This is a genomic window from Arthrobacter sp. 18067, assembly GCF_902706295.1.
In the GTDB taxonomy this organism is placed as follows: domain Bacteria; phylum Actinomycetota; class Actinomycetes; order Actinomycetales; family Micrococcaceae; genus Arthrobacter.
Genome location: NZ_CACSJJ010000002.1, coordinates 172440 through 287782, shown reverse-complemented (window position 1 = coordinate 287782; position 115343 = coordinate 172440). Strand labels below are relative to the sequence as shown.

The window sequence follows — 115343 nt, the reverse complement described above, 5'->3', positions numbered from 1 at the left end:
GACCCGCGTCAGGTCGAGCACCCGTAATCCTGCCAGCGGCTGAAACGGCTCCGTTGAAGGAACCCACGACGACGGTCGCAATGTCTCCGCCTGGGCTGATGCAGGACGCATGAACTTGATCCAAGGTCCCTCGCTTGCCCCGCCGTGCATGGGCGCGGAAAGCCACTCCTCCCGTGTGCGAACCGCCGCGGCAACACCTTTCCCTGCCGCGATGGCTTCTTCGGCTTCCACCGACGTCATGGAAAGCAGTGCCCGATCCACGTCTTGGGGCGTGCTGGCCACAAGTGCTTCCATCAACCGTGCAGCATGGTGTGGGTAATTGGCATGCAGGCGGATCCAGCCATCCAGGGTCGGCCGGAAGCCTGACATCGGAGCAAAACCTTGAGGCTTGCTGCCCGAAATCCTGAGGTGCCCCAGGGAATCGAAGGAAGCAGCCGTTGGTCCCGATGCCACGGCGTACCGACCGGCCGTATCCGTGAGGGCCTGGAGGGCCGTAGCTGCCGCCTGGACGGACCCCAGCGCGAGCCCTTCAACGTCCAGGGGGCCGCCCCACCATCGACGCGGACCGAAGCAGCCCGCCGGGGGTGCCGCACGGAGGGCTTCGAAGCCCCGCAAGCTGTCGGTCAAGTCCGGGAAGGGTTCCACAGCGGCTGAACCTACAGCCTGTTGACGTCTGTTACCCGGACCACCGCGGTGCCGGTCTCGTCTGATGCTGCCAAATCCACCTCGGCCGAGATTCCCCAGTCATGGTTTCTTGCGGGATCGTCGAAGATCTGCCGGACTTTCCACGTGCCGGTTTCCTCGGTGATGATGAGCAATCCGGGGCCGCGCGCATCAGGACCCGTTCCAATGTCGTCGTGTTCATCGAAGTAGTCGTCCAAGACCTCTTCCCAGCGTTCTGCGTCCCAGCCGGCTTCGCCGTCGAGTTCGCCAAGCGCCGCAGAGTCCTCATCAGCGAAGAGCTCAACCCTGCGGAACATCTCATTGCGGACCATCACCCGGAAAGCACGGATATTGGCGCTCAGGAGCGGCGGCGGGGGCGGGGGAGCGTCGTGCGGCGTGGGGCCAAGCCCCGACGTGAGTTCTTCCCATTCATCCAGCAGGCTGGAATCAACTTGGCGGACCAGTTCCCCCAGCCACGCAATAAGGTCTTCAAGGTCCTCACGGAGCGAATCCTGGGGAACGGTCTGTCGCAGCGCGCGGAACCCGTCAGCAAGGTAACGCAGGACGATGCCCTCAGAGCGGGCCAGGCCATAGAACTGCACGAACTCGCCAAAGTTCATGGCGCGCTCATACATGTCCCGGATGATCGATTTCGGTGCAAGTTCGAAGTCGCCCACCCAAGGAGCCGCCTTGCGGTAGACCTCGAAAGCCTCGCCGAGAATTTCGGCCAAGGGCATGGGGTAGGTGACTTCATCCAGCATGGCCATGCGCTGCTCATACTCGATGCCGTCGGCCTTCATGGCGGCAACTGCCTCGCCGCGCGCCTTCTTTTGCTGAGCCGAGAGAATCTGGCGTGGCTTCTCCAGCGTCGATTCGATAACGGAGACAACGTCCAAGGCGTACGACGGCGACTCCGGATCGAGAAGTTCCAGCGCGGCAAGCGCGAAGGGCGAAAGGGGTTGGTTCAATGCGAAGTTGGCCTGCAGATGCACAGTCAGGCGTACCGAGCGCCCCTCGGCTTCCTGTTCCTCTTCCGGGATCCGTTCCACCACTCCGGCGGCAAGCAGTTCGCGGTAGATTCCCAGGGCCTTCTTCATGAGTTTCAGCTGCGCAGGGCGGCTCTCATGGTTCTCGCTGAGCAGGCGCCGGGTTGTGTGGAAGGGATCGCCCGGGCGTTCCATGAGGTTGAGCAACATTGCGTGGGTCACGGTGAAACTTGATGTCAGCGGCTCAGGCACTGACTCGACCAACCGTTTAAAGGTTGGTTCGCCCCAGGATACGAATCCTTCCGGAGGCTTCTTCTTCACCACTTGGCGCAGCTTCTTTTGGTCATCGCCGAACTTGGCAGTGGCCTTCGCCATCGCCTTGGTGTTCTCCACCACGTGGTCCGGAGCCTGGACCACCACCGTACCGGCGGTGTCGTAACCTGCCCGGCCGGCACGTCCGGCAATCTGGTGGAACTCACGAGAGTTGAGCGATCTGGTGCGCACGCCGTCGTACTTGCTCAAAGCGGTCAACAACACTGTCCGGATGGGTACGTTGATGCCCACCCCCAACGTATCGGTACCACAGATGACTTTCAGGAGCCCCGCCTGGGCCAGTTGCTCCACCAGCCGGCGGTACTTGGGGAGCATCCCGGCGTGGTGCACGCCGATGCCGTGTCGGACCAGCCTGTTGAGGGTTTTTCCGAAGCCGGCTGCGAACCGGAATCCAGCAATGAGCTCAGCGATGCGGTCCTTTTCGGCGCGGCTGCACATGTTGATGCTCATCAGGTTCTGGGCACGCTCAATGGCTTCTGCCTGGCTGAAGTGCACCACGTAAACGGGGACCTGCTTGGTGGAGAGCAACTCCTCCAACGTCTCGTGAACAGGGGTCAGGTGGTAGTAGTGGTGCAGTGGAATGGGACGTTCCGCGGAGCTCACGGTGGTGGTGGTCCGGCCCGTCAGCTCAGTCAGTCCGGTTTCAAAACGGGAGACGTCGCCCAAGGTGGCGGACATGAGGAGGAACTGTGCCTGGGGGAGTTCCAGGAGGGGCACCTGCCATGCCCAACCACGTTGGGGGTCGGAATAGAAATGGAACTCGTCCATGACCACCGAGCCAAGGTCCGCCGTCGAGCCTTCGCGGAGCGCGATGTTGGCAAGGATTTCCGCCGTGCAACAAATAATGGGGGCATCCTGGTTGACGCCGGAATCACCGGTGATCATCCCCACGTTCTCCGCGCCGAAAATGTCGCAGAGAGCAAAGAACTTTTCGGATACCAGGGCCTTGATGGGCGCCGTGTAGTAACTCCTCCGGCCGCGTGCCATGGCTTCGAAGTGGGCCGCGATGGCTACCAGTGATTTTCCTGAGCCGGTGGGGGTGGCGAGGATGACGTTGGCACCGGAGGCGAGCTCCATGATCGCCTCGTCCTGGGCTGGGTACAACTGCAACCCGCGGCTCTCCGTCCACTCCACGAACCGTGTGTAGATTTCGTCGGGGTCCAGGGGATCGGCGGCGATGGTACCGGGAAGCTGTTCAAGAAGTTTCATTGGTTTCCAGCTTAGTGCCCGTACGGTTTAGGCTCGGCCCAGCAGTGGTGCCAGACGCGAGGAGGCTTTGATGAAGTGGGATCCGTCCAAATATGTGGAGTTCGGCAACCATCGGGACCGACCGTTCCATGACCTCGTCGCGAGGATCCAGGCCAGCGACCCGCGGAAAATTGTGGACCTCGGGTGCGGGCCCGGGAACCTGACTGCGACGCTGAAAGAGCGCTGGCCGGAAGCCCGCGTGGTGGGTATTGACTCGTCGGAGGAGATGCTGCTCAAAGCGGAGTCCCTGGCGGAGAAGTCCAGACACCTGGAATTCGAGCAAGGCGACATCGCCACGTGGGTACCAGGTGCCGATACCGACGTCGTCGTCACAAACGCGGCACTTCAATGGGTGCCGGGTCACCGGGACATGTTGGCGGAGTGGTTGCGCGCCCTTAAGCCCGGTGCCTGGTTCGCCCTGCAGGTCCCCGGCAATTTCACCTCCCCCTCACACACGCTGATGCGCGAACTCGCCGAGTCGCCCCGCTGGGCGTCGCGCTTGGCCGGCGTACTTAGGCACGACGGTGCTGTTGGTAGTCCGGCGGACTACTTGGACATAATGCTCGACGCCGGATGCGCGGCGGACGCTTGGGAGACCACCTACCAACAAGTGCTTCCGGGCAAGGATCCGGTCCTTCAGTGGGTTCGAGGGACGGGACTACGACCGGTACTGGCCGCTCTGTCCACGGCGGAGGCTGCTGAGTTCGAGGAAGCATACTCCGCGATGCTGCGCGAGGCCTATCCAACCTCCCCACACGGAACAATTTTCCCGTTCCGGCGGATTTTTGCCGTTGCACGAAAGAACGCATGACCGGCCCGGACGCGTCCGATCGCGTCGCAATGGCTTTCGTGCGCCGTGACGGCTTGTTCCCGACCGGCGTCGCTGGTCTAATTCTCGGCATGGACCAAGGACGCTTCGAACAACAGACGCCGCGGGTGACAGCGGCTCTCCGTCGGAGTGCTTCATGACTCCGACAGGTGATTTTCCAGGCACATGGCGCCCCAACACCAGCAGCGCGGTGGCGCTTTTCGAGCAATTGCGGCTGCGAATCATCGAACTCGCCGACTCCGGCGTCCTGGCCGTGGGAGCCAAGCTTCCACCTGTGCGCAATCTGGCAGGCGTACTGGACGTCGCTCCGCATACGGTGGCCCGAGCCTACAAGGAGCTGGAAGCAGCAGGCGTGGTAGCCACCCGTGGGCGTAACGGCACCGTGGTCTGTGCCCGGGATGACCGCTGGGGAGCGCTGGCTGACGTCGCAGCTCAATACGCGGCAGCGGCGAAGGCCCAAGGCGCTTCGTTCGCGGAGGCCGTGCAGCTTCTTGCGGCCGCTTACGACGCGGATTGATACCGATCAGTAGCATGTGAGGAACGACATGGAAATTCGAAGAAGTTTTCGATTAGCATTGGTAAGTGCCCAAAGCCTTAGCTGAAGATACCGCCATCGAATCCCTGAACAGCATCCCTGTCGTTCCTGACACCAAGCCCGCGAGGCCAGACCTGTCGCGGCTGGTGGTCAAGGGCGCCCGGGAACACAACCTGCGCAATGTGGACCTGGACCTTCCCCGTGATGCCATGATCGTGTTCACCGGACTTTCGGGTTCCGGCAAGTCATCCTTGGCTTTCGACACCATCTTTGCTGAAGGACAGCGCCGGTATGTGGAATCGCTGTCTGCGTACGCCCGCCAGTTCCTTGGCCAGGTGGATAAACCTGACGTCGATTTCATCGAAGGCTTGTCGCCCGCGGTGTCCATCGACCAGAAGTCCACCAGCAAGAACCCACGTTCAACGGTGGGCACCATCACCGAGATCTATGACTACATGCGCTTGCTGTGGGCCCGCGTGGGCCGTCCGCACTGTCCCGTGTGTGGAGAGCCGATCGCCCGCCAGACGCCGCAGCAGATCGTCGACCAGCTTCTGGAACTGGAGACGGGTACGCGATTCCAGGTCCTGGCGCCCGTCGTGCGCGGCCGCAAGGGAGAGTTCGTTGACCTCTTCAAGGAACTGACCGCCAAGGGCTATTCCCGTGCCCGGGTGGATGGCGAGCTGGTTCAATTGAGCGACCCTCCCAAGCTCGGCAAGCAGTTCAAACACACCATCGAAGTTGTTGTGGACCGTTTGGTGGTCAAGGAAGACATCAGCCAGCGGCTCACTGATTCCGTGGAAACAGCGCTGGGCCTGGCCGAAGGCCGCGTGCTGGTCGAGTTCGTCGACCTCGACCCCGAGGATCCCGGGCGCATCCGGGCTTTCTCGGAAAACCTGGCCTGCCCCAACGAGCATCCCTTGGCGATCGATGAGATCGAGCCCCGCTCGTTCTCCTTCAACAACCCCTTCGGTGCCTGCTCAGCCTGCAGCGGCATTGGTACGAAGCTCGAAGTGGATGAGGAACTGATCGTTCCCAATCCGGAGTTGTCCCTGGGCGAAGGCGCCATTGCCCCGTGGTCCCTTGGCACGGCCACCACGGAATATTGGAACCGTCTCCTCGAGGGATTGGCGCACGAACTCGGCTTCTCCATGACTACAGCGTGGGAGAAACTCCCCAAGGATGTCCGGAATACCGTGCTGCACGGCAAGGACCACAAGGTTGTTGTCCAGTACAAGAACCGCTTTGGCCGGGAGCGCAAGTACAGTACGGGCTTTGAAGGTGCCATTCAGTACGTCCACCGCAAGCACGGTGAAACGGATTCCGATTGGGCCCGTGACAGGTACGAAGAGTACATGCGCCAGATTCCCTGCCCTGAGTGCAACGGTGCGCGCCTCAACCCGGCGTCGCTGTCCGTGCTGATCAACGGCAAGTCGATCGCGGAAGTGGCCGCCCTCCCGATGCGTGAGTGCGCAGAGTTCCTGGGCAGCTTGACCCTGACCAGCAGGGAAGCCCAAATCGCCAACCAGGTGCTGAAAGAAATCCAGGCCCGTTTGACCTTCCTCCTGGATGTCGGTTTGGAGTACCTCAACCTTGAGCGGCCGTCGGGTACCTTGTCCGGTGGCGAAGCCCAGCGTATCCGTCTGGCAACCCAGATCGGCTCCGGCTTGGTAGGTGTCCTGTACGTCCTGGATGAGCCCTCGATCGGCCTCCATCAGCGCGATAACCGGCGGCTCATCGAGACGCTCACCCGTCTCCGGGACCTCGGCAACACCCTGATCGTCGTGGAACATGATGAAGACACCATCCACGAGGCCGACTGGGTAGTGGACATCGGACCTGGCGCCGGCGAGCACGGCGGCCAGGTGGTGCACTCCGGCACGTATAAGGAGCTCCTGGAAAACACGGAGTCCCTCACCGGTGACTACCTTTCCGGACGTCGCAAGATTGATATTCCCAAGAAACGCCGCAAGTACGACAAAAAGCGTGAACTCAAGGTTGTTGGTGCCCGGGAGAACAACCTCAACAACGTTGATGCCACGTTCCCCTTGGGTCTCTTCACCGCGGTGACCGGTGTCAGTGGGTCCGGCAAATCCACCTTGGTGAACGAAATCCTCTACAAGGTCCTCGCCAACAAGCTCAACGGCGCCAAACAAGTGGCAGGACGCCACCGCACAATCGCCGGGCTGGAGCACCTGGACAAGGTGGTCCACGTCGACCAAAGCCCGATTGGCCGTACACCGCGGTCCAACCCGGCCACGTATACCGGCGTCTTTGACAACATCCGCAAGCTCTTCGCCGAGACCACCGAGGCCAAGGTTCGCGGGTACCAGCCTGGTCGCTTCTCCTTCAACGTCAAGGGAGGACGCTGCGAAGCATGTTCCGGCGATGGCACATTGAAGATCGAGATGAACTTCCTGCCGGACGTCTATGTTCCCTGCGAGGTATGCCACGGAGCCCGGTACAACCGGGAGACCCTTGAGGTCCACTACAAGGGCAAGACCATCGCGGATGTCCTCAACATGCCCATCGAGGAAGGTGCGGAATTCTTTGCCGCCTTCACGCCGATAGCGCGGCATTTGAACACTCTGGTGGACGTCGGCCTGGGCTATGTACGCCTGGGACAGCCGGCAACCACGCTGTCAGGTGGCGAGGCGCAGCGCGTGAAGTTGGCGGCCGAGTTGCAGAAGCGTTCCAACGGACGCAGCATCTACGTTCTTGACGAGCCCACAACCGGCCTGCATTTCGAGGACATCCGAAAGCTGCTCATGGTTCTCCAAGGCTTGGTGGATAAGGGCAACACGGTCATCACCATTGAGCACAACCTGGACGTCATCAAGTCGGCAGACTGGATTGTGGATCTTGGCCCCAACGGTGGTTCCGGTGGCGGAAAGATCGTGGCCACAGGAACACCTGAACAGGTGGCCAAATCCACCGACAGCCACACGGCGACGTTCCTGGCCGAAATTCTCGGTTAGTCACCAGAAGTATTCCGGTAGCGGCATGCGAGTTTCAGGCATGCCGCTACTCGTGAGAAACTAACCCGGTGACTCAAACAACGGTGCCCGTAATATTCGATCTGGACGGCACCCTTGTCGATCCTGCCGGCGGCATCACAGGGGGAATCTCTGTGGCCCTGCGTGAAATGAACCTCCCTGTACCGGATCAAGCGGTACTGAATTCCATGGTGGGTCCCAAACTCAGCGACTCCCTGCTGCATTTGGCCAATGTCCCTGCTGGCTTGGTTGATGAAACCATTGAGCGGTATCGGCGCCATTACAAGGAAACGGGAATCGGGCAGAGCAAGCTTTATCCCGGAATATTCGACCTCCTCGAATATTTCGCGGAATCCGGCCGGCCAGTGGCTGTGGCCACGCAAAAGCCACAGTCAATTGCGCGGCTCGTCCTTGAGCACCACAAAATTGCCGATTTCTTCGTCTCCATCCGCGGAGCTGCCGACGACGAATCCCTGGACGCCAACACGGCCTCTGGCAAGGTGGAAATTGTGGGCGCAGCGTTGGCCGACCTCCATTCCCAGCCGGCCGTCATGGTGGGGGACAGGCACCAGGACGTTGCAGGGGCCATGGCGAACGGCTTGGACTGCATCGGTGTCAGTTGGGGATTTGCGCCCGACGGCGAACTCGAGGAAGCCGGTGCAGTGGCAGTAGTCGCAACCGCACTTGAGTTGCGCACCAAAATTGAAGAACTTGACGCTGTCCGTGCGGCGGCCCTGAGCGAGGTACAAAACGATGGCAGTCTTTGATGCGATCCGGTGGACCACCCGTGGATTGATCTCCTCCACGTGCCGTCCCACTGTCATTGGGCTGGAAAACGTTCCCAAGGAGGGACCGTTCATTGTCGCTCCGAACCACCTCTCGTTCCTGGACAGCGTCATCGTTCAGGCCCTGATGCCGCGTCCGGTCGCCTTCTTCGCCAAGGCAGAGTACTTCACCACCAAGGGCGTCAAAGGTGCCGTGATGAAGTCCTTCTTCGAAGCTGTGGGATCGATTCCGGTTGAGCGCGGCGAGCAGGCGGCCAGCGTACAGGCGCTCAAGACCTTGCTTGACATCCTCGAATCAGGCAAGGGCATTGGCATCTACCCTGAAGGCACCCGTTCCCGCGACGGCATTCTTTACCGTGGGCGGACCGGAGTGGGTTGGCTTGCCCTGACCACGGGCGCGCCGGTGATCCCCGTAGGGCTCATCGGCACCGAGAAACTGCAGCCCGCGGACAAGAACGCGGTCCGTCCCCAGCACTTCACCATGAAGGTCGGCGAGCCCCTGTACTTCGACAAGACCGGCCCGGACCATTCCCTGCCCGCCCGCCGTGAAGTCACTGACAAAATCATGGATGCCATTGCCGTGCTCAGCGGTCAGGAGCGGTCCTCCAGCTACAACCAGAGCAAGTCGGTCGACTAGCACCTGGGCCCTCCTGCGACAGGGTGGCCATGGCTGTCGTTCCGGTTCACTAGACTGGAAACGTGGCAGATCCAGCAAGTTACCGGCCCCAAACGGGTGAAATTCCCACCACCCCGGGCGTCTATCGATTCCGCGACCCCCACGGGCGGGTCATCTATGTGGGCAAAGCAAAGAACCTCCGGTCCAGGCTCAATTCCTACTTCGCCAACCCGGCCGGCCTTCTCCCCAAGACCCATGCAATGGTCCACGCGGCCAGCAGCGTCGAATGGACCATGGTGGGCAGCGAGCTGGAATCTTTGCAGCTGGAGTACACCTGGATCAAGGAATTCAAACCGCGATTCAACGTTGTCTTCCGTGACGACAAGACCTATCCGTATCTCGCGGTCACCATGGGGGAGAAGTTCCCGAGGGTGCAGGTCATGCGTGGTGAGCGAAGGAAAGGCACCAGGTACTTTGGTCCCTACACCGCCGGCGCCATCCGGGAAACCATGGACACCCTCCTGCGGGTATTCCCGGTGCGCAGCTGCAGCGCAGGTGTCTTCAAGCGCGCCCAGTCCAGTGGACGCCCGTGCCTCCTTGGCTACATTGACAAGTGCGCGGCCCCTTGCGTTGCCCGGGTTACTCCCGAGGAACATCGTGCCCTCGCCGAGGACTTTTGTTCTTTCATGGGTGGGGAAGCCAAGCGTTTTATCGGCCGGCTGGAAAAGGACATGGCTGCGTCGGTAGCTGAGCTCGACTATGAGCGGGCAGCAGGACTCAGGGACGACATCATCGCCCTCCGCAAGGTCTTTGAGCGCAACGCCGTGGTCCTTGCGGAAGACACCGACGCGGACGTCTTCGCACTGCACGACGACGAACTCGAGGCATCCGTGCAGGTCTTCCACGTACGCGGTGGCCGGGTTCGCGGCCAACGTGGGTGGGTCGTGGAAAAAGTGGAGGACGCCACCACACCGGAACTCATCGAACATTTGTTGCAACAGGTTTACGGCGAAGACAGCGAGGTCCAGGGACGGATACCCCGCGAAGTCCTGGTACCGGAGAATCCCAGCAACCACGCCGAACTCACTGAGTGGCTTGGTGGGTTGCGAGGGGCGAAGGTTGACATCCGTGTGCCACAGCGCGGCGACAAAGCAGCGCTGATGTCCACTGTGCGCGAGAATGCCGAACAAGCCCTTAAGCTCCATAAAACGCGCCGGGCAGGCGACATCACGGTCCGGTCCGTAGCGCTTCAGGAGCTTCAGGAGGCATTGGAGATTCCTGTGCCGTTGTTGAGGATCGAGTGCTTCGATATCTCGCACGTGCAAGGTACCAACGTCGTGGCTTCCATGGTGGTGGTGGAAGACGGGCTGCCCAAGAAGGCCGACTATCGCAAGTTCTCCATCACGGGAGCGGCAGCGGCGGACGACACCGCCGCCATGCATGATGTCCTGACCCGTCGGTTCCGGCACTACCTGACGGACAAAGCCGCCCAGGTGCCCGTAGTCTCGGGCGAGATCGTCAACCCGACGCGGGCAGGCACCAGGAGCGCGAGTGAAGCGCCGCCGTCGGACCCTTCCATGCCCGCCCCCAAGGCAAAGTTCGCCTACCCGCCCAACCTGGTGGTCGTGGATGGCGGCCAGCCCCAGGTGAATGCCGCAAAGCGAGCGTTGGCCGGACTCGGCATCGATGACGTTTACGTGGTGGGCCTCGCCAAACGCCTGGAGGAAGTCTGGCTGCCCGACAGCGACTTCCCGGTCATCCTGCCGAGGACATCGCAAGGCCTTTACCTGCTTCAAAGAATTCGTGACGAAGCACACCGCTTCGCCATTTCCTTCCACCGCCAGAAGCGCGGCAAGGCCATGACAGTCTCCGTCCTGGACGGCGTACCGGGCTTGGGCGAAGCGAAACGAAAAGCCCTGGTGGCACACTTTGGTTCGCTCAAGAAGATTAAGGCCGCGTCGGTCGAGGAACTCACGTCGGCAAAGGGCATCGGTCCCGCCCTGGCCGCAGCCGTGGTCCAGCATCTGGGTTCTGCGGAGACGAATGAGGAAACAGTGCCGGGGATCAACATGACCACCGGCGAAATCCTTGAATCTTAGCTAGGGTAAGAACTTGGCCGTTGGCCGCATCTGCGGTCAGCGGCATCTGAACATGCCAGCAGTGCTTTGCCCTGACAGGCAGGCACCACAGGCTGCAATGATCACTTCCGACGAAACGGGGACAACTGATGGATGAGGCAACGGCAGGGTCCGGAACGGAGCAGGACGGCCTCACGCCCGTCAAGCCCCCGGAAGCGGAACTGCTGGTAGTGACCGGCATGTCCGGGGCGGGGCGGAGTACGGCCTCGGATGCCCTGGAAGATCATGGTTGGTATGTGGTGGACAACCTCCCACCGCAAATGCTGGGAACCCTGGCAGAAATTGTCTCGCATGCTCCGAAATCGATTCCCAAGCTGGCCGTGGTAGTTGACGTCCGCAGCAAGGATCTCTTCACCGACATCCAGACCGCATTGGGCGCGCTGAGCGCCAGCGGCATCACCTTCCGGGTGCTCTTCCTGGATGCCAATGACGACGTCCTGGTCCGCCGCTTCGAACAAGGCCGCCGTCCTCACCCGTTGCAAGGCGGAGGCAGGATCCTGGACGGCATCGGCATCGAGCGCGAGGTCCTGCGGGAACTGCGTGAACACGCCGATGTCGTGCTGGACACCTCCGACTTCAACGTCCACGGCCTGGCGACGGCCATCACGGAACTGTTCAGCGACACCGGCCCGGTGACCCTGCGCCTGAACGTCATGAGCTTTGGATTCAAGTACGGACTCCCGGTGGATGCCAACTTCGTGGCCGATGCCCGGTTCATTCCCAACCCGCACTGGGTTCCCAAACTCCGGCCACACACAGGACTGGACGAGGACGTCAGCGACTACGTACTGGCTGCAGATGGCGTACACGAGTTCGTGGACAGGTATGTCCGGGCTTTGGAGCCGGTCCTGGACGGCTACCGCCAGGAGAACAAGCACTACGCCACCTTGGCGGTCGGTTGTACTGGAGGCAAGCACCGTTCGGTGGCGGTCGCCGTCGAGCTTTCCAAGCGTTTGGCGCAGTATCCACGTGTGACAGTCACCACCACCCACCGCGACCTGGGACGCGAGTAGTGGGGGTCCTGACGGGCCCGCTGCCCCTCATTCCACCCAAGGGCGTACCCGGCAGCCAGCAGAAGAAAAGTCCCTCGGTGGTCGCCTTGGGCGGCGGCCACGGACTGGCGGCCTCGTTGTCGGCACTGCGTTTGCTCACTTCCGAACTGACGGCAATCGTCACAGTAGCGGACGACGGCGGCTCGTCGGGGCGGCTCCGCGAAGAGTACGGCGTCCTCCCGCCCGGAGACCTGCGGATGGCGCTCAGCGCCCTGTGCGATGACACCGATTGGGGCCGGACCTGGCGCGACGTCATGCAGCACCGATTCAACGCCGGGTCCGCCAAAGGCGGTTCGCTGGACCATCATGCCATGGGCAACCTGCTCATCGTGACCTTGTGGGAGCTGTTGGGCGATACGGTCGCAGGCTTGAAATGGGCAGGTGCACTGCTTGGAGCCCGGGGCCAGGTTCTTCCCATGTCCAGCGTTCCCCTCACTATTGAGGGCCAGGCACGGATTGAGCTTCCGGGTGGTGGCCATGAACTGCAGACGGTTCGCGGGCAGGCAAAATGTGCTGTGGCCGGCAAACTCGAGGACGTCCGGCTCCTGCCCGAAGACGCTCCCGCGTGTACCGAGGCACTGACGGCCATTGAGCTGGCGGACTGGGTCATCCTTGGACCCGGCTCCTGGTACACCTCTGTCCTGCCGCATCTGCTGCTGCCTGAGCTGCGCCAAGCCCTCGGCGACACTGCTGCCAAGCGCTGCCTGACCATGAACCTTGACGTGGAAACCAAGGAAACCTCAGGCATGACGGCAGCCGACCATTTGGATGTCCTGCGCCGGTACGCACCTGAGTTCAGCGTCGACGTCGTCCTCGCGGATCCTGCTGCGATCCAGGATCTCAAGGCCTTCGAGAAGGCCGCGGGGATGATCGGCGCTGAAGTGGTGTTGGGTAGAGTAGGGGCGTCGAGGCGCCGCCCCGTCCATGATCCACTGCTGCTGGCAGCGGCGTACCACGATATTTTCGGGAACAGTTAGGAACACGCGATGGCACTTACTGCGTCGGTCAAGGACGAACTGTCCCGGCTGGACATCAAGAAATCTTCGGTCCGAAAGGCGGAAGTTTCGGCAATGCTGCGCTTTGCCGGCGGCCTGCACATCATCTCGGGACGGATAGTCATTGAGGCCGAGGTTGACCTCGCCTCAACGGCCCGGCGCCTCCGCGCGGCGATCGCCGAGGTCTACGGCCACCAGAGCGAAATCATCGTGGTCTCCGGCGGCGGCTTGCGCCGGGGGAGCAGGTACGTGGTCAGGGTCGTGCGTGACGGTGAGGCCCTCGCCCGCCAAACCGGCCTGCTTGACGGACGTGGACGCCCGGTGCGCGGACTACCATCGGTGGTCGTCAACGGCTCGGCCGCAGACGCCGAGGCTGTGTGGCGCGGCGCATTCCTCGCCCACGGATCCCTGACAGAACCAGGTCGCTCGTCCTCGCTCGAGGTCACGTGCCCCGGCCCTGAATCAGCGCTGGCACTTGTTGGAGCCGCCCGTCGTCTCGGCATCCAGGCCAAGGCCCGCGAAGTGCGCGGCGTTGACCGTGTAGTGATCCGTGACGGAGATACCATCGCGGCCCTCCTGACACGTATGGGTGCCCACGATGCCTTGATGGTCTGGGAGGAACGGCGGATGCGCAAGGAAGTACGGGCCACCGCCAACAGGCTTGCCAATTTTGACGACGCCAACCTGCGCCGCTCGGCGCAGGCTGCCGTGGCGGCCGGTGCCAGGGTTGACCGGGCTCTGGAGATCCTGGGCGATGACGTACCGGATCACCTCAAGTACGCCGGGGAACTCCGGGTAGCCCACAAGCAGGCAAGCCTGGACGAACTTGGCCGCCTTGCCGATCCACCCATGACAAAGGACGCCATTGCCGGCCGAATCCGGCGCCTCCTTGCCATGGCCGACAAACGTGCAATGGATTTGGGCATCCCGGGCACTGAGGCAAATGTGACTCCGGAAATGATGGACGAATAGCGCACACCCATAGAATCGAAAAAGTGCGGAGGAAATACTGCAAGGCAACCGCGGGTTGTTCCCGGTGGAGGCAAGAGCAGGTTTCTTCGCCAAGGATTTCCGGTCGGCCCGCTGGCCGGATGAAATAACGAGAGTTACCAACCCGGACGTCAGTCCACTACATTGGAGGATTTCGTGACAGAGTACGTTCTGCCCGAGCTCGGCTACGACTATGCAGCACTCGAGCCGCACATTTCGGCAAAGATCATGGAGCTGCACCACAGCAAGCACCATGCGGCATATGTTGCAGGCGCCAACAACGCCCTTTCCCAGCTGGCCGATGCCCGCGAGAAGGGCGACTACGCCAACATCAACCGTCTCTCCAAGGACCTCGCGTTCCACACCGGCGGACACATCAACCACTCCGTCTTCTGGAACAACATCTCCCCGGACGGCGGCGACAAGCCCGAAGGTGAGCTCGCAGCTGCCATCGACGACGCCTTCGGCTCCTTCGATGCTTTCCGTGCCCAGTTCAGCGCCGCTGCGCTTGGCCTGCAGGGTTCCGGCTGGGCTTTCCTGGCCTACGAGCCCATCGGTGGAAACCTGCTCATCGAACAGCTCTACGATCAGCAGGGCAACGTCGCAGTAGGCACCACACCGCTGCTCATGCTCGACATGTGGGAGCACGCCTTCTACCTGGACTACGTCAACGTCAAGGCTGACTACGTCAAGGCATTCTGGAACATCGTCAACTGGGCGGACGTCGCCAAGCGCTTCGAAGCCGCACGCGCCAACGCCACGGGCCTCATCGTCCTCTAGTTGGTGAGCCCCGGTTCACGCCGATGTAACAAAAGTCACTTTTTGCGTGAATTCGGACCAAATGCTGGAAAGCCTGCCTCCGCAGTTGCGGGGGCAGGCTCAGTTAAACGTAAGATGGATCACGGAAGGCGGTTAGCCTTCAGCAACGTGGCTGGTCGCCCTCCGATCTGATAATCACCTCTGCCCAAAGACGTGCGGGGTCTGTTAGTTGGAAATTTTTAATCCGACTCACTAGGCGTGCTTGCAAGAGCACCAAGGAGATTGACACATAGTGACCACCCGTATTGGTATCAACGGCTTCGGCCGCATCGGCCGTAACTACTTCCGCGCAGCACTGGCCCAGGGCGCAGACCTCGAGATCGTCGCAGTCAACGACCTCACCAGCCCCGAGACCCTCGCCCACCTCCTGAAGTACGACTCCGTCGGTGGACGCCTCGCCCAGACCGTGGAAGTTGTCGATGGAAACCTGGTAGTCGACGGCAAGTCCATCAAGGTCCTTGCTGAGCGCGATCCCGCAAACCTCCCCTGGGGTGACCTTGGCGTGGACATCGTGATCGAGTCCACCGGTTTCTTCACCAAGGCTGCTGCTGCCCAGAAGCACATCGACGCCGGCGCCAAGAAGGTCCTCATCTCGGCACCTGCCAGCGACGAAGACATCACCATTGTCATGGGCGTCAACCACGAGCTCTACGACCCCGCAGCGCACAACATCATCTCCAACGCTTCCTGCACCACCAACTGCCTCGGCCCGCTGGCCAAGGTCGTCAACGACGCCTTCGGCATCGAACGTGGCCTCATGACCACGGTCCACGCCTACACGGCAGACCAGAACCTGCAGGACGGCCCGCACGGCGATCTCCGCCGCGCCCGCGCTGCCGCCATCAACATGGTTCCCACCTCCACCGGTGCCGCCAAGGCAATTGGCCTGGTCCTCCCGGAACTCAAAGGCAAGCTCGACGGCTACGCCATCCGCGTTCCGGTCCCCACCGGTTCCGCTACGGACCTTACGGTCACTGTTTCCCGCGAAGTCACTGTTGAGGAAGTCAACGCAGCCGTCAAGGCCGCAGCTGAGTCCGAGCAGTTCGCCGGCATCCTGAGCTACACCGATGCGCCCATCGTCTCCTCGGACATCGTTGGCGACCCGGCTTCCTCGATCTTCGACTCCGGCCTCACCAAGGTCATCGGCAACCAGGTCAAGGTTGTTTCCTGGTATGACAACGAGTGGGGTTACTCCAACCGCCTCGTAGACCTCACGGAGCTCGTCGCATCCAAGCTGGGCTAGGGTAGACACATGACATCTCACACCCTCAACGAACTCATCGCTGAAGGTGTCCGCGGGCGGTACATTTTGGTCAGAAGTGACCTGAATGTGCCGCTCGACGGCTCTACAGTGACCGACGACGGCCGCATCAAGGCCTCCCTTCCGGTCCTCAAGAAGCTCTCGGACGCCGGTGCCCGTGTGCTCGTAACCGCCCACTTGGGACGTCCCAAAGGCGCCCCCGAAGACAAGTACTCCTTGAAGCCCGCTGCGGACCGCCTCGCGGAACTCGCAGACTTCAAGGTAGAACTCGCCGCAGACACGGTGGGAGACTCCGCCAAGGAGCTTGCCGCTGCCCTGCAGGACGGCGAAGTGCTCGTCCTTGAGAACGTCCGCTTCGATGCCCGCGAAACCAGCAAGGACGACGCCGAGCGCGGCGCCTTCGCTGACGAGTTGGTGGCCCTCACGGGAAGCAACGGCGCGTTCGTGGACGACGCTTTCGGCGCGGTCCACCGCAAGCACGCCAGCGTCTTTGACGTGGCTACCCGGCTGCCCTCATACCTGGGCGATCTTGTCCACACCGAGGTTGAGGTTCTGCGGAAGCTCACAACGGACACTCAGCGTCCCTACGTGGTGGTTCTCGGCGGTTCCAAGGTCTCTGACAAGCTGGCAGTCATCGACAACCTGCTCGGCAAGGCAGACACCATCCTTGTGGGCGGTGGCATGCTTTTCACCTTCCTGGCCGCAGCTGGCCACAAGGTGGCGGGAAGCCTCCTCGAGGAAGACCAGATCCCCGTAGTTCAGGACTACCTCAAGCGTGCCTCTGACGCGGGAACATCCTTCGTGATCCCCACGGACGTTGTGGTGGCGAGCCGCTTCGCAGCGGACGCTGAGCATGAGGTCGTGAAGGCAGATGCCATCGAGGACAGCGCTTTCGGCGCTTCCGGCATCGGACTGGATATTGGGCCGGAATCCGCCTCGGCGTTCGCAGCTCAGATCGAAGGGGCCAAAACTGTTTTCTGGAACGGTCCCATGGGTGTGTTCGAATTCGAAGCCTTCTCCAGTGGCACTCGTGCCATTGCACAGGCCCTGACTGACACGGTTGCCTTCACTGTGGTCGGTGGCGGCGACTCCGCTGCAGCAGTGCGGACGCTCGGGTTCGAGGATTCGCAGTTCGGTCACATCTCTACCGGTGGTGGCGCGAGCCTGGAGTACCTTGAAGGCAAGGAACTTCCCGGCTTGAGCGTCCTGGACCGCTAAGCACCAATCCGGCCGGCAGGACGCCAATGCGTCCTGCCGGCCGTTCCATATCTCAACGCATTCTTTGGAGTTCATGTGACTACCTCTGCCAACGGCAACTTTGTCCGCAAGCCCTTCATCGCCGGCAACTGGAAGATGAACATGGACCACGTCCAGGGCATCACCCTGCTGCAGAAGCTCGCCTGGACGCTCTCCGACGCGAAGCACGACTACAACCGTGCCGAAGTCGCTGTCTTTCCGCCGTTCACCGATCTCCGTGGCGTTCAGACGCTGGTACAGGGCGATGAGCTCGATGTTGACTACGGCGGCCAGGACCTCTCCCAGTTCGACTCCGGCGCCTACACCGGCGACATCTCCGGTCAGTTCCTCAGCAAGTTGGGCTGTGCCTATGTCCTGGTTGGGCACAGTGAGCGCCGCACGATTCATAACGAATCCGATGACGTCCTGAACGCAAAGGTCAAGGCCGGATTCCGTCACGGTGTCACTCCCGTTCTCTGCGTCGGCGAAGGCCTCGACGTCCGCCAGGCCGGTACGCACGTGGAGCACACCTTGGCCCAGCTGCGCGCCGGCGTCGAAGGACTCACGGCCGAGCAGGCCGCCGAACTCGTTGTTGCCTACGAACCTGTCTGGGCCATCGGTACAGGTGAAGTTGCCGGCCCGGAGGATGCACAGGAAATGTGCGCAGCCATCCGCGCGGAGCTTGCCGAACTCTTCGACGAGACTGTCTCGGCGAAGACCCGGCTGCTGTATGGCGGCTCCGTAAAGGCCAACAATGCTGCCGCCATCATGGCTGAAAGCGACGTTGACGGATTGCTCGTGGGTGGCGCCAGCCTGGACCCCGCTGAGTTTGCTAACATTGTCAGGTTCGAGAGCCACCTCGTCACGGACTAGTCCGGCTCCCGTTTTCCGTTTCTTCGAAAGGCCGTCGTGGACGTTCTTCAAGTCATTCTGCAGATTCTGCTGGGCATCACCAGCCTTCTGCTGACGCTGCTCATCCTCCTGCATAAAGGGCGTGGCGGCGGTTTGTCCGACATGTTCGGTGGCGGAATGAGCTCCGGATTGAGTTCGTCCGGTGTAGCCGAGCGCAACCTTAACCGGTTCACCATCATTCTGGGTATCACGTGGGGTGTTGTCATCATTGGCCTCGGGCTGATCATGCGCTTCACCTCGGGTGGCGACTCCTAGTCATCCCAAAAGAAGGGGAGGTTCCTGAACGGAGCCTCCCCTTTTTGACCCAAGACTTTTAACCCAAGACACCGACCCTAGTGCCGTCGTCGAGCCCTCGCATTAGACTGGGCCTGTTGGCCGTAAGGCCCACAGGCCGGGACGGCCGACCACCGAGTCGCTAGGGGTTCGAAAATGGTTCATGGCACGCCTGGTTATCGGGGCACCCGCGTAGGTGTAACCCAGGGTTCAGCTCCGAGGAATCAGAGCGACCACGGCGCAGGCGAGCAACTGCCGCGTATTCGGGTTCCCTATTGGTGCGCCAAGGGACACGAGACGCGGCTTGTTTTCCTTAAGCTTCCCGACGACCAAATTCCCAAGAGCTGGGACTGTCCGAAATGCGGCCTGTCCGCATCGCGGGATCCTGGCCATCCCGCCTCCACAAAGCCCGAGGACGAACTCTTCAAATCCCATCTGGATTACGTTAAAGAGAGACGCTCCAGCCAGGACGCCGAAGTGGTCCTGGCTGGAGCGTTGGAACGGTTACGCGCCCGCGGGGTCCTTCCGGACCAACTGCTGGGGGACGCGTGAGGCTGCATTCTCGTCGATAAGCCACAGGGTGCGCGCACGACCGGCCGGACCCGCTGCCGGGACCTGGACCGGGTTGGCACCAGCCAAGGCCAGACCAACGGCCCCGGCCTTGTCCTCGCCGGCAACAACCATCCAGATTTCCTGGGCGGTGTTGATGGCCGGCAGCGTCAGTGAAATGCGCGACGGCGGCGGCTTGGGAGAGTTCTCCACGCCCACCACAGTGCGCTCCTTCTCACGAACGCCTGCCTGCTCGGGGAACAATGACGCAATGTGGGCATCCGGACCTACGCCAAGGAGCAGAATGTCGAAGCGGGGCAGGATGCCAGGCTTGTCAGACCGGTCGTCAGACATATCCGCTGCATGTTCAGCTTCGGCAGCCTCTTTAAGCTCCTCAGCGTAAGCGTCTGCGGCTTCGTCTGCGGTGGCGAACTGGTCCGTTGACCCGGGCTCGTGAATCCGGGCAGGATCCACCGCCAGGTGGGCCAACAAGGCCTGATGTGCTTGGCGCGTATTCCTGTCATCGCTGTCCGCGGCAACAAAACGCTCGTCCCCCCACCAGAAGTTGACCTTCGACCAGTCGACTGCAGGGGCTGCGGCGGAATCTGCTACTGCCTTCAACGTCCCAATGCCAACGGTTCCGCCCGTGAGGACCACCGTCGCTTCGCCGTGCTTGTCCTGGACATCCACAAGCTTGGTGATGAGACGGGCCGCGATGGCGGCCATCAACACCTTGGAATCGGGGTGGATGCTTACTCTTGGCTCAGCGTGCACTGGTCTGGACTCTCCTCTGGCTGGTAAGTGGCAGTCCCATCGTAATCACTTCTCCGAAGACTTCGTCCGGATCAAGCCGTCGCAGTTCCTCAGCGAGGCAATCCTTCAGGCTCCGGCGGGGGAGCGTGATACGCTGCGCCGGCTGTCCCGGCTGCGTCAGCTCCGCTACGGACAGGCCGGGGCGGAAGAGCTGGACGTCGCCGCTGGCTCGGGTGAGGCGGACACGGCGGATTCCGGTACCTGCAGGGTCGGCCACGATGGTGACCGGGGCCTGCAGGGCAAGGCTCAGCCAGGCGGCCAGCAGCAGCGTGCTGGGGGAGTCCGAGGCACCTTCAACGGCAACGGCAGACACGGGGTCGCCGTCCACTTGGTCGAAGACAGCTGCGAGTTGCATGCGCCAGTTGGTCAGGCGGGTCCAGGCGAGGTCGGTGTCGCCGGCTTTGTACGTGGCGCGGATGTTCTCCAAGGCCCGGCGTGGGTCTGGTTCGTTGGCTGAGTCCGTGATGCGGCGGTGCGCGATGCGGCCGATGGAGGTTTCGCAGGCGCTTTCCGGGGCGCCGTGCGGCCACCAGGCCACGATCGGCGCGTCCGGGAGGAGCAGGGCCGCGACCAGGGATTCGCTTTCGTGGGCCATGTGCCCGTGGCCGCGCAGCACGATGACCTCGGACGCGCCGGCGTCCCCACCGACACGGATTTGCGCGTCGAGACGGTCCGGGCCTTCAACACCGGCGTCGGCCAGGACAATGATCCGGCAGGGGTGTTCCCGGCTGGCTTCATTGGCTGCCTCGATGGCTTCTTCTTCCTGCCCGGACTTGGTCACCACCACCAGGGTCAGCACACGACCCAAGGCAATCACGCCGCCCTGCTCACGCAGGGACATGATCTTCTTGGAAATCTTGGAGGTAGTGGTATCGGGAAGATCTACGATCATGGCCTTCTCCAGGTTCGTCCGTCACGGGCCAGCAGGGCATCAGCCGACGCCGGCCCCCAACTGCCGGGTGCGTAGGGTTGCGGTTGTTCATCCAGCCCGGCCCAGTACTCCTCGAACGGGTCCAGGATCTTCCAGGACAGCTCCACTTCCTGATGCCGTGGGAAGAGCGGCGGCTCACCCAACAACACATCCAGGATCAGCCGTTCGTAGGCTTCGGGGCTGGACTCGGTAAACGAATGGCCGTAGCCGAAGTCCATGGTCACATCACGGACTTCCATCTGCGTGCCCGGAACCTTGGACCCGAACCGGATCGTCGCGCCCTCGTCGGGCTGGACCCGGATCACCACGGCGTTCTGACCAAAGTCGTCCTCACCGTGATCACGGAACAACAGGTTCGGTGCCCGCTTGAACACCACCGCGATCTCGGTCACGCGCCGGCCCAGGCGCTTACCCGCACGCAAGTAGAACGGAACACCATTCCACCGCCGGGTATTGATATCCACCCGGATCGCCGCGAACGTCTCCGTCTTCGAATCAGCCGGGATACCGTCCTCATCCAAGTAGCCCAGGACTTCCTCCCCGCCCTGCCACCCACCGGTGAACTGACCCCGCGCCGAATGCGTGGACAGATCATCGGGGAGCTTGACCGCGGCCAGGACCTTTTCCTTCTCCGCCCGCAAATCATCGGCATTGAAGGAGATGGGCTCTTCCATCGCGGTCAACGCCAGCAACTGCAGCAAGTGGTTCTGGATCACGTCACGGGCAGCGCCCACGCCGTCGTAATAGCCTGCACGCCCGCCCGTGCCGATGTCCTCGGCCATGGTGATCTGCACATGGTCCACGTAGTTGGCGTTCCAGAGCGGTTCGAACAACTGGTTCGCGAAACGCAACGCCAGGATGTTCTGCACCGTCTCCTTACCCAGGTAATGATCGATCCTGAACACCGCATCAGCCGGGAACACCGACTCCACAATGTCGTTCAGCTGCCGGGCCGACTCAAGGTCATGCCCGAACGGCTTCTCGATCACCACACGCCGCCACTGCCCCGGCTTCGCCTGCGCCAGGCCGTGCTTGGAGAGCTGTCGGCAGACCTGCTCAAACGCCTTGGGCGGGATCGACAAGTAAAAACCATGGTTCCCGCGGGTACCACGGGTCTCATCCAACTCATCAAGGACATCACCGAGGCGCTCAAAAGCGTCGTCGTCGTCGAACTCGCCCCGAACAAAGCGGATACCGGAAGCGAGCTGCTCCCACACTGCTTCGTCGAACCTGGTTCGCGCGTGGGCCTTGACGTTCTCCTTGACCTCGGCCGCGAAATCCGCGTTGTCCCAGTCGCGGCGGCCGAAACCGACCAAAGCAAAACTCGGAGGCAACAACCCACGATTCGCGAGGTCATAGACCGCGGGCATCAGCTTCTTACGGGCAAGGTCACCGGTGACTCCGAAGAACACCAACGACGACGGCCCGGCAATGCGGTTCAGGCGCCGGTCCCGCGGATCCCGCAAAGGATTCCGCAGACCGGCGTTCTTCCTGCCGTTTTCAGTTTCTGGCATGTTTGTTTCTGTGCCTTAGCTTTCGAGTGCGCTGGCCTGGTTGGCCAATGCAGCGACGACTTCCTGGAGCTGGGCCACGCCTGCTGCACGCTCGGTGAGGTGCAGGCGCAGTACGGGGCGGCCATGGCCTTCCAGCACCTGGGCGTCGCCCGAAGCCTGCGCGGCGATGAGCTGACCGAACGTGAAGGGGCGCTCAGGGATTTCGAGGTCGGTGGATGATGCTGCAGTGATCTGCAGGAAGACTCCGATGGCCGGTCCGCCCTTGTGGAACTGACCAGTGGAGTGCAGGAACCTCGGGCCCCAACCGAACGTCACCGGACGGCCACTGACGGCAGCGAGTTCATCACGGATGCCTTCGAGCGGAGCGTGTGAAATACGGTCAAGATAGGCCTGCACGCTCAAATAACCGTCAGGACCCAGTTGGGCGAGCAACGACTGCACCGCTTCGGTGGCCGTTGACGCGGTACCCAACCAGTCGCCGCCACGAACCTCCACTGCTCCGTCGGTGAAGGCGGCAGGGGTGGGTTCCGGGCGCGCGTCCAGCAGGCCGCGCGCTGCCACCTTGGCGGCTTCGACGTCGGGCTGGTCGAAGGGGTTGATCCCCAGCAGTCGCCCGGCGACCGCGGTAGCGAACTCCCAGACGAACATCTGGGAAGGCAGCCCACCGGCGATAGCTACCTCGTTTTCGCGAAGTTCGACGTCGGCATCGGCACCTACCAGCCGAACCACCAGGACGTCGTCGGCGCCGTTAAGAGCCTCGGGGGAATCCGGGCCGGCGACGACCGGCAAGACGCCGGTGCCCAGCTTGCCGGTGGATTCGGCGATGAGCTGCTCGGCCCAGTCGGCGAAACCAACAATGCCCGAACCGTCTTCAGCGATGACGATTTTGTTGCGCAGCGGGCTGGTGCCGCCAAGTGCGATGCCCAGGGCAAGACCAATGTTGTCAGCTGAGTCCTCGTTGAGGATCTCGGCTGCTTCTTCTGCCTCGTCCAGGAAGGCCTGGATGTCCACGCCGGCAAGGCCACAGGGGACCAGACCGAACGCTGTGAGCGCCGAGAAGCGTCCTCCAACGTTGGGATCGGCGTTGAACACTGCACGGTAGCCTGCTTCGCGGGAGGCCTTGTCCAGGGGCGAACCCGGATCCGTGACGATGATGATGCGGCTCTTGGCATCAATTCCGGCGTCGTTGAACGCCTTCTCGAACACCCGTCGCTGGGAATCCGTTTCAACAGTGGAGCCCGACTTGGAGGAAACGACGATAGCCGTCTCCGCCAGCCGGTCATTCAAAGCAGCACTGACCTGCTCAGGGTCCGTGCTGTCCAGCACAGTCAGCTCGACGCCGGCGGTACCGGCAATAACCTCTGGAGCCAAGGAAGACCCACCCATGCCACAGAGGACGATGCGGGTAACTCCTTCGGCGCGGAGGGCATCACGAAGTTCCAGAATGTCCCCGACCAGGGCCTGGGACACGGTGGCCGCTTCTACCCAGCCGAGACGGATCGCGGACTCGGCCTCCGCCTCAGGACCCCACAGCGTGTGGTCCTTGGCGAAAATCCGGGTAGCAATCTTGTCTTCGACCAGTCCGTCAATATGCTGGGCGATGGCCTGCTGGGCGGCACCGCTGGCGTCGTAGCTGATTGTGCTCATGGTGGGTTAGGAAGCCTTCCGTGCGGTGACGAGTGCGCCTTCGACGTCGGCGAGGAGTTCCTTCCAGGAGCCCACGAACTTCTCGAGGCCTTCGGTCTCGAGAAGGGTTACGACGTCGTTGTAGGAGACACCGAGTGCTTCGAGGGCGTTGAGGGTCTCGTTCGCTTCGTCGTAGGTGCCGGTGATGGTGTCACCGGTAACAACGCCGTGGTCGAACGTGGCATCCAGCGTCTTTTCCGGCATGGTGTTGACCACGCCGGCAGCGACGAGTTCCGTCACGTAGAGGGTGTCCGGGTAAGCCGGATCCTTCACGCCGGTGGAGGCCCACAGTGGACGCTGGGGGAGCGCGCCGGCTTCGGCCAGCACGGCCCAGCGCTCGGTGGAGAAGAGCTCTTCGTAGACCTGGTACGCCAGGCGTGCGTTGGCAACGCCTGCCTTGCCCTTGAGTGCCTTGGCTTCATCGGTGCCGATGGCGTCAAGGCGCTTGTCGATTTCAGAGTCAACGCGGGACACGAAGAACGATGCCACCGAGTGGATCTTGGAGAGGTCGTGACCGTTCTCCTTGGCCTGCTCAAGGCCGGACTGGAAGGCGTTGATGACCGCGCGGTAGCGCTCCAGGGAGAAGATCAGGGTCACGTTGACGCTGATGCCCTCAGCCAGGGTTGCCGTGATGGCTTCCAGGCCTTCCAGGGTTGCCGGGATCTTGATGTGGACGTTGTCCTTGTTGACCTTCGCATAGAGGTGCTTGGCCTCGGCGATGGTGCCGGCGGTGTCCCATGCAAGGCGGGGATCCACCTCGATGGAGACGCGGCCATCCACACCGTTGGTGGCTGCGGCGATCGGCGCGAACAGATCGCAGGCGTCGGCAACGTCCGTGGTGGTGATTTCGAAGATGGTCTCTTCGACGCTGGCACCGGCGGCGGCCTGGGCTGCGATGGTGGCATCGTAATCAGTGCCTGAGGTGATGGCGGCGTGGAAGATGGACGGGTTGGTGGTCACACCAACTACGTTCTTTTCGTCGATGAGCTTCTGCAGGGTGCCGGTGTCCAGGCGGGTGCGGGAAAGGTCATCGAGCCAGATCGAAACGCCGGCGTCAGAGAGCTGCTGCGTGGGAGTGCTAGACATGTGTTTTTTCTCCTGTGAGGGGGGAGCAGACTGTTATGCGTTGGCGTCTGCGAGGGAGTCTTTGGCTGCGGCTGCGACAGCTTCGGCGGTGATGCCGAATTCATTGAAGAGCCGCTTGTAGTCTGCCGAGGCACCGAAGTGCTCCAGGGAGATGGAACGGCCGGCATCGCCCACGAATTCGCGCCAGCCCAGTGCGAGGCCGGCCTCAACCGAAACACGGGCCTTCACGGCAGCGGGGAGCACGGACTCGCGGTACGCCTCGTCCTGCTTGTTGAACCACTCAACACACGGCATGGACACTACGCGCGCTGCGATGCCCTCCGACTGGAGTGCTTCACGGGCCTCGACGGCGAGCTGGACTTCCGATCCGGTGCCGATCAGGATGACCTGCGCGTCAACGCTCGCGCCGTCCTTGGATGCCTCGGCCAGCACGTAGCCGCCCTTGGCCACACCTGCGGTGGAACCGAACGTGTCACCAGCGGCTTCACCTTCGCCTCGGGCATAGGTGGGGATGTTCTGGCGGGTCAGGACGATGCCGGCCGGGTTCTCGTGGTTCTCGAGCATGACCTTCCATGCTGCGGAGACCTCGTTGGCGTCACCGGGACGGACGACGTCCAAGCCCGGGATGGCGCGCAGGGAGGCGAGCTGTTCCACGGGCTGGTGCGTGGGGCCGTCTTCGCCCAGGCCGATGGAGTCGTGCGTCCACACGTAGAGGGACGGAACACCCATCAGGGCGCCGAGGCGAATTGCCGGGCGCTGGTAGTCACTGAAGATCAGGAACGTGCCGGAGAAAGCGCGGGTGCGGCCGTGCAGGGAAATGCCGTTCACGATCGACGCGGCAGCGTGCTCACGGATACCGAAGTGCAGTACGCGTCCGTACGGGTTGCCCTTCCAGGCGTCCGTGGAACGCGACGTCGGGATGAACGACGGCGAACCTTCGATGGTGGTGTTGTTCGACTCGGCGAGGTCGGCCGAGCCGCCCCAGAGTTCGGGAAGGACCGGGCCGATGGCATTCAGGACCTTGCCCGAGGCCGCGCGGGTGGAAACATCCTTGCCGGCTTCGAACACCGGAAGCGCGGCGTCAATGCCCACGGGAAGCTTCTTGGCTTCAACGCGCTCCAGCAGGGCAGCGGCATCCGGGTTGGCGGACTGCCATGCCTCGAAGGAGGCCTGCCATGCTGCGCGGGACTCGGCGCCACGGTCAAGGACCTTGCGGGCGTGTGCCAGTACTTCTTCATCAACGTCGAAGGACTTGGCCGGATCGAAACCGAGCACGGTCTTCAATGCTGCGACTTCCTCGGCGCCCAGGGCGGAACCGTGGATCTTTCCGGTGTTCTGCTTCTTCGGGGCCGGGTAGCCGATGATGGTGCGCAGCGAGATGATGGACGGCTTGTTCGTCTCAGCCTTGGCTGCCTGCAGTGCGGAGTACAGTTCCTGGACGTCTTCGACGTAGTCGCCGGTCTTGGTCCAGTCAACGCGCTGGGTGTGCCAGCCGTAGGCCTCGTAACGCTTGAGGACGTCTTCGGTGAAGGCGATGTCGGTGTCGTCTTCGATGGAGATGTGGTTCTCGTCGTAGATCACCACGAGGTTGCCCAGCTCCTGGTGCCCGGCGAGGGAGGAAGCCTCGGACGTCACGCCTTCCTGCAGGTCGCCGTCGGAAGCGATCACCCAGATGGTGTGGTCGAACGGCGACTCGCCGGCGGGAGCATCGGCGTCGAACAGGCCGCGTTGGCGGCGCTGGGAGTAAGCGAAACCAACAGCCGAAGCCAGGCCCTGGCCGAGCGGGCCGGTGGTGATTTCCACACCGGCGGTGTGCTTGTACTCGGGGTGGCCCGGGGTCAGCGAACCCCAGGTACGCAGCGCCTCAAGGTCCTTCAGTTCCAGGCCGTAGCCGGAGAGGAACAACTGGATGTAAAGGGTCAGCGAGGTGTGACCGGGGGACAGGACGAACCGGTCACGGCCGATCCAGTCCGGGTTCTTCGGGTCATGACGCATCAGCTTCTGGAACAGCAAGTATGCTGCCGGAGCCAAGCTCATTGCCGTTCCCGGGTGGCCGTTGCCGACCTTCTCCACGGCGTCGGCGGCCAACACGCGAACGGTGTCAACTGCCTTCTTGTCCAGATCGGTCCATGACAGTTCTTGCTCTTCCAAATGTGGCACGAAAACCGAGCCCCTCTCTGTGCTGACGGCAGGCGTACGGACACGGCACGCAGGAAGCACAGGATGGCGCCCGCTGCAATGTGTCTACCAGCCGTTCACCATTGAAACGTTGATCTCTCATCCAGACGCACGGATATCCGAGAATACGGTTTCCCGGATCGTCAACGTGTGCTGATCTGCTCAACAGCTTAGCCCCAAACGTGGCATGGAACTCAGGGAATCCCACTAACTGGACAGAAATTCCCTTATATGAATCACGATGGCCTGTCAGGGGAGTGAAGATTCGGAAACATTGACGTATTTTGCGGACATCGGGGCACTTCCGGCCACGGTATGATATTTGGAGGCCACCAGCGGTACATGCGCCCGCGTTTGCTTTTAGAAAACCGGGACGGCAGCCGCTGCGAGAACCCCAGAGCATAGAACAGAGTGACTGCCGCCGTGAGCACAACTGATACGCCCCTTAACGCGTCCCCGGCCCGGGGAAGCATCGGAATTTCCCGTAAGTTGAAGGCGTATCTGGCACTGACAAAACCACGTGTCATCGAGCTGCTCCTCGTGAGCACGTTGCCCACCATGATCTTTGCCCAACGCGGATTCCCTTCCATCGGATTGATCCTTGCAACGCTCGTCGGCGGTGCGTTCGCGGCAGGCAGCGCCGGAGTATTCAACTGCTACATCGACCGCGACATCGACAAACTGATGCACCGCACCGAGAAGCGCCCGTTGGTCACCGGCGAGGTAACTCCGCGCGAAGCCCTGATCTTCGCCTGGTTACTAGGCGCGGCGTCCATCGCAATCCTCTGGTTCGGCGCCAATCCACTGTCAGCGTGGCTTGGCCTGGGCGCCATTGTCTTCTACGTCGTCATCTACACGATGATCCTCAAGCGCCGCACTGCCCAGAACATCGTCTGGGGTGGCGCCGCCGGATGCTTCCCGGTGTTGATCGCCTGGGCAGCCGTCACCAACACTGTGGAGTGGCCCGCCGTCGTTCTCTTCATGGTGATCTTCCTCTGGACGCCGCCGCACTACTGGCCGCTGTCCATGCGGTACGGCGAGGACTACCGCAATGCAAAGGTACCCATGCTCGGCGCTATCGCCGGTGCCAAAGTCGTTTCGGTACAGGTTGTTCTTTACGCCTGGGCCATGGTTGCCTGTTCGCTGCTGATGGTCCCTGTCGGTGGGGCCGGCTGGGTTTACACGATCGTCGCTGTCGCGGCCGGAGCCTGGTTCCTCTACGAGAGCCACGCTTTGTACAAGCGGGCACAGGGCGGCGACGTCTCCAATAAGGGAGCCATGAAGGTCTTCCACGGCTCCATCAGCTACCTCACGCTGCTCTTCATCGCGTTGGCCGTTGACCCCTTCATCGGTTCGCCGATCATCGGCGGCTAGGTTCCCCGAACCCTCAAGCACCAACGCACGACGCCGGTACTCGCCATTTTGTTTCAGTGGTCAGTGCCGGCGTCGCGCTTTTCCGCCCAAAGCAAGGACGCTCTCTCACCTCCCGCGGGCTTGAGCCCTACGCTCTCTCACCTCCCGCGGGCTTGAGCCCTACGCTCTCTCACCTCCCGCGGGCTTGAGCCCTACGCTCTCTCACCTCCCGCGGGCTTGAGCCCTACGCTCTCTCACCTCCCGCGGGCTTGAGCCCTACGCTCTCTCACCTCCCGCGGGCTTGAGCCCTACGCTCTCTCACCTCCCGCGGGCTTGAGCCCTACGCTCTCTCACCTCCCGCGGGCTTGAGCCCTACGCTCTCTCACCTTCCGCGGGTTCCAGAGCGTCCTGCATCACCCCGCAAATGATTCGACGAGACGCGCCAGCGGCGGGGGTGCTTGCCCGGCAGGGAGCGCCTCGATAAGCAGGGGTGCGTAGCGGACCTTGTTGCCACTGCGCCCTCCAAAGAATCGCTGCAGTTGCGCTGTTACGGGCCGTTCGCGAAGCGATGGCTGGCGTTGAAGGAGCCGAAATGACGCCAGCTCGCCTTGAGCTTCGATGACCTCGAGCACAGCGTCGGTTCCCAGGCATCGGATGAGTTCATCCTCCAGATCGGCATCACATACTTGGAACCCGCGCTCTTCCAACGGTCCGGATCCGACACCGGCGCGGATAAGCGCACGGGCTATTCCTTGGGACTCCCCGGCATCACATAGACCAAGCAACCTATGGCCGGCCCCCTTCGGCCCGTAGCGGTCGAGGAAGTGGATGATGCTGGTAGCTCCACCCATTGGGACGATCTGCACATGCTCTTCCGCCAAGTCATGGCCAAGTCGAAGGGCCAGCGCCTGGACCGCCACACTGTCACTTTCGCCCTCGACCAACACCGTTGTGGTTCGCATTGGACCAGTATGGGGGATGCCGGCAGCGAAGCGCCTTGACGCGCTTTGCTACCTAGAAGGCCCGTTGCAGCACCTAGTTCCGGACTCCGGGCACCTAATTCCTGTCCAAATGCCACCTAATTTGCGGAAAAGTCATCTAGGTGGTGCCGTGTGCAACCTAGTGTTCGTGATGGAACAGAGCTGTTCCGCGCCGCACGAGCATTGGGGAAAACAGTGAAAGCACTCCTGCGTACAGCCGGGATTCTGACGGTTGCTTCGGCTTCGGTCTTGACCGGAGTGACCGCCGCGCAAGCCGCACCGGCTTGCTCCACGGCCCGCGTATGTCTCTACGACAATTACTGGTTCACGGGGACTCAACGGACCTATAACTGGGTCGCATCATATGTGGGTGACACGGCAAACGATAAGGCCAGTTCCATAGTCATAGGCCCGCCTGCGAACATTCAATCGCCTTACGTGTACCTGTATCGGGACCTCAACTACTCCGGCCATGCCGTGATTTTCAGGGGTGGCAACGCCGTCAACGATCTTCGAGGTGTATCAATGTATGCCGGTGTGAACTGGGACGACGAGATCTCCAGCATCTGGGGTTAGCCTTGCGATCTCCCACTTTTGGTGCGGTTCTCAAGTTCGCAGCGACGCTGGCTGTTGTCGTGCCGGCCGGCGTGGCCTGTTCGGGCCCGCCGGCAGCGTCACCCACCGCGTCCACGGCCATCAGCCTGCCGGACGTTGATCGTTCTGCCGGGGCTGGAGCCACGGCGTCACTCAACGAGGCCAGTGGAGAGGTGATTCTCCCGATGAGTGCCTACTGGTACTCAGACCGTGAGAACGTCATCGTCAATTCGGCGGTGGCCTTCCTCATCTACGATTGCGTGGAAGATGCCGGGTTCACGGTGGCTCCATGGGGCGGTGGAGGTAAAGCCCTTCAGGACTACAGATATGGTCAGTGGTCCCGCTCTTTGGCTGCCAGGAACGGTGCCATGCCGGAGATCAGGCAGATTCCCGGCGTGATGGACGAGCAGCCCGAGCGCCCGCCCCTCAGTGCCAAGCAACAGGAAACGGAAGTGAAGTGCACCAATTCAGTGGGGCGGGCAGGTTTGCCCGAACTCCTGGAGGGTCTGGCTGGAGACACATCCGTCCAGAATCAGATCACGCGCAACGCCGTGGCGCTGACGGAACGCGATTCCGAGTATTTGGCTTTCCGGCGGGCTTGGGAGGATTGCGTGGCCGGGAAAGGTCTCAAGGTTTCGGAGCAAGGTTCGTGGAATCTGACGTCGGGCGGCTCCAAGGAAGACGAGATTCGTGTTGCCTTGCTGGCTCTGGACTGCAAGGAGGCCAACGGCGGCGCCGGCAAACCCTATGACATTCTCGCTGAGTACCAGGCAGCACAGATGAAGGACCATCAGGCTGAACTGAACGCCCTGGCAGATGAAAAGGCTGCCGCTGTGGAGCGTGCCAAGCAAATACTGCGCGATCACGGCGTGGCTGATGCAGGACTCTGAGTCCCTGCTGATTCGCCGCGGCATGAGGCGCGTCCCACGATGGTGGCTGATATCTGTCGCGTCGGCCGTTGTGCTGGCAGGCTTGGGTACCGCCTACTGGGCGGGAGCGCACACAACGGCCGGGACGGAGCCGATGCCGACTCTGGCCTCGGTGGTTCCGGTTTCGGCAACGGTAGAACGCCGTGCGGTGGTCAAACAGGTGGTTCTTTCCGGGAAAGTCGTTCCAGGAGCCCAGTCCACCCTTCAGGCGAGCCCCGCCGAAGGTGTTGACAGACTGGTGGTGACGGACGTGGCAAAAGAGGCCGGGAGCCCCGTGGTTCCCGGTGAAGTGCTGGCGGTGGTCTCCGGGAGGCCGCTGCTGATACTGCCCAGCAGCGTGCCGTTGTATCGGGACATCAGCCCAAGGGACTCGGGTCCCGATGTCAAAGCCCTCCAAGCGGCCTTGACGAACTTCGGGTATGCATGCGCCACAACAGGAACCTTTGACCTGGCTACTCAGCAGGCACTGGGATCGTGGTACAAAGCCGCAGGGTACAAAGCCCCCGCTGCGCCCGATCCACTCCCTCAGGAGGAAGCTGGTAATGCAGCACCAACGAACTCGTCGGGCGTCATGTTTCGCTGGCGGGAATTTGTCCAGGTCCCCGGTGACTCCGGGACTGTAGCTTCCATCGCCGGACCCGGTTCACTTCTGGCCGAGGACGGGATCGTGGCCCGGGTCAGGGTCGCCGACGACTCCATTGTTGCCCGTGCAGATGTTGTTCAATCCGAGACTTTCGTGGTGGGCACGCCCGTAACGGTCAGGGCCGGTTCAACGGTCCTGGACACCACGGTGGTGCAGGTCAGCAGCTTCCTGGAGGGTGACCAAAACAAAAACGAAATCCCTGGAAAAGACATCACCGTAGCATTGCCGCCGGGGACACAGGGATTCGCCGCAGACCAGTCAGTCACCATGACTTCAGGCAGCGCAGTTGCAGAGTCCCTCGCCGTTCCCCTCATTGCGATTCGCCAGGACGGCGGGACACCGTACCTCCTGGTTGAAGGGAACAGCGAGCCCCGCCGCCTGGAGGTCAAGGTCACCGCGCAGGCAGACGGGTGGGCGGCGATCGCGGACGTAGACGGCCTGATCGTAGGGGATCAGGTGAAACTGCAATGAGTGCGCTTGTGCCCGCCCACGAATCATCAGCGCGTGCGCAGCGCCTGCCCATCCTCAGCCTACGAGGCGTTAGCCGCGGCTTTCCCGGGACGATGGCGTTGGTGGACGTGGACCTCGACATCCATGAGGGGGAATTCGTGGCCATAGTGGGTCCCTCCGGTTCGGGAAAGTCCACGCTGCTCAACGTCCTTGGTCTTTTGGACACACCGACATCGGGCACATACCGGATCAGAGGTATGAATGTCGCGGACCTCGACGAGAGAGCGCGGGCAGACCGGCGGGCCGATGTCTTTGGCTTTGTCTTCCAGGAATCCCATATGTTGGGGCGTGACGCCGCGGCCCGAAATGCCGTGCTGGGCCTTCGCGCACGGGGAATAGGGCTGTCCGTCCAGAAACAGCTGGTCATGCCCGCTCTGAGGAAATTTGGGCTTGGGCACAGGGCGGCAACCCCGGCGTCGCTATTATCCGGGGGAGAGCGTCAACGCCTGGCCATCGCCCGGGCCGTGATCGGAGCTCCGAAAGTTGTGCTTGCGGACGAACCCACAGGCAGCCTCGACACCGCGAACGGCAAGATCGTCATCCATCATTTGCGTGAGCTCAGTGACTCAGGAACCACCGTGGCCATGGTGACGCACGATCCCGACATTGCTGCAGCCGCGGACCGCATCATCACGATGCGCGATGGGGCCATCGTCAAGGACACAGGGGTCGGCCGCGGCTGTTTCGTCGGGACACCCGCAACCGCCGCCAGTCCAGGAAGCAACAAACAGGCGTTGGTCCGGCGCCGACGCCACGAGGCCGCGGATGTTGTTGCTGACGCAGTTTCTGCGCTGACGATTCGTCCATCCAAAGCCCTTTTGCTGATCATGGCGTTTCTCCTTGGCAGCGGAGGGCTGGTTGCGGCCATCGGGCTGAGCGAGAGTGCCTCAGTCAAGGTATCTGCCCGGATCGACGAGGCCGCGAGGGACGAAGTCCGGGTCACGCGCGAGGAAGGTTATGCCTCGTGGGAAGCTGTCACCAACGATCTCCAGGCAGCCAGGAGGCTATCCGGTGTGGACGATGCCGGAGTCATCACCGAGCTCTCATCGTCGGTGGTGCAACCATCGACCTTCCGGCCCGGGTCCTTTCCCGAACAACCGGCGTTCAACGGGGCCGTCCGGATCGTCGACTCCGCCTACCTTCGAATCCAAGGGGCAACGGTGTCCGACGGTGATGCTGCCTTGCTCGACCATTCATTCGGAGGGCCCATCGCTATCCTGGGCCAGAATGCCGCCAATGAACTGGGTATCGCAAAGCCAGGTCCCGGCGTCGTTGTGTGGCTGTATGGCGAGCCGGTCCCGGTGGTGGGGATTGTTGATGAGCCGGGCCGTGACCCGGTTCTGCCGTCAGCGGTGATGGTGGGAGTCGGGTCCTACTCTTTGACCAGCAACGTGGCAGCATCCCTGGTCCTTAGGACGAGTCCAGGGATGCCGGCAGCCATTGCCGAGGCGCTGCCAAAGGCCCTCAACCCTGCTGAACCCGGGACCGTAAAAGTACAAACGGTGGCCGACCTCCGGGAGCTCAAACAAGGGATCAATACGGACCTCGGCAGGCTGGTAGCCATTGTCTCCGTCATCCTGCTCGCCATGGCCTGCCTCAGCGCCGGAACCACCATGTATTTGGGCGTGTTGGCGCGGTCCAGCGAGATTGCACTGCGACTTGCCCTGGGCATGCGGCGAGGAGTGCTGGCCTCGATGTTCCTTGTCGAAGGTGCCGTGGTGGGAGCGTTGGGAGGTGCTGCAGGCGCAGCCGTAGGCATGGGAGCCGTGCTGGCCTACGCATCCATCGAAGGTTGGTCTGCTGTGATCCCTTGGTACACGTCACTATGGGGCATAGGGGCGGGACTCGCCAGCGGCACCTTGTCCGCGGTGTATCCGGCCGTGCTGGCCATGCGTTCCAACCCGGCGCAACTGATCCGGGCTTAGGAGATCTGCTAACGGACCGGGCTGTGCTTTGCAAGATCGGCGGCATTGGTGGCTGCACTCATGAGGAGTGCTGCCCCGAACATGTGCGCACCGACCAAGAGTGCGGGGATTCCGTTGTAGTACTGGGTGAATCCGATGGCAGCCTGGAGCAATGTCACGCCCAGCAACATGTATGTAGCAGTTCTGAACGGACCGGCGATCTTGTGGCGGATCACCAGGTACACAGCAAACAGGGTTCCGGCGGTGATGAGGTAGGCGGGAACGGCGTGGATGTGCGAAAAGAGGTCCCAGTCCAGGTCGTTGCGTGGAGCATCAGCATCGCCTGCATGGGGTCCGGCCCCGGTCACAACGACACCCAGCATCACAGACAGTGCCGAGAAAACAGCAACGGCCGTCGTCACGGGGCGGGCAATCGCGGGGAGGGCAGGCAGCGTCCGGTTCATGAAGTGCCCGGTACGGCCGTAGGCCCGGTTGACCAACAGGGTAGCGAAAACGACCAGCGCCATCGAGACAAGGAAGTGCAGGCCAACAACCCAGGGATTGAGGTTGGACAGCACGGTGATTCCACCGATAACCGCTTGCGCAGGGATGCTGGCAAGGAGTCCCAGTGCCAGGATGAAAAGGTCGCGTCGTTCCTTGCGGAGGTTCCACAAGTACACCAGCATGAGTGCGGCAACGGCAGCGAGGGCAAAGGTCAGCAGGCGGTTTCCGAATTCGATGAATCCGTGGATGCCCATTTCCGGCGTGTTGACGAGTGAGTCACTGGTGCACCGCGGCCAGGTGGGGCAGCCGAGGCCCGACGCCGTGAGGCGCACTGCGCCGCCGGTTACCACGAGGACTGTCTGCCCGATGAGAGAGAACAATGCCAGGCGGCGCACGGCGTTGTTGACCTCGGTGGGCAGCTTGGACGTCAATCGCTGGACGGTTTTCGGGAGGCGCGATGCCGTGCTCACAGTTTTCTCACTTCTCGGTTCTGCATGGTTGGTCGGTTCGGGGCGGGTTAGTTCCACTTGAACCATCGGATTGCTGCGGCACCGGCCAGTACTGTCCACAGCAGGAGGATGAGAACAGCCGGGAACGGTACCGTGCCCAACAAGAAGGCATCCCGGAGCGCTTGGCCCAAGGCTCCTGAGGGAAGGAACTGGACGATGCCCTGCAGCGGGCCGGGAAGCCTGTCGGCGGGTACCACAATCCCGCCCAGCGCGCCGAGCAGGATCCACAGAAGGTTGGTTATCGCCAGCGTGGCCTCCGGCCGGACGGTGCCGGCGACCAGCAAGCCCAGCGCGGTGAAAGCGGCAGCGCCGAGAACCAGCAGCCCGAGCCCCGGGAGCCAGGCCTCCGGGCGTGGTTGCCATCCCAGCAGGGCCGCAATGGTGCCCACCACCAGCACCTGGAGGAAAAGAACCACCAATACGGCGAGAATCTTCCCGGCAATCAGACCGCCCCTCCCAAGTGGCGTGGTGGACAGGAAACGAAGAACTCCGTACCGGCGATCAAAGCCGGTAGCAATGCCTTGACCGGTAAATGCCGTGGACATGGCACAAAGGGCCAGGATTCCCGGCGTGGCCACGTCAACACGTGATCCGCCCAGACCGTCAAGCATGGGAGTAACCACTAGTCCCACCAGCGCCATCAACGGGAGCACGATGGCGAGAATAAGTTGCTCACCGTTGCGCAGCATGGTGATCGTCTCGTAACGCCCCTGCTGGATAATCCGGCGCGGCAACGAGGCCGGCCCTGCGTTTGGCGATAGGAGCTTGCTCATCGGAGGTTCCTTCCGGAAATGTCCAGGAACACGTCTTCAAGGCTGCGGGCTTCCAAGCGCAGCGAGGCAGGCATGATATTCCGTTCCGCCCACCATGCAGTCAAGGCTGCGAGGTCTTGGGGCGTGATTTGGCCGGTGATGGAGTAACTACCGGGCCTGGTCTCTGATAGGTCAAGACCAGCGCCAACAGCCCCGGCGAAATCGAGCCCGCACGGGGCATCGAAGTAAAGGGTCCGGTCGGTAATGGCGGTGTCCGCAGCGTGATCGTGCTGAAGCAGCTCGGCGACCGTTCCTTCAACAACGTTATGGCCGCCGTCGATGATGTAGACGTAATCGGCAAGACGCTCGGCGTCGTCCATCAGGTGGGTGGTCAGGACGATACCCATGCCGGCGTCCCGAAGTTCGGCAATCAGCTCGAAAACCATCTGGCGCGATTGGGGATCAAGTCCGGCGCTGGGCTCATCGAGGAAAAGGATCTCGGGATTGCCCACCAGCGCAGCTGCCAATGCCAGCCGTTGCTTTTGACCGCCGGACAGACGGCGCACGTTGGTGCGGCTGAACTGGCCGATTCCCAGCCGTTCCACCAACGCGTCAACATCCATGGGGTTTTGGTACATGCCGGCAACGTGCCGCAGAAGGGGAATCGGACGGGCCGACGGCGGCAGTCCGCCGTCCTGGAGCATCACACCTACGCGGGACCTCAAGTCGGCACCTGCCGTGTCCGGGTCCGCGCCAAGCAGGGAAATGCTGCCAGCCGTCCGCTTTTGCAAACCCTGCGCACATTCGAGGGTGGTGGTTTTACCGGCACCGTTCGCGCCCAGGAGGGCAGTGACCTGGCCTCGCTCGGCCACCAGGGACAGTCCACTGACCACCCGGAGCATCTTGCCGTCAAGGGAGGCCAAAGGGCCTACATCCTTAATGAGTCCGTCTATGGTGAGGACAGGGGATTCGGGTGATCGCACCAGAGTATTCTACGTGAAGTAGTACGGTCACACTTGGCAGGCAGCCAAGTCAGCCTTGCCTTACTGGATGCATGAAACAAATTACGACATGATTGTGTTGTGTATTCCATGAGCAGTCCAGTTTCCATGCCCTCAAAGCGGCATGCTGCAGCGGCAGAGGCCTTTGTGGCTTCGCCTGCGCTGCCGGACGCCGATGACCGCACCCGGGACCGTGTCCTGAGCGCAGTTCTCGAAAACGGCCCGGTGAGTGCCGCGGAGCTCGGTGACCTTCTCGGTTTTACACCGGCTGCGGTTCGCCGCCACCTTGACCATTTGGAACGCAGCGGCGTGATCGAGGTCAAGCGCGTAGCCAAGGCCGGATCCGGCGCTGGCCGCCCCGCGCGTCGCTATGTCCTGAGCTCCCAAGGACAATCCACGCTGGGCGACGATTACCTGAACATTGCCAGCTCCGCGCTCCGGCGCCTCCAGGAACTGGCCGGTGAAGACGCAGTCCGCCAGTACGCGGAGGAGCGCTTCTCCGACATGGAACGGCGCTATGCTCCTGAGGTCGAGGCCGCCGGAGATGACATCACTGCCCGGGCCATGGCGCTCTCGAAAGCCCTGAGCCGCGACCGATTCGTTGCCTCGGCTCATTCCATCGAAGCCAAGGCCCCGTTGCCCGCTGCGCTGTCCAGCGTCCAGCTTTGCCAGGGACACTGTCCCATCCAGCGGCTGGCAGCGGAGTTCCCCGTCTTCTGCGACACGGAGACCAAGGTCTTCTCCCGCCTGGTGGGCGTCGATGTCCGGCGCCTTTCCACGCTCGCGCAGGGCGGACACGTTTGCACCACCCACATACCTACCGGGCGCCCGGCTGCCACGGCATCCCAGGATGTCGCAGAGCAGTCCGGGAACCCGTACCAGGAATCAAACAACCAGCAAGAAAGGCCGTGATGACGGACCAAATAGCAGAGAAAGCGGTAGCCGAAGGCACTGTGATCTCGGAGATTCTGGAGAAGAATCCCGAACTGCACGGTATCGGAAACTACGAGTACGGCTGGGCCGACAAGAACGACGTAGGCGCAAATGCCCGTCGTGGCCTCAACGAGGAGGTTGTCCGCGACATCTCCTCGAAGAAGAACGAGCCCGAATGGATGCTCGATCTGCGGCTTAAGGGCCTGAAGTACTTCGACCGCAAGCCGATGCCTACCTGGGGTGCAGACCTCTCGGGTATCGACTTCGACAACATCAAGTACTTCGTGCGTTCCACTGAGAAGCAGGCGGCAACGTGGGAAGACCTTCCGGAAGACATCCGGAACACCTACGAGAAGCTGGGCATCCCCGAAGCTGAGCGCAGCCGCCTCGTGTCCGGTGTCGCCGCCCAGTATGAGTCCGAGGTCGTCTACCACCAGATCCGCGAGGACCTCGAGGCCCAGGGCGTCATCTTCCTGGACACCGACACCGCTTTGCGCGAACACCCGGAGATCTTCCAGGAGTACTTCGGCACCATCATTCCCGTGGGCGACAACAAGTTCGCCTCGTTGAACACGGCTGTATGGTCCGGCGGTTCGTTCGTGTACGTGCCCAAGGGCGTGCACGTGGACATCCCGCTGCAGGCGTACTTCCGTATCAACACGGAGAACATGGGCCAGTTCGAGCGCACGCTGATCATCGCTGATGAGGACTCCTACGTTCACTACATCGAAGGCTGCACGGCTCCGATCTACACCTCGGACTCCCTGCACTCTGCGGTTGTGGAGATCATCGTGAAGAAGGGCGCCCGCGTCCGCTACACCACCATCCAGAACTGGTCCACCAACGTGTACAACCTGGTTACCAAGCGCGCCATCTGCGAAGAAGGCGCAACCATGGAGTGGATCGATGGCAACATCGGCTCCAAGGTGACCATGAAGTACCCGGCCGTCTACCTCGTTGGCGAGCACGCCAAGGGTGAGACGCTGTCCATCGCCTTCGCCGGCGAGGGCCAGCACCAGGACACCGGGTCAAAGATGGTGCACATTGCTCCGAACACCAAGAGCTCCATTATTTCCAAGTCCGTGGCCCGCGGCGGCGGCCGTGCCGCTTACCGTGGCCTGGTCCAGGTCCGCGAAGGTGCCAAGCACTCAGCCAACACGGTCCGTTGTGACGCCCTCCTGGTGGACACCATTTCCCGTTCGGACACGTACCCGTACATCGACATCCGCGAGGACGACGTTGTCATGGGCCACGAGGCCACCGTTTCACGCGTCAGCGAAGAGCAGCTCTTCTATCTGATGTCCCGCGGCATGCCTGAGGACGAGGCCATGGCCATGATCGTGCGTGGCTTCATCGAGCCGATCGCCCGTGAATTGCCCATGGAATACGCTCTTGAGCTGAACCGCCTGATTGAACTGCAGATGGAAGGGTCCGTCGGTTAACAATGACTGATATCACTACTGAAAAGGCGCGCATCGGCGCGCCCTCGGCCCAGCCGTTTATCAACGGCTTCACCGAGGAAGGCGAGAACCTTTCGCCCGTCAACACTGGCACGAACACCAGCACGACGTCGGAGCAGCCTTCCGCTGGTCCCCTCGCCGGCGCTTCGGCCAAGAGCCACTCGCATGGTGGCGGCGTTGGCATTCCTGACAGCTCGCGTGCGGGCCGCCTCACGTCGTACAAGCTGGCCGACTTCAAGCCGCTGAACGGCCTTGAGGAAGATTGGCGGTTCACGCCGCTCAAGCGCCTGCGCGGCCTCCACACCGAAGTCCTCAACGGTGCAGCTCCGGCTGTCAACGTCACGGCACCCGCCGGCGTCGTTGTTGAAACCGTTGGCCGTGACGACCAGCGCATTGGCCAGGCAGCCATCCCTGAGGACCTCGTGTCCGCCAACGCCTGGGAGAACTTCGCCGAGGCCACTGTTATCACCGTGCCTGCTGAACTGCAGGCCGAGGGTGAAGTTTCCGTCCTGATCACCGGCGCCGGCGAAGCACCTTCCGCCCAGCACATCGTGATCGTGGCGGAACGCTTCTCCAAGTCCGTCGTGGTCTTGGACCACCAGGGCACCGCTGTTGTTTCGGAGAACGTGGAGATCATCGTCGAAGACGGCGCTGAACTGACTGTCGTCTCCCTGCAGGAATGGGCTGACAACGCCGTCCACGCGTCATCGCAGCAGGCAAAGATCGGCCGCGATGCCAAGTTCAAGCACATCGTTGTCAGCCTTGGCGGCGACCTCGTTCGCATCACGCCGTCAACGCGCTTCACCGCGCCGGGCGCCGACGTCGAAATGTTTGGCCTGTACTTCGCCGACGCCGGACAGCATCTGGAGCAGCGTCTCTTCGTTGACCATGCCGTGGCCAACTGCAAGTCGCGCGTCCTCTACAAGGGGGCCCTCCAAGGCCGCAATGCCCACAGTGTGTGGGTTGGCGACGTCCTGATCCGCAAGGAAGCAGAAGGCACCGACACCTACGAGGCCAACCGCAACCTGGTGCTCACGGACGGCGCCCGCGCGGATTCCGTTCCGAACCTCGAAATCGAGACCGGCTTGATCGAGGGTGCCGGCCACGCCAGCGCCACCGGCCGTTTCGATGACGAGCACCTGTTCTACCTCATGGCCCGTGGCATCCCGGAAAAGGTCGCCCGCCGCCTGGTGGTCCGAGGCTTCCTGAACGAGATCATCCAGCAGATCAAGGTTCCGGCAATCGAAGAGCGCCTGACCGCAGCTGTTGAGCGCGAACTCGCCGCGACCGACAACTAAGACAGGCCAGGCGGAGTAACAATGAGTGAAGAAACCAAGGGCGAACTGGTATGCAGTGCCAATGACATCCAGGTCAAGCAAGCGCTGCGCGTCCTGATCGATGACTACCCTGTAGCCATCGTCAAGGACTCGATGGGCGATATCCACGCCATCGCCGATACCTGCTCGCATGCGGACATCTCGTTGTCCGAGGGTGAGGTTGAAGGCTGCGCAATCGAATGCTGGGGACACGGTTCCCAGTTCGACCTCCGCAGCGGCCAGCCGCTCCAGCTGCCTGCTTACGACCCCGTCCCCGTTTTCGCCGTCACCATCGATGGAGACGACGTTTACGTGGACGTGACCAATGTTGTGAACGGCGCCTCGGTAGATAACTACTGAGCGCCAAGTACCGCCAGACTTACGAACGGAAAGAAAGAAGAGCATGTCAACTCTTGAAATCAAGGACCTGCACGTCAGCATCGAGACGGAGCAGGGCACCAAGGAGATCCTGAAGGGCGTCAGCCTCACCATCAAGACCGGTGAAACCCACGCCATCATGGGCCCCAACGGCTCGGGCAAGTCCACCCTTGCCTCCACCATCGCCGGTCACCCGCGCTACAACGTCACCAGCGGCACCATCACGCTGGACGGCGAAGATGTGCTGGAAATGAGCGTCGACGAGCGCGCCCGTGCAGGCGTCTTCCTGGCCATGCAGTACCCGGTAGAGGTTCCCGGCGTCACCATGACCAACTTCCTCCGCACTGCCAAGACCGCGATCGACGGCGAAGCGCCGGCCCTGCGTACCTGGACCAAGGACGTCAAGGCCGCCATGCAGCAGCTTCGCATCGACGCCGACTTCGCTCAGCGCAACGTCAACGAAGGCTTCTCCGGTGGCGAGAAGAAGCGTGTTGAAATCCTTCAGCTCGAACTCTTCAAGCCGAAGTTCGCGATTCTCGACGAGACCGACTCCGGCCTGGACGTGGATGCGTTGAAGGTTGTCTCCGAGGGCGTTAACCGTGCACATGAAGAGGGCAACATGGGCACGCTGCTCATCACCCACTACACCCGTATCCTGCGCTACATCAAGCCGGACTTCGTTCACGTCTTCGTTGACGGCAAGGTTGTTGAAGAAGGCGGCCCCGAGCTCGCCGACCGCCTCGAAGAAGAAGGCTACGACCGCTACGCCCCAGGGGCCGGCGTTGCCGTTGCTCCTGCCGTACAGGCCTAGTTAGGATCGTTCCATGACCGACATCAATGTGGCGCGTACCAGCCTCGAGGACGTCGAGGAAGCGCTCAAGGACGTGATTGACCCGGAACTCGGCGTCAACATCGTGGACTTGGGCCTTCTCTACGGACTCAAGTACTCCGATGACGACGGTGCCCTCCTGATTGACATGACACTGACCACGGCGGCCTGCCCGCTGACGGACGTGCTTGAAGAGCAGGTTGGCAAGTCCCTCGACGGAGTCGTTGACGATTGGCGCCTGAACTGGGTATGGATGCCGCCATGGGGTCCCGAGCGGATCACCGACGACGGCAAGGACCAGATGCGGGCCCTCGGCTTCAACATCTGATCAACATTCGCCCGCTCAAGGGTAAAAGGAAGGGTTCCGGGTATATCACCCGGAACCCTTCCTTTTTGGTGCCGTGCTGCCCTAGGGCGAAGCCACACCGAAGGTATCGCACTTGTTGATGTCTCCGGTGGTGTACCCCTGATAGAACCACTTCTGCCGCTGCTCACTGGAGCCGTGGGTCCAGGATTCCGGGGAGACACGGCCCGTTGCCGCCTCCTGGATGCGATCATCGCCGACGGCGGAAGCGGCGGAGAGCGCATCCTGCAGATCCTGCTCAGTCAGGGGATCAAGGAAAGGTTTGCCGCTGGCGTCCGTTTGCGTCGTTGCGTGCCTGACCCACAAACCCGCATAGCAGTCAGCCTGCAGTTCCACCCTGACGGCACCCGACTGCGGTCCCTGAGGGTCCTGCTGTGCCTGGTCCAGGTTTCCGAGAATATTTTGGACATGGTGTCCGAACTCGTGGGCCACCACATACTCCTGTGCCAGAGGTCCTCCGGAGGAACCAAAGCGGGTCACCAGTTCATCAAAGAAACCAGGGTCAAAATAGGCTGTAGTGTCTGCAGGGCAATAGAACGGACCCACGGCGCTGGTAGCTGCACCGCACCCGGTGTTGGTGGCCTCACTGAAGATGACTGTCTTGGGCCGCGGGTACTGGACGTTATAGTCGGCAAGGTATCCGGGCCAGAAAGCGTTGAGGCTGTTCACCGTTCCGGTGATCCGGCAGTCCAACCGTTTGTCCGCGTCAGCTCCGGTCTGGCATTCCTGGACACCTCCAGCGCCGCCACTTTCGACGGCGGGCGGCTGCGTTCCGCTGCCTGTCAGGTCGCCCAGGATGTTGGGGTTGATGCCGAACAGTGCCAGCAGCAGCACCACGATCCCGCCGCCAATGCCACCGCCGATCTTGGTTCCGCGGCCCATACCGCTGCCACGTCGGTCTTCCACCTGGGAAGGGTCAAGCTGTGCGCCGTCATTGAAACTCATACAGTCAGAATAGACGTCACTATTGGTGCCCGGCGCCTGACGCTGCCGTAAAATTGTGTGGATGCCTTTCCTGGACAAACTTCAGCTCTGGGCCGATGAGCGCCCCCACGACACCGCGGTCGTTGTGGGCAGCAGCCGGCTCACCTGGGCGGGACTCCGCGACGCCGCAGCAGGGCTGCTGGGCGACGCAACCGCGACCACTGTACTTGCCGAGCCCAACTCCGCTCGCTTTGTGGAGCGCTACACGGCGGCGGTGGCAGGGGAGCGGCGCTGTGCCGTGCTGGACCCTGAGTGGCCGATTCCGATGATCCAGGAAGTCTCCTCGCGTGTCGTAGAGACCAGCACACCCGTGCGGACGGATCTTATGGACGGGGACCCGTCTACGACCTTCCTCATCGGCCTAACCTCCGGCACTACCTCAGTCCCCAAAGCCTTCACCAGGTCCCGCAGATCCTGGCAGGTGTCCTTCGAGGCATCCATCGAGTTTTTTGGCCTCTCACGGGATGACCGCACGTTGGCACCGGGTCCGCTTTCCGCCAGCCTCAACCTCTACGCCCTCTCCGAGTGCCTCTACGCGGGCGCTGCTTTCCATACGCTGGAAGCATTCGACGTCGGAGAGGCACACGCGGCCATCAGCCACGACGGCATCACCCGCCTCGTGGTTGCGCCAACGGCGCTGCGCTTGCTCAGCGAGCGGGGGCTGGCCGGCGACGTCGACGCTTCGGGCATCCGCAGCATCGTGTGCGCCGGCTCCAAACTGGACGCCCGGACGTTGGAGGCCGCAAGGCGGTGGGCTCCTCGCGCGGCTATCTACGAGTACTACGGCGCGTCCGAACTTAGCTTTGTCTCCGGCACCCGACTGGCCGCGGGTGAACCATTGGACGCCGGGGGCACCGGCATCGGATTACCCTTCCCGGGTGTGGAATTGTGCATCCTCGACGACGCCGGCCAGGCTCTGCCCGATGGTGGGCACGGGAACATCAGTGTCCGGAGCGGGATGGTCAGCAACGGTTACCTTTGGGGCGACGATGGACAAGCCCTCCGATGCCTGGACGGTTGGTACACCGTAGGCGACCAAGGATTCATTGAGAATGGCACCCTCCACATTCTTGGCCGCCGCTCAGACATGATCATCACCTCGGGAAAGAACGTCTACCCCCACGAAGTGGAGCTGGCACTGGCTTCCGTACCGGGCATTGATGTTGCGGTCGCTGCAGGTGCGCCCGACGATATTCGCGGCCAAAAGGTGATCGCCGGCGTCGTGCCTTCATACGGTGCGGTCACCGCCACCCAACTTCGCAGCGGCCTTGACGGCCTCTTGGCACGGGACAAGCGGCCGTTGCAGTACTACGTGTTGTCGGAGTTGCCCATGACGGACCGCGGCAAGGTCAGCAGGAAAGTCCTTCTGGACTGGGTCAAGAACCACGACCCGAGGGCGCAGCCTCTTGGGTAGCGATGGCGGCGCAGCCGGGGGAGTAGCCGACGAATCCCGTCAACCCGTGATCGTCGCTTCTCTTCGATCGCCTATTTGCCGTGCCAACGGCCGTTTGAAGCAACTCCGTGCTCCTGATCTCCTGGCACCGGTGTTGGGGGCGCTGCTGGAATCCCTCGCCGTGGATCCCGCGGACGTGGACGATGTCATCATGGGGAATGCTGTGGGCGGCGGCGGAAATGTGGCCAGGTACGCCGCGCTCCAAGCCGGGATGCCCCTCTCCGTGCCCGGTCTCACCGTGGACCGGCAGTGCGGTTCGGGCCTGGATGCCATTGCCTTGGCGTCACGGCTGGTTGCTTCCGGCGGGAACCCGCTCTATCTGGCCGGCGGGGTGGAAAGCATCAGCACCGCTCCGGCAAGGGCCAACCGGAACGACGACGGCGAACTGGACTTCTATTCCCGGGCCAGCTTCGTGCCACCGCGGTTTGGCGATCCGGACATGGGCGTTGCCGCCGAGAATGTGGCCCGAGAGTACGGTGTGACGAGACAGCAACAAGATGCGTACGCACTCCGCAGCCATCACCGCGCAGTTCGGACTGCCGAAGAAGGTAAGTTCGCGGGCGAGATCGTGCCGCTCAAAGCCCATGGAACTGTGGTGGATTCCGACGACGGACCCCGGGCTTCGCTGCGGGCGTCAACCATGGCGAGGTTCCCAGCTGCGTTCGTACCCGGCGGGACGGTTACGGCAGCAAACTCATGCTTCGACGCGGACGCAGCATCCGCTGTCGTCATCACATCGGTGAAGCGTGCACGCGCCATGGGTGCGACTGACGGATTGTTGGTACTCGGCTGCGACACCGCGGGTGTGGATCCGCAGCTCCTCGGGATCGGCGCGGCGCACGCAGCGCACCGTCTCTTGACGAATCATTCCGTGGCCGCCGACAGCGTTGATCTGGTCGAGTTCAACGAGGCTTTCGCTTCGCAGACCATTGCGTGCCTGGACCACCTGGGCATCAACCCGGAGAGGGCCAACCTCGAAGGAGGCGCCCTGGCCTTGGGGCACGGCTTCGGCGCATCCGGGGCTGTCCTGGTGACTCGGTTGCTGGCCCAGGCACGCGGCCGCTACGCCATCCAGGGCGACAGCCCCCTGGCTTTGGCGATGATCAGCATTGCCGGCGGCATGGGAACCGCGGCGCTGATGCAGTACTCGCGGCTCTAGTTTCCGGAGGCAGCGTCATCCGGCTCGCCCAAACCCCGTGCAGCCAACGCATCGCCGGTCTGCCGGGCGTATGCCACGGTAGTGATGAAGACCGGCAGGACCAGCGCCCTGGGATTGCGCTCAAGTCCCCGCGCACGTGCCGAGTCCCTCACGTCAGAAAAGGCGCCGGCAATAAATGGAATGCTCCTGAGCATCACCGCGATGGTCAAGGCGAAACGTTCGGGGTCGGCACCTAACGGGCGGAATGGCTTGGCGAGGGCAACCACTCCGTCCAGCAGGTCCTGCACGGGAGTAGTAGCCGTGAGCACTGAGGCAGCCACGACGCACACCAGCACGTTCAGTACGATGCGCGCAGCCGTGGGACCTCCAAGTTGCCACCATTGGAAGAGTCCGATGACGAGCACGATGGGCGCCACCAGCCAGATGGCCCTGATCAACCTACGCAAGCCGGCGCCGCTCAGCAGGAACAACCCGCACATCACGGCGAAGACCAGCAGGGAGATGATCCAGTCCACGATCAGGAAGGATGCCGCACCACAGGCCGCCACCACCAGGAATTTCGGCCATAGGGGAGTGCGGTGGACAAGCGAGTTTCCCGGGACGTAGTTGGCAATCAGGAAGCCATGGCCCCTCACTGGGGCGCCTTTCCCATCGGTAGCTCGTCCAACGCTGCTGCACACAGCGCACGGTAACGGGCAACGCCTGCTGCCGCGTCGCCGTCGAACACTATGCGACCTGACTCGACCACCAGAACGCGGTCCATATCGAGGGCGAGGTCCAAGTCGTGGGTGGACATAATGACCTGCTGGTCGAGTCCGGCCACGGTTCGCCGCAGGAGTTCGCGGTTGCGGAGATCCAGCAGTGTGGATGGTTCGTCCAGTACCAATACCTTGGGATTGACGGCCAGGACTGCGGCCAGGGCCAGCAGTTGCCTTTCACCACCGGAAAGTTCGTAGATGCTTTGATCGGCCAAATCCAGGAGCCCGAAGCGACCCAGGACGGCCTCGGCCCGCGCAGCCCGCTCCTTGGAGTTCTTAATGGACCGTCGCAGCGAAAGCTCAACGTCTTCCCGCCCTGTAGGCATGACCAACTGTGACAGGGGATCGGTGAAGACGAAACCCACATTGCTTCGGACCCTGCGGACGGCCGTCACTGTGTCATCACCATGGACCACGACAGTTCCCCCGCCCGGTTGCACCAAGCCATTCAAGAGCCGCAACAGGGTGGACTTCCCCGATCCGTTGGCACCTATGACGCCGATCCGGCGCTCGACCAGGTCCAGGGAAAAATCGTGCAGCAGGGTCTTGGGCGTGTCGCTGCCGTCGACAGCGACACGCACCGAGACCCTGCTGAAACTGATGGAGTTCATGGAGTGATTGTTCCCGCTTTACTTGACCCGACGTACCAGGACATCCGGGAAGGCCTTATGGATTGCCATGGCGATGATCACGGCCAGGACGTTCTTAATGATATCGCCGGGGACGAAGGGAAGGTCGGCCAGGAACGCCTTGGCGAAGTCCAACCTGGCGTTGACCATCATTCCAATAACGCCCAGTCCGTGGACGATCACGATGCTGCTCACCATGGTCGCAGCGAACAACCAGAGGGCACGGAACTTGACCGTCCGGCGGATGACTACCGCCGCGAGATAGCCGGTGGCGGCAGCAGCCAAGGGGAACGCAATGATGTAGCCGGCCGAGGGAGTCGCCAGGATGCCCAATCCACTCCGGCCACCGCTGAAGATCGGCAGCCCGGCCAGGCCCAAAAGCACGTACAGGCCGACGGCGGCGAAGCCACGCCCAGCGCCCAGCACCAGTCCGCTCAGCATCACCGTCAGTGTCACCAGCGTGATGGGCACGCCAAGGGCTCCCACAGGAATGCCAGGGACAATCGAGGAGGCCGCTACGAGGGCCGCGAAGACCGCGATGAGCCCCAGGTCGGTGGCAGTCCAGCGTGTGCGGGAAGTCGGCTTTGGCTGCACACTGGCAGCGTTGGTCTGGCTCATGACGGGTCCAATCAGGTGTGATGCGATGCGATGAATACGGAGCTTTCTCCCCTGTTCTTGAGAATACGGATGCGGCGTAACACGGTTTTTGGAGCCTTTCCACAACACTGGCCGGTGATTCTTTGGCGGGTGGCACAGTTTTCGCTCATTTGAGTCGATGTCAGCCTGCGGCCGGGGTGCCGGTAGACTTGAACAGGCTGTTCTCACAGCCGCCCCCGCCGCACCTAACGGACCCACCGGTCCCCGCGAGCGTTCCCCATTGAAAGGCATCACCCGAATTGATTACCGTCCAGGACCTCGAACTCCGCGCCGGCGCACGCCTGCTCATGGACCAGGTTAACTTCAGGGTGGACAAAGGGGACAAGATCGGACTCGTCGGCCGCAACGGCGCCGGCAAGACCACCCTTACCCGCGTCCTCGCGGGTGAAGGCCTTCCGGCCGGGGGCAAAGTGACCCGCAGCGGCGAGATCGGCTACCTGCCGCAGGACCCCCGAACACCTGACATGGAGCAGCTCGCCCGCGACCGCATCCTTTCTGCGCGCGGGTTGGACGTGGTGGTCGGCAAGCTCAAAAAAGCCCACGATGACATGGCCAGCGATGACTTGGCCGTCCAGCGCAAAGCAATGAACCGCTACGACCGCCTGGAATCTGAATTCCTGGCTGGCGGCGGCTACGCTGCCGAGGCTGAAGCCGCGGCGATCTCCTCCAACCTTGCACTGCCGGAACGGCTCCTCAACCAGCCGCTGAAGACTCTTTCCGGTGGCCAGCGCCGACGTGTGGAATTGGCCCGCATCCTGTACTCCGACGCGGAGACGCTGCTTCTCGACGAACCGACCAACCACCTCGACGCCGACTCCATCACCTGGCTTCGTGACTTCCTGAAAAATCACCAGGGTGGCTTGATCGTGATCAGCCACGACACCGAACTGCTCGAAGCGACGGTGAACAAGGTCTATTTGCTGGATGCCAACCGTGCCCAGATCGACTACTACAACATGGACTGGAAGCGCTACGTGCTCCAGCGCGAAACGGACGAGCGTGCCCGGAAGCGCGAACGTGCCAACGCCGAGAAGAAGGCCCAGGTCCTGATCGACCAGGCCAACAAGATGCGGGCCAAGGCCACAAAGGCCGTAGCCGCCCAGAACATGGCCAAGCGTGCCGAGCGGCTCCTGAGCGGCTTGGAGGCCGTGCGCGAGAACGACCGCGTAGCCGCACTGCGCTTCCCGGATCCCTCACCCTGCGGCAAGACCCCACTGACCGCGGAGGGCCTCAGCAAGTCCTACGGCTCATTGGAAATCTTCACGGATGTGGATCTGGCAATCGACCGTGGCTCCAAGGTCGTCATCCTCGGCCTTAACGGTGCCGGCAAGACCACGCTGCTGCGCATGCTGGCCGGCGTCGATAAGCCGGATACCGGGGACATCATCCCCGGTCACGGCCTCAAGGTGGGCTACTACGCCCAAGAGCATGAGACCCTCGACGTCGACCGCACGGTCCTGGAAAACATGCGTTCCTCCGCACCGGATATGAAAGACGCGGAGGTCCGGGGAATCCTTGGCTCATTCCTCTTCTCCGGTGACGACGTCGACAAGCCTGCAGGCGTCCTCTCCGGCGGTGAGAAAACCCGTTTGGCCTTGGCCACCATCGTGGCCTCCAGCGCGAACGTACTGCTCCTCGATGAGCCCACCAACAACCTGGACCCCGCCAGCCGCGCGGAAATCCTGGGTGCGCTCAAGAACTACAGCGGCGCCGTCGTCATGGTCAGCCACGACGAAGGTGCTGTGTCGGCGCTGAATCCGGAGCGTGTTGTACTGCTCCCGGACGGCGTGGAGGACCACTGGAACGAAGACTACCTGGACCTCATCACGCTGGCGTAGCTTTCAGCGGTGGTTGCGTACCGCTGCGCGGCGCATGTGGTTGCGTACCGCTGCGCGGCGCGCTTAATCTGCCGCGTGCTCGCTAGTTCCTCGCTTGGACGCACGCTACGCAGATCAACCGCGCCGCTTCGCTCGCGGGCAAGTGGCCTTCGCGCTGCCTAGCGGACCTGCAAAGGTTCGGCATCGGTGATGCGCGCTAGTTCCTCGTAGCTGATGGAGAACATGGAGTTGTGGTCTCCGGCTCCGGCCCAGAGGACAAGGTGTTCCTGCAGGGACGTGTCCAGGATGGTGCGGAGTTTCTGTGGGTGGCCTACTGGCGCTACTCCGCCTACTTCCTGGCCGGTATGTTTCAGCACGAAATCCGGTGTGGCGCGGCGGATCTTGCCTGTGCCCACCTGTGCTGCAACCAATGCTGTATCAACCTTGGCTGCACCGCTGGCCAGGATCAGCAACGGTTCACCGTCCAGTTCAAACACCAGGCTGTTGGTGATCGCGGCGACCTCGCATCCCAGGACCGCCGCAGCTGCGGCTGCCGTGGGCACCTTCTCCTCGAACAGCCGGACCGTGTCCTGAGCACCGGCTGCCGTCAAAGCGGACCTTACATTGGCGACGGGATCAGGTCGCGTATCAGTAGCCTTGAGCATCCAGGATCGCGTCTTCCTCTTCTTCGGACGTGGCGCGCTTGTTCTTCCGAGGAGCAGGAGTGCGCTTCTTCGGCGTGCCACCGGCGGCGATTATTTGCTCGTCCTCTTCGTCTTCGGCGTCAATGGCCGCGTTGCGGGCCTGTTGCCGTGCGGCATAGCCGAAACCGATGAACATCAGGACGCCGAAAGCGAACCATTGCAGCGAATAGGAGAGGTGCGTTCCTTCCTCGGTTGCCGGTTTGGGGAACGGCGTTGGCATCGGCTGCACGGCCGGATCTTCACTGGCGAGTTGTCCGTAAGCACCAGTGGCGATGGGGTAGGGGAGCTCGCTGGCGAAACTGGCCAGGTCAATGGAGGCCAACTGCCCGTCCACCGCTCCGCGATCCAATTTGGGTTCAGCGGGCTTGAGACGCGCCACCACGGTAACCTGGCCGGTTGGTGGGGCCGGTACAACATCGGGACGGCCGGGAGTGTTGTTGCCGATCGGCAGCCACCCGCGGTCAATTACCACTGCTTCGCCTGTGGTCAGGCGGAAAGGAACCACGACGTCGTAACCTGGCTGTCCGTTCAACGGCCGGTTACGCACAACCCGCTGGCCATCGAGGTCGTAGCTGCCACGCAGTTGCACCTGTGTCCATTCCCGTTCAGGGTCCAGGGAGTCGAACTGGTTCTTGATCTCGGCGTAGGGGATGGGAGTGGCGGAGTAATTGCTGACCACGCGGTTGATTTCTGCCAGCGTTTCGGCCCGGCGGTCCATCTGCCAGCGGCCCAGAAACACGCAGGCCGTAGCGAAGATGACAGCCAGGACGAAGTACCCCAGCCACTTGCTGGAGAAGAGGAATCGATACATTCAGCCGGCCTCGTTCGCCGAGGCTTCGGACTCCGTGAAGGGCACGGTTTCCTTCCAAAGGCTACGCGTTTGCAGGTAGTCCTCCAGCCACTCACGGTGGTCTCCACAAGAAAGCCACACTTTGCGTCGCTCGGGGGTGTGGATCCGGGGATTGTTCCACAGGAGTTGCCACTGGGCCCCGGATCGGCAGCCCTTGCGGGAACACATCGCCGGTCCTGTGGCGCGTGCGGACTCCTGGCCGGCCCCACCTGGGCCAGCAAGACTAAAAATGTTCATGAGGCCGCCCGTTCATCGCCGGATTGCCCGGCTTCGGTTGCATGACCCGTCGATGGGCCCTCTTGTTTGGTCGGTGATTCATCATCCACCAGCTCTCCCTGGAGCACAGTGGGCGCGTCCGACGGCTCTTCTTCAGGTTGGGTGGAGCGTTCGATTTCAGGGACTGCAACGTAGTCCAGTAAAGACTCGCTGTGGTCCTCGGCCTTATCGTTGCCGTTGGCGATGACCACAGCGATCCACGGAAGGAACACGGCGCCTGCGATGGCAATGATCTTGAACCAGCCGTCCACCACAAAAATAAGGACTATGCAGACCATACGGATACCCATGGCGACCGCATACTTGATCATGCGCTCACGCATGTCTTCAGAGTGCGCCGCAGCCGCATCTGTGATGCTGTGGACTTCGGGGTCACCGGAAACAGCATCCGGTTCCCCGGGCACTTGCTGCAGGGGACTGTTTTCTCGTGTCACAACTGAATCATCACGCTCCAAAGGCCTCTATCAATTCTCTCACCAAGGCCGTAGCGGCCCAAACCGCGCGACGTGACGGCTGCCGACGGGATGCTGCGGGCGGATAAGATCGACACAGGAAAATCCCTCTTCAAAGCGGCAAGCGTATGCCGCAGAATTTCGGAGCGAAAGTATGTCTGAAGCAGTATCAACCGGCCGCAGCGTCCTCATCACCGGAGGCAACCGCGGCATCGGCCTCGCCATTGCCGAATCGTTCCTTGCCAACGGAGACAAGGTTGCCGTCACCTACCGCAGTGAAACAGACCTGCCTGAAGGCATCCTGGGCGTCAAGGCCGATGTTACGGACGAAGCATCCGTAGACGCTGCCTTCAAGATTGTCGAGGAGGCACACGGCCCCGTTGAAGTACTGGTCGCCAATGCCGGGATCACCAAGGACACGCTTCTGCTGCGAATGAGCGAAGACGACTTCACGTCCGTCCTGGATACGAACCTCACAGGGGCGTTCCGTGTCATCAAGCGCGCGTCCAAGGGCATGATCCGCCTTCGCAAGGGCCGTGTAGTTTTGATCTCCTCCGTCTCCGGCCTCTACGGCGCACCCGGGCAGATCAACTACTCCGCTTCCAAAGCCGGAATGGTAGGCATTGCGCGGTCGCTGACCCGGGAGCTCGGCAGCCGGGGCATCACGGCCAACGTAGTAGCGCCAGGCTTCATCAACACTGACATGACTGCTGAATTGCCGGAGGAAACCCAGAAATCCTACCTGGCCAACGTACCTGCAGGACGCTTCGCCGAGGCCTCCGAAGTAGCAGACGTAGTGCGCTGGGTGGCCAGCGACGAAGCCGCCTATATCTCCGGCGCCGTCATCCCGGTTGATGGCGGCCTGGGCATGGGGCACTAGCCCACTAGCCTGTACCCCTGTTTTTGTCCGGGACCAACAACCGAATTCATCGCTGCCGCTGGCATGATGGAAGTCGAGGCCACGGAATTTGGATGAAGTGAACAAAGGAGCATGAATGGGAACGCTGGATAACAAGACCGCCATCGTCACGGGATCTTCCCGCGGAATTGGCGCCGAAGTTGCCAAGATCCTCGCCGGCGAGGGCGCCGCCGTCGTAGTTAACTACCGGCAGAAGGCGCCCCGCGCCAACAAGGTAGTAGCGGACATCCAGGCAGCTGGGGGTCGTGCAGCTGCGGTGGGCGCAGACCTCACCACCGATGAAGGTGTGCACGCCCTCGCCAGTACGGCCATGGAGGAGTTCGGTTCGCTTGACGTCCTGGTGCTCAACGCTTCCGGCGGTATGGAATCGGGCATGGAGGAGGGCTACGCACTGAAGCTGAACCGCGATGCGCAGGTCAACATGCTCAATGCAGCCGTTCCGCTCATGCCTGAGGGCTCACGTGTCGTATTCGTCACCAGCCACCAGGCACACTTTGTTGAGACCGTCCCGACCATGCCCGAGTACGAGCCCGTAGCCAAGAGCAAGCGCGCCGGTGAGGATGCACTACGCGCCCTCCTTCCCAATCTCGCGGACAAGGGCATCTCACTGGTGGTTGTTTCCGGTGACATGATCGAGGGCACCGTTACGGCGACCCTGCTGGACCGCTCCAACCCGGGAGCAATCGAAGCCCGCCGCGCCGAAGCAGGCAAGCTGTACTCCGTGGAGGAGTTTGCAGCTGAAGTAGCCAAGATGGCCACTGCTGACGTCGAATCCGGACACACCGAATACGTTGGAGGCGCCGACTACTTCGGCAATACTGCTGAGTAAAACAGCCTTGACAGCAGCGGCCCGGGACGAATGTCCTGGGCCGCTGCTGTTTAAGCGCCAGGTCAGATTAAGGCCATGCCATGAAATGAAATTACGATTCTATAAATAGTGAAGATTTTTGCGTCACGAAATAGCATTTGTTGTTTCGCCTATTCTGCTTTGCATTTATGGAATTCATCTGGTTGACTCTCCAAGGCGCCCCAGTGAGTAGTTGACAGCATGCTGCATAAACCCATGATGGGGGAGTTTATGCCGCAGTCCAACGCCCCAGGCACGATGCTGGAAAGCTTCGCCATGAACTCGCATGGGCTGCTATCGTCCCTGGGATTAGGAGCTTTCTTGGACCTGTTATTGCATGCTGAGGATATTCACGCCTCGTACGACCATCGGCGCATCCTCAAAGGCGTTGGGCTTTCCTTGCATCGAGGCGAGATTCTGGGGTTGATCGGAACCAATGGTGCCGGCAAGACCACTTTGATGGGCGTCTTGGCCGGATCCCACAAGCACGACCTCGGACAGATCACTCTCGCAGGGGAGAATTACGGACCGGACTCCATCGCAGAAGCGCAGGCCTGCGGAGTCGGCTTGATTCCCCAAAACTTCCGGATCGATCCCGGCCTGACGATCACCGAGGCAATATTCCGCGGTACTTTTCAGGCAGGAAAGTCTCATGGTGAACTCCGTGATCAAGCGGCCAAGCTGATCCGGGAAATAGGCATCAGCATGGATCCGGATGCCAAGGTCGGGACGCTGATCCGTGCCGAACAGGCGCTCGTGGAAGTTATGCGCATGGTCGCCGAAGAAGCCCAGCTCGTGATCATGGATGAAGTGGCTGCTTCACTGCCGGATCACGACGTTGCTGTGTTGCATCAGGTTTTGAGGATGCTGACCCGTCAAGGCCGGGCAATCATCTACATCACCCATCGGCTTGATGAAGTCCGATCCATTGCGCACCGGATCGCTGTCATGCGGGATGGCAAGGTTCACAAGACCCTGGAAGCCAGCCAAACCGACGCCGAGGAACTTGCTTTCCTCCTGCTCCAACAGGAACCGGAGAAAGCCGCCAGGCCGACTGATCCGGCAGCCGGCGACAAGGCGTTGCGGATCGCCAACCTCAGCGTGGGGGACAGGGTTCGGAATGTGACATTCACTGTGGCCAAGGGCGAAATTTTCGGCCTGGTGGGGACCCACCGGTCCGGCGTACATCAAGTGGTTGAGGCTCTTGCGGGTCTTCACCCAAGCACCTCAGGGCAGATTCACCTGTACGGGAATCAAGTAGAGATCCGGGGGGTCCATGACGCTCGGCGCTTGAAGATTGGCTATTCCCCGGATGCGGCCGACGACTACGAGTACGAAGCCAGCATTGCAGACGGGCTTCAGCATGGGGCCCAAGCGGGCAATGAGAGCCTTCAGGATGAGATATCCCAGCTTCGGGGTGTGGCTGATGTGGTTCACCGCATGCGCATCAACACAACCAACATCCAGGGCGCCATCTCCACCCTTTCAGGCGGCGACCGCCAGAAAGTGCAACTCGCCAGATGGATGACCACCACCTGTGACGTACTGATCCTCAGCCATCCCAGTCGCGGAATCGATATTGGGGCCAAAGAGATCGTGTACAAGATGCTCACGGAGCTCAGCCGCACGGGTGTGGCGATCATCCTCTTGTCTTCGGACCTGTCTGAAATGGTCAACTGGTGCCATCGGATTGGTGTAATGCGCGACGGCGAACTGGTCACCATCGAGGCCAACGCCAATACCAATGAGGATGTTCTGGTGCACCACATGTTAGGTGTGAAGTTTGAATCGGCTGGCGCCGGTGCCCGGCGCGTGAAGAACTAGCCCCATGAAGAATTAGGCCAGTCAAGAATTGGCCCAGTCAAGAAACCATAAAGGGCGGCCGCGCTTTCTGCGGCCGCCCTTTATGGTCCTCTGAAGGAATCAGATGGCAACAACCTTGGCGATGTTGCTGAGCTTGTGGCGCGCCAGGGCCAGGTTCGCGTAGGTACGGTCAAGCACCAGGTACACAAAGAGCCCCTTGGACCCTGCTGAATTCAGGACGTTGATCAGGTGGTACTGGGAATCCAGCGTGATCAGGATGTCTTCGATATTGCTGTCCAGGCCAAGATCGGCCATGGTGCGGAGCTTTGAACTGACAACATTGGAGTTTCCGGCTGCGGCAACGCCGAGGTCGAAGCCGGGGTTGCCACCCTGGGCCAGTGCCATTCCGCTGGAGTAGTCAACGATGGCCGCGCCTGTGGCGCCTTCGATGGACAGCAGTTGTTTCGTAGCTTCATCAAGCGAGCTCATAAGAAATTCTTCCTGTTCTGTTGTGTCATCACGGGTAGTGGTGGAGTTCGCCCCTGTGCGGGACTGGTGGTCCTGGAGGATTTCGTGGAGGGGAGTTGTGCTCTCCCCATCGGGGGCCCGGCTGTCTTCGAACGACTCGAATCCTTCGCGACGTTTCCACCATTTCCACGTAAGCTCCGAACGGTTCACTTCCTGCCCTGCACTTCCGTCATCCCGGACTGCCGCGTACTCCACGGATTTCCTCGTCAAGGTATTCACTTTACACATCAATTGTTCATTGATTCACGAAAGCATCGAAATTCATGTGAGGCAAATAGCAGCCATATCGGCCATTAGTGACAATTTGATAAAAAGTTCAAATTGTCGCGTCACGAAATGCACCTAGGCGTTTCTATGCATCGATGGGTAGGCGGAAAGACGCCCCCCCCCTTTTGGGCACACGAAAGGGCACGCAGGGGGTGGAACCGGCGAGGGTGAGGACACGGCCAGTCATCAAGACATGGCCCCGCCCAGGGAGATTGGGGGTCAGACGTTGGCGATATGCCGGACAGCGTCAAGGAACGGCATATTGATCGCGGCGTCCGCAACGGCGCGAACAGCTGGCTTGGCGTTGAATGCAACGCCAATGCCGGCGGCACTGAGCATGTCGAGATCGTTGGCACCGTCGCCCACCGCAATGGTGTGTTCAAGGTTGATGCCCTCAGCGGCTGCCCACTCACGCAAGTACTTTTCCTTGGCTGCACGATCGATTACGGCGCCGAGGACCTTACCGGTCAACGCGCCGTCGACAATTTCAAGCTCGTTGGCAATCCAATAGTCCAGGCCGAGTTCCTCGGCAATAGGACGGAGGATCTGGTTGAAGCCTCCGGAGACAACAGCAACCACATGGCCTGCATCCTTGAACGCGGCCACCAGTTCTGCCGCACCGAGGCTGAGGCGCACCTCTTGTCGCACTGAGTCGACGACGTCGGCCGACAGACCCGCGAGGACGGCCACACGGGCGTGGAGGCTCTGGGCGAAGTCCAGCTCGCCCCGCATGGCAGCCTCGGTAACGGCGGCGACTTCCTCGCGCTTGCCGGCGTAGGCTGCCAGTAGTTCGATGACTTCCTGCTGAATCAGTGTCGAATCAACATCCATGATGAGGAGCTTCCGGGATGCTTGCCGCAGGCTTTCGGGAACTATGGCTGTGTCCATTCCGGCACTGGCTGCGGCAGCTACCTGCCGGCGGACGTCTGCCAGGTCCGTTGCCGTATCCGAACCCGCAGCGAGTCCTGCCGTGAAGACACTGAAGCGATCGTCCCCGCCCTGTGATTCCGATGACACTGCGACGCCGGCGTCGGCAAGCACCTTCCGGACATTCTCCAGGGATTCGGGGGACAAATTCACGCCATAGCTGACTGCAGCCAAGTTCGAAGTCATGGCCTCAATCCTACTGAGGGCACTCCGTCCATCCGAATTCGTTTCGCCTCGGAATCGAAGGAAACCACCGGTTATCAGTCACGTCCATTTTTGTCCTAGTGTCTACTGCTATGAGTGATGTTCTGGAATTGGCTTCCGTCAGCGTTGTCCGAGGCAAGAAGACCCTGCTGGACAAGGTCGACTGGGAGGTCAACGAAGGCGAACGCTGGGTCATCCTGGGCCCCAATGGCGCAGGGAAGACCACGCTCCTGCAGATTGCGGCCGCCCGCCTTCATCCGAGCAGTGGCAAAGCCGGGATCCTGGACGAAATCCTGGGCCGGGTGGACGTCTTTGAACTCCGCCCCCGCATCGGCCTCTCCTCGGCAGCACTTGCTACCCAGATCCCCGAGCACGAGAACGTACTGAACGTCGTGGTCACCGCCGCGTACGGGGTTACGGGCCGTTGGCGGGAAGGATATGAGCGCGACGACGAACGCCGCGCCTTTGGCTTGTTGAACGACTGGGGCATGGGCCCCCTGCTCAACCGCACGTTTGCCACCCTCTCCGAAGGGGAACGAAAGCGGGTCCAGATCGCCCGTGCACTCATGACGGATCCGGAACTCCTGCTCCTGGACGAACCCGCCGCCGGCCTTGACCTGGGCGGCCGTGAGGAACTCGTCCACAAGCTTGGCGAACTCGCCAGCGATGAAGCGGCCCCCGCGATGGTGCTCGTCACCCACCACCTTGAAGAAGTGCCGCCTGGGTTCACCCATGCCATGCTGCTCCGCGAAGGCGGCGTTGTTGCTGCCGGTCCCATCAAGGAAGTCCTCACCGACGAGCACCTCAGCAGCACATTCGGCCTGCCGTTGGACGTTTCAGAAAACGCCGGGCGCTACACCGCTACGGCCCGCCGCTAGACCGGTTCCGGAGACACCAATGGAGATTCTTAGCAGCATCCTGGTCTTTTTCGCGGGATTATGGGCCGGCACCATCAATGCCGTGGTCGGTTCCGGCACGCTCGTCACCTTCCCTGTGCTCATCGCGCTCGGAGTGACCCCGGTGGTCGCCTCCATGAGCAATGCCATGGGCCTCGTGGCAGGCACAGCAGCCGGAGCCTGGGGTTATCGCCGCGAGTTGGCCGGCAGGGGACGACAGCTGATGAAGCTGCTGCCGGCCTCGCTGCTGGGTGGCATCACCGGTGCGTTGCTCCTCCTGCACTTGCCGGAGAAGGTCTTCCACTACGTGGCCCCCGTCCTGCTGGTAGTGGCACTGCTCATGGTCGTGTTCCAGCCCAAGCTGCAGGCCTGGGTGCGCAGCCGCGAAGAGAACCCTGAGCACGCCATCCGGGACCGCAGCCATGGCATCCTCCTGGTGGTGCTGGTCTATCTCGCCGGCGTCTACGGTGGTTATTTCGTGGCGGCCCAAGGGATCTTGCTGGTAGGCATCCTTGGTGTGTTCCTCACGGGAACCATGCAAAATGCGAACGCCATGAAGAACATCCTGGTGCTTGGCGTCAACATGGTGGCAGCAATCTCCTACCTGATCTTTGCCTTTGACCGCATCAACTGGCTGGTGGTCCTCCTCATTGCCGTGAGCTCCACCATCGGCGGGCTGGTTGGTTCGAAGGTGGGCCGGAAGTTGTCCCCGCGGGTCCTCAGGGCTGTCATCTTCTCCCTTGGCATCGTGGCCCTCGGCTTCATGATCGCCAACCTGCTGAAATAATCTCCCGGTGACATTCCACTACCTTGAGTCCGCGGACGATCCCCGCGTGACGGACTACACCACGCTTACCGATGTGCATCTCCGAAAACTGCGCGAGCCTGAAGAAGGCATGTACATCGCCGAGTCTTCAAGGGTCCTCCGCCGGGCGTTGGCTGCAGGACACCAACCCCGCTCGTTTTTCCTTGCGGAGAAATGGCTGGAGGACCTCGACGACGTTTTCCGGGCATACCCCGACGTTCCGGTCTTCATCGGCAAGGCTTCATTGCTGGAGGAGATCACGGGCTTCCACCTGCACCGCGGGGCAATGGCCGCGATGCACCGGCCTGCCCCCGTTCCGTTGGAAGTACTCTTGGCCAACGCGAAGCGGGTCGCCGTACTTGAAGACATTGTTGACCACACGAACGTTGGGGCGATCTTCCGGTCGGCCGCGGCCCTGGGGGTGGATGCCGTCCTCGTCTCGCCACGGTGTGGAGATCCCCTGTACAGGCGCAGTGTCCGTGTCAGCATGGGCACTGTCTTCCAGGTTCCGTGGGCGCGGCTGGAAAGCTGGCCCGGGGACCTGGACCGGCTCAAGGAGCAAGGCTTCACTGTGGCGGCCATGGAGCTCACGACTGATGCCCTGGACCTGGATGACCTTGCAGCAAGACAGTACCCAAAACTTGCCCTGGTACTTGGCACCGAAGGGGCAGGAATGAGCGAGGATACTCTCGCCGCCGTCGACCTCGCCGTCAAAATCCCGATGCGGGCAGGCGTCGATTCCCTCAACGTTGCAGCCGCCTCGGCTGTGGCCTTTTGGGAACTCCGTCCACGCGACTGATTACGGTTCGTGTGGCGGCGCGGTTTCCGCTATGATTGGTTGTTGGCCCGGCCGCTGGAATGTCCGCATTGCAGCAACCAGACCACCTCCATTCATACCTGGCAGCTGGCAAAATCCAGTTGCGTGAACAAAAGGTCCCATTATGAAGTCTGATATCCACCCGAAGTACGAAGCTGTTGTATTCAACGACCTGGCTTCCGGTACGCAGTTCCTGACCAAGTCCACCGTGTCTTCTTCGAAGACCATCGAGTGGGAAGACGGAAACACCTACCCGGTTATCGACGTCGAAATCTCTTCGGAGTCCCACCCGTTCTACACGGGCAAGCAGCGCATCATGGACTCCGCTGGTCGCGTCGAGCGCTTCAACGCTCGCTTCAAGGGCTTCGGCGGCAAGAAGTAATCCATTTCACCCCAAGGCTTTCAGAGGCCCGCATTGCCGGATTCCGGCAATGCGGGCTTTTGCGTTTTCCGGCAAGATGGAAAGCATGACTTTCCAGCCCGCACCTGAAACTGAAAACCACGACGACGGCGCGCGCCTCCACGGGGAATATAAGGTCCCAGGCGGAAAACTCGTGGTGGTTGACCTGGAAGTTGTGGCTGGACGCTTCGCCGACGTTTCACTAAGCGGTGATTTCTTCCTGGAACCCGACGAAGCACTGCAGGACATCAACACCGCGCTCACGGGTATCCCCGACAATTCAACGGCGGCAGAAATCGCCGCGGCCGTCACTATGGGGCTGCCCGAAGGCGCCGTGCTGTTTGGGTTCTCCGCAGAAGCCGTGGCCGTAACAGTCCGCCGTGCACTGTCCAAAGCCACAGGCTGGGCTGACCACCAGTGGGACGTCATTCCGCCCTCAGTCCTGCCCACCCAGGTCAACGTAGCCCTGGACGAGATCCTCACCGAAGAAGTCGGCGCAGGGCAGCGTAACCCCACTCTGCGGTTCTGGGACTGGGAAGAACCCTCCGTGGTCATCGGCAGCTTCCAATCCGTTCGAAACGAAGTGGACCCCGAGGGCGTTTCCCGCCACGGCATCACGGTCGTGCGCAGGATCAGCGGTGGCGGAGCCATGTTTATGGAGGCCGGCAACTGCATCACCTACTCGCTGTACCTGCCGCAGACGTTGGTTGACGGCATCAGCTTCGCCGACTCGTACGCGTTCCTCGACGCCTGGGTCATGGCTGCCTTGGAGAAACTAGGCATCAGCGCCTACTACATTCCCCTCAACGACATCGCAACAGACCAAGGCAAGATCGGCGGAGCAGCGCAGAAACGGCTCGCCAACGGTGGCATGCTCCACCACGTGACCATGAGTTACGACATCGACGCCGACAAGATGGTTGAGGTCCTGCGCATCGGCAAGGAGAAACTCTCCGACAAGGGAACCCGGAGCGCCAAGAAACGTGTGGACCCCCTGCGACGCCAAACCGGGCTGGCCCGCACCGCCATCCTGGCTGCCATGCAGGAGGTCTTCATGGAGCGCTATGGTGCGGTGGAGTCCCGCCTCACCGAGGCGGAGCTCGGTGAGGCAAAGAAGCGAGTGGACACGAAGTTCGGCACCACCGAATGGCTGAACCGGGTGCCGTAGCTCCCGCCCTCCGGCGGGGCCTAACCTGTGGCGGCCTGCGCCGTGAGTGCCCGAAGCAGGTGGCTGCGCTGCTCGATGATGATGCGGCGCAATGCCCTCGGAGCGTCCGGGTGGGACTGCAGCCACTGGTCCGTACGTTTGAGGACCGGATGTTCGGAAGGCTGCATGCCATCCGCCAGGTCCTGGGCACCCGGGTACAGGCCCCGCACAATCCTGCCCGCGATCTCGATGCTGCGCTCCGCCCATACCTGTTCAAGGCACTCGAAGTACGGCTCAACGTAGGGTTCCAGCATGAACCCTGGGCCGGTGGCAAAGCCGGCGATCGTTGCACTCAGGATCTCGTTGGAAAGTTCTGTGCTGTTGACCGCGGAATCCCAGGCAGCCGCCTTCACCGACGCCTCAGGGATGGCAGCCGACGCCAGTGCGTGGCCTTCCCGGCCAGATGCTGTCTTGTCTGCTTGGAGCTCCCTGTCCAGTTCGGCCCTTGTCGCCTGCCCCTGGGCGGACAGGGCCTGCCAGAGGCTCCACCGCAATTCCGCGTCGACAGCCAGTCCCTGAATGACAGTGCCGCCCTCCAGGATTCCCCGCAGGAAGGGAAGTTCGCTGTCTCCGTGCCTGGACACTTCTGCCAAGGTCCTGGCCCAAGCCAGCTGCTGGTCGGAACCCGGAACCGCCGCCTTGATATTGGCGGTCACCGCTGCGAGGAAGTCCTTGCGCACCCGTCCGCGTGTCGTGAATGGGACGTAGCGTTCTATAGCGCCGGAGGCATTGCCGAGCACGTTCAACAAAACCCCGATGCCAGTTTCCGATGGCGCAAACTGCTCCACCGCGGCAACGTAGCGCGCGGCCGGGGTGACGCCGTCGCGGGCAGAATCCCACAGAGCGGTCCAGCAGAGGGCGCGGGCCATGGGGTCGGTGATTTTGTCGAGCGATGCCCGAACGGTGTTTTCGGAGCCGGGGTCCAGCCGTACTTTGGCGTAGCTAAGGTCATCGTCGTTGACCAGAAGCAGTGCAGGACGGGGCTTTCCGCTCAGTTCCGGCACGAGGGTGCTGGGCCCTGCGACGTCAATCTCGACGCTTTCGGACCGGACGAGCTTTCCCGTTGCATCAGGTTCGTACAGGCCAAGCCGCAACCGATGGGGACGAAGTTCCTGATGGCCCGTGATGGGATCGATAGCGTCCTGGCTAAGCGTCACGGCGCCAAGGACTCCTCCGTCTTCTACGAGCTCGGCCGAAATGGTGGAGATGCCGGACGTCTGAAGCCATTGGCGCGCCCACTCCCCAAGGTCCCTTCCCGAGGCAGTGCCGAGAGCCTGGAGGAGGTCCTGCAGGGAGGTGTTGCCGAACTCGTGGTCGCGGAAGTACTGACGGGATCCAGCAATGAACGCGTCGAAGCCGACGTACGCCACCAATTGCTTAAGGACCGATGCGCCCTTGGCATAGGTGATGCCGTCGAAGTTTTGCTTAGCAGCCTCGAGGTCCGGAATGTCGGCCACAATCGGGTGCGTTGTGGGCAGCTGGTCCTGCAGGTAGGCCCAGGCTTTGCGCTTGTTTGCGAAGTTCACCCACGCGGTGTCCCAACCTGTGGCCCGGTCCACGCCAAGTGTCCCCATGTAGTCGGCGAACGACTCCTTGAGCCAGAGGTCGTCCCACCAGTTCATGGTCACCAGATCGCCGAACCACATGTGGGCCATCTCGTGCATCAGGGTATTGGCGCGGGCCTGGTACTGGGCATCGGTGGCGCGGGAGGCGTAGACGTACTTCTCAGTGAAGGTGACCAGCCCGGGGTTTTCCATGGCTCCGAGGTTGTATTCGGGCACGAAAGCCTGATCGTACTTGCCCCACGGGTAGGGGTAGTCGAACAGCTCGTTGAAGAAGGCCAACCCGCTCTTGGTCAATCGGAAGAGTTCATCGGCATCGAAGGAGCCCGACAAGGACGCGCGGCAGAATAGCGCCAGCGGCACGTCAAGGCGGGTACCGTCGTCGAGCGTTGCTCCCCAGTGGTCTGTCGCCTTGAAGTAGGGTCCGGCGAGCACGGTGGTGATGTAGGTGGACATGCGCTTGGTAGTGGCGAAGTCCCATTGTGCGGCTTGGTCAGTCAGGGGAGTGCGCGTCGACTCAACCCCGTTGGAAGCGACCTCCCAGCCACTCGGCGCGATCACGTGGAAAGTAAATTCGGCTTTGAGGTCGGGCTGTTCAAAGTTGGCGAAAACGCGACGGCTGTCCGCCGGCTCGTACTGGGTGTAGAGGTAGCACTGGCCATCGGCGGGATCGACAAAGCGGTGCATACCCTCCCCGGAGCGGCTGTAGAGTGCCGTTCCGGTCACCGTCACCGTGTTGTCGGCTGCGAGGCCTTCCAGGACTATCCTGTCGCGGTCCACCACTGAACCAACGTCAAGCGCCCGGCCGTTCAACATCACCGACTGCACGCTTCCGCTGATGAAATCCAGGAAGGTGGCAGAGCCAGGCGTTGCAGAGAAGGTGACGGTGCTGGTACTCGGATAGCCGGCGACTGCGGGATCTTCCGCGTCGCGGACATCGAGGGTGACGTCGTAGCTGTGGGTGGTGATCAGGGCTGAACGGGTGGCGGCTTCATCGCGCGATAGGTTGTGATTCGACACACAGCTATCTAATCATGATCAGGGCGGCGCCCAAGCCCAACGATGCGATGAGCATCCACGAGCCCAGGGCCACCAGGACAGCACGCCCTCCGGTGTGGATCAGGGTCCGTATACGCACCGCTGATCCCAGTCCAAACAGCGCCGTCGCCAGGAGGATGTCTTGGACAGCGGCCGCGATTTCCAGTGTTACCGGGGACGCCCAACCCAAGGAGCGGACGGCCACCAGCGCGAGGAAGCCCAGCACGAAAAGCGGAACGATTGGCGGGAACCTTCCGTCGGATTCGGCGCTTCCGTCGGCATCACCGATGGCCCGTTCCCTGACGTCGAGGAATCGCTGGTGCAACCCTGCCGTGGCGGCAACAGGCGCCAGCAGGACAACCCGCGTCAGTTTCACGACGACGGCGATCGCCAGGGCCGATGCCCCGGCAGTTTGCGCTGTGGCCACTACCTGGCCAACATCATGAACGGACGCTCCCGTCCACGCCCCGAACTGCTCAGGACTCAGGTTCAGAGGATGCATGAGGAGGGGCAAGACGCCAATAGCCAAAGTGCCGCACAAGGTCACGAGAGCGACCGGCAACACAGTGTCCTGGTGCTTGATCCGCCTCACAGCAGCCATGGCTCCGATCGCCGAGGCGCCGCAGATGGAGAAGCCCGTGGCAATCAGCAACGCTGTCTCTCCCGGAAGGCGCAACAGGCGGGCCAAGCCGTAGGTCCCGGCGAAGCTGAGCAGCACAACGGCGGTGATCAACAGCAGCGCCAGCCAGCCAAGGTCGAGCACATCGCCGATGCTGACCTTCAGTCCCAGCAAGACGATGCCTGCACGCATGAGGTGTTTCCCGGCGAAGTCCAGGCCCGGGCGGGCGCGCCCCGCTGTCAACACCGCGGTGCCCGGTATATTTGCTGAGAGCAGGCCCAAAGCAACAGCGAGCGTCATAGCCGGTACCGCCGGAAACACGGCGTGGATGGCGAAAGCAACACCCGTAGCGGTGATGCCCAGGACCAGCCCAGGCCCCAGCCGGGAGAGTTGTGGCGCAAGACTGTTGAAGGGCATGCCTCAACCCTGCCGGATGGGGGCACGGAAAGGCGAACCGGGAGTCTCCGGAAACCGCGACACAATCAGCGCGTAATGCGCTCGACTCAAAAAGGTGATTGTCTAATTCCCATGTCTGACCTATTCCAGGATTACTCCGAGGCTGCTGCACGCAGCGGCGCCTACGACGAGATGTTTGCCCCCGGCCACGTGGCCAGAAAATCCTACGGTCAGGTCTCCGGTGCCCTGCGCGAGCTTTCCCTTGCGGATGTCACCGCACGTGCGGATTCGATGGCACGTACCTTCCTGGACCGCGGCGTGACCTTCGACTATGCGGGGGAGGAGCGGCCGTTCCCGCTGGACATTGTTCCCCGCGTCATTCCGGCCGATGAGTGGGATGTACTGGAACGGGGCGTCGCCCAGCGGGTCAAGGCCCTTGAGGCTTTCCTGAACGACGTCTATGGCCGTATGGCCGTGGTGACTGACGGTGTGATTCCCCGGCAACTCGTGACCACCAGTGCGCACTTCCACCGGGCAGTACACGGTTTTGAACCGTCAGGCGGCGTTCGAGTGCATGTCTCGGGCATTGACGTCGTTCGCGACGCGGCCGGGACGTTCCGGGTACTTGAGGACAACGTCCGCGTTCCATCCGGCGTCAGTTACGTCCTGGAGAACCGCCGTGCCATGGCCAAGGGCCTGCCTGAGGCCTTCGGTCAGCAGCACATCCGGCCCGTAGAGGAATACCCACGGCGGCTACTCTCCGCACTCCGTAAAACAGCTCCGGCGGGTGTGGACGATCCGACAGTGGTTGTCCTGACGCCGGGAGTGTTCAACAGCGCCTACTTTGAGCACACGCTGCTCGCGGGGCTCATGGGCGTGGAGCTGGTGGAAGGTCGCGACCTCATTTGCCGTGGCAACCGCGTCTATATGCGAACCACGGCAGGTGAACAGCGCGTGGATGTCATCTACAAGCGCATCGATGACGACTTCCTGGATCCCCTCCAATTCCGCTCCGATTCCATGCTCGGCTGCCCGGGGCTGGTCAATGCCGCACGTGCCGGGGGAGTGACCATCGCCAACGCTGTGGGCAACGGCGTAGCCGACGACAAGCTCGTGTACAGTTACGTGCCTGACCTGATCCGGTACTACCTTCACGAAGAGCCGATCATCGCCAACGTTGACACTTTCCGGCTCGAGGAAAAGGAAGCCAGGGAGCATGTGCTGGACCGCCTCGACGAACTGGTGGTCAAGCCGGTGGATGGCTCAGGTGGCAAGGGATTGGTCATCGGACCCGACGCCACGAAGGAAGAACTCGACGCCCTGCGCAAGCGCGTCATTGCCGATCCGCGCGGATGGATCGCCCAGCCCGTCCTGCAACTCTCCACTGTGCCCACGCTTTCCGGAGACAAGTTCGGACCCCGCCACGTCGACCTCCGACCCTTCGCGGTTAACGACGGCGATGACGTCTGGGTCCTGCCCGGCGGCCTCACCCGTGTGGCGCTCAAGGAAGGCTCCTTGATTGTGAACTCCAGCCAAGGCGGCGGTTCCAAGGACACGTGGGTATTGGCCGATTCACCGCAATTGCCCGCTGAGATCATCCCCCGCCAGTCCGTCACCGTCCGTGAACAGGTATCCGTGTGGCCCGTGGAAACCAACTGGCGTGACCGCCAAACGGAGCAGCAGCAGTGAACCCGATCCACCACCACTTGAACTTCGACATGCACCACGCGAAGGAGGCAGTTCCATGCTGAGCCGTATTGCTGAATCACTCTTTTGGATCGGACGCTACGTAGAGCGCGCCGACGGTACCTCCAGGATCCTGGATGTGCACCTCGAGCGCCTCAACCACCTGCCTCTTGAAGAGCAGCGCAGCGTCGCCCGTGAACTCCTTGCCGTCATGGGCGCCAAGCCCCAGAGCGAGGATTTCGGCTTGCCCGAACTCCTCCACGCCCTGGCATACGACAAGCAGAGCGCGTCCTCCATTGCCGGTTCCCTGGGCGCCGCACGCGAGAATGCACGCCGCGCGCGGGAAACCGTCTCCCAGTCCCTTTGGGAAAGCCTCAACACCACCTATTACGGCCTCAACCAGCACCGTAAGGACGTTGTAGGAACCTACCGTTTTTGCAACTGGGTTCTGGAGCGGACCGCCATGGTCCGCGGCCTCGCAGACACCACGGTCAGCCACGATGAAAGCTGGTTGTTCATGGTGCTCGGCCGCTCCCTTGAGCGGGCAGACATGACTGCGCGCATGCTCTCAACACGGGATGTGCAGTCCGCAGGAATGTCATGGGTCAACATGCTTCGGTGTGCAGGTGCCTACGAGTCCTTCATCCGTACCCGCAGGGCAGCGTTCGGAGACCAGCACGCGGCGGAATTCCTGCTCCTGGATCGTCTGTTCCCGCGTTCGATTGTCTACGCCCTGCGCGATGCCGATGAGTGCCTGGCTAAGTTGGACCCGTCAGCGCAGCGTGTTGGCTTCATCAACGATGCCCGGCGCATTGTTGGCCAGGCCAGAACATTCCTTGAGTTCCACCGCACAGACGACCTCATGTCCGAGCTGCCCGAGCACATGGAACGTGTGCAGAAGGCCGTGACGCAGGCGTCGGACGCGATTTCCCGTAAGTACTTCAATCAGGCTGATGAGCACGCCTGGGTGGGAGAAGTTTCATGACCCGGCTGAGCATCGTCCACAAGACGGCCTACAAATACAATCGCCGCGTGACGTTGTCCTACAACGAAGCCCGGATGACTCCGCTGACTGACGGCCAGCAGGTGGTCCTGGAGTCCTCCCTGAAGGTCTCGCCCAACCAGGCATCCGTCAGTACCTACCGTGACTATTGGGGAACCCGGGTCACCGCATTCGATATGCAGATGCCGCATGAAAGCCTTGAGGTCCTTGCGACTGCCACTGTGGAAGTGCATCGCACCGAGCGGGTGGCAGTTGAGGATGACATTGTGGGATGGGACGTCATCGCGTCGGACAAGGTCCAGGACGAGTTCAGCGACTGGTTGCCCCAGTCCAGGCTCAGCGGACCCGGCGAGGAAGTCCTGGGCATTGTTCCGGGTGTTGTCGAAGGCAAGAATCCCCATGAGGCAGCCTTGGCCGTCTTCTCGTGGATGGCCGGCGAAATGACCTACATGAAGGGCACTACCGGCGTAACCACCAACGCCGAGCAAGCTTGGTCGCAGCGCCAGGGCGTGTGCCAGGACCTGGCCCACTTGGCCATCGGCGCTTTGCGCTGCAGCGGCATCCCTGCCCGCTACGTTTCGGGATACATCCACCCCAGGTCCACGGCGGACATCGGCGAAACCGTTGCCGGCCAGTCACATGCCTGGTTGGAATGGTGGGATGGCGAGTGGCGCAGCTGGGACCCGACCAACCACAAACCAGCGGGTGACTACCACGTGACAGTGGCGAGGGGCCGGGACTACCGTGATGTTCCGCCGCTGAAGGGCATCTTGTCCGGTGGCGGCGGTTCCGGACTCTCCGTTTCCGTGGAGATCACCCGCCTCGCGTAGGAGTTGACTCGCACAGGAATTTGAGTGCAGATAAGGCCCTTAAGAGCTGCTCTTAGGGGCCTTATCTGTACAAAAAAAACTTCAGATTTTCTACCAGGGCGACGGCTTGTAGTCCTTCAGGAAGACACCGTACTGGTCCTCGCCTTTTTCACCCATCACGATGGGGTCGTACACGCGGGCAGCGCCGTCCACCAGATCCAAGGGGGCATGGAATCCTTCTTCCATGAGCCGCACCTTGGTGTAGTGGGGGCGCTCGTCAGTGATCCAACCCGTATCTACTGCGGTCATGAGGATGCCGTCGGAATCCAACATTTCCTGTGCGCTTGTTCGGGTCATCATGTTCAGCGCGGCCTTGGCCATGTTGGTGTGGGGGTGTCCGGGGCCTTTGTAAGCCCGGGAGAACTGCCCCTCCATGGCTGAGACATTCACGATGTACTTCCGGTTCGCGGTGGACCGTTTCATGGCATCACGAAGTCGGCTCACCAGCAGGAAGGGTGCCGTGACGTTGCACAACTGGACTTCAAGCATTTCAAGCGGATCCACCTCATCCACCACTTGAGTCCAGCTGTTGATGGAGGCAAGGTCCGGGACCAGGCCACCGGCATCGATGGCCGTTCCGGACTCAATCCTCTCCAGTGACGCCGATCCCGTGGACAGCGCCAGCGAGGTGATCGCGTCGCCAGCCAAAACAGGGTGTTCAGTGACGCTGCTCGCGAGTGCCAGCGGGTGCTTGTCATGCGCGTGGCCGAACGTCACCAGCTCAGGTCCACCGTTGGCGGCTTCCAGCGCGGCCGGCAAGGCCTCATCTTCTGCGTCAACCAACGGCTTGTAGGCGTTCCCGGAGCGTCGCACGGTCTGGGCGGCATTGTTGATGATGATGTCCAGCGGGCCAGCCTCGTTGAGCGAGTCCGTCAAGGCCATCACCTGGGCCGGATCGCGGAGGTCGATGCCAACGATGCGCAGGCGGTGCAGCCAGTCTGCGCTGTCTTCCATGGCAGCGAAGCGCCGGGCTGCATCCTTGGGGAAGCGCGTGGTGATGGTGGTGTGGGCGCCGTCCCGAAGGAGGCGCAATGCGATGTACATGCCGATCTTGGCACGCCCACCGGTCAACAACGCCCGCCGGCCCGTGAGGTCGGTGCGGGCATCTCTCTTGCTATGGCTGAAGGCCGCGCATTCAGGGCAGAGTTGGTGGTAGAAAGCGTCCACCTGCGTGTAGTGCTTCTTGCAGATGTAGCAGGGTCGCGAGCGGATGAGGTGGCCCGCAATTTCACCGGTAGCGGAGGGGGCCAGCTTGTTGCCGCGGGTTTCATCGTCAATCCGGTCCGGTGCTGCCGTGGCGGTCAGGGCAATCACGGCGCGGTCAGCGTCGGCAATGGAGTCGCGTTTGGTGACTCGGCGGTGGCGTTTGACGGCTTTGAACATCTTGCCGGTGGCACGCCGGACAGCAACATAGTCCGGGTGCTCTTCGTCGTAGACGTGGATCGTGGTCAGAACCTTGAGGCAGGCCTGGATCTCTTCAGGCGTCAGATCGGTGGAGCTCATTGACCTGATTTTACAGCCTTCGGACCCTATGGCCTGCCTCGGGTTCCCGCCATGACAGCGGGGGTGCCGGCCGGTTAGTTGGCGGCGCCCTGTGTTGCAGCATCTGCCACGCGTGACTGGATCCCGGCCGCTACCTTTTCGGCGGAGTCGCGGATGTCGGGGTCGTCATGGGTTGCAGCTTTGACCGCCTCCGGGAGACCCCGGCGGTGCTGGGCGGACAACGCCAACTCTGCCTCGCCCGGCTCGGGAACCACTTGGCCCTTCGCCAGGACAGTGATGCCGGACTCCGTGACCTTGTACCCGCGGGCCTTGTCCAAGGCCGGGTCCAAGCCAATTGCGGCACCAGCCGGAACCTTGACGTTCTTGTCGAGGATGGCCCGCTTGATGACGGCGCCTTCGCCGACGCGGACTTTGTCCATCAAGACGGAGTCCTGCACACGGCTGCCGGCCGCAACGTAGGCGTCGTTGGAGAGGACGGAGCCCTCAACGATGCCTCCGGAAATGACAACACCGCTGGCAACAATCGAATCGAGGGCGGTTCCCACCGTATTGTTCTCGCCGCGAACGAACTTTGCCGGCGGTGAAATGCTCTGGCGGGTGTAGATGGGCCACTCGGAGTTGTACAGGTTGAAAACCGGTACAGGCGAGATGAGGTCCATGTGGGCGTCGTAGAACGAGTCGATGGTACCGACGTCGCGCCAGTAGGTCCGGTCCCGATCGGTGGCACCTGGGATGTCATTGAGCGTGAAGTCGTACACGCCCGCTTCACCCTGGTCCACGAAGTACGGAATGATGTCGCCACCCATGTCGTGTTTGGTGTCCAGGCGTTCCGCGTCCACGTGCAGTGCCTCCACAAGGGCATCCGCGTTGAAGACGTAGTTGCCCATCGAGGCCAGGAACTGCGTGGGATCCGCTGCCAGCCCGGGGGTGCTGGCAGGCTTTTCCACGAAGGCCGCTATCTTCTGCGGATCGTTCTGGTCGACCTCGATCACGCCGAACTGGTTGGCCATGTTCAGTGGCTGGCGCACGGCGGCGACAGTAGCCTTGGCGCCACTGGCAATGTGCTGCTCCACCATCTGGGAGAAGTCCATGCGATACACGTGATCAGCGCCGACCACTACCACGATGTCCGGGGCGTCGTCATGGATGAGGTTCAGCGATTGGTAAATGGCATTTGCACTGCCAAGGAACCAGCTTTTGCCCACGCGCTGTTGCGCAGGAACAGAAGCCACATAGCGTCCCAGCTGCGTTGACATGCGCCAGGTTTCCGAGATGTGCCGGTCAAGGCTGTGCGATTTGTACTGCGTCAGAACGACGATTTTCAAATATCCCGAATTAACGAGATTGGATAGTGCAAAGTCAATTAACCTGTAGCCGCCTGCGAACGGAACCGCGGGCTTGGCCCGGTCCGCCGTCAGCGGCATGAGTCGGTTGCCTTCTCCGCCTGCCAATACGATTGCCAGAACTTTCTTCAACGCCATGGTCACAGCTCCCCGTACGTCTTCGTATCCCCCAAAAGTCCGATTTTCCGGACTCTTTCACACTAGAACACATACGCCGGAACGACTACGTTGGTTAGCGTGCGAATAGACATTGTGACTAAAGAATTCCCTCCGGAAATTTATGGCGGTGCCGGTGTCCACGTTGCCGAGCTCAGCCGGGTGCTGGCAAAGCACGTCGACCTTCATGTGCGGGCGTTCGGCGCGCCACGTGATGCCGACTATCACGGGGCTACCGTGGCGTCCTACGCCACGCCCGAAGACCTCGGCGAAGCCAACGCCGCCCTCCAGACCCTTGGCGTGGACTTGAGGATCGTTCCGGACATTGCGGGAGCGGACCTGGTCCACTCGCACACCTGGTACGCGAACATGGCCGGCCACCTCGCCTCGCTGCTGCACGGAATTCCCCATGTGCTCAGCGCCCACAGCCTGGAGCCCCTCCGCCCGTGGAAGGCTGAGCAGCTCGGAGGCGGCTATGCGCTGTCCTCCTGGGTGGAGAAGACTGCGTACGAGGCGGCCGCGGCGATCATTGCCGTGTCCGACGGCATGCGCCAGGACATCCTCCGCAGCTACCCGGATGTGGATCCGGACAAGGTACGCGTAGTCCACAACGGCATCGATGTTTCCCTCTGGGAACGCGACGAAGAGGACGACGCGATCCGGGACCTTGGCATCGATCCTGCCAAGCCCAGCGTGGTCTTCGTGGGCCGCAACACCCGCCAGAAGGGTGTTCCGTACCTGCTCCGCGCCGCGTCGGGCCTGCCCGACGACGTCCAGTTGGTCCTGTGCCTCGGTGCCGCCGACACTCCGGAACTCGCCGCTGAAACTGCACGCCTCATTGAGGAACTGCAGTCCAAGCGCCAAGGCGTCATTCTCATCGAGAGGATGCTGCCCCGGAAGGAACTCATCCAGGTCCTCAGCCATGCCACAGCCTTCGCCTGCCCGTCCATTTACGAGCCCTTGGGCATCGTGAACCTTGAGGCCATGGCTTGCGGCGCAGCTGTGGTTGCCAGCGCCACCGGCGGCATTCCGGAGGTGGTCCAGCATGGCGAAACCGGACTCCTCGTCCCGCTGGAACAGGTTACCGACGGGACCGGGACGCCATTGGACCCCGAGAAGTTCGTCAGCGATTTCGCCGCTGCCCTGAATGAGGTGGTGGCCGACCCAGCCCGCGCCCGCGAAATGGGTATTGCGGGACGACGCCGGGCCGAAGAACACTTCTCGTGGGAATCCATCACCGAAACAACGCTTGAGGTCTACAGGTCGGTCCTGCGCTGATTCAGCCCGGGCCGAAGGCTCACCCCTGAGTCCAAACAGCAGGACAAACCACGACGGCGCCGCCCCCTTTGGTGGGACGGCGCCGTCGTGCGTGACAAAAGTTCCGGAACTGTTCACCGCCTGGCAGCGGAGTGCTGCTAGCGGGCTTTTGCCGCCTTCAGGGCGAGGAGCGTTTTCTCGTCTGCGGGAGCGCTGCCGCTGGCGCGCTGTTCGCGGAAGTGCTTCCGGGCCTCGCTCTGGCGGCTGGCTTCTGCGCCTGTCGCGATCGAGGCCCGCAGGTGCTCGGGCCCATAGCCAAAGGCGTCTACAAGGTCCACGGCGTGCGGGCGGATCTTGACGAGCAAACGATTGATGTAGGTACCCACAGTCCGCCCGCGCTGCATCGAGAGGCGACCGTTCATCAGGTACCAGGAGAGGTGCTTCTCGATCAGGGACAGACCGAAGAGGTCGCGCAGCCAGGTTAGGACGCGCTTGGTTCCCTCATCCGGCGCCTGCGTCAGGGCCTCGGTGAAGGCTTCCCACTGGAGAAGTTCCGCGTGGGCCTGCGCTGCTTCGATGAGTTCGTGCTGATGCTGGTTGAACAGCGCCGCAGCCTGGTGCTGGGGAAGCTTGTTCGCCCCCTTCAGCGCCGCGCCGACTTCGGCAACCATGGACTGCACCCGGTCAGCGAGCAGGGTCCGCTGGCCTTCCTCGTCGCGCAAAGCCAAAGCCGCCTTCTGGACCGACCCCGTGTCGGCGACGAACTGGGCCACTTGGCGAAGACCCGTCCGGTGCAGGGCCACGCCTGCAGCCTGGTCCACTACATAGCGCGCAAGCACACCGAAGTCTGCGCTGCGGAATTCCTTGGCGTAATCGGCGAGGAGGCGCTTGGCGACCAACTGCAGCAGCACGGTGTTGTCGCCTTCGAACGTGACGTAGACATCGAGGTCGGCCCGCAACGAAGCAAAGCGGTTCTCGATCAGGAATCCGGCGCCGCCGCAAGCTTCACGGCATTCCTGAAGGGTATCCAGGGCGTGCCAGGTGCTGAGTGGCTTGAGTGCGGCTGCCAAGGTCTCCAGGTCCTGGCGGTCGGCGTCGGTGTCGTGGGCGCCCGAGAAAACGTCGTCGAACTTCTGCAGGAGCTGTTCGTGGGCGAAACTGGCCGCGTACGTAGTGGCCAGCCTGGTGAACAGCCGGCGCTGGTGCCGTTGGTAGTCCAACAGGACTTCCTCGTCCGTCGCCGAGGAAGCGTTGAACTGACGACGCTCGGTGGCGTACTGGATGGCAGTCTTGAGGGCCACCTTGCTTGCGGCTACCGCGGCCCCGTCCAAGGAAACGCGGCCCTGGACGAGGGTGCCCAGCATGGTGAAGAAGCGGCGTCCCGGGCTCTCGATGGTGGAGGAGTAAGTACCGTCCACAGCGACGTCGCCATAGCGGTTCAGCAGGTTGGTGCGGGGGATGCGCACGCCGGTGAAATGCAGCCGGCCATTGTCGATGCCGTTGAGGCCGCCCTTGATTCCATCATCTTCGCCTCCGATGCCGGGGAGGAATTCCTTGGTGGCCGGATCGCGGAGTTCCACGTAGAAAGCATGCACACCGTGGTTGACGTTTTGGGTGATCAGCTGGGCGAACACCACCGCGGCGAGGCCATCATGGGCCGCGTTGCCGATGTAGTCCTTCCACGCCGCCCGGAAGGGAGTGTTGATGACGAATTCCTGGCTGGCGTCGTCGTATGTCGCCGTGGTTGCAATGCTTGCGACGTCGGAGCCATGCCCGGTTTCGGTCATTGCGAAGCAGCCGGGGATCTCCAAGCTCATGATGCCGGGGAGCCACTTGTCGTGGTGTTCAACAGTTCCAAGATGCATCACCGCGGAGCCGAACAGGCCCCACTGAACTCCGGCCTTGATTTGAAGTGAGGGGTCGGCCGTGACCAACTCCTCGAAGCCCGCAATGTTTCCGCCGTGATCGTCGGAGCCCCCCAGCCGGGTAGGGAACGCCCGATGGACTGCATTGTTGTCCACCAGGAATTTGAGCTGCTCGAACACGCGGGCGCGGTGCTCGGTGTGATGCATTCCTTCAATCTTCTGCACTGCCGGATTGCCGGCCACTTCACGTGCCTGGTGGCGGATGTGGGCCCACTTGCCGAGGAGCTGCTCTCCGAGCGCGGCGACATCAACCACAGGCTCGACGCCGGCGGCGGCGTCGCTGCCTGAGGGTTGATGGGCTGATGAGGTCCGGTCCACTACTTCAGTCATGTTGCTTCCTTCTTTGGTTCCGACAACTGATGAGTCATTGCTGGTGTCAGGTGGTGGTTTTGAGTGCCGGGGCAATGCCGAGGCACAGCCAATCGGTGATCTGCCCCGCCATTGTTGCCTGGTCAGGTTTACCGGCTCCGGCGGGACTTCCCAGCCACATTTCGCCCGCGTTCCTGACAAGTCCTATGGCGGCAGTGGGCCAGTAGACAATGACGGCTTCTTTCTCTGCACCCAGGTACTCCCGCATGGGGTTGGCGATCATGTCCGTGATCTGCTCGAAGAAGTTTCCCAGCGCGCCGGACGCGGCGATCGCGTCCTGCGACGAGGCTTCTCCGGGGCTGAGCCGGGTGATGAACGCGTACACGTTGGGGCTGGATTCGGCCATTTGAAGATAGGCGGAGACCATGGCGAACAACCCCTCGCGGGGAGTCTGCGCAAGTTGGGCCGCTTCCTGCATGCGACGCTGCATCTGGCCGAGCACTACCTCGCCCATGGCTTGCTGAAGTCCGGCCTTATCGCCGAAGTAGCGGTAATAGACGGACTTCGATGTTCCGGCGGCTCCCGCGATGTCTTCCATGGAAGCGTCACTCCCGAGCCTGTGAACAGCCTTCCGCGCTGCCCGGATGAGTTCCCGACGACGCTCTTCGCGGTGGGACTGCCAGCGGGCTGCCCGGCCGTCAACCATCGGCCCGGCGTCCGAGGAGGCCCCCACCGGCGGAACGTGGGAGTCGCCCGCCCGGGTATCGGCGGCGGTGATGATTTCTTCGTGGCGGCTGTTCACGATACCCAGCGTATCAGGTACGCTGGGTATCAGTAACTGGCTTTGATCAAAGGAGACAACATGGCTGTAGCAGACGAGACCTCAGGCGGAACCCGGAACCAGGGTTCCGCACCCCAGGCACCACGCGCCGCTGTGATCGTCGGTGGCAACCGCATCCCGTTTGCGCGAACAGGTGGCGCCTACGTCAAGTCGTCCAACCAGGACATGCTTACCGCTGCGCTGGATGGGTTGATCGCCAGATTCGGGCTGCAGGACGAACGCATCGGTGAAGTGGCGGCAGGGGCCGTACTCAAACACTCGAGGGACTTCAACCTCACCAGGGAGGCCGTCCTCGGATCCGCTTTGTCCCCGGAGACCCCTGCATATGACCTCCAGCAGGCCTGTGCCACGGGCCTTGAGACTGTGATCGGCTTGTCCAACAAGATCAAGTTGGGGCAGATCGATTCGGCGATCGCCGGCGGAGTGGACTCGGCTTCCGATGCCCCGATCGCCGTCAGCGAGGGGCTGCGGGAGATCCTCTTGGACCTGAACCGCGCCAAGACGCCTGTGCAGAAGCTGAAGATCATCGGCCGTGTCCGCCCCAAGGATCTGGCGCCGGACGCGCCTAACACGGGCGAGCCACGCACCGGCCTGTCCATGGGCGAACACCAGGCACTCACCACAGCGCAGTGGAAGATCACCCGCGAAGCCCAGGACGAACTCTCTTTCAACAGCCACCGCAACCTCGCCGCCGCGTACGAACGTGGCTTCTTTGATGACCTCATCACTCCTTACCGCGGGCTCAACCGCGACTCCAACATGCGGGCTGACACCACGCTGGAGAAGCTCTCCTCGCTGAAACCCGTATTCGGCAAGAATCTCGGCTCCGAGGCCACCATGACCGCCGGCAACTCAACGCCGTTGACGGATGGTGCGTCCACAGTCCTTCTGGCGACAGCAGAGTGGGCCGACGCCCATGGCCTGCCCAAGCTCGCAACGGTCCTTGATGGTGAAGCCGCAGCAGTAGACTTCGTCCACGGCAAGGACGGCCTGCTTATGGCGCCCGTCTTCGCTGTACCCCGCTTGTTGGCCCGTCACGGGCTAACCCTTGAAGACATCGACTTCTTCGAAATCCATGAAGCCTTCGCCGGAACAGTCCTGAGCACGCTGGCTGCTTGGGAAGACGAAGACTTCGGCCGGACACGCCTCGGGCTTGACGGAGCGCTCGGCAAAGTGGACCGGGCCAAGTTGAACGTCAATGGATCATCACTTGCCGCCGGACATCCGTTCGCTGCAACGGGTGGCAGGATCGTGGCCTCCCTTGCGAAAATGCTGCACGAGAAGGGCTCCGTAGATGGACGCCCGGCACGCGGCCTGATCTCTGTTTGCGCCGCCGGCGGCCAGGGCGTTGTTGCCCTTCTGGAAGCAGCATAGGGGAACTCCATGACAGACAAATACACACAGCTCGTCAGTCACGGACTGGGCAAGGACGTCGCCAAAAGGCTCGGTCTGCCGCAACCCGTGGTGCTTCGACGCTACCAACCCGGAGCCCCGCTGGTGACCGGTCCCGTACTGGTAATCGGCGACAGCGCAGGAGCAGATGATATTGCCACAACCCTCCTGGGGTGGGGCTTGGATGTCCGGCGCAACGCCTTGCCCAAAGAGGAACTGGGCGCCATCGTTGTGGTGCTCGACGCCGTCCAGCATCCCCGCGATTTGAGCAAATCCGTGCTGACTGCGGGCACCTCCCTCCGGGACCTGGCCGCCAATGCCCGGGTGGTCACGATCTCCCGGACGTCACAGTCCGCCCCAAGCCCTGCGTCGGCTGCCGCCCGCCAGGGCATTGACGGCTTGCTGCGTTCGCTTGCCAAGGAGCTGAGGGCCGGCACGACAGCCAACGGCATACTCCTCGACGATGACCTCGCGACCACCAGCCCGTCGGCATTGGGCGCACTCAGGTTCTTCCTTTCCGGGCGTTCCGCGTACGTGGACGGACAATTCCTGACAGTCAGCTCCACCTCAGGCATGCTGCCAAACGATTCGGACAAGCCGTTGGCCGGGAAGGTTGCAGTAGTCACCGGAGCAGCCAGGGGCATCGGTGCGGCCATCGCCCGGACGCTGCACCGCGACGGCGCCACGATAGTCGCTGTGGACATTCCCGCAGCCGGGGACCACTTGGCAGCAGTGGCCAACGAGGTCCGGGGCACCGCACTCCAGCTCGATATCAGTCGGGACGACGCGGGGCACCGGATCATCGAGCACGCCATTGAACGTTACGGCCGGCTCGACATCGTGGTCCACAACGCTGGAATCACGCGCGACAGGCTCCTTGCAAACATGGACGAAGGCCGCTGGCAGTCTGTCATCGCAGTCAACATCGCGGCGCAGCTGAACATCAACGAGGCCCTTATGGCATCGAAGTACTTCAAGGACGCACCCCGCATCGTCTCGGTGGCCTCCACCAGCGGCATCGCCGGCAACAGGGGCCAGACCAACTATGGCGCTTCCAAAGGCGGCGTGATCGGTATGGTGAGGTCCACTGCGGCCTTGATGGAATCCTTCGGCGGAACCATCAACGCTGTTGCTCCTGGGTTCATCGAAACCGAAATGACAGCCAAGATGCCCTTTGCCATCCGCGAGGCGGCCCGCAGGCTCAATTCGCTGAAGCAGGGCGGCCAGCCCCAGGACGTGGCCGAAGCCATCGCTTTCCTGGCCAGTGACGCTGCTGGTGGAATTTCCGGTGAAGTTCTGCGCGTCTGCGGACAACAACTGGTGGGAGCATGACCGAGCCCCAGCCGGTAGTTCTTGGGGAGTTGCCATCGCTGTCCAAGCTGTACGTCAATGCTGCAACAACTGCCGCCCGCCGCCGGGTAATGGGGACGTCGGCGGGAGAGCGGTTGCCGGTTGTCAGCCATGAGGTCAGGAACGTCCTGGCCGATGTTGGAAACCTGACCGCGTACCAACACCTGGTGGGGGAGACTGCGAGCGACATCCTGCCGGCGGGCTATGTCCATGCGCTGGCCTTCCCCGTATCCATGAGTGTGATGAATCGTGACGACTTTCCCTTGCCGCTTCTGGGAATGATCCACCTGAGGAACCATGCGGAGCAGCACGCGCCCATCCTCTTCTCCGAGCCACTGGACATCAGATCCTGGGCGGAGAACCTGGCTGGTCACAGGGCGGGGACACAGCTGGATGTTATGGCTGAAGTCCGTTCGGCTTCCAGTGGTGACTTGCTGTGGCGAGGTGTCTCAACGTACCTCGCCAAGGGCGTCTTCCTGCCAGGCATCGACAAGCCAGGCAACTCGAATGGTTCACCTGGGTCCAGCGATTTTTCGCCGCCGGATCCCACGGCGTTGTGGCAACTCGGCCTGGATGCCGGGCGGAATTACGCCACGGTTTCCGGTGACTTCAATCCGATCCACCTCAGCGTTCTATCTGCCAAAGCCTTGGGGTTGCGCGGTTCCATAGCCCACGGAATGTACCTGGCCTCCCGTGCCCTTGCGGACGTTGGGGCGGTCAAATCAGACTCCTTTGCCTGGGACGTCACCTTTGAGGCTCCGGTGTTCCTCCCAGCGCGCGTCGCCTTGGACATTGCAACGGTCCATTCAGGGTCCGGAGGCTGGGAGCGCTCGGACTACGTGGCGTGGAATCCGCGCAGCGGCCGGCGTCATTTCACGGGCACAGTTTCAGCCTTGTCTTAAAGCAGACACGACTCTTAGAGCAGACATGGCTCTTAAGGCAGACACGGACGACGGCGGTGCGCACCCTGAGGTGACCGCCGCCGCCGTCGTTAATTACTTGGCGGTGAGGCAGCTCAGCTGCGCGCCGCAGTACTTTCCGGGACGTACGCACCGGCCCAGCGGAAGACTTCCTCGAAGAACCGGCTCCGTGCGGGCTCGGCAGAGAGCGCGAGGTCATGGATTCCGCCGTCTATCCTTGCCAACGTGACCAATCGACCGAGCCGTGTGCTGCGATCAGCAATGTGCCGGACGTCGAGGACGATATCCGAGGAAGCAATGGTCTCCATCGGCGCCGTTTCTGCGGCACTGGCTGTGGAGGCGCACACCAAGACCGGGCACCGGATATCCAGGCCCCTGGCAAGTTCGGCGTGTCCACGCCTGATGGCCCGCAGCCAGCCGGCAAGAACGGGGAATCCTTCCAGTGGCTTCCACTTGAGGTTGAAGTCCCATGCGCCACCGGTTGTGGCGTGCAGGCTCCGCCCGTAGTGCTCACCCAGCACACCCACCTGCCGCCGCGGCTGATAGTTGGCAAGGCGTTCGACGACGGCGGTCCCCACCATGCGCTGCAGCAAAGGCTTGTTGAGGTCGAACCAAGGGCTGTTCAAGACCAAAGCGTCCACGATGCCATCGAAGCGATGCCGGTGCGCCCACAGGCTGGTCACCAACCCGCCAGTGGAGTGGCCCAGGACAACCAGGACGTCGTGGCCATCCTCTTCCTTGATGATGCGGGCGGCCTCATCCAGCTCTTCGTCATAGCTCTGGAGTGACTCGATGTAGTTGGGGGTCTGGTGGGGGCGGAGGGAGCGTCCGTACTTTCGCAGATCCAGTGCGTAGAAGTCGAATCCGGCGTTGATCCACTCATCCGCCAAGTGTGTCTGGAAGAAGTAGTCCACAAAGCCGTGGACGTAGAGGACAGCCCGCCCACCGGCCTGCTGCGTCTTCCTGGAGACCAAGGTGGCCGTCACGTCGCCCTCGGCATCCGGCTGGAGAGTCAGCGTCCGTGCCACGTAGTCGGGACCGAGGATGTCTTCGCAACTGGCCATGTTTTCCTTATGTGAGCAGGGAAGAAACAATTGTGATCAAAATCGCATTGTAAGTGGAGCAATGATTTCAGGGCAAAACAAACAAGGCCTGGAATCCATGGATTCCAGGCCTTGCGATTGTGCGCGGAGGGGGACTTGAACCCCCACCCCCTTTCGAGGACTAGCACCTCAAGCTAGCGCGTCTGCCATTCCGCCACCCGCGCAGGTGGTGTTCAGAGAGGCCGTTCTGCACCTTCCGGTGCTTCACTTTCCTCCGAAGCAGCGAGAAAAACTCTAACACGGTTTCGGGATGCTGAAAAATCGGCGCTGGTCAGGGCGCCTCCCACGGACGCCCGGCGACCCGTGGCGCAACCAATGCCTGACTGAGGTCGCTGCTGGTGAGTAGGCTGATGGAACACGGGACGGGCTGCGGAATCCGCAGTGCGCGTCACCGGAACCTGCAGCCCAGCCACGCAAGGAGAGTTTCCATGTCTGTCATCCGCCCCGAAGACGAAGTCGTCCGGATCTGCCAGGAGCTCATCCGCATTGACTCCTCCAACTTCGGCGACGACTCCGGACCCGGGGAGCGTGCTGCAGCCGAATACACCGCCGGGCTCATCACGGAAGTTGGTCTCGAGGCCGAGATCTTCGAGTCCGCCCCGGGGCGGGCAAACGTTGTAACGCGCCTGGCGGGGGAGGACCCTTCGGCCGACGCCCTGGTGGTGCACGGTCACCTGGACGTTGTTCCTGCCCTTAAGGACCAGTGGAGCGTCGATCCCTTCAGCGGTGAACTGAAGGATGGGCTGGTCTGGGGGCGTGGTGCCGTGGACATGAAAGACATGGACGCAATGATCCTGTCGGTCATGCGCGACTTTGCCAGGACGGGCCGCAAGCCCAAGCGCGACATCATTTTTGCCTTCTTTGCCGATGAAGAGGCCGGCGGTACGTATGGTGCTCGGTACGCCATCGAACATCGGCGCGAGCTCTTCGACGGCGCCACCGAGGCAATCTCTGAGGTTGGCGGATTCTCCGCCACCATCGGTGGCCAGCGGACCTACCTGCTCCAAACTGCCGAAAAAGGATTGTCCTGGCTGCGGCTCGTGGCACATGGGCGGGCAGGCCACGGTTCCCAGATCAACACCGACAACGCCGTCACCCGGCTTGCCGCTGCAGTAACCAGGATCGGCGAGTACAAATGGCCGGTGGAGCTGACGCCTACCACGCGGCAGTTCCTTGACGGCGTGACTGAACTGACCGGCGTCGAATTCGATGCCGACAACCCGGACATCCTCCTCAAGGAGCTGGGCACGGTAGCCCGATTTGTGGGCGCGACACTGCAGAACACGTCGAACCCCACGTTGCTGCGGTCCGGCTACAAACACAATGTCATCCCCGAATCGGCAGAGGCCTTCGTGGACTGCCGCACTCTTCCCGGCCAACAGGAACTTGTCTTCGAAACCATCAAGGAACTCGCCGGCGACGGCATCGAGATCAGCTACGTCAACAAGGACGTGTCCCTGGAGGTGCCCTTCGCAGGCAATCTGGTTGATTCAATGATCGACGCCCTGCACTCCGAGGATCCCGGCGCCAAGGTGCTTCCGTACACGCTCTCCGGGGGCACGGACAACAAGTCCCTGAGCAAGATTGGCATCACCGGGTATGGCTTTGCTCCGCTGATGCTGCCCGACGAACTTGATTTCACCGGCATGTTCCACGGCGTTGACGAACGCGTTCCGGCCGAGTCCCTCCAATTCGGTGCCCGCGTCCTGAACAGGCTGCTGAGCAACTACTAACCGTAATCACCAGAAGGAGGCCTGGCCATGGTTCCCGAAGAAATCCTTCCCGACGCCCTGCTTGAGCGCCTGCGCGGCCGAGCGGCCGGCTACGACCAGAACAACGCGTTTTTCCACGAGGATCTGGAGGAACTGGCGGCGGCCGGATACCTTAAGCTCTTCGTGCCAGAGGTCGACGGCGGATTCGGGCTCGGCCTCGAAGCGGTAGCTGCCTTGCAGCAGCGTCTCGCCACGGCTGCCCCGGCCACAGCATTGGCGGTCAATATGCACCTGGTGTGGACCGGCGTCGCGCAGGTCATGGCGGCGCGGGGTGATGACTCCTTGGACTTCGTCCTGAAGGAAGCCGGCCAAGGAGAAGTGTTTGCTTTCGGCATCTCCGAAGCTGGCAACGACTCCATGTTGTTCGATTCCGGCACTGTGGCGGAGCCACTGCCCGATGGCAGCTACCGGTTCACCGGCAGGAAGATCTTTACGAGCCTTTCACGTGGCTGGACCCGGTTGGGGACGTTCGGGAAAGACGCGGATGCCCGGGACGGAGAGGGTGAGCTAGTCTTCGGCTTCCTCCGGCGGGATGAGCCCGGACATGAAACCCTCAGCGACTGGGACACTTTGGGAATGCGGGCAAGTGCTTCGAACACTACGCTCTTGCACGGCGCCGTCATTCCTGCGGATCGGATCTTCCGCAAGTTGCCGGTGGGGCCCAACAAGGACCTACTGATCTTTGCCATCTTCGCTTGCTTCGAAACGCTTCTGGCCGCGGTATATACCGGTGTCGCGGAGCGTGCTTTCACCCTTGGGGTGCAGAACGTCAAGCGACGGGTGTCGGCGAAGCATGGAGGACGCAGCTTTGCCCAGGATCCTGACATCCGTTGGAAGGTTGCCGACGCCGCTTTGGCCATGGACGGCATCTCCCCGCAGATATCCACGATTGCCCGCGACGTGGACAATCTGGTGGATCACGGAGCCCAGTGGTTCCCCAAACTGGTGGGACTCAAATCCCGGGCTACGGAAAACTCACGCCACGTGGTGGACCTGGCCATTCGGGTCACGGGAGGATCCAGCTACTTCAGGGGTTCCGAGATGGAGCGCCTCTACCGGGATGTTCTGGCGGGTATTTTCCATCCGTCCAACGACGAATCCGCGCACAACACCGTAGCCAACGCGTGGCTGGGGCCTTTGGAGGACTAGTGGTTCCTGGCGAGGGCTACACAGTCCGCTGCACAGAATAGACCTTGCGGCGTAGCCAGAAGCGTCTACCACCGCCAACGTAGAGCACGCTGCGTTCGAGCTCCCACTTGCCATACTCGGAATGTTCGGCGAGCCGGCGGCGGGCATCAGGCAGCGAATCGTCAGGTCCTACCGTCAGGACGAGGTACTCGTACTGACGTGCATAGTCTCGTTGGCGCTCCACGGAGCTACCCGGAAATTGTTCTCTCATCCCTCTCCATTTTCGTCCTTTTCCGGCTAACGTGAAGTCATGAGCATCGATCCGCGTGTCGCGCTTCAATCATTGACCGCCGCCCTTGAAGAACATTTGGCCGCCGCATCCGCCCGGCGCGGTGAGGGCGACCCCAACGTCGAGGCCGCGTTTTTCGCCGTCGCCGATGCCTTCGAAGTTTATGAGGACGCCCTCTACGAGGCGTATTCCGAGGTTACTCCGCTCCAGGTCTTCGACGACGAGGAGGAAGACGACGAGGAGATCTCCGACGAAGACCTCGAGATCGTCGAGGACTGAATATCCGACGAACCGGCCGCCCTCGGGTGGCCGGTTTTTTTGTGCCGTTTCGCACATCTCCGTGGTGGTTCCGGCCCGTGTTTCCGCGGTTTTTCGTCGTCCAGGCACGTAGTGCCGGCAACGCCAGCTAGGTACTTGCACGTAGGGGGTATGGGTAATCCTGCGCAAAGTTGAGTATCGACTACTGGTGCGCCTCCGGTCGGCCGCAGCTTCACTGATAGGTAGGCAACGGCAGGTCTCCAAAGAAGGCTGACATGGTAAAAGTTCCAGTCTTGCGTATAGGCAAGGTAGCGGCACACAAAGGTGCGGCCCATGCCCCCGCGGGGTCAGCCTTCCCGGTTCAACCCGTCGCCGCCGACGTCAATCCGCCTGCGTCTCCCTGGATTGGCAAGTCCGCTGCTGCACAGCGGACTGAAAAGGCGGGACTGGCGGCGCTGAGGTCGGATGTCACCCTGGACCTCGTGCTGCCGCCAGTCACCCACCGCCGCCCGCGGGTAAAGGCTCCCCATAAGGACCGCTTGACGTGGACACGCTTCCTGACCAACAGCCTTCGCCTGGCTGACACGGGCCTGGTGGCCGGCGCCGTCTTTGCCGGACTTCTGGTGAACACAAACGGAATGGCACTTGCTGCCGGCAGTCCTGCCCAGCCACGACACCTGGTCCTGGGATTGATCCTTGGGGTCGTGTGGCTGGCAGCCTTGGAGGTTTACAGGACCCGCGATCCCAAAGTCCTCGGCGTCGGCCCCGAAGAGTACAAGCGCGTACTCTCGGCCAGTTTCCGGGTCTTCGGATTCCTCGGCATCGTAGCGGTGGTTTTCCGTTTGGAGGCTGTCAGCTCCTTCGTCCTCATTTCCTTGCCCCTGGGCCTGATAGCACTGACGGGCAGCAGGTGGGGTTTCCGCCGGTGGCTAAGCCATGAGAAGTCACGTGGACGTTGCCTTTCCCGCGCGATCGTAGTGGGTGAGCCCCAGGACGTCAGGTACGTCATCAAGCAGATCAACCGGAAGTCCGGTGCTGCCTACGACATCCTGGGAGCCTGCCTCCCGGGTGCACGCCGCGGCACTGTCCTTGCGGTTGACCACCTGCGCGTCCCTGTCTTGTCTTCGATCTACGGTGTTGCCAACACTGTCCGGCAGACCGGCGCCAACGCGGTGATCGTGGCCGGTCCGGTTCCCGGTGGAAACCAATTCATCCAGGAGCTCGGGTGGCGGCTGGAGGAGAACGCTGCTGAATTGGTCCTGGCAGCGACCCTGACCAACGTGGCCGGTCCGCGCATCCATTGGCGGCCGGTTGAAGGCCTGCCACTGATGCATGTGGATATTCCGCACTACACCGGGGGCAAGCACACGCTTAAGCGGCTCATGGACATCACGGTATCGGCAACAGCTTTGCTGGTTCTGGCGCCGGTGCTGCTCATTCTGGCCGCGATCGTCCGCACGGACAGCCCCGGGCCTTTCCTGTTCAGGCAGGAACGGATCGGAAAGCAAGGGACCACCTTCCAGATGCTGAAGTTCCGTTCCATGGTGGTTGACGCTGAAGCCCATCTGGAGGCACTGAGCAACCAGGACGAGGGCGCGGGCGTCCTTTTCAAGATCCGGGGCGACCCACGCGTTACCCGCTGCGGTAGGTGGATGCGGAAGTACTCCCTGGATGAACTGCCGCAGTTCTGGAACGTCCTGATGGGGAACATGAGCCTGGTGGGGCCCAGGCCGCCGTTGTCGCGGGAGGTCAGCGGCTACGAGCGCCACACCCACCGCCGGCTGCTGATCAAGCCGGGGATCACCGGGTTATGGCAAATCAACGGACGCTCTGACCTTCCGTGGGATGAGGCAGTCCGGCTGGATCTCTACTACGTGGAGAACTGGTCAATAGCGGGGGACTTAATGATCATGTGGCGGACATTCCGGGCCATGACCCGGCCGTCCGGCGCCTACTAGTGAAAGTCACGCACTACCTGACAAGAACCGCGCTATCACACAGAAGTCGAGTCGGAAATGAGCATACGAACTATTCCATCAGGACAACTGAACGGCCACGCCCTGCGGCCCAAGCTTCGCATCGCTGTGGTCGGGGCAGGGTACTGGGGTCCTAATCTCGCAAGGAATTTGAAGGCCAGCCCCGACTGGGATCTGGTGGCCATTTGCGACCTTGACGTCGAACGTGGCCTCCGGCTCGCCGAGACGGTTGGCGGCGTCGCCGTCGTCGAGTCGCTGGACGAACTGCTGGACACCTACAACCTGGACGCAGTCGCTGTGGCGACGCCGGCACACACCCATCACGGCGTCGTGATGACAGCGCTGCGCGCAGGGAAACACGTGCTGGTGGAAAAGCCTCTCGCAGACAGCCGGGCCAAGGGCCTGGAAATGGTGGAGGAGGCCAAAGCCAGGGGACTGGTCCTGATGGCGGACCACACCTACTGCTTTACCCCCGCTGTCCTGAAGATCCAGGAACTCGTGGCCAGCGGTGCGCTGGGCGACATCCTGTACGTCGACTCCGTCCGCATCAACCTGGGACTCGTACAACCGGACGTCAATGTCTTCTGGGACCTGGCTCCCCACGACCTGTCCATCCTGGACTTCGTCCTGCCCGGCGGGTTGCACCCCACCGAGATCGCTGCGCACGGGGCGGATCCGCTGGGTACCGGCAGGGACTGCGTGGGACATTTGACCTTCGGCCTGCCCAACGACGCCATGGTGCACATCCATGTGAACTGGCTCAGCCCCACCAAGATCAGGCAAATGATCATCGGAGGGTCAAAGAGGACCCTCGTCTGGGACGACCTCAATCCGCAGCAACGCCTCAGCGTCTACGACCGTGGAGTCAGCCTGGAACACCAGCCGCGGTCGGCCGCGGACAAGCGGACCTCGGCCATCTCCTATCGCCTGGGCGACACGTGGTCCCCGGCGCTGCAAGAACGCGAGCCCCTGGGCCAGGTAGTGGCCGAGCTCGCTTCGTCCATCCGGAACCACACCATGCCGCGGACCAGCGGTGAATCCGGGCTGCGGGTTCTTTCTGTCCTTGAAGCAGTCACCCAAAGCCTGAGCACCGACGGGCAGTCCACCGTGGTGGCCGGCAATGAGGTCAATCTCCAGGTTGTCCGGTGAAAGAGCTGCTGGGGGCCAACGTCCTGGTCACAGGCGGCGCCGGAACCATCGGGTCCACCCTTGTTGACCAGCTGCTCGACGCCGGTGCGGCGCACGTTGACGTCCTGGACAACCTCGTGCGGGGACGCCTGGCGAACCTTGACGGCGCGTTGGCCAGCGAACGCGTTCAGTTGGTGCAGGGGGACCTGCGGGACCGCGACCTGGTCCACGGGCTCACCAGCGGCAAGGACCTGGTGTTCCACCAGGCAGCCATCCGCATCACCCAGTGCGCCGAGGAACCTCGGCTTGCACTCGAAGTGCTTGTCGACGGTACATTCAACGTTTTGGAGGCCGCCGCTGAACACAAAGTGGACAAGCTCATTACGGCCTCCAGTGCCTCCGTCTATGGCATGGCGGAGGACTTTCCCACCAGGGAACGCCACCATCACCACAACAACGACACCTTCTACGGTGCGGCGAAATCGTTCAACGAAGGCATGGCCAGGAGCTTCCGGGCGATGTCCGGCCTGAACTACGTAGCCCTCCGGTACTTCAACGTTTACGGGCCGAGGATGGATGTACATGGCCTGTACACGGAGGTGTTGGTCCGCTGGATGGAAAGGATCGTTGACGGCCTCCCGCCCGTAATTTTCGGCAGTGGCCAGCAAACCATGGATTTCATCCATACGGCCGATGTGGCGCGGGCCAACGTCCTCGCAGCAGTCAGCGACGTCCGCGAAGGGGTCTACAACGTGGCCAGCGGCACCGAAACCAGCTTGGCCGAACTTGCACATGCGTTACTGGCCGTGATGGATTCCCCGCTGCACCTTGACCATGGGCCGGAAAGGGCAGTCAATGGCGTGGCCCGCCGGTTGGCTGACATTTCGGCCGCACGGGAGCACCTCGGATTCGAGGCTGCTGTCGGTTTGGAGGATGGACTGCGTTCGCTGGTGTCCTGGTGGCAGCCGCTCCGTGAGGAGATTGCCGCTGCACGGACTGTCAACGGACCTGCTGCGCCGGTAGTTGGTGCCCGATGACAACATCCGAGACCCGCTTGGCACGCATCGACGTCATGAAGCCGTGGCTCGGCGAGGAGGAAGCCCAGGCCGTGGCCGAGGTGATTGCCTCAGGATGGGTCGCCCAAGGTCCCAAAGTCCGGCAGTTCGAAGATGCCTTCGCCTTGGAGCAGCAGGCAGCCTTCGCTGTGGCAACCTCCAGTTGCACCACGGCCTTGCACCTGGCGCTGGCCGTCCTGGATGTTGGCCCGGGCGATGACGTGGTGGTCCCTTCGTTCTCCTTCATTGCCACAGCAAACGCAGCGACGTATGTGGGAGCGCGTCCGGTGTTTGCCGACATCGACCCCCTCACCGGATGCCTGACAGCCCAAACAGTGGAGGCCGCCCTGACGCCAGCCACCAAAGTGGTCATTGCCGTTGACCAAGGAGGGGTGCCCGTTGATCTCGACCCCATCCGCGCACTGTGCGACCCCCTTGGCATCACAGTGGTGGAAGATGCCGCCTGTGCCATCGGTTCCCGCTACCACGGCCGCCCTGTTGGGTCAGGCGCAGAAGTGGCCGCATGGTCATTCCATCCCCGCAAAATACTCACCACAGGAGAGGGCGGAATGCTTTCCACCTCGCGGAAGGACGTGGCTGACAGGTCACGACGCCTCCGTGAACACGCCATGAACGTCTCCGCCGCTGACCGCCATGCCAGCGTCCTGGCACCCGCTGAGGAGTACCTCGAGGTCGGGTTCAACTACCGCATGACCGACATGCAGGCCGCCGTCGGGATCGTTCAACTGGGCCGGCTCCGGGCGGCCGTACAGCGCCGCCGGGAGCTCGCAGCAACCTACGCGAACGCGTTCGCGGGCATTGAAGGCCTCCGGCTGGCCAGCGACCCGGACTATGGCATCAGCAACTTCCAGTCCTGCTGGCTTGAAGTCGGTCCAAGGTTCCCGGTGGGCCGTGACGGGTTGATGTCTGTCCTGGCCGAGGACGGCATCTCGGCGCGACGCGGCATCATGGCCGCGCACCGCCAACCGGCCTATGCGGACAAGGACACCGGCAACGCCGCCCTGGACGCTACTGAATGGCTGACGGACCACACGCTCATCCTGCCCCTGTACCACCAGCTCGCATTGCATGACCAGGTCCGCGTCATCGATTCAGTGCTTCGGGCCGCGGGACGATTGACATGAGTGAACTTCTCCTCATCGCAGCAAGCGGTTTGGCCAGGGAAGTCCTGGCCATGGTCCGCAGCAGCGGGCCGTTTGACGTCATTGGAATCCTCGACGACGACGAAGACAAGCTCGGGCGGGTGGTGGACGGCGCCCATGTGCTTGGACCCATCCGGGACGCCCTGAAGTTTCCCCATGCGCTGCTGCTGGTCTGCATCGGGTCCGGGGCAGGCCGTGAGAGCGTGGTGATGAGGCTCCGGACCCTCGGGCTGGACGAAGAGCGTTATGCCACGGCTGTTGATCCTTCCGTGCAGGTGCCCGAGGGCTGCATGATCGGCAGGGGCAGCATCCTCCTGGCGCATGTGAGCATGACCGCGTCCGTGACCATCGGCAACCACGTAGTTGCCATGCCGGGAGTCACGTTCACCCACGACGACGAGATCAGCGATTTTGCGACCTTCGCCTCGGGTGTGTCACTCGGCGGGAACGTCCACATCGGCCGGGCCGCCTACATCGGCATGAACGCCAGCGTCCGCGAGCGCACCTCCGTCGGTGCGAATGCAACCATTGGCATGGGTGCGGCTGTCCTGACCGATGTTCCTGATGACGAGACCTGGGCAGGCGTTCCGGCACGTGTGATCAGGCGGGGCAATTCTCCCGCGTTGGAGGGCATCCAATGAAACTGATGCGGCCGGTCGCTTTGCGGCACTCAACGAGCATTTCGGTGGTGGTTCCGTGCTACAACTACGGGCGGTATCTGCCTGACGCTGTGGCCAGCGCCTTGACGCAGGAGGGGGTGGACGTTGAGGTCATCGTGGTCGATGACGCCTCCACCGACGGCAGCGCCGCCGTAGCCTGGCGCCTGGCATCGGAGGATCCGCGCATCACCGTGGTTCTCCACGAGAAGAACCAAGGGCACATTGCTACGTACAACGACGGACTCTCCAGGGCGCGCGGCCGCTACGTTACTCTCCTCTCCGCCGATGACCTGATCGCTCCGGGCGCCTTGGTCCGGGCCGCAGCGCTGATGGAGGCGAACCCTGGGGTGGGAATGGTCTACGGCCTGCCCAAGGATTTCACCGATCAGCCACCGTCCCTTTCGACACATGACCACACCACCTGGAGTGTGTGGGAGGGCCGGCAGTGGATTTCCCTGGCGTGCGCCCGCGGAAGAAACTTCATTCTTTCCCCGGAGGTGGTCATGCGGACCGACGCGGTGCTCAGTGTCGGCGCCTACAGCACAACGTTGCCGCACTCCGGGGACCTCGAGTACTGGTTGCGGGCGGCAGGCTCATGGGATGTGGGGCGGATCAATGGACCAGTCCAGGCGTTCTACCGGGTCCATGGTGCCAACATGCATCAAACCGAGTTTGCGGCGGCCGCGGTTGACCTCAAGCACCGGCTCGATGCCTTCCGCGTCCTGGAGGATCCCAGGTTTCCGATGAACCCCAAGAGCCGTGCACGGCAGTTGCAGCGGGCAAAGTGTGCACTGAGCAGGGAAGCGGCGCAACTTGGATTCAGGGAAATCAACAGGGGCGGGTCAGTGGAGGCCGCCGTTGAGCTGCGGAAGTTCATCGAGTGCCTTCACGAGGTTCCCGGCAACATCCATAGGGCCAACGCGTTGCAAGCCAGGATCACCCGTGGCGCCCGCGGCTGGAAACCAGGGGTTGGAAGGCAGGCCGCCGAGTTTGCGCGGGGCCAATTGGACCGGGTCCGTTGGCGTATCTGGGCCATGACAGGAATCTCGTGACTGCGGTAGGCGGTCAGGACCGCACTCTGGGCAACCGGGCCGCGAGCGCCACGCTGTGGGGCGGGGTCAACATGGCCTTGGGCAGGATCGTCCAGTTTGCCACCACCATCATCGTGGCCCGCATGATCGCTCCGGAACACTTCGGGGCGCTTGCGGTAGCTATTGTGGTCCAAACAATCGCCACGAACATGGCCGAGCTTGGAGCCACTGCCGCGCTTGCCCGGGGCAACGGCGACCCGGACAAAATCGCGCCAACGGTGTTCTCCATAGCACTGGTGACCAGTGGCATCATGACAGCGGCCGCTGTTGCCCTTGCCCCTGCCCTGGCGGCGGCATTTGATGACCCGGCCGCGACTCCCGTGATCCAGGTCCTGTCGATCACCATCCTCCTGCAGGGCATTGGCGCGGTGCCTTCCACCATGGTGTGGCGGGAGTTCCTGCAAAAGCCGCGTGTCGTCGTCGACCTCTGCAGCCTGATGACCGTGTTGGTTCTTGTGGTTCCGATGGCTTTGGACGGTTGGGGTGCCATGGCGCTTGCCTGGTCCAGGGTGGGTGGCCAGCTTGTTGCCATGGCCGGGTATTGGATCATCACGCCGAAAAGGTACGTGCCGGGCTTTGACCGTTCAGTGGCTGTGGAGATACTGCGCCTGGGCATGCCACTTGCCATGGCCAACCTTGTGGTGTTCGTGACGCTGAATGTGGACTATCTCTTGATTGGGCGGATGCTGGATCCGACGGCGCTGGGCCTGTACCTGCTGGCGTTCAACCTGGCGGGGCTGCCAAGTTCAGTGATCACGGCTGTTATTCGCGCCACCGCGGTGCCAACGTTCGGCAGGCTCTTCGCAGAGGGGACGCTCGGGCCCCTGGCCTCCAAGTTTGTCACGGGCGTTTCCTACTGCGCCTTTCCGATCTCGGCAATGGTGATCGCACTGGCCCATCCGCTGATCGTGACTGCCTACGGTGGGGCGTGGGCGCCGGCGGGCATTGCACTTGCAACGCTTGGAGTATTCGGCGCCACCAGGATCCTCGTGGAACTCTTTGCTGACCTGAGCGTTGGGGCCGGCCGTACCGTGTGGCTCTTTTGGGTCCAGGTAGCCTGGCTTTCCGCCCTGACGCCGGCCCTTTTCCTTGGCATCACGTGGTGGGGAATTGCCGGGGCGGGGATCGCCCATGCCACAGTGGCCTGCCTGGTGGTCATTCCCCTGTACGTACACTCCCTCACTTCCGTACTGCAGACCACTGCCTGGCAGCTCCTTCGTGGAAGCATCCCGCCCCTGGCGGCTGCCGCAGTGGCTGGGACCGCTGCGTGGCTGGCCACCCAGGGGATGGACAATCCGGCCATCGCCCTGGCCGCAGGCACGCTGGTGGGCTCGAGTTTGTACGTACTCCTGACGTTCCGCCAGGGCAAGCAGCTGGTGACGGACGTTCGTGGTTTGCTTCAGGCCAAAGCGGGCGTGTCCGCACCATCACACGCCAGCAGTCCGGGAAGCGCGGGCACGCCGTGAAACCTCCGACATTGGATACAGCGCGCCTCCTCGCGAAAAGGCTTCGCAGGGATGGCTGGCGGCCCGTGGCACGTACCGTGGCGGCCAAGGTTTCAGACGCCGCTGTGGATGCCTGGCATCTGGCCGAACCGGGCCTTCCCTTGAGGGAGGAAGACATTGTGGACCCAGGGTCCCTTGTGGAGCAATCTCGTGTACCTGTGCAGTCATCGGTGGGACCTGTGCAGTCATCGGTGGGACCTGCCAGGACCGGCAGCCTCTCGGTTGGCTGGGTCTGCACACCCCCGGCCCCCGGCTCCGGGGGGCACACCACCTTCTTCCGAATGGTGGAGGAGATGGAAGAACGCGGCCACCACTGCACCCTTTACCTCTACGACGCCAACGATGACGACACCAGCCGTCACGAACAGACCATCCGAAGCCACTGGCCGGCGCTGCGTGCCGGGGTTCGCAGCGCCACAAATGGGATGGAAGGGGTGGACGCCATTGTTGCCAGTTCCTGGCCCACGGCACACGTTACCGCGGGAAGGGCACCCGGCGGCGTCCACCTCTTCTATTTCATCCAGGACTACGAGCCATACTTCTATCCACGCGGATTCCTTTACGCGCTGGCAGAAGACAGTTACCGCCTTGGACTGACCAACGTGGCACTCGGCGGGATGATTGGCGAGGTCATGCAGGCAGAACTTGGCGAACCCCCTCAAGCTGTGGTTCCTTTCGGCTGCGACACGGGCACGTACCGACTACTCAAGCCATCACCAGGCAACATCCGTGCCGGAGTGGTCTACTACGCCAAAAGGAAGATCGACCGGCGGGGCTATCTCCTGGCCAGGCTGGCTTTGGAACGCTTCCATGCACTGCACCCCGAACAGGAGATCCACATCTACGGGGACACCGTCACTGGGTGGGATATTCCGGTGACGAACCACGGCAACCTCACGCCGACCGAATTGAACAGCCTATATAACCGCACCATTGCCGGCCTGGCTATTTCCTTCACCAACGTCTCCCTGGTCCCCGGGGAACTCCTCGCTGCAGGAAACGTGCCAGTCCTGAACCATTCCGCCTTTGCCTCAGGACTGCTCAGGGATCCCGACGCTGTGTGGGCACCTGCCACCCCGGCTGGGTTGGCAGCTGCGCTCGCAGAAGTTGTCAGCGCTCCCGGTATCGAAGAACGTGCCCAAGCCATTGCGGGCAGGACGCGGCTGGATTGGTCCAGCACCCGTGAAGAATTTGCCCGTCTCCTGGAAAATGCATGCGCGTCCATGTCTCACCTTCCGCCCCTGGATTCACTGCGCGGAGGCCGAACATGAAGCGGATGAAGAAACTCCTCATCTTCCCGCCAGCCAGGGAAATACAAACAGGAGATCTTGAGGACACCTCGGGGAGCGCCAATCATGTGGGCCTCCTGCTGAAATTCGCAGCATTCGGCGTCTTCTTCTTCCCCTCCAACATGGTGGTGAAGCCAATAGGCGCAGTGGGCACGGTTCCCATCATGCTGGCACTCCTGCTTCTGGTATTTTGGCTCTGCTCGGCCCTCTTCGGGCTGCACAATCCGCTGAAGAGCAGCCATCCAGGACGGCTCGGGCTCGGAATGCTATGGGTAGGAACGTGCGCGTCCTATGTGGCGCTGTTCTCGGGCTTCACCGGCAACACCAACGTGTCCGCCCAGGCTGCGGCCGACCGATGGCTGATCCTGATCCTCGCATGCGGGGGGATAGTCCTGGTTGCCACTGAGGCAGTCCGCACGCTCAACGACGCCATGTCACTGGTGCGGGCAATCCTTGCCGGTGCCTTCTTTTGCTGCCTCGTTGCCTTGGTCCAATTCCTTTTCCGTGTCAACCCGATGCTGTGGGTCCAGGAGGCAATGCCTGGATTCACGGATAACGGCGGAAACACGGCTTTCCAGGTTCGCGGCCTGATGACGCGCGTTGCAGGCAGCACTTTCCACTCCATTGAACTGGCGGTAGTCTGCGCCATGTTGCTGCCGTTGTCGATCTGGCGGGCAATCTACGACAGGACCGGCCACAAATGGCTGCACTGGACGGGTACGGGCCTGCTGGTTGTCGCCATCGCCTCAACCGTTTCGAGGTCCGGCGTCCTGGGCCTGTTCCTGGGGATGGTGGTGTTCATCCCGTTCCTGCCCCGCTCAGCGCGGCGATGGGCCGTGGTGGCAGCCCCGGCAGCAATGGCGGCACTGTTTGTGGCAATCCCAGGGCTTGTGGGAACACTGACGTCCTCTTTCACCGCCGGGGACAGCGACCCCTCGCTCACAACGCGCACAAACAACTACCCACGCGTGGCCGAGATGTTCGGGGAACTGCCCTTCCTGGGGCTCGGTCCTGGGAACTACCTGCCGGACAACGCCCTCCATATCCTGGACAACCAATACCTCAACTCCCTGGTCACCCTCGGCCTGGTGGGCTTCATCGGCATGGTGGCCTATCTCGTCCTGCCGGCCATGTCATCGTTCATCGCAGCGCGCGCTTCCCGGATCCCGCCCCTCCGCTGCCTTGCAGGAGCAGTGGCAGCCGCCGGTGCGGTGGCCGCCGGATGCTCGCTGACGTTCGATTCGATGGCTTTTCCCGTGTTTGCCCTGATGTATCCCTTCATTGTTGGCCTCGGAGGAGGCGCATGGATCATGATCCGCCGTGAAATCGAGCTAAGGGAAACCAAGGCTCCCGACAAGAACAACAGCGGCCCGCCCCTGTACGGACTCAACCGCAAACCTTCCACACCGAATGTCGAGGCGATCACATGGACCCGGTAGCAGTCATCAAGACTTTGTGGCACCACAAGTTCATAGTGCTGCCTGTCCTGCTGGTGACGGCGCTCGCAGCCGTCTACGTGTACTCGTTTGCCCCGCGATCGTATGAGGCGAAGGCAACGTATGCGATCGTCAACCCAAAGATCCCTACTGCTGCTGAGTTGGAGAAGAACCCCGAGCTGAACTCCCTCAATTCAGACAACCCGTACCTTCGATCAGCGGATTCATCACTGATTGCCCAAGTAGTGGGCACGCGGCTGAACGACGATACAACCGGGGACGCCCTCCTTCGGGACGGACTGAGCACGGACTTCACGGTCCAGCGCCCGCCCGCCTCGTTCCTGATCGAAATTTCGGCGGCTTCAGAGAGCAAGGACAAGGCTGTTGCCACGGTCAAGGCCCTGGGCACCAGGCTGGAGGCGGATCTTCTGGCCATCCAGTCGATCAATGGAGCCAATGAGCGGTTCCTGTACACCTCGCTGATGGTTGCCGCTCCCGACAACGCCACAGAGCAATTTTCCAGCCGTCTCCGCTCGCTGATCGTTGTACTCGTGGCCGGGATCGTGCTCACCTTCGGGGCAGTGTCCATAGCCAGGGGCCTGGAGTCGTCACGCTCGCGGGCCCGCTCTGCCACGCCGGCAGGGGAGCGGCACAAGAGGTCGCGCCGCCGTCAGGACCAAAAGGACGAGGACCCCAACGGCCGGCCCACTCTTCCGGGCCTCGAAGAGCTCACAGTCCAAGACGTCCTGAAACCCGCCCCGGCAGATCAATTCTTCGCGGCCAACGGACCCTTGAGTGAATCCCTGCGATCCCACAGCAACGGGAAGTCGCCCATAAAGGAAACATCCGCCTGAAAGGCAGCCAGTGAAACCAAGGACAGCAGGCATCCTGGGGGGAACTGTCCTCGCCAGCCTTGTCATAGCGGTCGCTGCCGCAAGCGGCGTTCAACCCTTCACCGGGCCAGGAACGCCCAACGGCGGTCAAACCAGCACCACAGCCAGCCCTCCTGCGAGCTTTGACGCAGTGGCGTTGCGCCCCGTCGATGGTGGCGCGGACTACTACGCACAGTTCAGGGACAGCCTTCCCGCCGATCCAACGTACTTCCCCATCGCCGTATGGTTCGAAAGTGTCCTGGACAAGGGGAATATCGCCTTGGACACCGAAGCCGGGCTCAACACCTACGTCGAGCTAACCGCCAATTCCGACCTCCAACTGGTCAAGGCGTCGGGTATGTATGCCATCCCCACCTTCGACTCCGCGGATGCCTCAGGCTTCGCCCTCAGCGACGAAGTGGACATGTGGGCAGGACCGGGCAGCGCGCCGTGGACAGGCAAATATCCCGGTGAAGGTCCGCTCTGCGTACCGGAGGAAAGCAAATGCGGCTACACCGTCCAGAAGGAACGCCGCGCAGTAGCTCCACAAGGGGTCATGCTGTATGCCAACTACGGTAAAGGCGTGGCTTTCTGGCTTTCCGATGAGGAATCCGTGGAGTTCTTCAAAGGCATCCAGGACGTTGTCTCCGCAGATACCTACTGGTTCACGGACCCCAGTATCTGCGCCAAAGGTGAAGGCGGCGCGATCGTCGGCTACACACGTGACCTCACACAGGAAGAATGCAGGCTCGCCGCAAACTACGGCTGGACCATCGAACGCATCCGAAAACTGCAGGCAGCCGGAAACGCTACGCCCATCTGGGCCTTCGTGGAAGCCGGACACCCCTTCAAGGACTCGCCCAACGCCACAACCATCACTGCACCAGAGATTCGGGCAGCAGTATGGAGCAGCCTGATCCACGGCGCCAGGGGCGTGATCTACTTCAACCACAACTTCGGCGGGGACTGCATCTCCCAGCACGTACTCCGTGACTGCGGCACCCAAGTCCGGCCAACAGTAACGGCACTGAACAAACAAATCACAGAGCTTGCCCCTGTCCTCAACGGGCCCTTCCTCGACGGCGCCACCACGGCCACCGGCCCCGTGGACTTCACCACCAAACTGCACGACGACAAGGTCTACATCTTCGCCGGCGCCAACAAGCAGGCCGGCGGGCAGGCAACCTTCCACGTCCAGTGCGGCGGCAGCACCGCCGTCGTCCTCGACGAAAACCGGACCATTCCCGTGGTGGACGGCAGCTTCACAGACACCTTCTCCGACGGAAACGCCGTACACCTCTACCGCATCGAAGGCGGCGGGAGCTGCGGCTTCTGATTACCGGCTGCTGTCGTCCCGCTCCCAGGCGGTGGCAGGCCTGCGAGCCAACAGCGGACGACGGCGGCCGGCAGCAGCGAAGGCGGCGTAAACGGCGGCGTCAACGGCAGAAAGCGGACCCCTGACGGAGCAAAGCAGTTCCCGCACAGTCCGGGACGTCGTCGCCTCAGACTCCTGCCCGTCCTGTTGCGCATTTCCCCTGTAGCTCCGCCGCAGAACAGCAAGCAGGGAACCCCTGGTCCGCGGCGTCCTCACCACCACAGGCTCAGTGGGCAGGACTGCCTTCTCGTCCTCTGCGAAGAGCCGGTCCACGTAGTAGTCATCCCCGGTCAGGGCTGGAAACGCGCCCAGCCGATCATGCCCGCCCCTGCTGAGGGCATACGCCCCCGCACCCCAAAGGCCTTGGGCGTTGCCGGGTATCCGGCTCCTGGCCCTGTAATAGGACCGCACCAGCGCAGAGGCACCTCTGGTGTCATACCGGAAGGACGGACGGGCAGCAAGCAGCGGCCCGCCGTCAAGAGCCTTCAGGACCGTGTGGAGGGCCTCGGTGCTGACTTCGATGTCCGCATCGAGGTAAAGGCGGGGCCAACGGTTCGTCGCCTGATCTGCGGCGTTCAAAGCCGCGGTCTTGGAAGCAGCACCAACACGCAGGACCCGCACCCCCGGGAACGTCGACGCAATGGCCTCCGTCCCATCCGTACAGCCATTACACGCCACAATGACCTCAACAGTGCCCCACGCAATCACGCCCTCCAGCGACCCAAGGGTCCTGGCAATCACAGTGGCCTCATTATGCGCAGGAATGATCACGGCACCCGATGGCGGTCTCCCGCCAGCCATCCCAGCACCACCTCCACGGGTAGCCTGCGGCAACCCACGCCACCGCTTGCGGTCAAGCACAGCCAAGGCAGCCTCACGGTGCCCGGGCTTATGGAGACGGACAAGTTCCGAAGCCAAAACCACCGCAGTGAACGCCGTCAGCCTGCGCCGACCGCAATACTTCTCCGCATACCGCACCCGGTTGACAGACATCAGCGCCGTCAACTGCGGCGACGTACCGGAGCCCCCACGCTCATGCCACATCCGGGCGGAAGGCTCAAACCAGATCGAACGGCCCGTCTCCCGCACCCTTCGGCAATAGTCCGTCTCCTCCGAATACAGGAAAAACTGCTCATCCCAGTCACCCACCTCCCTCGTGGCATCCGCACGGATCAGCAGCGCCGCACCCGTCGCCCAATCAACACAGTGCGCATGCTGGTAACTCTCCGGATCAAAATCCATCTCGGACAACCACCCCGGCCTGCCCTGAACCCGGCCGCCCAGGGCCGCATCACCCAGCGCTCGCAGAACGCCCGGTTCGCGGCGCAGAGATGGGTACACGCTGCCGTCGTCGTCCAGAAGGACCGGAACTACCATTCCAGCGCCGGAGAGTGCCATTCTTCGGCGCAGGGCAGCAACCGCACCGGGCTCCACGCGCAGGTCCGGGTTGAGGATGAGGTAGGCGTCCGCGTCTCCGGCCATATGCATGGCAGCATTGATTCCGCCGGCGTATCCAAGGTTCCCCCCAGTGCTCACGGCGACGACGTCAGGATGCCGGGCCACTTCGGCCATGGTGAGGTTATCGGGGGAGTTATCGGCCACCACCACTTTCAGTGACTGCTCCCCGGTTTCCCCGCGCAGGCTGGAGACCAGGGCTTGGACGTCGTCGGCGTTGTTGTAGGTCACCACAATCACGGCGACGTCGGCCTTTGTCCCGGCCGGCAGGAACGATCCCGGAACACGGCTGGGCCCGTGCTCCGGGACGGCTGGGACTTCGGTTCGCGGGATCACGCCCGTTGAACCGGTCGCCGAAACGGGCAAAGCTGCACTACTGGACATCCGCAGGGTGAGGTATGCACCCGGTCCGTCCACCAGGTATCGCCGGGCCAGGCGTCGTGGTTCAAGCATCAAACGCCAGGCCCATTCCAGACCATGGGCACTCACCCATACCGGGGAGCGCTTGATCCGGCCGGCGAGGAAGTCAACAACGGCACCGAACGCGAGCAAAACCTTGGCCCCCGTCAACTGCCCGTACTCGGCAATCCAGAGCTCCTGCCGGGGTTTGCCCAAACCCACCACGAGGATGTCCGTACCGGAGGCGGCAATGTCAGCTGCCAAACGCGAGGATGCGGTCACATCACCAAGTACAGAACGCTCCGGGGCCCACCAACCTGCAACTATCAGGCCGGGACGCTCCCCGGCAAACCTGTTCCGGATGAGCCCTTGGGCTTCCGGCGATCCGCCCAGGAATCCCACGCGCAGCCCTTGCTCCTCGGCATGATCCAGCAAAGGGCCCACCAAATCGCTTCCCGCCAGGCGCGGCCAGGCACGGTCGGTGAGCCTCCCGGCTTCCGAAACCAGGGGCGCACCATCGAGCAGGGTCAGCCATTCAACTGATGCGGGCTGGTCCAGGGTGCCCACCCACCGGCTGCCGGCGCCGAAGTGCCGGATGTGATCGAGGTTGGCAGAACAAACACCCAGCGGTTTCGCATCAGCGGCCGTCGCGCGGCGCAGGATTTCACGCAAGGCGTCATCATTTTCCATCAGCTTTACGGGGGCTCCGCCGAGATTCACCCACCGATCATCAGGCGGGACTACAGGGGACCGCCCCTGGGGGGCGAACAGCGTGGCGCCGCCCTTGCTGTCCAAGGCAGGGTGACGCTGGGGGAGTACGTCTTTGCGGGGCGCGATCTTCGGCAGCAGCATTCTCGGCTCTCCAGGCTTCAGGGACCAACTCAGGGCACAACGATTGATGCCGGCGATCCGAGGCTGCTGCACTGCCTGGATCGCCGCGGACAGCGGGTGCTGCCCAACCAACTTGTTCACTTGAGTTGTCTCCCGGCCCCGCCACATTGTGGGCTGCCGTAGGGCAACTTTAGGCCGTTTTGCCGGACTCCGCTAGGGCTTCAGTGCCGCCACATAGTCAGCAAGCCGTTGGGCGGCGGCAGGCGGATCAAAACCGCTGGCTCGAATTCCTGACAGGTCCAGGACGCTGCTCTGCGGACGGGGAGCGGTGCCTGGCCTGAAGTACTCAGAGGTACTGACGGTCTGCACCAAACCGGGATCGGCCCCGCACAAGCGATACACCTCCCGGGCAATGTCGGCCCACGACTGCCGTTCGCCGCTGTTGCTGAGGTTGTACGTCCCATAAGGGGCCTTGGTTTCGAGCACATGCCGGATCCCCGCCGCGATGTCCGTGGCGAAAGTCAACCGGCCCCATTGGTCATCCACCACCGACGGTGAAACTCCGCGTGCCGCCAGCGCAGCCATGGTGCGGACAAAATTGCGGCCCTCGCCCACAACCCAACTGGTGCGCACAATGTAGTGGCGCGGCACCGTCGCCACGGCAACGTCGCCAGCAGCTTTGCTCTGGCCATAGACCCCCAGGGGCGAGGGGTCCTCATCTTCCCGGTGAACGTCCGCCGTGCCGTCGAACACATAGTCGCTGGAGATATGAACCAGCGTCAGGGAATGTTCGACGGCGGTCCTCGCCAACACGGCCACGGCAGTTGCGTTGATCCTCCAGGCAGCTGCGCGGCCGTCGGCGGTCTCTGCAGCGTCCACTGCCGTGAATGCTGCTGCGTTGATGATGGTGGAATACTTCCGCCAGTCGGTTGCCGCATACGATGCTTCCGACGTGATGTCGAACTGCTCCCTTCCCGCAAATTCCACCGTTTGATCACCTGCAAAAGAGGTCCGCAGGGCGTTTCCGAGCTGACCATCCGCGCCAAGGACCAGCGTCCGCCGCCTCTTCATGGGTTCCACTTCGGACAATCCCTGATGACTCCGGTCCTGTGGAGACACCACCGCTTTGTCCAAGGAAATCGGCCACGGGACAGCCACTTCTTCATCGGCCAAATTCAGGAAGGTGTAGTCCTTCTGTGCCTCCGCGCTCCAATGGTCGTTGACCAGATAGGTGTACGCGGTGTCGTCCTCAAGCGTCTGGAAGGCGTTGCCTACCCCTCGAGGGACGTAGATCGCGTCCTTGGCTGTCAGCTCCGCACAAAACAGCGTCCCAAAGGTGGGTCCTTCGCGCAGGTCCACCCACGCGCCGAAGATACGTCCGGAGGCGAGGGAAATGAATTTGTCCCATGGTTCGGCGTGAATGCCACGGGTGGTACCGCGGGCAGCATTGAAGGAAATATTGTTTTGCACCGGGCCGAAATCCGGCAGCCCAAGGTCCGCCATTTTCTTCCGGTGCCAGTTCTCCTTGAACCAGCCCCGGTCATCCCCATGAACCGGCAGCTCAAAAAGCAACAAGCCCGGGATAGGCGTAGTCCTTGTCCGCAATTGCTGTGCCGGTTCCACGGTTCAGTGGCCCTGACCCGCGTACTTGGATTCGGTCTCAGCCTTCTGTGGGCGCCACCAATCTTCGTTGTCCCTGTACCACTGCACGGTGTCAGCGATGCCGGCGTCGAAATCCGAATACCGCGGCGACCAGCCAAGTTCCCGCCTGAGTTTGCTTGAATCGATGGCGTAGCGAAGGTCGTGGCCTGGACGGTCACTCACCGGGTCGTAGGCATCGCGCGGCTGCCCCATCAGCGAAAGAATCATTTCCACGACCTCGCGGTTGGATCGTTCACCGTCGGCTCCTATCAGGTAAGTTTCACCAACGCGGCCGCGTTCGAGAATCGCCACCACGGCTGAGGAATGGTCCTCAACGTGAATCCAGTCCCGGACGTTGCGCCCATTGCCGTAAAGACGCGGCCGGGAACCTTCCAGAATGTTGGTGATCTGCCGGGGAATGAACTTCTCCACATGCTGGTAGGGGCCATAGTTATTGGAGCAATTGCTGATGGTCGCCTGGAGGCCGAATGACCTGACCCATGCGCGAACCAACATGTCCGAGCCTGCTTTCGTGGCCGAGTATGGGCTGGTTGGCCGATACACGGAATCTTCCGTAAAGCGGTGCGGATCATCCAGGGCCAGGTCTCCATAGACCTCATCCGTGGAGATGTGATGGAAACGCTTGCCGTGTTTGCGTGCGGCCTCAATGAGCGTGAAGGTACCCAGCAAGTTCGTGTCAACAAAAGGCCGGGGTTCCGCCAGCGAGTTGTCATTGTGGGACTCGGCCGCGAAATGTACTACCGCGTCCACGGCGGCAGTCAAAGGGTCAACCCTGGCGGCATCGCAGATGTCGCCTTGGACGAAGTCGAAGCGTTCGGGAGGCAGCCCGGCGAGCGATTCGATGCTGCCCGCATAGGTCAATTTGTCCAGGACCGTGACATGCAGGCCAGTGTGCTCCATGATGTAGTGGACAAAGTTGCATCCAATGAATCCGGCCCCGCCGGTGACAAGGATTCTCTGCATGGCCCTAGAGTAGCCGCCCGCGGCGAGACTGGGCACAGGTGAGGACGGCTGGTTTGCGAGGAATTGTTCTTGCAGGTGGAACGGGTTCGCGGCTCCACCCCATCACGCTCGGAATCAGCAAGCAGCTGGTTCCCGTGTTCGATAAGCCCATGATCTATTACCCCCTGTGCACGCTGATGCTCGCAGGGATCCGCGACATCCTGGTCATCACGACGCCAGGGGACGCAGCCCAGTTCCAGCGGCTCCTCGGCGATGGATCCCAGTTCGGCATCAACCTCAGCTATGCGGAGCAGCCGACGCCGGACGGCCTCGCCCAGGCTTTCATCCTTGGGGAGGATCACATTGGAAGCGGCAAAGTGGCGCTGATCCTCGGGGACAACATTTTCAACGGCCCCGGCATGGGCAACCAGCTGCGCCACTACGCCGACGTCGACGGCGGCGCCATCTTCGGTTATTGGGTCAAGGACCCGTCCGCCTATGGAGTGGTGGAATTCGACGACGAGGGGCTGGCGGTTTCCATCGAGGAGAAACCGACCGCGCCCAAGAGCAATTACGCGGTCCCCGGCTTGTATTTTTATGACAACAACGTGGTCGCCATGGCGAAAGACCTCCAGCCATCCCCTCGTGGGGAACTGGAGATCACGGACATCAACCGCAAGTACATGGAACTGGGCCAGTTGCACGTGCAGAAATTTCCGCGGGGTACCGCCTGGCTGGACACGGGAACCTTCAGCGACTTGAACGACGCCTCAAACTATGTCCGCACCACGGAGAACCGGCAGGGTCTGAAGATCGGCGCTCCGGAAGAAGTGGCGTGGCGGATGGGATACCTGAGCGACGACGAACTTCGCCAACAGGCTGCCAAACTCGCCAAGAGTGGGTACGGGAACTACCTTCTGGACATCCTGGACCGCCGATAGCACCGAACTACGTGGCGGACACGTCTTCGAGGGCTCGGGCAATTTCTGCGGGAAGAACGGTCAATTGCGCGTCCAGCAGTTCTTTGACTTGTACGGCATTCCTGGCGCCGACAACAGCTGTCGCGACGCCCGGGCGTGAGAGCAACCAGCTCAGGGAGACGTCCAGGGGAGACCGCCCCAGTCCGCGGGCGGCCATCGCCACCGCCTCCACCACCCGGGAGGCCTTCGGCTCGAGGTACGGCTCAACATAGGCCGCAAGACGGCTCTGCGCTGCCCTCGAATCGGCCGGAATCTGTCCACGGTATTTCCCGCTCAGGACGCCCCGACCCAGCGGCGCCCAGGCCATGAGCCCCAGCCCCGCGTCTTCCACGGCGGGAATCAGTTCCTCCTCAGCCCGGCGCTGGACCAGGGAGTATTCCGACTGGTTTGCCACCAGCGTGAATCCGGCCACGGCAGCGGCCTTGGCTGTCTGCCATCCGTTGTAGTTGGAAATTCCGACGTAGCGGGCACGGCCGCTGCGCTGGGCGAGTTCCAACGCTGACAGGGTTTCGTCCAAGGGAACATTGGCGTCCCACTCATGGGCGAACCAGATGTCGATGTAGTCCGTTCCCAGCCTGGCCAAGCTGGCATCCAGTGCGGACAGCATCGCCCCGCGGGAAGCGTTGATGCTGCGCCGGGAGTCCGACGACGACACACCGGCTTTGGTGGAGATGACCAGTTCGGAGCGGGCCACCACATCACCCAGCATGGAACCCAGCATCGCTTCGGCCTGGCCTTGCGCATAAGAAGCAGCGGTGTCAACCACAGTGCCTCCGGCAGCAACGAAAGCGTGCAGCACTTCGGCAGCGTCCTGTTCGTCTGTTTCCTGGGCCCAGGACATGGTTCCGAGGGACAAAGAGGACACACGGAACCCGCTGTTTCCGACATAACGCTGCTGCATAGCTGCTAGCTTACGGGCAGTTCCCAGTCTTCATGACGTAGGGTCTATTCACGTGAACTGGATAGAAGCAGCCTTGCTGGGCCTGGTGCAGGGCCTCACCGAATTCCTCCCGATCTCTTCAAGTGCGCACCTGCGGATTGTCGGCTCATTCCTTCCGGGTGCCGCCGACCCGGGTGCCGCCTTCACTGCGATCACGCAGCTGGGAACCGAAACCGCGGTCATCGTGTACTTCTGGCGCGACATCGTCAGAATCGTTCGCGCATGGTTTGGTTCCCTGACAGGGAAAGTGGAGCGCAGCAATCCGGATGCCCGCATGGGCTGGTTGGTCATTCTGGGCAGCCTGCCGATCATCGTCCTGGGCCTGTTGTTCCAGGACCAGATTGAGTCCGTGCTGCGCAGTATGTGGATCGTTGCCACCATGCTGATTGTGTTCGGCATGATCCTGGCTGTCGCCGATGCCATCGGCAGGCAGGAGAGGGACCTCACACAACTGAGCTACAAGCACGGCATCCTGTACGGCTTCGCGCAAGCCATGGCTTTGATTCCGGGCGTCTCCCGGTCAGGCGGAACCATCACGGCAGGGCTGCTCATGGGCTACACCCGTGAAGCTGCTGCGCGGTATTCGTTCCTTCTGGCCATTCCGGCTGTGTTCGGCAGTGGCCTCTACCAGCTCTACAAGACCATTTCGAATGAGGGGCTGTCCGGTCCTTACGGCCTTCCTGAGACCGCCCTCGCCACCGTCATCGCCTTTGTGGTGGGCTACGTCATCATCGGTTGGTTCCTGAAGTTCGTCTCCACGCGGAGCTACCGGCTCTTCGTTTGGTACCGGATTCTCCTTGGCCTGGCGTTGTATGTCCTGCTCGGTTTCAATGTGATCGACGCCTAGCACTATGGTTGAGTCGTGAAATCGTGGACCTCCCGCCCTGTTCCTGAGCTGCCCGGCAGCATGCCGCAACTTCGACTGTTCGACACAGCCCTTGGCCGTGTGGTGGAGGTTGAACGGCAGGCGGAACAATCCATGTACGTCTGCGGCATCACGCCGTATGACGCTACCCACATGGGACATGCGGCCAGCTACGTGGCCTTCGATCTCCTGAACCGGGTATGGCGCGACTCCGGTATCCGGGTGTCGTATGTCCAGAACGTCACGGACGTCGATGACCCCCTTCTGGAGCGCGCCACCGCCACGGGTGTGGACTGGCGCGACTTGGCGCAAAGCCAGATCGAGTTGTTCCAGACCGACATGGACGCACTCAACGTCCTGGCGCCAAACCACTACATCGGTGCTGTAGAGGCGATCCCGGACATTGTGCCCGCCATTGAACGCCTCATCGCCGACGGCGTCGCCTATCGCGTTCAAGGAGCGGACGGCGAACCCGACGGCGACGTGTATTACGACGTCGAAATGGCCGGCAAGCGCTCCGACGCCACCGACGCCTGGACCTTGGGCGATGTGTCAGGACTTGGCGAAGCGGAGATGCTGACCTTGTTCGCGGAGCGCGGCGGCGATCCTGCGAGGCCAGGCAAACGCAACGTCCTGGATCCTTTGCTCTGGCGTGTGGCCCGCGATGGCGAACCCAACTGGCCCGGGGCAACCCTTGGCGACGGACGGCCCGGTTGGCACATTGAATGTACGGTTATCGCACAGAAGTACCTCCCGGCACCCTTCACCGTCCAAGGCGGCGGATCAGACCTCATCTTCCCGCACCACGAAATGGGAGCCGGCCACGCGTACTCCCTTTCCGGTGTCCCGCTGGCACGGCACTACTCGCATGCCGGCATGGTGGGCTTGGACGGCGAGAAGATGAGCAAGTCCAAGGGCAACCTGGTTCTTGTCTCCAAGCTCCGCGCGGCCGGTGAGGAACCAGCAGCCATCCGCCTGGCCATTCTTGCCAACCATTACCGCTCTGACTGGTCGTGGACCGATGCGGAGTTCGCGGCCGCCAAAGACCGGCTGGCACAGTGGCGTGAGGCCGCGGAGCAAGCCCCGGCGGGCTCGGCAGGACCACTGGTGGCAGCCATGCGCCATGAGTTGGCCAATGACCTCAACGCTCCCGGAGCCATCGCCGCCGTCGACTACTGGGCAAAGGAAGCGCTGCGCTCGGGCGCGGACAAGTCCGCCCAGGACACAGCCTTGGTGATGGACGCCATCGACGCTTTGCTTGGCGTGGAACTCTAAGACGCGAAACCGCGCGAAACACCATCGGCACGAAACACCAACGGCCCTGACGCAATGTCAGGGCCGTTGCATGTTTTTGGGATTGGTTCTTACGGGCGCTCTTTGCCCCGCCGCTTAAGGTACCGCTCGAATTCGCGGGCAATGGATTCGCCGGAGGCTTCCGGCAGGTCCGCCGTGTCCTTCGCTTCCTCCAACTGCCGCACGTAGGCTGCAATCTCGGGGTCCTCGGTGGCGAGTTCGTCCACTCCGCGTTCCCAGGCCTCTGACTCTTCGGCTAACGCCTGGCTATCGAGGGGAACCTGGAGCAGGTCCTCCACCTTGTGCAGGATCGCCAGCTGGGCCTTGGGGGAGGGCGGCTGGGCAACGTAGTGCGGAACTGCCGCCCACAGGGAAACTGTCGGCAACCCCGCCAGCATGGCGAACTCCGCAAGCACGCCGACAATACCTACAGGCCCCTCGTACTGGGATGCCTCGAGGTTCAGGCGCTCCCGCAGCGAGCTGTCCTCGGTGGTGGTGCTCACCGGAATAGGTCGGCTATGGGGGACGTCGGCAAGCAAGGCGCCAATCAGGATCACGGAGTCCACCTTGAGTGCTTCCGCGTGGACCAGCAATTCGGTGGTGTATGCCCGCCAACGGTATGAGGGTTCAGTGCCGAGTACGAAGACCACATCCACGTTGCTGTCCGGAACCGCTGCCTTGTAGATCCGGGTGGAGGGCCACTTGACCTTGCGGGCACCCGAGGATGTACGGCGCACGGTGGGCCGGGTGAACTGGAAGTCGTAGTATTCCTCGGCGTCCACCGTGGCAACCTTCTTGCCGTCCCAGAGCTTGTTCAAATAGTGCAGCGCATCGCTGGCGGCCTCGCCGGCATCATTCCAGCCCTCGAATGCGGCGAGCATTACGGTGACACGCTGGCCTTCCGCGGGTTCCTTGAGGAAACGCTCGGGCTCCGCGGTGATGTCCTGCCCTTCGGGGGTCCCGTCCACACTGTTCATCCACTCACCCTACGTCCAAGACCCTTGCGGATGCATGGCATTTGACGTCAATGCGTGTCTCCGATTCGCCCACAGCGCAAAGCACGGACGGCCGTCGGCCAGGTTCCACGTAGACTGGAAACCATGCATTCGTTACCCAGCCAGCCCCTCCTCAAAGCCGTGCTCTGGGATATGGATGGCACACTCGTTGACACCGAGCCCTATTGGATCGCTGCCGAACGCGCGCTTGTGGAGTCCCATGGCGGAAGCTGGTCGCACCAGCAGGCCATGCAGCTGGTGGGGCAGTCATTGTTGCACTCGGCCGCTGTCCTTCAAGCCGCGGGCGTCCGGCTTGAAGCCCGCGAAATCGTAGACACGCTCAGCGCCCAGGTCATCACACAGGTCCGCAATGAAGTCCCGTGGCGTCCAGGGGCGCGTGAACTCCTGGATGAACTTCATCAGGCCGGCATCCGCTGCGCCTTGGTGACCATGTCCGAGGGCCCCCTCGCTGGAGTTGTGGTGGAAAGCCTTCCCAAGCCCTACTTCGAGTTCATGGTTACGGGGGATACCGTCGCCAACGGAAAGCCGCACCCCGAGGCGTACCTCACGGCCGTCGAACGGCTCCGCCTGGATGACCCGTCCCTGACCATCAATCATTGCGTCGCCCTGGAAGACTCCGTACCAGGGGCAACGGCTGCCATCGCCTCTGGCGTGGTGACGGTAGGAATTCCCCACCAAGTACCCCTGCCCCAGGACCACCGCATGATCATGTGGGACACCTTGGTTGACCGGACTGCATCGGATGTCCAGCAATTGGTCGTTGACCGCTTCGCAGCCGGGAACCTGCTTGAAGGGGCCAACTAGGTGAGCAGTTCCTCCACGCCCCACCACGCCGCCACCAAAAAGGACGGCATTCCCCTCGGAAAGATCGCCGGTATTCCGGTTTACCTGGCGTACTCGTGGTTCGTGATTGCCGGCTTCACGGTGATTGTCTACGGCCCGGCACTGCTGATACGGATGCCGGAGCTCGGCCTGGGGGCGTACTTCGTGGCCTTGGGTTATGCCCTGCTGCTCGCCGTCTCGGTTCTGGTCCATGAATTGGCACACGCGCTCAGCGCAAAGGCCTTCAACTGGCCGACGGAAAAGATCGTGCTGAACCTCTGGGGCGGACATACCCAATTCGAGAATTTCACGGCTTCACCGGGACGTTCGGTGGTGGTCGCCTTGGCCGGACCAGCCTCCAACTTCGTCCTCGCGGCCGGAATGTGGGGCGTTCTTTCTTCCGGCGGCTTAAGCGGCGTATCGGAAATCCTTGCCAACATCCTGATGTGGGCCAACCTCCTGATCGGCTTGTTCAATGTCCTTCCCGGTTTGCCCCTGGACGGCGGCCGCTTGGTTGAATCGGCGGTGTGGAAAGCAACCGGAAGCCAGGACAAGGGCACGATCGCCGCCGGGTGGTCTGGCCGCATCATCGTTGCCGCATTGGTCATCTGGTTCATCGGACTGCCGCTTATCAGCGGCACGCCCCTGGACATCAGCCTCACACTTATTACCGTCCTCGTCTGCGGCTTCCTCTGGATGGGGGCATCCAGTTCGATCCACCACGCCAAGCTCCGCAGCCGCCTCTACCTCGTGAGTGCCGCTGGACTGGCAGAGCGCGCCGTTGGCGTGCCGAACTCGGCCACCGTCGCAGACGTCCTGGACATTTCGCCGGCCGGGAGTCCCGCCGTCGTGATTTGCGGACCGGATGGCAAGCCGCAGGGCGTGGTCGACTTCGGAGCAGCAGCCGCTGTGCCTCCGCAATCAACGACGACGACGCCAGTCACCGCAGTAGCGCACGCCCTCGGCGCCGGGGCGTATGTCCCGGAATGGTCCAAGGGCCAGGAATTGATCCAGTACTTGGCACGACTGGAGGGCGGCGAATACGCTGTGGTGGATCACAACGGAATCGTCACGGGCCTTCTCCGCCAGCAAGCAGTAGTGACGGCCATTACAGGTAAGGAAGCCCGCCGGAGCGGGCGCGCCTGACACCCTTGCCGGTAGAGTTGCATGCCGGCGGTTTTACCGAAGAACCCATGGATTTTTGGCGCCCACCCGCCGGCAAGACGTTGCGGCACAGCCGTACAGGAGCGAGGAACAGTACATGAGCAGCGAAACCGCCGCCCCCGAAGCAAGCGCAGGCACCCACGAGGCAGGCACCGGCCAGGCCATGCAGCCGACGGGTGCCGCGCGCCGCCGCGGGCCTTTCCGCGTCGGCGAGCGGGTCCAGCTCACGGATGAACGCGGCCGCATGAACACCATCACCCTGGAGGTCGGCGGCGCTTTCCACACCCACCGCGGCTTCCTGAACCATGATGAGATCATCGGCAAGGTGGATGGCTCCGTAGTCAGCAACAACGTTGGCCAGCAGTATCAGACCCTGCGTCCGCTGCTCTCCGACTTCGTCTTGTCCATGCCCCGTGGCGCCGCTGTTGTGTATCCGAAGGACGCGGGCCAGATCGTCACGATGGCGGACGTCTTCCCCGGAGCACGCGTCGTTGAGGCCGGAGTCGGGTCCGGCGCACTCTCCATTTCCCTGCTGCGCGCCGTGGGCGACGGAGGCTACCTCCACTCCTTTGAGCGTCGCGAAGAATTCGCGGACATCGCCCGCGGAAACGTGGAGACCATCTTCGGCGGACCGCACCCCGCATGGCAGATCTCGCTGGGCGACTTCCAGGAAGAGGTGGTCAAAGCCGAGGCCCCTGGCTCGGTTGACCGCGTAGTGCTGGACATGCTCGCGCCCTGGGAATGCCTGGATGCTGTTGCCACGGTCCTTGCTCCCGGTGGGGTCTGGATCAACTACGTAGCAACCGTCACGCAGTTGTCCCGCACGGCCGAGGCCATCCGCGCTGATGGCCGCTTCACTGAGCCTGACGCCTGGGAGTCCATGGTTCGCGGATGGCACCTTGAAGGTCTGGCCGTACGGCCGGACCACCGCATGGTGGCCCATACCGGATTCCTGCTGGTCACACGCCGCCTCGCCGATGGAGTCACTGGAATCTCCGTCAAGCGCCGCCCGTCCAAGACCGAGTTCAGCGCAGAGGACCTCAACGCGTGGACGCCTGGCGCTGTGGGGGAGCGCTCCGTCTCGGACAAAAAACTCCGCCGGGCAGCCCGCGACGCCATCGCCGGAACCAACGTCCAGGATGATCCCTCAGTCACAAACTGAGAAAGGTCACAATAGGGTCCGCATTCCGGATGTCACCAAGCACCCTGCGCTTTTCGGGACTAAGGTCTTGTTAAGCGCAGGAAGGGGCTGATGAATCGTGGATACGTCAAACAACGACCTTGGACGGCCAACGCCGGAAGAAGCACACGCTGCAGCGGAAGAAGCGGCAAGCCGGGGGCTTGCAGCTGTCCAACCGCCCGACCCCTCGAGTGAACTGACTGTTGCCGAACGGCAAATCAATATCCTCCGGGACAAGCTTCGCCACATTGACCGCCAATTGGCAGCTGCTACCCAGAACAACGGCAAGCTTGTGAGCATGCTGGAAACGGCCAAGACCGAGATTCTCCGCTTGAAGGGTGCCTTGGAGCAGGAGGGCCAACCGCCCTACAGCTTCGGAACCGTGGTGCAGATCAACCCACGGAAGCAGGCAGTCGCCGGGAGCTCCGGGCAGGCTGCTACCGAAGAGTCCGTGGATATCTTCAACGCGGGCCGCAAGATGCGTGTAGGCGTCAGCCCGTTGGTCAACCTCAACCAGCTGGCAGTCGGGCAGGAAGTCCTCTTGAACGAGGCGCTCCTGGTGGTGGCAGGACTGGGCTATGAACGCGCCGGCGAACTGGTCACCCTCAAGGAAATGTTGGGCAAAGACCGCGCCCTTGTGGTGGGTCGAGCCGACGAGGAACGCGTAGTCCGGCTTTCCGGTGCACTTCAAAGTGTCCACCTGAAGGTCGGCGACGCACTGTCGCTTGACTCGCGGACCGGCTACGCCCTGGAGAAGGTTCCGCGCGCCGAGGTGGAGAACCTCGTCCTCGAAGAAGTCCCGGATATTACGTACCAGGACATCGGCGGCCTCGGCCCACAGATCGAGCAGATCCGCGACGCCGTAGAGCTGCCCTTCCTGCACCCGGACCTCTACCGCGAGCACGGGTTAAAGGCTCCCAAGGGCATCTTGCTGTATGGCCCTCCGGGTTGCGGCAAGACCCTGATCGCCAAGGCGGTAGCGAATTCCCTCGCCGCCCGCGCCGCCGAGCGCGCCGGCAACACTGACCTCAAGAGTTACTTCCTGAACATCAAGGGCCCGGAGCTCCTGGACAAGTATGTGGGTGAGACTGAGCGGCACATCCGCCTCATCTTCTCCCGTGCCCGTGAAAAGGCTTCGGATGGCAGCCCCGTCGTCGTCTTCTTCGATGAGATGGACTCACTGTTCCGCACCCGCGGTACCGGAGTTTCATCCGACGTCGAAACCACTATCGTGCCCCAGTTGCTGAGCGAGATCGACGGCGTGGAGCGTCTGGACAATGTCATTGTCATTGGCGCCTCCAACCGTGAGGACATGATCGATCCCGCTATTCTTCGCCCCGGTCGCCTCGATGTGAAAGTGAAGATCCAACGCCCGGACGCCGAGGCAGCAGCGGACATATTTGCCAAGTACATCACCACGGATCTGCCCTTCCACGCCCAGGACCTGGCCGAGTACGGCGGAGACGTTCAGGCAACTGTCGATGCCATGGTGCAGCGCACGGTCGAAGCTATGTATTCCACGGAGAAATCCAACGAGTACCTCGAAGTCACCTACGCCAACGGTGATACCGAGATGCTCTACTTCAAGGACTTCAACTCCGGCGCCGTGGTGCAGAACGTGGTGGACCGCGCCAAGAAATACGCCATCAAGGACCTCCTGACCAACAACCAAAAGGGCCTGCGGATCGAGCACCTCCTGCGAGCCGTGGTTGACGAGTTCCGCGAGCATGAGGACATGCCGAACACCACCAACCCGGACGACTGGGCCAGGATCTCGGGCAAGAAGGGTGAACGGATTACGTACATCCGCACTATTGTCCAGGGCAAGGCCGGCCAGGAACCAGGCAAGTCGATTGAAACCACCGCCAACACGGGCCAGTACCTGTGACAGCAAGACCCGAGGGTACGCCTGCTGAAAAGTTGCCCGCCGGCGGCGCCATGCGTGTCATGGGCTCGGAAACTGAATACGGAATCCATGCGCCGTCGGCGCCCGGGGCGAATGCCACCATGATGTCCGCGAGGATCATCCAGGCGTACGCCACAGTTACACGGCAGCGGGCAGCCGGGGGAGCCGAGACTCGCTGGGACTACACCGACGAGGAACCGTTGCACGATGCCCGCGGTTGGACCTTGGACAGGTCTGCCGCGGATCCCAGCCAGCTGACGGACCAGCCGCCAGTGCTCGACGCCGAAGCTGTCGCCTTGGCGTACGGTCGCCAGGAACTGGAGCTCGATGGAGCCGACGAGTCCGGTTCCCTGCTGATGAACATGGTCCTCGGCAACGGAGCACGCCTGTACGTGGACCACGCGCACCCTGAGTATTCAAGCCCGGAAGTGACGAATCCGCGCGACGCCGTCGCTTGGGATGCTGCCGGTGACCTGGTGGCTCTGGCAACGGTCCGGAAAGTCGCGGCTGACACCAGCTTGCCTCCCATCAACCTGTACAAGAACAACACGGACAACAAGTCCGTCTCCTACGGGTCCCATGAGAACTACCTCATGCCGCGATCCGTGCCGTTCGGTGACATCATCCGTGGCCTGACACCGTTCTTCGTGTCCCGCCAAGTGGTGTGTGGTGCCGGACGGGTTGGACTGGGACAGGACAGCTCTACCCCTGGCTACCAGATCAGCCAACGGGCGGACTTCTTCGAGGCAGAGGTGGGGCTGGAAACAACCATCCGGCGTCCCATCATCAACACCAGGGACGAGCCCCACGCAACGGCTGACAAGTACCGCCGCCTCCACGTGATCATCGGAGACGCCAACCTCAGCCAGGCCTCGAACTACCTCAAGTTCGGTACCACAGCCATGGTCCTAAGCCTCATAGAGGCCGGGCAGGCTCCAAAGATCGAGGTTCACGAGCCCGTCCAGGCGCTCCAAGCGATCAGCCACGACACGACGCTCACAGCTACAGTAAGGTTGCTCGACGGCCGAAGAGTGACGGCCCTTGACATCCAATGGATGTATTACGAGGCAGCGGCCAAACTTGCGCAGGAGACAGGCGTGGCGGACTCGGTTACCGGCGATGGCCACACCCACGAAGTCCTGGCGCACTGGGAATCTACACTGACGACGCTGGGCAGCGACATCAGTGCCGCTGCCTCGTCCGTCGAATGGGTAGCCAAGAGATCGCTTCTGGAAGGCTACCGAAACCGTGACGGACTTGAGTGGGACGACGCCAGGCTCGGTTTGGTGGACCTGCAGTGGTCGGATATCCGGCCGGAAAAGGGCTTGTACTACAGGCTGCTGTCCAGGGACCGCATGATGCGGATCGTCGACGACGGCGACATCGCCCGGGCGGTGACCGAGCCGCCGTCGGACACCCGCGCGTACTTCCGCGGAAGGTGTGTTTCCAGGTTTGGCAAAGACGTGGTCGGCGCCAGTTGGGACTCGGTAATTTTCGACGTTCCCGGGTTGGGAAAACTGCAGAGGGTGCCTACCCGTGAACCGCTGCGTGGAACCCGGGCGTTGACCGGCGCATTGTTCGACCGTCACCAGGACGCCGGCTCATTCCTCGCCGATTTGATGGGCCAAAACCCGCCGCCGGCCAGGAGCTGAGGCTGAAACGGCACAGCGACATTCGTGCCCGTCCAAAGCCGTACGCAGCAGCCCACAGCGTGGCAATATGGCAGTAGGAAGTCTCCGGCATCAGGAGACTGACAGTAGGGAGAAAGAAAATGGCAGCTCAGGAGCAGCAACAACCGCAGTCAAGGGAAACCGAAACTGAAGTAGACGTGCCGGAGGCCCCACCCGCAGCGCCCGGGGCACAGGCATCGGACGCAACGCA

102 protein-coding genes and 1 tRNA gene (2 of these 103 cut by a window edge) are annotated in these 115343 nt (G+C 62.3%); 67 read left to right on the top strand and 36 right to left on the bottom strand.

Annotated elements, in window-relative coordinates:
- Together GVL04_RS03815 and GVL04_RS03810 are read right to left on the bottom strand one after the other, a co-directional pair.
- A protein-coding gene (locus GVL04_RS03815) for a CoA transferase (protein WP_235036145.1) crosses the window boundary here: on the bottom strand, positions 1-627 show its start. Its footprint begins 732 nt before the window's first position; only the first 627 of its 1359 coding nucleotides appear in the window; the start codon lies at positions 625-627; its stop codon lies beyond the left edge, outside the window.
- A gap of 29 nt (positions 628-656) precedes the next feature.
- A complete protein-coding gene (locus GVL04_RS03810; RefSeq protein ID WP_159699790.1) occupies positions 657-3191 on the bottom strand; it encodes an RNA helicase in 2535 nt (844 codons plus the stop codon).
- A gap of 70 nt (positions 3192-3261) precedes the next feature.
- On the opposite strand from GVL04_RS03810, the gene GVL04_RS03805 reads away from it, so the two are divergent.
- From GVL04_RS03805 to GVL04_RS03735, 15 genes are all read left to right on the top strand, one after another.
- Positions 3262-4041, top strand: a complete 780-nt coding sequence (locus GVL04_RS03805; protein WP_159699787.1) for a trans-aconitate 2-methyltransferase — start codon at positions 3262-3264, stop codon at positions 4039-4041.
- A gap of 154 nt (positions 4042-4195) precedes the next feature.
- Complete coding sequence (locus tag GVL04_RS03800) at positions 4196-4576, top strand: GntR family transcriptional regulator (protein WP_159699784.1); 381 nt, start codon at positions 4196-4198, stop codon at positions 4574-4576.
- A 65-nt stretch (positions 4577-4641) separates the two neighbouring features.
- On the top strand, positions 4642-7569 hold the full coding sequence (gene uvrA / locus GVL04_RS03795) for an excinuclease ABC subunit UvrA (RefSeq protein WP_159699781.1): 2928 nt from the start codon (positions 4642-4644) through the stop codon (positions 7567-7569).
- 68 nt (positions 7570-7637) lie between these two features.
- Entirely contained in the window at positions 7638-8354 is a 717-nt protein-coding gene (locus GVL04_RS03790) for an HAD hydrolase-like protein (protein WP_159699778.1), read from the top strand.
- Positions 8341-9009, top strand: coding sequence for a 1-acyl-sn-glycerol-3-phosphate acyltransferase (locus tag GVL04_RS03785; protein WP_159699775.1), 669 nt, complete (start codon positions 8341-8343; stop codon positions 9007-9009). The genes GVL04_RS03790 and GVL04_RS03785 overlap by 14 nt, the downstream gene beginning before the upstream one ends.
- Before the next feature lie 62 nt (positions 9010-9071).
- The gene (gene uvrC, locus GVL04_RS03780) at positions 9072-11087 is read left to right on the top strand and encodes an excinuclease ABC subunit UvrC (RefSeq protein WP_159699772.1); all 2016 of its coding nucleotides are present in this window, start codon (positions 9072-9074) and stop codon (positions 11085-11087) included.
- A 128-nt stretch (positions 11088-11215) separates the two neighbouring features.
- Positions 11216-12139, top strand: coding sequence for an RNase adapter RapZ (rapZ, locus tag GVL04_RS03775; RefSeq protein ID WP_159699769.1), 924 nt, complete (start codon positions 11216-11218; stop codon positions 12137-12139).
- On the top strand, positions 12139-13155 hold the full coding sequence (gene yvcK / locus GVL04_RS03770) for a uridine diphosphate-N-acetylglucosamine-binding protein YvcK (protein WP_159699766.1): 1017 nt from the start codon (positions 12139-12141) through the stop codon (positions 13153-13155). Before rapZ ends, yvcK begins: the two co-directional genes overlap by 1 nt.
- A gap of 9 nt (positions 13156-13164) precedes the next feature.
- Positions 13165-14145 (top strand): DNA-binding protein WhiA, encoded by a 981-nt coding sequence (whiA, locus tag GVL04_RS03765; RefSeq protein WP_159699763.1) that lies wholly within the window; start codon positions 13165-13167, stop codon positions 14143-14145.
- 174 nt (positions 14146-14319) lie between these two features.
- Complete coding sequence (locus GVL04_RS03760) at positions 14320-14943, top strand: superoxide dismutase (RefSeq protein ID WP_089595054.1); 624 nt, start codon at positions 14320-14322, stop codon at positions 14941-14943.
- A gap of 271 nt (positions 14944-15214) precedes the next feature.
- The gene (gap, locus tag GVL04_RS03755) at positions 15215-16225 is read left to right on the top strand and encodes a type I glyceraldehyde-3-phosphate dehydrogenase (protein WP_159699760.1); all 1011 of its coding nucleotides are present in this window, start codon (positions 15215-15217) and stop codon (positions 16223-16225) included.
- Positions 16226-16234: 9 nt separating this feature from the next.
- Positions 16235-17461, top strand: coding sequence for a phosphoglycerate kinase (pgk, locus tag GVL04_RS03750; RefSeq protein ID WP_159699757.1), 1227 nt, complete (start codon positions 16235-16237; stop codon positions 17459-17461).
- Positions 17462-17536: 75 nt separating this feature from the next.
- Positions 17537-18352: a triose-phosphate isomerase gene (tpiA, locus tag GVL04_RS03745; RefSeq protein ID WP_159699754.1), complete on the top strand. Its 816-nt coding sequence runs from the start codon at positions 17537-17539 to the stop codon at positions 18350-18352.
- A 36-nt stretch (positions 18353-18388) separates the two neighbouring features.
- On the top strand, positions 18389-18646 hold the full coding sequence (gene secG, locus GVL04_RS03740; protein ID WP_017198454.1) for a preprotein translocase subunit SecG: 258 nt from the start codon (positions 18389-18391) through the stop codon (positions 18644-18646).
- 174 nt (positions 18647-18820) lie between these two features.
- Positions 18821-19216 carry an RNA polymerase-binding protein RbpA gene (locus GVL04_RS03735; protein ID WP_159699751.1) on the top strand — a complete coding sequence of 132 codons (396 nt, stop codon included), beginning with the start codon at positions 18821-18823 and terminating at the stop codon, positions 19214-19216.
- Here the strand turns inward: GVL04_RS03735 and pgl are convergent.
- From pgl to tkt, 6 genes are read right to left on the bottom strand one after another with little or no spacing between them, the layout of a single operon-like run.
- On the bottom strand, positions 19169-19987 hold the full coding sequence (gene pgl / locus GVL04_RS03730) for a 6-phosphogluconolactonase (RefSeq protein WP_159699749.1): 819 nt from the start codon (positions 19985-19987) through the stop codon (positions 19169-19171). The genes GVL04_RS03735 and pgl overlap by 48 nt on opposite strands.
- Positions 19977-20918: a glucose-6-phosphate dehydrogenase assembly protein OpcA gene (locus GVL04_RS03725; RefSeq protein WP_090821326.1), complete on the bottom strand. Its 942-nt coding sequence runs from the start codon at positions 20916-20918 to the stop codon at positions 19977-19979. The genes pgl and GVL04_RS03725 overlap by 11 nt, the downstream gene beginning before the upstream one ends.
- Positions 20915-22471: a glucose-6-phosphate dehydrogenase gene (gene zwf / locus GVL04_RS03720; protein ID WP_159699746.1), complete on the bottom strand. Its 1557-nt coding sequence runs from the start codon at positions 22469-22471 to the stop codon at positions 20915-20917. Before zwf ends, GVL04_RS03725 begins: the two co-directional genes overlap by 4 nt.
- Positions 22472-22486: 15 nt before the next feature.
- Complete coding sequence (locus GVL04_RS03715; protein WP_159699743.1) at positions 22487-24118, bottom strand: glucose-6-phosphate isomerase; 1632 nt, start codon at positions 24116-24118, stop codon at positions 22487-22489.
- 6 nt (positions 24119-24124) lie between these two features.
- Positions 24125-25243, bottom strand: a complete 1119-nt coding sequence (gene tal / locus GVL04_RS03710; protein WP_014921875.1) for a transaldolase — start codon at positions 25241-25243, stop codon at positions 24125-24127.
- Between the two features lie 33 nt (positions 25244-25276).
- The gene (gene tkt, locus GVL04_RS03705; protein ID WP_235036143.1) at positions 25277-27403 is read right to left on the bottom strand and encodes a transketolase; all 2127 of its coding nucleotides are present in this window, start codon (positions 27401-27403) and stop codon (positions 25277-25279) included.
- A 429-nt stretch (positions 27404-27832) separates the two neighbouring features.
- Between tkt and GVL04_RS03700 the strand changes: the two genes are divergently transcribed.
- The gene (locus GVL04_RS03700) at positions 27833-28795 is read left to right on the top strand and encodes a heme o synthase (RefSeq protein WP_159699740.1); all 963 of its coding nucleotides are present in this window, start codon (positions 27833-27835) and stop codon (positions 28793-28795) included.
- A gap of 392 nt (positions 28796-29187) precedes the next feature.
- Here GVL04_RS03700 and GVL04_RS03695 read toward each other — a convergent pair whose 3' ends face one another.
- A complete protein-coding gene (locus GVL04_RS03695; RefSeq protein WP_159699737.1) occupies positions 29188-29736 on the bottom strand; it encodes a TOPRIM nucleotidyl transferase/hydrolase domain-containing protein in 549 nt (182 codons plus the stop codon).
- A 213-nt stretch (positions 29737-29949) separates the two neighbouring features.
- On the opposite strand from GVL04_RS03695, the gene GVL04_RS03690 reads away from it, so the two are divergent.
- The 4 genes from GVL04_RS03690 to GVL04_RS03675 are packed head-to-tail and all read left to right on the top strand — an operon-like array spanning position 29950 to position 34355.
- Entirely contained in the window at positions 29950-30330 is a 381-nt protein-coding gene (locus GVL04_RS03690; RefSeq protein WP_159699734.1) for a peptidase inhibitor family I36 protein, read from the top strand.
- A 2-nt stretch (positions 30331-30332) separates the two neighbouring features.
- Positions 30333-31238, top strand: a complete 906-nt coding sequence (locus tag GVL04_RS03685; RefSeq protein WP_159699731.1) for a hypothetical protein — start codon at positions 30333-30335, stop codon at positions 31236-31238.
- On the top strand, positions 31225-32391 hold the full coding sequence (locus GVL04_RS03680; RefSeq protein WP_159699728.1) for a peptidoglycan-binding domain-containing protein: 1167 nt from the start codon (positions 31225-31227) through the stop codon (positions 32389-32391). The genes GVL04_RS03685 and GVL04_RS03680 overlap by 14 nt, the downstream gene beginning before the upstream one ends.
- Complete coding sequence (locus GVL04_RS03675; RefSeq protein ID WP_159699725.1) at positions 32388-34355, top strand: ATP-binding cassette domain-containing protein; 1968 nt, start codon at positions 32388-32390, stop codon at positions 34353-34355. Before GVL04_RS03680 ends, GVL04_RS03675 begins: the two co-directional genes overlap by 4 nt.
- Before the next feature lie 8 nt (positions 34356-34363).
- Here the strand turns inward: GVL04_RS03675 and GVL04_RS03670 are convergent, their stop codons facing one another.
- From GVL04_RS03670 to GVL04_RS03660, 3 genes are read right to left on the bottom strand one after another with little or no spacing between them, the layout of a single operon-like run.
- Entirely contained in the window at positions 34364-35308 is a 945-nt protein-coding gene (locus GVL04_RS03670; protein WP_159699722.1) for a heme A synthase, read from the bottom strand.
- Positions 35309-35355: 47 nt separating this feature from the next.
- On the bottom strand, positions 35356-36120 hold the full coding sequence (locus GVL04_RS03665) for an ABC transporter permease (protein ID WP_159699719.1): 765 nt from the start codon (positions 36118-36120) through the stop codon (positions 35356-35358).
- Entirely contained in the window at positions 36117-37082 is a 966-nt protein-coding gene (locus GVL04_RS03660; RefSeq protein ID WP_159699716.1) for an ABC transporter ATP-binding protein, read from the bottom strand. Before GVL04_RS03660 ends, GVL04_RS03665 begins: the two co-directional genes overlap by 4 nt.
- Before the next feature lie 108 nt (positions 37083-37190).
- Here GVL04_RS03660 and GVL04_RS03655 point away from each other — a divergent pair, with 108 nt between their 5' ends.
- The 6 genes from GVL04_RS03655 to GVL04_RS03630 are packed head-to-tail and all read left to right on the top strand — an operon-like array spanning position 37191 to position 42344.
- Positions 37191-38012 (top strand): metalloregulator ArsR/SmtB family transcription factor, encoded by an 822-nt coding sequence (locus GVL04_RS03655; RefSeq protein ID WP_159699713.1) that lies wholly within the window; start codon positions 37191-37193, stop codon positions 38010-38012.
- Positions 38012-39475: a Fe-S cluster assembly protein SufB gene (gene sufB, locus GVL04_RS03650; RefSeq protein WP_062068692.1), complete on the top strand. Its 1464-nt coding sequence runs from the start codon at positions 38012-38014 to the stop codon at positions 39473-39475. The genes GVL04_RS03655 and sufB overlap by 1 nt, the downstream gene beginning before the upstream one ends.
- A gap of 2 nt (positions 39476-39477) precedes the next feature.
- A complete protein-coding gene (gene sufD, locus GVL04_RS03645; protein WP_159699710.1) occupies positions 39478-40791 on the top strand; it encodes a Fe-S cluster assembly protein SufD in 1314 nt (437 codons plus the stop codon).
- Positions 40792-40812: 21 nt separating this feature from the next.
- Complete coding sequence (locus GVL04_RS03640; RefSeq protein ID WP_159699707.1) at positions 40813-41169, top strand: non-heme iron oxygenase ferredoxin subunit; 357 nt, start codon at positions 40813-40815, stop codon at positions 41167-41169.
- A 43-nt stretch (positions 41170-41212) separates the two neighbouring features.
- On the top strand, positions 41213-41998 hold the full coding sequence (gene sufC / locus GVL04_RS03635; RefSeq protein ID WP_011774795.1) for a Fe-S cluster assembly ATPase SufC: 786 nt from the start codon (positions 41213-41215) through the stop codon (positions 41996-41998).
- A 13-nt stretch (positions 41999-42011) separates the two neighbouring features.
- Entirely contained in the window at positions 42012-42344 is a 333-nt protein-coding gene (locus GVL04_RS03630) for a metal-sulfur cluster assembly factor (protein ID WP_159699704.1), read from the top strand.
- Positions 42345-42425: 81 nt separating this feature from the next.
- Here GVL04_RS03630 and GVL04_RS03625 read toward each other — a convergent pair whose 3' ends face one another.
- Positions 42426-43325, bottom strand: coding sequence for a neutral zinc metallopeptidase (locus GVL04_RS03625; RefSeq protein ID WP_159699701.1), 900 nt, complete (start codon positions 43323-43325; stop codon positions 42426-42428).
- 61 nt (positions 43326-43386) lie between these two features.
- Here GVL04_RS03625 and GVL04_RS03620 point away from each other — a divergent pair, with 61 nt between their 5' ends.
- Both GVL04_RS03620 and GVL04_RS03615 read left to right on the top strand, forming a co-directional pair.
- A complete protein-coding gene (locus tag GVL04_RS03620) occupies positions 43387-44778 on the top strand; it encodes a class I adenylate-forming enzyme family protein (protein WP_159699698.1) in 1392 nt (463 codons plus the stop codon).
- Positions 44771-45976 (top strand): thiolase family protein, encoded by a 1206-nt coding sequence (locus GVL04_RS03615; protein ID WP_159699695.1) that lies wholly within the window; start codon positions 44771-44773, stop codon positions 45974-45976. Before GVL04_RS03620 ends, GVL04_RS03615 begins: the two co-directional genes overlap by 8 nt.
- On the opposite strand, the gene GVL04_RS03610 is transcribed toward GVL04_RS03615, so the two are convergent.
- Genes GVL04_RS03610 through GVL04_RS03600 form a run of 3 tightly spaced genes read right to left on the bottom strand, consistent with a single transcriptional unit; the run spans position 45973 to position 47981 of the window.
- Positions 45973-46611, bottom strand: a complete 639-nt coding sequence (locus tag GVL04_RS03610; protein ID WP_159699692.1) for an energy-coupling factor transporter transmembrane protein EcfT — start codon at positions 46609-46611, stop codon at positions 45973-45975. The genes GVL04_RS03615 and GVL04_RS03610 overlap by 4 nt on opposite strands.
- Entirely contained in the window at positions 46608-47345 is a 738-nt protein-coding gene (locus tag GVL04_RS03605; protein ID WP_159699689.1) for an energy-coupling factor ABC transporter ATP-binding protein, read from the bottom strand. The genes GVL04_RS03610 and GVL04_RS03605 overlap by 4 nt, the downstream gene beginning before the upstream one ends.
- A gap of 18 nt (positions 47346-47363) precedes the next feature.
- Entirely contained in the window at positions 47364-47981 is a 618-nt protein-coding gene (locus GVL04_RS03600; protein WP_159699686.1) for a biotin transporter BioY, read from the bottom strand.
- A 278-nt stretch (positions 47982-48259) separates the two neighbouring features.
- On the opposite strand from GVL04_RS03600, the gene GVL04_RS03595 reads away from it, so the two are divergent.
- A complete protein-coding gene (locus GVL04_RS03595; protein WP_159699683.1) occupies positions 48260-49858 on the top strand; it encodes an ABC-F family ATP-binding cassette domain-containing protein in 1599 nt (532 codons plus the stop codon).
- Between the two features lie 158 nt (positions 49859-50016).
- Here GVL04_RS03595 and GVL04_RS03590 read toward each other — a convergent pair whose 3' ends face one another.
- Genes GVL04_RS03590 through GVL04_RS03575 form a run of 4 tightly spaced genes read right to left on the bottom strand, consistent with a single transcriptional unit; the run spans position 50017 to position 52122 of the window.
- A complete protein-coding gene (locus tag GVL04_RS03590; protein WP_159699680.1) occupies positions 50017-50502 on the bottom strand; it encodes a YbaK/EbsC family protein in 486 nt (161 codons plus the stop codon).
- Positions 50486-51352: an SURF1 family protein gene (locus GVL04_RS03585; RefSeq protein WP_159699677.1), complete on the bottom strand. Its 867-nt coding sequence runs from the start codon at positions 51350-51352 to the stop codon at positions 50486-50488. The genes GVL04_RS03590 and GVL04_RS03585 overlap by 17 nt, the downstream gene beginning before the upstream one ends.
- Positions 51353-51628 (bottom strand): hypothetical protein, encoded by a 276-nt coding sequence (locus GVL04_RS03580; protein WP_159699674.1) that lies wholly within the window; start codon positions 51626-51628, stop codon positions 51353-51355. It abuts the gene before it with no gap.
- Positions 51625-52122 carry a DUF3099 domain-containing protein gene (locus tag GVL04_RS03575; protein ID WP_159699671.1) on the bottom strand — a complete coding sequence of 166 codons (498 nt, stop codon included), beginning with the start codon at positions 52120-52122 and terminating at the stop codon, positions 51625-51627. The genes GVL04_RS03580 and GVL04_RS03575 overlap by 4 nt, the downstream gene beginning before the upstream one ends.
- A 151-nt stretch (positions 52123-52273) precedes the next feature.
- Here GVL04_RS03575 and fabG point away from each other — a divergent pair, with 151 nt between their 5' ends.
- The 3 genes from fabG to GVL04_RS03560 all read left to right on the top strand — a co-directional run bounded on the left by fabG (position 52274) and on the right by GVL04_RS03560 (position 55709).
- Complete coding sequence (fabG, locus tag GVL04_RS03570; protein WP_159699668.1) at positions 52274-52999, top strand: 3-oxoacyl-ACP reductase FabG; 726 nt, start codon at positions 52274-52276, stop codon at positions 52997-52999.
- A 115-nt stretch (positions 53000-53114) separates the two neighbouring features.
- Positions 53115-53867 (top strand): SDR family oxidoreductase, encoded by a 753-nt coding sequence (locus GVL04_RS03565; protein ID WP_159699665.1) that lies wholly within the window; start codon positions 53115-53117, stop codon positions 53865-53867.
- A 339-nt stretch (positions 53868-54206) separates the two neighbouring features.
- The gene (locus GVL04_RS03560) at positions 54207-55709 is read left to right on the top strand and encodes a sugar ABC transporter ATP-binding protein (RefSeq protein ID WP_159699662.1); all 1503 of its coding nucleotides are present in this window, start codon (positions 54207-54209) and stop codon (positions 55707-55709) included.
- 99 nt (positions 55710-55808) lie between these two features.
- Here the strand turns inward: GVL04_RS03560 and GVL04_RS24610 are convergent, their stop codons facing one another.
- Together GVL04_RS24610 and serB are read right to left on the bottom strand one after the other, a co-directional pair.
- Positions 55809-56426, bottom strand: a complete 618-nt coding sequence (locus GVL04_RS24610; protein WP_235036142.1) for a hypothetical protein — start codon at positions 56424-56426, stop codon at positions 55809-55811.
- Between the two features lie 276 nt (positions 56427-56702).
- On the bottom strand, positions 56703-57596 hold the full coding sequence (gene serB, locus GVL04_RS03550) for a phosphoserine phosphatase SerB (protein ID WP_159699659.1): 894 nt from the start codon (positions 57594-57596) through the stop codon (positions 56703-56705).
- Positions 57597-57706: 110 nt separating this feature from the next.
- Here serB and GVL04_RS03545 point away from each other — a divergent pair, with 110 nt between their 5' ends.
- The 5 genes from GVL04_RS03545 to GVL04_RS03525 all read left to right on the top strand — a co-directional run bounded on the left by GVL04_RS03545 (position 57707) and on the right by GVL04_RS03525 (position 61700).
- Entirely contained in the window at positions 57707-58492 is a 786-nt protein-coding gene (locus GVL04_RS03545; protein WP_159699656.1) for an ABC transporter ATP-binding protein, read from the top strand.
- Between the two features lie 19 nt (positions 58493-58511).
- Positions 58512-59297 carry a sulfite exporter TauE/SafE family protein gene (locus GVL04_RS03540; protein WP_159699653.1) on the top strand — a complete coding sequence of 262 codons (786 nt, stop codon included), beginning with the start codon at positions 58512-58514 and terminating at the stop codon, positions 59295-59297.
- 7 nt (positions 59298-59304) lie between these two features.
- On the top strand, positions 59305-60114 hold the full coding sequence (locus tag GVL04_RS03535; protein WP_159699650.1) for an RNA methyltransferase: 810 nt from the start codon (positions 59305-59307) through the stop codon (positions 60112-60114).
- 142 nt (positions 60115-60256) lie between these two features.
- Positions 60257-60514 carry a type B 50S ribosomal protein L31 gene (locus GVL04_RS03530; RefSeq protein WP_017200906.1) on the top strand — a complete coding sequence of 86 codons (258 nt, stop codon included), beginning with the start codon at positions 60257-60259 and terminating at the stop codon, positions 60512-60514.
- Positions 60515-60599: 85 nt separating this feature from the next.
- The gene (locus GVL04_RS03525; protein WP_200846736.1) at positions 60600-61700 is read left to right on the top strand and encodes a biotin/lipoate A/B protein ligase family protein; all 1101 of its coding nucleotides are present in this window, start codon (positions 60600-60602) and stop codon (positions 61698-61700) included.
- A gap of 20 nt (positions 61701-61720) precedes the next feature.
- On the opposite strand, the gene pepN is transcribed toward GVL04_RS03525, so the two are convergent.
- Together pepN and GVL04_RS03515 are read right to left on the bottom strand one after the other, a co-directional pair.
- Positions 61721-64321 carry an aminopeptidase N gene (pepN, locus tag GVL04_RS03520; protein WP_159699644.1) on the bottom strand — a complete coding sequence of 867 codons (2601 nt, stop codon included), beginning with the start codon at positions 64319-64321 and terminating at the stop codon, positions 61721-61723.
- Positions 64322-64325: 4 nt separating this feature from the next.
- Complete coding sequence (locus tag GVL04_RS03515) at positions 64326-65375, bottom strand: YeiH family protein (protein WP_159699641.1); 1050 nt, start codon at positions 65373-65375, stop codon at positions 64326-64328.
- Between the two features lie 111 nt (positions 65376-65486).
- Here GVL04_RS03515 and GVL04_RS03510 point away from each other — a divergent pair, with 111 nt between their 5' ends.
- Genes GVL04_RS03510 through GVL04_RS03500 form a run of 3 tightly spaced genes read left to right on the top strand, consistent with a single transcriptional unit; the run spans position 65487 to position 68873 of the window.
- Positions 65487-67043, top strand: coding sequence for a circularly permuted type 2 ATP-grasp protein (locus GVL04_RS03510; RefSeq protein WP_159699638.1), 1557 nt, complete (start codon positions 65487-65489; stop codon positions 67041-67043).
- 55 nt (positions 67044-67098) lie between these two features.
- Positions 67099-68025 carry an alpha-E domain-containing protein gene (locus tag GVL04_RS03505; RefSeq protein WP_026540668.1) on the top strand — a complete coding sequence of 309 codons (927 nt, stop codon included), beginning with the start codon at positions 67099-67101 and terminating at the stop codon, positions 68023-68025.
- Entirely contained in the window at positions 68022-68873 is an 852-nt protein-coding gene (locus GVL04_RS03500; protein ID WP_159699635.1) for a transglutaminase family protein, read from the top strand. Before GVL04_RS03505 ends, GVL04_RS03500 begins: the two co-directional genes overlap by 4 nt.
- A 90-nt stretch (positions 68874-68963) precedes the next feature.
- Here GVL04_RS03500 and GVL04_RS03495 read toward each other — a convergent pair whose 3' ends face one another.
- Entirely contained in the window at positions 68964-70415 is a 1452-nt protein-coding gene (locus GVL04_RS03495; protein ID WP_159699632.1) for an SDR family oxidoreductase, read from the bottom strand.
- Between the two features lie 74 nt (positions 70416-70489).
- Positions 70490-71902 (bottom strand): glucose-1-phosphate adenylyltransferase, encoded by a 1413-nt coding sequence (glgC, locus tag GVL04_RS03490; RefSeq protein ID WP_200846735.1) that lies wholly within the window; start codon positions 71900-71902, stop codon positions 70490-70492.
- A gap of 93 nt (positions 71903-71995) precedes the next feature.
- Here glgC and glgA point away from each other — a divergent pair, with 93 nt between their 5' ends.
- Entirely contained in the window at positions 71996-73192 is a 1197-nt protein-coding gene (glgA, locus tag GVL04_RS03485) for a glycogen synthase (RefSeq protein ID WP_159699626.1), read from the top strand.
- Between the two features lie 137 nt (positions 73193-73329).
- On the opposite strand, the gene GVL04_RS03480 is transcribed toward glgA, so the two are convergent.
- Together GVL04_RS03480 and GVL04_RS03475 are read right to left on the bottom strand one after the other, a co-directional pair.
- Positions 73330-75426 (bottom strand): acyl-CoA dehydrogenase, encoded by a 2097-nt coding sequence (locus GVL04_RS03480; RefSeq protein WP_159699623.1) that lies wholly within the window; start codon positions 75424-75426, stop codon positions 73330-73332.
- A 46-nt stretch (positions 75427-75472) separates the two neighbouring features.
- Positions 75473-76207 (bottom strand): TetR/AcrR family transcriptional regulator, encoded by a 735-nt coding sequence (locus GVL04_RS03475; RefSeq protein WP_235036141.1) that lies wholly within the window; start codon positions 76205-76207, stop codon positions 75473-75475.
- A gap of 60 nt (positions 76208-76267) precedes the next feature.
- Between GVL04_RS03475 and GVL04_RS03470 the strand changes: the two genes are divergently transcribed.
- From GVL04_RS03470 to GVL04_RS03460, 3 genes are read left to right on the top strand one after another with little or no spacing between them, the layout of a single operon-like run.
- Positions 76268-77620 carry an acetyl-CoA C-acetyltransferase gene (locus tag GVL04_RS03470; RefSeq protein ID WP_159699620.1) on the top strand — a complete coding sequence of 451 codons (1353 nt, stop codon included), beginning with the start codon at positions 76268-76270 and terminating at the stop codon, positions 77618-77620.
- Positions 77621-77629: 9 nt separating this feature from the next.
- On the top strand, positions 77630-78970 hold the full coding sequence (locus GVL04_RS03465) for a 3-oxoacyl-ACP reductase (protein WP_159699617.1): 1341 nt from the start codon (positions 77630-77632) through the stop codon (positions 78968-78970).
- Entirely contained in the window at positions 78967-79890 is a 924-nt protein-coding gene (locus GVL04_RS03460; RefSeq protein ID WP_159699614.1) for a MaoC/PaaZ C-terminal domain-containing protein, read from the top strand. Before GVL04_RS03465 ends, GVL04_RS03460 begins: the two co-directional genes overlap by 4 nt.
- Positions 79891-80003: 113 nt before the next feature.
- Here the strand turns inward: GVL04_RS03460 and GVL04_RS03455 are convergent, their stop codons facing one another.
- Both GVL04_RS03455 and GVL04_RS03450 read right to left on the bottom strand, forming a co-directional pair.
- Positions 80004-80972 (bottom strand): alpha/beta hydrolase, encoded by a 969-nt coding sequence (locus GVL04_RS03455; RefSeq protein WP_159699611.1) that lies wholly within the window; start codon positions 80970-80972, stop codon positions 80004-80006.
- A 120-nt stretch (positions 80973-81092) separates the two neighbouring features.
- A tRNA-Leu gene (locus tag GVL04_RS03450) sits at positions 81093-81175 on the bottom strand.
- Positions 81176-81439: 264 nt separating this feature from the next.
- On the opposite strand from GVL04_RS03450, the gene GVL04_RS03445 reads away from it, so the two are divergent.
- Positions 81440-82744, top strand: coding sequence for a M20/M25/M40 family metallo-hydrolase (locus tag GVL04_RS03445; protein WP_159699608.1), 1305 nt, complete (start codon positions 81440-81442; stop codon positions 82742-82744).
- 27 nt (positions 82745-82771) lie between these two features.
- On the top strand, positions 82772-83932 hold the full coding sequence (locus tag GVL04_RS03440) for an acyl-CoA dehydrogenase family protein (RefSeq protein WP_159699605.1): 1161 nt from the start codon (positions 82772-82774) through the stop codon (positions 83930-83932).
- Positions 83933-83948: 16 nt separating this feature from the next.
- Here GVL04_RS03440 and GVL04_RS03435 read toward each other — a convergent pair whose 3' ends face one another.
- Positions 83949-84182 carry a DUF5703 family protein gene (locus tag GVL04_RS03435; protein ID WP_159699602.1) on the bottom strand — a complete coding sequence of 78 codons (234 nt, stop codon included), beginning with the start codon at positions 84180-84182 and terminating at the stop codon, positions 83949-83951.
- 39 nt (positions 84183-84221) lie between these two features.
- Here GVL04_RS03435 and GVL04_RS03430 point away from each other — a divergent pair, with 39 nt between their 5' ends.
- From GVL04_RS03430 to GVL04_RS03375, 12 genes are all read left to right on the top strand, one after another.
- Positions 84222-84479, top strand: a complete 258-nt coding sequence (locus GVL04_RS03430) for a hypothetical protein (protein ID WP_159699599.1) — start codon at positions 84222-84224, stop codon at positions 84477-84479.
- 254 nt (positions 84480-84733) lie between these two features.
- Positions 84734-86416 (top strand): sugar transferase, encoded by a 1683-nt coding sequence (locus tag GVL04_RS03425; protein WP_159699596.1) that lies wholly within the window; start codon positions 84734-84736, stop codon positions 86414-86416.
- A gap of 57 nt (positions 86417-86473) precedes the next feature.
- A complete protein-coding gene (locus GVL04_RS03420) occupies positions 86474-87583 on the top strand; it encodes a Gfo/Idh/MocA family protein (RefSeq protein WP_159699593.1) in 1110 nt (369 codons plus the stop codon).
- Entirely contained in the window at positions 87580-88599 is a 1020-nt protein-coding gene (locus GVL04_RS03415; protein WP_159699590.1) for an NAD-dependent epimerase/dehydratase family protein, read from the top strand. The genes GVL04_RS03420 and GVL04_RS03415 overlap by 4 nt, the downstream gene beginning before the upstream one ends.
- Entirely contained in the window at positions 88596-89762 is a 1167-nt protein-coding gene (locus GVL04_RS03410) for a DegT/DnrJ/EryC1/StrS aminotransferase family protein (protein ID WP_159699587.1), read from the top strand. Before GVL04_RS03415 ends, GVL04_RS03410 begins: the two co-directional genes overlap by 4 nt.
- Positions 89759-90421, top strand: coding sequence for an acetyltransferase (locus GVL04_RS03405; RefSeq protein WP_159699584.1), 663 nt, complete (start codon positions 89759-89761; stop codon positions 90419-90421). Before GVL04_RS03410 ends, GVL04_RS03405 begins: the two co-directional genes overlap by 4 nt.
- Positions 90418-91491, top strand: a complete 1074-nt coding sequence (locus tag GVL04_RS03400) for a glycosyltransferase family 2 protein (protein WP_159699581.1) — start codon at positions 90418-90420, stop codon at positions 91489-91491. The genes GVL04_RS03405 and GVL04_RS03400 overlap by 4 nt, the downstream gene beginning before the upstream one ends.
- Positions 91488-92996, top strand: coding sequence for an oligosaccharide flippase family protein (locus tag GVL04_RS03395; protein ID WP_159699579.1), 1509 nt, complete (start codon positions 91488-91490; stop codon positions 92994-92996). Before GVL04_RS03400 ends, GVL04_RS03395 begins: the two co-directional genes overlap by 4 nt.
- A 65-nt stretch (positions 92997-93061) precedes the next feature.
- The gene (locus tag GVL04_RS03390) at positions 93062-94306 is read left to right on the top strand and encodes a glycosyltransferase family 1 protein (RefSeq protein ID WP_235036140.1); all 1245 of its coding nucleotides are present in this window, start codon (positions 93062-93064) and stop codon (positions 94304-94306) included.
- On the top strand, positions 94303-95763 hold the full coding sequence (locus tag GVL04_RS03385) for an O-antigen ligase (protein WP_159699576.1): 1461 nt from the start codon (positions 94303-94305) through the stop codon (positions 95761-95763). Before GVL04_RS03390 ends, GVL04_RS03385 begins: the two co-directional genes overlap by 4 nt.
- Entirely contained in the window at positions 95751-96614 is an 864-nt protein-coding gene (locus tag GVL04_RS03380; RefSeq protein ID WP_159699573.1) for a chain-length determining protein, read from the top strand. Before GVL04_RS03385 ends, GVL04_RS03380 begins: the two co-directional genes overlap by 13 nt.
- Positions 96615-96624: 10 nt before the next feature.
- The gene (locus GVL04_RS03375) at positions 96625-97968 is read left to right on the top strand and encodes a hypothetical protein (RefSeq protein WP_159699570.1); all 1344 of its coding nucleotides are present in this window, start codon (positions 96625-96627) and stop codon (positions 97966-97968) included.
- Here the strand turns inward: GVL04_RS03375 and GVL04_RS03370 are convergent, their stop codons facing one another.
- From GVL04_RS03370 to rfbB, 3 genes are all read right to left on the bottom strand, one after another.
- Positions 97969-100833 carry a WecB/TagA/CpsF family glycosyltransferase gene (locus tag GVL04_RS03370; RefSeq protein WP_327785610.1) on the bottom strand — a complete coding sequence of 955 codons (2865 nt, stop codon included), beginning with the start codon at positions 100831-100833 and terminating at the stop codon, positions 97969-97971.
- A 72-nt stretch (positions 100834-100905) separates the two neighbouring features.
- Entirely contained in the window at positions 100906-102315 is a 1410-nt protein-coding gene (locus GVL04_RS03365) for a bifunctional dTDP-4-dehydrorhamnose 3,5-epimerase family protein/NAD(P)-dependent oxidoreductase (RefSeq protein WP_159699567.1), read from the bottom strand.
- 3 nt (positions 102316-102318) lie between these two features.
- Positions 102319-103317, bottom strand: a complete 999-nt coding sequence (gene rfbB, locus GVL04_RS03360) for a dTDP-glucose 4,6-dehydratase (RefSeq protein WP_159699564.1) — start codon at positions 103315-103317, stop codon at positions 102319-102321.
- Positions 103318-103370: 53 nt separating this feature from the next.
- Here rfbB and rfbA point away from each other — a divergent pair, with 53 nt between their 5' ends.
- Positions 103371-104237 carry a glucose-1-phosphate thymidylyltransferase RfbA gene (rfbA, locus tag GVL04_RS03355; RefSeq protein WP_159699561.1) on the top strand — a complete coding sequence of 289 codons (867 nt, stop codon included), beginning with the start codon at positions 103371-103373 and terminating at the stop codon, positions 104235-104237.
- 7 nt (positions 104238-104244) lie between these two features.
- On the opposite strand, the gene GVL04_RS03350 is transcribed toward rfbA, so the two are convergent.
- Positions 104245-105177: an aldo/keto reductase gene (locus GVL04_RS03350; RefSeq protein ID WP_159699558.1), complete on the bottom strand. Its 933-nt coding sequence runs from the start codon at positions 105175-105177 to the stop codon at positions 104245-104247.
- Between the two features lie 52 nt (positions 105178-105229).
- Here GVL04_RS03350 and GVL04_RS03345 point away from each other — a divergent pair, with 52 nt between their 5' ends.
- A complete protein-coding gene (locus tag GVL04_RS03345; protein ID WP_159699555.1) occupies positions 105230-106063 on the top strand; it encodes an undecaprenyl-diphosphate phosphatase in 834 nt (277 codons plus the stop codon).
- A gap of 15 nt (positions 106064-106078) precedes the next feature.
- Complete coding sequence (gene mshC / locus GVL04_RS03340; protein ID WP_159699552.1) at positions 106079-107356, top strand: cysteine--1-D-myo-inosityl 2-amino-2-deoxy-alpha-D-glucopyranoside ligase; 1278 nt, start codon at positions 106079-106081, stop codon at positions 107354-107356.
- Positions 107357-107445: 89 nt separating this feature from the next.
- On the opposite strand, the gene GVL04_RS03335 is transcribed toward mshC, so the two are convergent.
- Entirely contained in the window at positions 107446-108351 is a 906-nt protein-coding gene (locus GVL04_RS03335) for a PAC2 family protein (protein WP_159699549.1), read from the bottom strand.
- 123 nt (positions 108352-108474) lie between these two features.
- On the opposite strand from GVL04_RS03335, the gene GVL04_RS03330 reads away from it, so the two are divergent.
- From GVL04_RS03330 to GVL04_RS03305, 6 genes are all read left to right on the top strand, one after another.
- Complete coding sequence (locus GVL04_RS03330; RefSeq protein WP_159699546.1) at positions 108475-109194, top strand: HAD family phosphatase; 720 nt, start codon at positions 108475-108477, stop codon at positions 109192-109194.
- Positions 109195-110358, top strand: coding sequence for a site-2 protease family protein (locus tag GVL04_RS03325; RefSeq protein ID WP_159699543.1), 1164 nt, complete (start codon positions 109195-109197; stop codon positions 110356-110358).
- 115 nt (positions 110359-110473) lie between these two features.
- Positions 110474-111538: a tRNA (adenine-N1)-methyltransferase gene (locus GVL04_RS03320; RefSeq protein WP_159699540.1), complete on the top strand. Its 1065-nt coding sequence runs from the start codon at positions 110474-110476 to the stop codon at positions 111536-111538.
- A gap of 97 nt (positions 111539-111635) precedes the next feature.
- Entirely contained in the window at positions 111636-113444 is a 1809-nt protein-coding gene (gene arc / locus GVL04_RS03315) for a proteasome ATPase (protein ID WP_159699537.1), read from the top strand.
- 50 nt (positions 113445-113494) lie between these two features.
- Complete coding sequence (gene dop / locus GVL04_RS03310) at positions 113495-115114, top strand: depupylase/deamidase Dop (RefSeq protein WP_159699949.1); 1620 nt, start codon at positions 113495-113497, stop codon at positions 115112-115114.
- Positions 115115-115233: 119 nt separating this feature from the next.
- A protein-coding gene (locus tag GVL04_RS03305) for a ubiquitin-like protein Pup (protein ID WP_159699534.1) crosses the window boundary here: on the top strand, positions 115234-115343 show its 5' portion. Its footprint extends 94 nt past the window's final position; only the first 110 of its 204 coding nucleotides appear in the window; the start codon lies at positions 115234-115236; its stop codon lies off the right edge, out of view.

What these genes read in the sequence shown, in the direction of transcription:
- GVL04_RS03430 (WP_159699599.1), top strand. Translation starts at nt 84,222, where the DNA reads ATGAGCATCGATCCGCGTGTCGCGCTTCAATCATTGACCGCCGCCCTT.
- GVL04_RS03455 (WP_159699611.1), bottom strand. Translation starts at nt 80,972, where the DNA reads ATGGCCAGTTGCGAAGACATCCTCGGTCCCGACTACGTGGCACGGACG.
- GVL04_RS03680 (WP_159699728.1), top strand. Translation starts at nt 31,225, where the DNA reads ATGCAGGACTCTGAGTCCCTGCTGATTCGCCGCGGCATGAGGCGCGTC.
- GVL04_RS03335 (WP_159699549.1), bottom strand. Translation starts at nt 108,351, where the DNA reads ATGAACAGTGTGGACGGGACCCCCGAAGGGCAGGACATCACCGCGGAG.
- GVL04_RS03800 (WP_159699784.1), top strand. Translation starts at nt 4,196, where the DNA reads ATGACTCCGACAGGTGATTTTCCAGGCACATGGCGCCCCAACACCAGC.
- GVL04_RS03385 (WP_159699576.1), top strand. Translation starts at nt 94,303, where the DNA reads ATGAAGCGGATGAAGAAACTCCTCATCTTCCCGCCAGCCAGGGAAATA.
- GVL04_RS03540 (WP_159699653.1), top strand. Translation starts at nt 58,512, where the DNA reads ATGGAGATTCTTAGCAGCATCCTGGTCTTTTTCGCGGGATTATGGGCC.
- rapZ (WP_159699769.1), top strand. Translation starts at nt 11,216, where the DNA reads ATGGATGAGGCAACGGCAGGGTCCGGAACGGAGCAGGACGGCCTCACG.
- GVL04_RS03425 (WP_159699596.1), top strand. Translation starts at nt 84,734, where the DNA reads ATGGTAAAAGTTCCAGTCTTGCGTATAGGCAAGGTAGCGGCACACAAA.
- GVL04_RS03495 (WP_159699632.1), bottom strand. Translation starts at nt 70,415, where the DNA reads ATGAGCTCCACCGATCTGACGCCTGAAGAGATCCAGGCCTGCCTCAAG.
- GVL04_RS03590 (WP_159699680.1), bottom strand. Translation starts at nt 50,502, where the DNA reads ATGCTCAAGGCTACTGATACGCGACCTGATCCCGTCGCCAATGTAAGG.
- GVL04_RS03715 (WP_159699743.1), bottom strand. Translation starts at nt 24,118, where the DNA reads ATGAGCACAATCAGCTACGACGCCAGCGGTGCCGCCCAGCAGGCCATC.
- GVL04_RS03330 (WP_159699546.1), top strand. Translation starts at nt 108,475, where the DNA reads ATGCATTCGTTACCCAGCCAGCCCCTCCTCAAAGCCGTGCTCTGGGAT.
- pgk (WP_159699757.1), top strand. Translation starts at nt 16,235, where the DNA reads ATGACATCTCACACCCTCAACGAACTCATCGCTGAAGGTGTCCGCGGG.
- GVL04_RS03695 (WP_159699737.1), bottom strand. Translation starts at nt 29,736, where the DNA reads ATGCGAACCACAACGGTGTTGGTCGAGGGCGAAAGTGACAGTGTGGCG.
- sufC (WP_011774795.1), top strand. Translation starts at nt 41,213, where the DNA reads ATGTCAACTCTTGAAATCAAGGACCTGCACGTCAGCATCGAGACGGAG.
- GVL04_RS03320 (WP_159699540.1), top strand. Translation starts at nt 110,474, where the DNA reads ATGAGCAGCGAAACCGCCGCCCCCGAAGCAAGCGCAGGCACCCACGAG.
- GVL04_RS03630 (WP_159699704.1), top strand. Translation starts at nt 42,012, where the DNA reads ATGACCGACATCAATGTGGCGCGTACCAGCCTCGAGGACGTCGAGGAA.
- sufB (WP_062068692.1), top strand. Translation starts at nt 38,012, where the DNA reads ATGACGGACCAAATAGCAGAGAAAGCGGTAGCCGAAGGCACTGTGATC.
- GVL04_RS03725 (WP_090821326.1), bottom strand. Translation starts at nt 20,918, where the DNA reads ATGATCGTAGATCTTCCCGATACCACTACCTCCAAGATTTCCAAGAAG.
- tal (WP_014921875.1), bottom strand. Translation starts at nt 25,243, where the DNA reads ATGTCTAGCACTCCCACGCAGCAGCTCTCTGACGCCGGCGTTTCGATC.
- GVL04_RS03640 (WP_159699707.1), top strand. Translation starts at nt 40,813, where the DNA reads ATGAGTGAAGAAACCAAGGGCGAACTGGTATGCAGTGCCAATGACATC.
- GVL04_RS03675 (WP_159699725.1), top strand. Translation starts at nt 32,388, where the DNA reads ATGAGTGCGCTTGTGCCCGCCCACGAATCATCAGCGCGTGCGCAGCGC.
- GVL04_RS03420 (WP_159699593.1), top strand. Translation starts at nt 86,474, where the DNA reads ATGAGCATACGAACTATTCCATCAGGACAACTGAACGGCCACGCCCTG.
- GVL04_RS03440 (WP_159699605.1), top strand. Translation starts at nt 82,772, where the DNA reads ATGGTTCCCGAAGAAATCCTTCCCGACGCCCTGCTTGAGCGCCTGCGC.
- GVL04_RS03500 (WP_159699635.1), top strand. Translation starts at nt 68,022, where the DNA reads ATGACCCGGCTGAGCATCGTCCACAAGACGGCCTACAAATACAATCGC.
- GVL04_RS03805 (WP_159699787.1), top strand. Translation starts at nt 3,262, where the DNA reads ATGAAGTGGGATCCGTCCAAATATGTGGAGTTCGGCAACCATCGGGAC.
- GVL04_RS03480 (WP_159699623.1), bottom strand. Translation starts at nt 75,426, where the DNA reads ATGACTGAAGTAGTGGACCGGACCTCATCAGCCCATCAACCCTCAGGC.
- sufD (WP_159699710.1), top strand. Translation starts at nt 39,478, where the DNA reads ATGACTGATATCACTACTGAAAAGGCGCGCATCGGCGCGCCCTCGGCC.
- GVL04_RS03565 (WP_159699665.1), top strand. Translation starts at nt 53,115, where the DNA reads ATGGGAACGCTGGATAACAAGACCGCCATCGTCACGGGATCTTCCCGC.
- GVL04_RS03405 (WP_159699584.1), top strand. Translation starts at nt 89,759, where the DNA reads ATGAGTGAACTTCTCCTCATCGCAGCAAGCGGTTTGGCCAGGGAAGTC.
- GVL04_RS03400 (WP_159699581.1), top strand. Translation starts at nt 90,418, where the DNA reads ATGAAACTGATGCGGCCGGTCGCTTTGCGGCACTCAACGAGCATTTCG.
- GVL04_RS03600 (WP_159699686.1), bottom strand. Translation starts at nt 47,981, where the DNA reads ATGAGCCAGACCAACGCTGCCAGTGTGCAGCCAAAGCCGACTTCCCGC.
- GVL04_RS03470 (WP_159699620.1), top strand. Translation starts at nt 76,268, where the DNA reads ATGGCTGTAGCAGACGAGACCTCAGGCGGAACCCGGAACCAGGGTTCC.
- rfbB (WP_159699564.1), bottom strand. Translation starts at nt 103,317, where the DNA reads ATGCAGAGAATCCTTGTCACCGGCGGGGCCGGATTCATTGGATGCAAC.
- GVL04_RS03410 (WP_159699587.1), top strand. Translation starts at nt 88,596, where the DNA reads ATGACAACATCCGAGACCCGCTTGGCACGCATCGACGTCATGAAGCCG.
- GVL04_RS03380 (WP_159699573.1), top strand. Translation starts at nt 95,751, where the DNA reads ATGGACCCGGTAGCAGTCATCAAGACTTTGTGGCACCACAAGTTCATA.
- whiA (WP_159699763.1), top strand. Translation starts at nt 13,165, where the DNA reads ATGGCACTTACTGCGTCGGTCAAGGACGAACTGTCCCGGCTGGACATC.
- GVL04_RS03465 (WP_159699617.1), top strand. Translation starts at nt 77,630, where the DNA reads ATGACAGACAAATACACACAGCTCGTCAGTCACGGACTGGGCAAGGAC.
- GVL04_RS03605 (WP_159699689.1), bottom strand. Translation starts at nt 47,345, where the DNA reads ATGAACTCCATCAGTTTCAGCAGGGTCTCGGTGCGTGTCGCTGTCGAC.
- GVL04_RS03505 (WP_026540668.1), top strand. Translation starts at nt 67,099, where the DNA reads ATGCTGAGCCGTATTGCTGAATCACTCTTTTGGATCGGACGCTACGTA.
- GVL04_RS03785 (WP_159699775.1), top strand. Translation starts at nt 8,341, where the DNA reads ATGGCAGTCTTTGATGCGATCCGGTGGACCACCCGTGGATTGATCTCC.
- GVL04_RS03525 (WP_200846736.1), top strand. Translation starts at nt 60,600, where the DNA reads ATGACTTTCCAGCCCGCACCTGAAACTGAAAACCACGACGACGGCGCG.
- GVL04_RS03515 (WP_159699641.1), bottom strand. Translation starts at nt 65,375, where the DNA reads ATGCCCTTCAACAGTCTTGCGCCACAACTCTCCCGGCTGGGGCCTGGG.
- GVL04_RS03655 (WP_159699713.1), top strand. Translation starts at nt 37,191, where the DNA reads ATGAGCAGTCCAGTTTCCATGCCCTCAAAGCGGCATGCTGCAGCGGCA.
- GVL04_RS03435 (WP_159699602.1), bottom strand. Translation starts at nt 84,182, where the DNA reads ATGAGAGAACAATTTCCGGGTAGCTCCGTGGAGCGCCAACGAGACTAT.
- GVL04_RS03545 (WP_159699656.1), top strand. Translation starts at nt 57,707, where the DNA reads ATGAGTGATGTTCTGGAATTGGCTTCCGTCAGCGTTGTCCGAGGCAAG.
- GVL04_RS03620 (WP_159699698.1), top strand. Translation starts at nt 43,387, where the DNA reads ATGCCTTTCCTGGACAAACTTCAGCTCTGGGCCGATGAGCGCCCCCAC.
- GVL04_RS03665 (WP_159699719.1), bottom strand. Translation starts at nt 36,120, where the DNA reads ATGAGCAAGCTCCTATCGCCAAACGCAGGGCCGGCCTCGTTGCCGCGC.
- serB (WP_159699659.1), bottom strand. Translation starts at nt 57,596, where the DNA reads ATGACTTCGAACTTGGCTGCAGTCAGCTATGGCGTGAATTTGTCCCCC.
- GVL04_RS03350 (WP_159699558.1), bottom strand. Translation starts at nt 105,177, where the DNA reads ATGCAGCAGCGTTATGTCGGAAACAGCGGGTTCCGTGTGTCCTCTTTG.
- fabG (WP_159699668.1), top strand. Translation starts at nt 52,274, where the DNA reads ATGTCTGAAGCAGTATCAACCGGCCGCAGCGTCCTCATCACCGGAGGC.
- GVL04_RS03735 (WP_159699751.1), top strand. Translation starts at nt 18,821, where the DNA reads ATGGTTCATGGCACGCCTGGTTATCGGGGCACCCGCGTAGGTGTAACC.
- GVL04_RS03585 (WP_159699677.1), bottom strand. Translation starts at nt 51,352, where the DNA reads ATGTATCGATTCCTCTTCTCCAGCAAGTGGCTGGGGTACTTCGTCCTG.
- GVL04_RS03510 (WP_159699638.1), top strand. Translation starts at nt 65,487, where the DNA reads ATGTCTGACCTATTCCAGGATTACTCCGAGGCTGCTGCACGCAGCGGC.
- GVL04_RS03460 (WP_159699614.1), top strand. Translation starts at nt 78,967, where the DNA reads ATGACCGAGCCCCAGCCGGTAGTTCTTGGGGAGTTGCCATCGCTGTCC.
- dop (WP_159699949.1), top strand. Translation starts at nt 113,495, where the DNA reads ATGCGTGTCATGGGCTCGGAAACTGAATACGGAATCCATGCGCCGTCG.
- GVL04_RS03625 (WP_159699701.1), bottom strand. Translation starts at nt 43,325, where the DNA reads ATGAGTTTCAATGACGGCGCACAGCTTGACCCTTCCCAGGTGGAAGAC.
- GVL04_RS03445 (WP_159699608.1), top strand. Translation starts at nt 81,440, where the DNA reads ATGTCTGTCATCCGCCCCGAAGACGAAGTCGTCCGGATCTGCCAGGAG.
- zwf (WP_159699746.1), bottom strand. Translation starts at nt 22,471, where the DNA reads ATGCCAGAAACTGAAAACGGCAGGAAGAACGCCGGTCTGCGGAATCCT.
- GVL04_RS03810 (WP_159699790.1), bottom strand. Translation starts at nt 3,191, where the DNA reads ATGAAACTTCTTGAACAGCTTCCCGGTACCATCGCCGCCGATCCCCTG.
- GVL04_RS03580 (WP_159699674.1), bottom strand. Translation starts at nt 51,628, where the DNA reads ATGAACATTTTTAGTCTTGCTGGCCCAGGTGGGGCCGGCCAGGAGTCC.
- GVL04_RS03530 (WP_017200906.1), top strand. Translation starts at nt 60,257, where the DNA reads ATGAAGTCTGATATCCACCCGAAGTACGAAGCTGTTGTATTCAACGAC.